This is a genomic window from Pseudonocardia sp. ICBG601 (genome assembly GCF_020496245.1).
Genome location: NZ_JAHLJA010000150.1, coordinates 1 through 115,343 on the forward strand (window position 1 = coordinate 1; position 115,343 = coordinate 115,343).

Annotated in this window: 81 protein-coding genes (1 of these 81 running past the window's edge); 53 read left to right on the forward strand and 28 right to left on the reverse strand. The window is 73.9% G+C overall.

The features are described 5' to 3' along the window. The first annotated feature begins 76 nt into the window (after positions 1–76). The 6 genes from KPL57_RS45875 to KPL57_RS45900 all read left to right on the forward strand — a co-directional run bounded on the left by KPL57_RS45875 (position 77) and on the right by KPL57_RS45900 (position 7,971). Positions 77–763 carry an aldehyde dehydrogenase family protein gene (locus tag KPL57_RS45875; protein ID WP_226356746.1) on the forward strand — a complete coding sequence of 229 codons (687 nt, stop codon included), beginning with the start codon at positions 77–79 and terminating at the stop codon, positions 761–763. 34 nt (positions 764–797) lie between these two features. Then, positions 798–2,321, forward strand: coding sequence for a class I adenylate-forming enzyme family protein (locus KPL57_RS45880; RefSeq protein WP_226349868.1), 1,524 nt, complete (start codon positions 798–800; stop codon positions 2,319–2,321). 113 nt (positions 2,322–2,434) lie between these two features. Further along, positions 2,435–3,985 (forward strand): aldehyde dehydrogenase family protein, encoded by a 1,551-nt coding sequence (locus KPL57_RS45885; protein WP_226349867.1) that lies wholly within the window; start codon positions 2,435–2,437, stop codon positions 3,983–3,985. A gap of 94 nt (positions 3,986–4,079) precedes the next feature. Further along, positions 4,080–5,948, forward strand: a complete 1,869-nt coding sequence (locus tag KPL57_RS45890; protein ID WP_226356747.1) for a molybdopterin-dependent oxidoreductase — start codon at positions 4,080–4,082, stop codon at positions 5,946–5,948. 23 nt (positions 5,949–5,971) lie between these two features. After that, on the forward strand, positions 5,972–6,346 hold the full coding sequence (locus KPL57_RS45895; RefSeq protein WP_264199405.1) for a molybdopterin dinucleotide binding domain-containing protein: 375 nt from the start codon (positions 5,972–5,974) through the stop codon (positions 6,344–6,346). Beyond that, positions 6,343–7,971, forward strand: a complete 1,629-nt coding sequence (locus KPL57_RS45900) for a 4Fe-4S binding protein (RefSeq protein WP_226356736.1) — start codon at positions 6,343–6,345, stop codon at positions 7,969–7,971. The genes KPL57_RS45895 and KPL57_RS45900 overlap by 4 nt, the downstream gene beginning before the upstream one ends. 73 nt (positions 7,972–8,044) lie before the next feature. On the opposite strand, the gene KPL57_RS45905 is transcribed toward KPL57_RS45900, so the two are convergent. Beyond that, the gene (locus KPL57_RS45905; RefSeq protein WP_226356737.1) at positions 8,045–8,965 is read right to left on the reverse strand and encodes an alpha/beta fold hydrolase; all 921 of its coding nucleotides are present in this window, start codon (positions 8,963–8,965) and stop codon (positions 8,045–8,047) included. Further along, entirely contained in the window at positions 8,962–9,858 is an 897-nt protein-coding gene (locus KPL57_RS45910; protein ID WP_226356738.1) for an enoyl-CoA hydratase-related protein, read from the reverse strand. Before KPL57_RS45910 ends, KPL57_RS45905 begins: the two co-directional genes overlap by 4 nt. A 239-nt stretch (positions 9,859–10,097) precedes the next feature. On the opposite strand from KPL57_RS45910, the gene KPL57_RS45915 reads away from it, so the two are divergent. Genes KPL57_RS45915 through KPL57_RS45935 form a run of 5 tightly spaced genes read left to right on the forward strand, consistent with a single transcriptional unit; the run spans position 10,098 to position 14,630 of the window. Further along, a complete protein-coding gene (locus tag KPL57_RS45915) occupies positions 10,098–11,561 on the forward strand; it encodes an aldehyde dehydrogenase (RefSeq protein WP_226356739.1) in 1,464 nt (487 codons plus the stop codon). After that, on the forward strand, positions 11,558–12,361 hold the full coding sequence (locus KPL57_RS45920; RefSeq protein ID WP_226356740.1) for a crotonase/enoyl-CoA hydratase family protein: 804 nt from the start codon (positions 11,558–11,560) through the stop codon (positions 12,359–12,361). Before KPL57_RS45915 ends, KPL57_RS45920 begins: the two co-directional genes overlap by 4 nt. Continuing rightward, a complete protein-coding gene (locus KPL57_RS45925; RefSeq protein WP_226356741.1) occupies positions 12,361–13,578 on the forward strand; it encodes a thiolase family protein in 1,218 nt (405 codons plus the stop codon). The genes KPL57_RS45920 and KPL57_RS45925 overlap by 1 nt, the downstream gene beginning before the upstream one ends. Continuing rightward, positions 13,575–13,994: a Zn-ribbon domain-containing OB-fold protein gene (locus KPL57_RS45930; RefSeq protein ID WP_226356742.1), complete on the forward strand. Its 420-nt coding sequence runs from the start codon at positions 13,575–13,577 to the stop codon at positions 13,992–13,994. Before KPL57_RS45925 ends, KPL57_RS45930 begins: the two co-directional genes overlap by 4 nt. 36 nt (positions 13,995–14,030) lie before the next feature. Beyond that, the gene (locus KPL57_RS45935) at positions 14,031–14,630 is read left to right on the forward strand and encodes a TetR/AcrR family transcriptional regulator (RefSeq protein ID WP_226356743.1); all 600 of its coding nucleotides are present in this window, start codon (positions 14,031–14,033) and stop codon (positions 14,628–14,630) included. 11 nt (positions 14,631–14,641) lie between these two features. On the opposite strand, the gene KPL57_RS45940 is transcribed toward KPL57_RS45935, so the two are convergent. Next, positions 14,642–15,289 (reverse strand): TetR/AcrR family transcriptional regulator, encoded by a 648-nt coding sequence (locus tag KPL57_RS45940; protein WP_226356744.1) that lies wholly within the window; start codon positions 15,287–15,289, stop codon positions 14,642–14,644. 271 nt (positions 15,290–15,560) lie between these two features. Between KPL57_RS45940 and KPL57_RS45945 the strand changes: the two genes are divergently transcribed. The 8 genes from KPL57_RS45945 (at position 15,561) to KPL57_RS45980 (ending at position 24,986) form a co-directional block, all read left to right on the forward strand. Further along, entirely contained in the window at positions 15,561–17,963 is a 2,403-nt protein-coding gene (locus KPL57_RS45945; RefSeq protein ID WP_226356748.1) for a CaiB/BaiF CoA-transferase family protein, read from the forward strand. 117 nt (positions 17,964–18,080) lie between these two features. After that, positions 18,081–19,337: a cytochrome P450 gene (locus KPL57_RS45950; RefSeq protein WP_226356749.1), complete on the forward strand. Its 1,257-nt coding sequence runs from the start codon at positions 18,081–18,083 to the stop codon at positions 19,335–19,337. 161 nt (positions 19,338–19,498) lie between these two features. Further along, positions 19,499–19,711, forward strand: coding sequence for a ferredoxin (locus KPL57_RS45955; RefSeq protein WP_226356750.1), 213 nt, complete (start codon positions 19,499–19,501; stop codon positions 19,709–19,711). An 84-nt stretch (positions 19,712–19,795) separates the two neighbouring features. Further along, positions 19,796–20,728: a PDR/VanB family oxidoreductase gene (locus tag KPL57_RS45960; protein ID WP_226357475.1), complete on the forward strand. Its 933-nt coding sequence runs from the start codon at positions 19,796–19,798 to the stop codon at positions 20,726–20,728. Between the two features lie 124 nt (positions 20,729–20,852). Then, a complete protein-coding gene (locus tag KPL57_RS45965; protein WP_226356751.1) occupies positions 20,853–22,052 on the forward strand; it encodes an aromatic ring-hydroxylating dioxygenase subunit alpha in 1,200 nt (399 codons plus the stop codon). Beyond that, positions 22,049–23,032, forward strand: coding sequence for a GNAT family N-acetyltransferase (locus KPL57_RS45970; protein ID WP_226356752.1), 984 nt, complete (start codon positions 22,049–22,051; stop codon positions 23,030–23,032). The genes KPL57_RS45965 and KPL57_RS45970 overlap by 4 nt, the downstream gene beginning before the upstream one ends. Positions 23,033–23,054: 22 nt before the next feature. Further along, positions 23,055–23,798 carry a Zn-ribbon domain-containing OB-fold protein gene (locus KPL57_RS45975; protein ID WP_226356753.1) on the forward strand — a complete coding sequence of 248 codons (744 nt, stop codon included), beginning with the start codon at positions 23,055–23,057 and terminating at the stop codon, positions 23,796–23,798. 12 nt (positions 23,799–23,810) lie between these two features. Further along, positions 23,811–24,986 (forward strand): transporter, encoded by a 1,176-nt coding sequence (locus tag KPL57_RS45980; protein ID WP_226356754.1) that lies wholly within the window; start codon positions 23,811–23,813, stop codon positions 24,984–24,986. 48 nt (positions 24,987–25,034) lie between these two features. On the opposite strand, the gene KPL57_RS45985 is transcribed toward KPL57_RS45980, so the two are convergent. The 3 genes from KPL57_RS45985 to KPL57_RS45995 all read right to left on the reverse strand — a co-directional run bounded on the left by KPL57_RS45985 (position 25,035) and on the right by KPL57_RS45995 (position 29,187). Further along, positions 25,035–25,724: a TetR family transcriptional regulator gene (locus tag KPL57_RS45985; protein WP_226356755.1), complete on the reverse strand. Its 690-nt coding sequence runs from the start codon at positions 25,722–25,724 to the stop codon at positions 25,035–25,037. A 65-nt stretch (positions 25,725–25,789) separates the two neighbouring features. After that, entirely contained in the window at positions 25,790–28,000 is a 2,211-nt protein-coding gene (locus tag KPL57_RS45990) for a molybdopterin-dependent oxidoreductase (protein ID WP_226357476.1), read from the reverse strand. Between the two features lie 143 nt (positions 28,001–28,143). After that, entirely contained in the window at positions 28,144–29,187 is a 1,044-nt protein-coding gene (locus KPL57_RS45995; RefSeq protein WP_226356756.1) for an ABC transporter ATP-binding protein, read from the reverse strand. A gap of 303 nt (positions 29,188–29,490) precedes the next feature. Here KPL57_RS45995 and KPL57_RS46000 point away from each other — a divergent pair, with 303 nt between their 5' ends. The 10 genes from KPL57_RS46000 (at position 29,491) to KPL57_RS46045 (ending at position 40,125) form a co-directional block, all read left to right on the forward strand. Beyond that, on the forward strand, positions 29,491–30,261 hold the full coding sequence (locus tag KPL57_RS46000; RefSeq protein WP_226356757.1) for an ABC transporter permease: 771 nt from the start codon (positions 29,491–29,493) through the stop codon (positions 30,259–30,261). 11 nt (positions 30,262–30,272) lie between these two features. Next, positions 30,273–31,103, forward strand: a complete 831-nt coding sequence (locus KPL57_RS46005) for an ABC transporter permease (protein ID WP_226356758.1) — start codon at positions 30,273–30,275, stop codon at positions 31,101–31,103. A gap of 4 nt (positions 31,104–31,107) precedes the next feature. Further along, positions 31,108–32,484 (forward strand): MCE family protein, encoded by a 1,377-nt coding sequence (locus KPL57_RS46010; protein ID WP_226356759.1) that lies wholly within the window; start codon positions 31,108–31,110, stop codon positions 32,482–32,484. Then, positions 32,481–33,659 (forward strand): MCE family protein, encoded by a 1,179-nt coding sequence (locus tag KPL57_RS46015; RefSeq protein WP_226356760.1) that lies wholly within the window; start codon positions 32,481–32,483, stop codon positions 33,657–33,659. Before KPL57_RS46010 ends, KPL57_RS46015 begins: the two co-directional genes overlap by 4 nt. Next, positions 33,656–34,717, forward strand: coding sequence for an MCE family protein (locus KPL57_RS46020; protein WP_226356761.1), 1,062 nt, complete (start codon positions 33,656–33,658; stop codon positions 34,715–34,717). Before KPL57_RS46015 ends, KPL57_RS46020 begins: the two co-directional genes overlap by 4 nt. Continuing rightward, positions 34,717–35,964, forward strand: a complete 1,248-nt coding sequence (locus KPL57_RS46025; protein ID WP_226356762.1) for an MCE family protein — start codon at positions 34,717–34,719, stop codon at positions 35,962–35,964. Before KPL57_RS46020 ends, KPL57_RS46025 begins: the two co-directional genes overlap by 1 nt. Continuing rightward, positions 35,964–37,274, forward strand: coding sequence for an MCE family protein (locus tag KPL57_RS46030; protein ID WP_226356763.1), 1,311 nt, complete (start codon positions 35,964–35,966; stop codon positions 37,272–37,274). The genes KPL57_RS46025 and KPL57_RS46030 overlap by 1 nt, the downstream gene beginning before the upstream one ends. A gap of 1 nt (position 37,275) precedes the next feature. Next, positions 37,276–38,631, forward strand: a complete 1,356-nt coding sequence (locus KPL57_RS46035) for an MCE family protein (protein WP_226356764.1) — start codon at positions 37,276–37,278, stop codon at positions 38,629–38,631. Between the two features lie 202 nt (positions 38,632–38,833). Then, positions 38,834–39,553 carry a hypothetical protein gene (locus tag KPL57_RS46040; protein WP_226356765.1) on the forward strand — a complete coding sequence of 240 codons (720 nt, stop codon included), beginning with the start codon at positions 38,834–38,836 and terminating at the stop codon, positions 39,551–39,553. Positions 39,554–39,561: 8 nt separating this feature from the next. After that, positions 39,562–40,125 (forward strand): hypothetical protein, encoded by a 564-nt coding sequence (locus tag KPL57_RS46045; RefSeq protein ID WP_226356766.1) that lies wholly within the window; start codon positions 39,562–39,564, stop codon positions 40,123–40,125. Between the two features lie 51 nt (positions 40,126–40,176). Here the strand turns inward: KPL57_RS46045 and KPL57_RS46050 are convergent, their stop codons facing one another. Continuing rightward, positions 40,177–40,983 carry an SDR family NAD(P)-dependent oxidoreductase gene (locus KPL57_RS46050; RefSeq protein ID WP_226356767.1) on the reverse strand — a complete coding sequence of 269 codons (807 nt, stop codon included), beginning with the start codon at positions 40,981–40,983 and terminating at the stop codon, positions 40,177–40,179. A gap of 232 nt (positions 40,984–41,215) precedes the next feature. Here KPL57_RS46050 and KPL57_RS46055 point away from each other — a divergent pair, with 232 nt between their 5' ends. The 5 genes from KPL57_RS46055 to KPL57_RS46075 all read left to right on the forward strand — a co-directional run bounded on the left by KPL57_RS46055 (position 41,216) and on the right by KPL57_RS46075 (position 47,515). Beyond that, positions 41,216–42,328 (forward strand): NDMA-dependent alcohol dehydrogenase, encoded by a 1,113-nt coding sequence (locus tag KPL57_RS46055; RefSeq protein WP_226356768.1) that lies wholly within the window; start codon positions 41,216–41,218, stop codon positions 42,326–42,328. Further along, positions 42,325–43,110 (forward strand): enoyl-CoA hydratase/isomerase family protein, encoded by a 786-nt coding sequence (locus tag KPL57_RS46060; protein ID WP_226356769.1) that lies wholly within the window; start codon positions 42,325–42,327, stop codon positions 43,108–43,110. Before KPL57_RS46055 ends, KPL57_RS46060 begins: the two co-directional genes overlap by 4 nt. Positions 43,111–43,141: 31 nt before the next feature. Further along, positions 43,142–44,122 carry a nitronate monooxygenase family protein gene (locus tag KPL57_RS46065; RefSeq protein ID WP_226356770.1) on the forward strand — a complete coding sequence of 327 codons (981 nt, stop codon included), beginning with the start codon at positions 43,142–43,144 and terminating at the stop codon, positions 44,120–44,122. Positions 44,123–44,223: 101 nt separating this feature from the next. Beyond that, on the forward strand, positions 44,224–45,738 hold the full coding sequence (locus KPL57_RS46070; protein WP_226356771.1) for a class I adenylate-forming enzyme family protein: 1,515 nt from the start codon (positions 44,224–44,226) through the stop codon (positions 45,736–45,738). A gap of 88 nt (positions 45,739–45,826) precedes the next feature. Then, on the forward strand, positions 45,827–47,515 hold the full coding sequence (locus tag KPL57_RS46075) for an FAD-dependent oxidoreductase (RefSeq protein WP_226356772.1): 1,689 nt from the start codon (positions 45,827–45,829) through the stop codon (positions 47,513–47,515). Between the two features lie 61 nt (positions 47,516–47,576). Here the strand turns inward: KPL57_RS46075 and KPL57_RS46080 are convergent, their stop codons facing one another. Beyond that, the gene (locus KPL57_RS46080) at positions 47,577–48,500 is read right to left on the reverse strand and encodes a TIGR03621 family F420-dependent LLM class oxidoreductase (RefSeq protein ID WP_226356773.1); all 924 of its coding nucleotides are present in this window, start codon (positions 48,498–48,500) and stop codon (positions 47,577–47,579) included. A gap of 92 nt (positions 48,501–48,592) precedes the next feature. On the opposite strand from KPL57_RS46080, the gene KPL57_RS46085 reads away from it, so the two are divergent. Together KPL57_RS46085 and KPL57_RS46090 are read left to right on the forward strand one after the other, a co-directional pair. Further along, a complete protein-coding gene (locus KPL57_RS46085) occupies positions 48,593–49,756 on the forward strand; it encodes a CaiB/BaiF CoA-transferase family protein (protein ID WP_226356774.1) in 1,164 nt (387 codons plus the stop codon). 107 nt (positions 49,757–49,863) lie between these two features. Beyond that, positions 49,864–51,006, forward strand: coding sequence for an aromatic ring-hydroxylating dioxygenase subunit alpha (locus KPL57_RS46090; protein ID WP_226356775.1), 1,143 nt, complete (start codon positions 49,864–49,866; stop codon positions 51,004–51,006). A 21-nt stretch (positions 51,007–51,027) separates the two neighbouring features. On the opposite strand, the gene KPL57_RS46095 is transcribed toward KPL57_RS46090, so the two are convergent. Next, positions 51,028–51,633: a TetR/AcrR family transcriptional regulator gene (locus KPL57_RS46095; protein WP_226356776.1), complete on the reverse strand. Its 606-nt coding sequence runs from the start codon at positions 51,631–51,633 to the stop codon at positions 51,028–51,030. Positions 51,634–51,672: 39 nt separating this feature from the next. Next, on the reverse strand, positions 51,673–52,701 hold the full coding sequence (locus KPL57_RS46100) for an LLM class F420-dependent oxidoreductase (RefSeq protein WP_226356777.1): 1,029 nt from the start codon (positions 52,699–52,701) through the stop codon (positions 51,673–51,675). 85 nt (positions 52,702–52,786) lie between these two features. On the opposite strand from KPL57_RS46100, the gene KPL57_RS46105 reads away from it, so the two are divergent. The 3 genes from KPL57_RS46105 to KPL57_RS46115 all read left to right on the forward strand — a co-directional run bounded on the left by KPL57_RS46105 (position 52,787) and on the right by KPL57_RS46115 (position 55,327). Further along, positions 52,787–53,548 carry an SDR family NAD(P)-dependent oxidoreductase gene (locus KPL57_RS46105; protein WP_226356778.1) on the forward strand — a complete coding sequence of 254 codons (762 nt, stop codon included), beginning with the start codon at positions 52,787–52,789 and terminating at the stop codon, positions 53,546–53,548. Between the two features lie 91 nt (positions 53,549–53,639). Next, positions 53,640–54,482, forward strand: a complete 843-nt coding sequence (locus tag KPL57_RS46110; protein WP_226356779.1) for an enoyl-CoA hydratase/isomerase family protein — start codon at positions 53,640–53,642, stop codon at positions 54,480–54,482. Further along, positions 54,479–55,327: a glucose 1-dehydrogenase gene (locus tag KPL57_RS46115; RefSeq protein ID WP_226356780.1), complete on the forward strand. Its 849-nt coding sequence runs from the start codon at positions 54,479–54,481 to the stop codon at positions 55,325–55,327. The genes KPL57_RS46110 and KPL57_RS46115 overlap by 4 nt, the downstream gene beginning before the upstream one ends. Positions 55,328–55,372: 45 nt before the next feature. Here KPL57_RS46115 and KPL57_RS46120 read toward each other — a convergent pair whose 3' ends face one another. Together KPL57_RS46120 and KPL57_RS46125 are read right to left on the reverse strand one after the other, a co-directional pair. Next, complete coding sequence (locus KPL57_RS46120) at positions 55,373–56,899, reverse strand: class I adenylate-forming enzyme family protein (RefSeq protein ID WP_226356781.1); 1,527 nt, start codon at positions 56,897–56,899, stop codon at positions 55,373–55,375. A gap of 34 nt (positions 56,900–56,933) precedes the next feature. Next, positions 56,934–58,310: an MFS transporter gene (locus KPL57_RS46125; protein WP_226356782.1), complete on the reverse strand. Its 1,377-nt coding sequence runs from the start codon at positions 58,308–58,310 to the stop codon at positions 56,934–56,936. 339 nt (positions 58,311–58,649) lie between these two features. Between KPL57_RS46125 and KPL57_RS46130 the strand changes: the two genes are divergently transcribed. Further along, entirely contained in the window at positions 58,650–59,987 is a 1,338-nt protein-coding gene (locus KPL57_RS46130) for an MFS transporter (protein WP_226356783.1), read from the forward strand. Positions 59,988–60,110: 123 nt separating this feature from the next. Beyond that, positions 60,111–61,259, forward strand: a complete 1,149-nt coding sequence (locus KPL57_RS46135) for an acetyl-CoA C-acyltransferase (protein WP_226356784.1) — start codon at positions 60,111–60,113, stop codon at positions 61,257–61,259. A gap of 678 nt (positions 61,260–61,937) precedes the next feature. On the opposite strand, the gene KPL57_RS46140 is transcribed toward KPL57_RS46135, so the two are convergent. Further along, positions 61,938–62,552, reverse strand: coding sequence for a TetR/AcrR family transcriptional regulator (locus KPL57_RS46140; protein WP_226356785.1), 615 nt, complete (start codon positions 62,550–62,552; stop codon positions 61,938–61,940). A gap of 94 nt (positions 62,553–62,646) precedes the next feature. Here KPL57_RS46140 and KPL57_RS46145 point away from each other — a divergent pair, with 94 nt between their 5' ends. After that, entirely contained in the window at positions 62,647–63,585 is a 939-nt protein-coding gene (locus tag KPL57_RS46145; protein WP_226356786.1) for an alpha/beta fold hydrolase, read from the forward strand. 222 nt (positions 63,586–63,807) lie between these two features. Next, complete coding sequence (locus KPL57_RS46150) at positions 63,808–64,218, forward strand: VOC family protein (protein ID WP_226356787.1); 411 nt, start codon at positions 63,808–63,810, stop codon at positions 64,216–64,218. Here the strand turns inward: KPL57_RS46150 and KPL57_RS46155 are convergent. From KPL57_RS46155 to KPL57_RS46200, 10 genes are all read right to left on the reverse strand, one after another. Further along, positions 64,194–64,994 (reverse strand): thioesterase II family protein, encoded by an 801-nt coding sequence (locus KPL57_RS46155; protein ID WP_226356788.1) that lies wholly within the window; start codon positions 64,992–64,994, stop codon positions 64,194–64,196. The genes KPL57_RS46150 and KPL57_RS46155 overlap by 25 nt on opposite strands. Further along, positions 64,991–66,016 (reverse strand): class II histone deacetylase, encoded by a 1,026-nt coding sequence (locus KPL57_RS46160; RefSeq protein ID WP_226356789.1) that lies wholly within the window; start codon positions 66,014–66,016, stop codon positions 64,991–64,993. Before KPL57_RS46160 ends, KPL57_RS46155 begins: the two co-directional genes overlap by 4 nt. 109 nt (positions 66,017–66,125) lie before the next feature. Further along, the gene (locus KPL57_RS46165) at positions 66,126–66,431 is read right to left on the reverse strand and encodes a hypothetical protein (protein WP_226356790.1); all 306 of its coding nucleotides are present in this window, start codon (positions 66,429–66,431) and stop codon (positions 66,126–66,128) included. Between the two features lie 30 nt (positions 66,432–66,461). Further along, positions 66,462–70,400: a bifunctional SDR family oxidoreductase/pyridoxal phosphate-dependent aminotransferase family protein gene (locus tag KPL57_RS46170; protein ID WP_226356791.1), complete on the reverse strand. Its 3,939-nt coding sequence runs from the start codon at positions 70,398–70,400 to the stop codon at positions 66,462–66,464. Then, complete coding sequence (locus KPL57_RS46175) at positions 70,397–71,515, reverse strand: DNA alkylation repair protein (protein ID WP_226356792.1); 1,119 nt, start codon at positions 71,513–71,515, stop codon at positions 70,397–70,399. Before KPL57_RS46175 ends, KPL57_RS46170 begins: the two co-directional genes overlap by 4 nt. A gap of 45 nt (positions 71,516–71,560) precedes the next feature. Further along, a complete protein-coding gene (locus KPL57_RS46180) occupies positions 71,561–77,638 on the reverse strand; it encodes a type I polyketide synthase (protein ID WP_226356793.1) in 6,078 nt (2,025 codons plus the stop codon). A gap of 1 nt (position 77,639) precedes the next feature. After that, the gene (locus tag KPL57_RS46185; RefSeq protein ID WP_226356794.1) at positions 77,640–86,276 is read right to left on the reverse strand and encodes an SDR family NAD(P)-dependent oxidoreductase; all 8,637 of its coding nucleotides are present in this window, start codon (positions 86,274–86,276) and stop codon (positions 77,640–77,642) included. Beyond that, on the reverse strand, positions 86,273–95,527 hold the full coding sequence (locus tag KPL57_RS46190; protein ID WP_226356795.1) for a polyketide synthase: 9,255 nt from the start codon (positions 95,525–95,527) through the stop codon (positions 86,273–86,275). The genes KPL57_RS46185 and KPL57_RS46190 overlap by 4 nt, the downstream gene beginning before the upstream one ends. Next, complete coding sequence (locus tag KPL57_RS46195) at positions 95,524–96,693, reverse strand: SRPBCC family protein (protein ID WP_226356796.1); 1,170 nt, start codon at positions 96,691–96,693, stop codon at positions 95,524–95,526. The genes KPL57_RS46190 and KPL57_RS46195 overlap by 4 nt, the downstream gene beginning before the upstream one ends. A 30-nt stretch (positions 96,694–96,723) precedes the next feature. Further along, a complete protein-coding gene (locus tag KPL57_RS46200; protein WP_226356797.1) occupies positions 96,724–97,965 on the reverse strand; it encodes an NAD(P)/FAD-dependent oxidoreductase in 1,242 nt (413 codons plus the stop codon). A 204-nt stretch (positions 97,966–98,169) separates the two neighbouring features. On the opposite strand from KPL57_RS46200, the gene KPL57_RS46205 reads away from it, so the two are divergent. Together KPL57_RS46205 and KPL57_RS46210 are read left to right on the forward strand one after the other, a co-directional pair. After that, positions 98,170–99,753, forward strand: a complete 1,584-nt coding sequence (locus KPL57_RS46205; protein WP_374203875.1) for an acyl-CoA carboxylase subunit beta — start codon at positions 98,170–98,172, stop codon at positions 99,751–99,753. A 74-nt stretch (positions 99,754–99,827) separates the two neighbouring features. Beyond that, positions 99,828–100,031, forward strand: a complete 204-nt coding sequence (locus KPL57_RS46210; protein ID WP_308253128.1) for a hypothetical protein — start codon at positions 99,828–99,830, stop codon at positions 100,029–100,031. On the opposite strand, the gene KPL57_RS46215 is transcribed toward KPL57_RS46210, so the two are convergent. After that, entirely contained in the window at positions 99,964–100,299 is a 336-nt protein-coding gene (locus KPL57_RS46215) for a hydroxyisourate hydrolase (protein ID WP_226356799.1), read from the reverse strand. The genes KPL57_RS46210 and KPL57_RS46215 overlap by 68 nt on opposite strands. Positions 100,300–100,574: 275 nt before the next feature. Here KPL57_RS46215 and KPL57_RS46220 point away from each other — a divergent pair, with 275 nt between their 5' ends. Further along, complete coding sequence (locus tag KPL57_RS46220) at positions 100,575–103,448, forward strand: BTAD domain-containing putative transcriptional regulator (protein WP_226356800.1); 2,874 nt, start codon at positions 100,575–100,577, stop codon at positions 103,446–103,448. A gap of 136 nt (positions 103,449–103,584) precedes the next feature. On the opposite strand, the gene KPL57_RS46225 is transcribed toward KPL57_RS46220, so the two are convergent. Beyond that, the gene (locus KPL57_RS46225; RefSeq protein ID WP_226356801.1) at positions 103,585–104,331 is read right to left on the reverse strand and encodes a Crp/Fnr family transcriptional regulator; all 747 of its coding nucleotides are present in this window, start codon (positions 104,329–104,331) and stop codon (positions 103,585–103,587) included. Positions 104,332–104,494: 163 nt separating this feature from the next. Further along, positions 104,495–105,988, reverse strand: coding sequence for an MFS transporter (locus KPL57_RS46230; RefSeq protein ID WP_226356802.1), 1,494 nt, complete (start codon positions 105,986–105,988; stop codon positions 104,495–104,497). A gap of 78 nt (positions 105,989–106,066) precedes the next feature. Here KPL57_RS46230 and KPL57_RS46235 point away from each other — a divergent pair, with 78 nt between their 5' ends. Then, the gene (locus tag KPL57_RS46235; RefSeq protein ID WP_226356803.1) at positions 106,067–106,678 is read left to right on the forward strand and encodes a TetR/AcrR family transcriptional regulator; all 612 of its coding nucleotides are present in this window, start codon (positions 106,067–106,069) and stop codon (positions 106,676–106,678) included. Between the two features lie 18 nt (positions 106,679–106,696). Here KPL57_RS46235 and KPL57_RS46240 read toward each other — a convergent pair whose 3' ends face one another. Next, positions 106,697–107,902, reverse strand: coding sequence for an NAD(P)/FAD-dependent oxidoreductase (locus KPL57_RS46240; protein ID WP_226356804.1), 1,206 nt, complete (start codon positions 107,900–107,902; stop codon positions 106,697–106,699). Between the two features lie 214 nt (positions 107,903–108,116). Continuing rightward, on the reverse strand, positions 108,117–108,578 hold the full coding sequence (locus KPL57_RS46245) for a MarR family winged helix-turn-helix transcriptional regulator (protein ID WP_226356805.1): 462 nt from the start codon (positions 108,576–108,578) through the stop codon (positions 108,117–108,119). Between the two features lie 87 nt (positions 108,579–108,665). On the opposite strand from KPL57_RS46245, the gene KPL57_RS46250 reads away from it, so the two are divergent. The 6 genes from KPL57_RS46250 to KPL57_RS46275 form a co-directional block, all read left to right on the forward strand. Then, positions 108,666–109,820, forward strand: coding sequence for an NAD(P)/FAD-dependent oxidoreductase (locus tag KPL57_RS46250; RefSeq protein ID WP_226356806.1), 1,155 nt, complete (start codon positions 108,666–108,668; stop codon positions 109,818–109,820). 250 nt (positions 109,821–110,070) lie between these two features. After that, complete coding sequence (locus KPL57_RS46255; RefSeq protein ID WP_226356807.1) at positions 110,071–111,063, forward strand: iron-siderophore ABC transporter substrate-binding protein; 993 nt, start codon at positions 110,071–110,073, stop codon at positions 111,061–111,063. Between the two features lie 327 nt (positions 111,064–111,390). Further along, positions 111,391–111,687, forward strand: a complete 297-nt coding sequence (locus KPL57_RS72960; RefSeq protein WP_226356808.1) for a SidA/IucD/PvdA family monooxygenase — start codon at positions 111,391–111,393, stop codon at positions 111,685–111,687. A 32-nt stretch (positions 111,688–111,719) separates the two neighbouring features. Further along, a complete protein-coding gene (locus KPL57_RS46265; RefSeq protein ID WP_226356809.1) occupies positions 111,720–111,929 on the forward strand; it encodes an MbtH family protein in 210 nt (69 codons plus the stop codon). Between the two features lie 68 nt (positions 111,930–111,997). Beyond that, positions 111,998–112,405, forward strand: a complete 408-nt coding sequence (gene panD / locus KPL57_RS46270) for an aspartate 1-decarboxylase (protein ID WP_178375031.1) — start codon at positions 111,998–112,000, stop codon at positions 112,403–112,405. Between the two features lie 36 nt (positions 112,406–112,441). After that, positions 112,442–115,343, forward strand: the 5' portion of a protein-coding gene (locus KPL57_RS46275) for a non-ribosomal peptide synthetase (RefSeq protein WP_226356810.1). 554 nt of this gene lie beyond the right edge of the window; only the first 2,902 of its 3,456 coding nucleotides appear in the window; the start codon lies at positions 112,442–112,444; the stop codon falls past the right edge of the window.

Sequence of the window (115,343 nt, forward strand, 5' to 3'; positions counted from 1 at the left end):
GGCGCCAGATCGGCAGGGAGTGCGGTGGCAGCTTCAAGCGGCTGCAGCTCGAGCTCGGCGGCAAGTCGCCGCGATCGTGCTCGACGACGCCGACCTCACCACCACGATGACCGGGCTCGCCACGGGGTCGTCGTTCTTCAACACCGGCCAGGTCTGTGCCGCCTACAGCCGGGTCCTGGTCCCGGGCAACCGCTACGACGAGGTCGTCGGCGCCCTGGTCGCGACCGCCGAGTCGTTCGTGGTCGGTGACCCGTTCGACCCCGCCACCACGATGGGCCCACTGGTGTCGAAGCGGCAGCAGGAACGGGTGCTGGGCTACATCGAGACCGGCCGGGCCGAGGGGGCCACCGTGGCCACCGGCGGTGGCGTGCCGGCCGGCATGGACACGGGGGCCTACATCCAGCCCACCGTCTTCACCGGGGTCGAGAACGGGATGCGGATCGCCCAGGAGGAGATCTTCGGGCCGGTCGCGTCGGTCATCCGGTACGACACGCTCGACGAGGCGATCGCGATCGCGAACGACTCGGAGTACGGCCTGCACGGCGCCGTCTTCACCGCGGACCCGGAGCGGGCCGCGCACGTCGCGCGCCGGGTCCGGACGGGCACGTTCAGCGTCAACTCCTTCACCTACAACACCGAGGCGCCGTTCGGCGGGATGAAGTGCTCGGGGGTCGGTCGCGACACCGGTCCGGAGGCCATCGACTCCTACTACGAGCTGAAGGCCGTGAACCTCACCGAGGAGACGGCGCCGCTCTTCTCCTGACCCACCCGTCCACCACGACTCCTGGAGAACGATCGTGAGCGGTACCGTCGTCGATGCCCTGACCTGGTGGGCCCGCACCGTCCCGCACCATCCCGTCATCGACTTCGACGGCGACGTCGTCACCTACGCCGAGCTGGACTCGTGGTCGGACGGGGTCGCGACCGGGCTGCGCGAGCGCGGGATCGGGCGCGGTGACCGCGTCGGGATCGTGGGGGCGAACAGCCTCGAGTGGTGCGTGGCCGCCGTCGCCGCCTGGAAGACCGGTGCGGTGGCCTGCGGCTTCAACCAGCGGTTCCGGGCCGGTGAGCTGGCTGCACTCGTCTCCCTGTGCGAGCCGGCCGCGGTGTTCGGTGCCACCGAGCAGCTCGACGTGCTGCACGAGGTGCGCGACTCGGGCGCGGAGTTCACCGTGCTCGACCTCGGGGAGGTCGTCGGTGCGGCGCGTGGCGTCGCCCATCCGCCGGTGGGGGCCTTCGACGCCGACCCGGACGACCCCACGGCCATCGTGTTCACCAGCGGGACGACCGGCACCCCCAAGGGGGTGGTGTTCACCCACCGCACGATCGCCGGGGTCGTGCACGAGTGGTCGCTCGGCGAGCCGGTGGCACCGAACGACCTGCGCGTGCTGCTCGTCCTGCCGATGTTCACCGCGGCGGGGGTGATCTGGGGGCTCGCGCGCAGCGTCGTGCAGGGCGGCACGATGCACCTGCAGCCGCGGTTCGACCCGCCCCGGGCGCTGGAGGTCCTGCGCGACGCCCGGATCACCACCTTCACCGGCCCGCCGATCCTGTTCGAACAGGTGGCCGGGGTCGCCGGTTTCGCCGACACCCGCCTGGACCACCTCACGACGGCCTGGGTCGGTGGTGCGCGGGTCCCGGTCCCGCTGCTGGAGCGGTGGCGTCCCCGGGGTGTGGCGCTGCGCCAGATCTACGGTCAGACCGAGATCGGCGGAACGGCCACGGCCATGTCCGCCGAGGGGGCCGCACGGCACCCGGACCGGTGCGGCTGGGGCGGCCCCCTCACCCGGGTACGGGTCGTGGACCTGGAGGGGCGGGACTGCGCACCCGGTGAGGTCGGCGAGATCCTCCTGCGCGGTCCCGGGATGTTCCCCGGCTACTGGCGCAACGAGGAGGCGACCGAGCAGGCCCTGCGGGGCGGCTGGCTGCACACCGGAGACCTCGGCACGCTCGACGAGCAGGGGCTGCTCGCCTACGTGGACCGGATCGGCGAGATGATCAACTCCGGCGGCCTGAAGATCTCCCCGGCGGAGCTCGAGACGGTCATCGCCCAGGTGCCGGGGGTCGGGGAGGTCGCGGTCGTGCCCGTGCCCGACGCGAAGTTCGGCGAGACGCCGGCGGCGGTCGTGTGCGCCGACGGCGAGCTCGACCCGGCCGGTCTGGTGGCGTTCTGCAACGAGCGGCTGGCCGACTACAAGGTGCCCCGGTACGTGATCGCGCACGACGGCCCGTTGCCGCGCATGGCCAGCGGCAAGATCGCCAAGCGGGACCTGCGGGCGGCCTACGCCGACGCGCCCGCGCGGTTTCCCCGGGTGCGCTGAACGACCCGTGTCGCGACAGGTGTCGAGTCGTTACAGATGACGTAATCTGTCTCATCGATACCGAGCTGGGTGCCGCGGGCAGCCGGCCGAGGACACGGACTCGAAGGAGAGCCATGAGCGCGACGACCGAGCGGGACCCCCGGTCCACCGCCCACGCGGGTGCCGAGCGCGAGGTGCGGTGCCCGGCCGACGGCCGGGTCGTCGGCACCGTCTCGTGGCAGGGCGCCGACGACGTCGTCGCCGTGGCCCGGGACCTGCGTGCGGCGCAGCCCGCGTGGGAGGCACTCGGGCCGCGGGAGCGCAGCCGGCACCTGCGGCGCTGGCTGGACTGGCTGCTCGACAACGAGCGGCGGGTGATCGGCCTCGTCCAGGCCGAGACCGGCAAGTCGTGGTCCGACAGCGCGGTCGAGATGCAGGTGGCCGTCGACGTCATCAACTACTTCACCGGCAACGCGGAGAGGTTCCTGGCCGACCGCAGGGTCGCCCCGGCGGGTCTCCCCAACAAGGTCCGCCGGCTGCGGGTCCGCCACCGCCCCTACCAGCTCGTCGGGCTCATCACGCCGTGGAACGGCCCGCTCGCCGGGCCCATGATGGACGTGGTGGGCGCCCTGGTCGCCGGCGCCGCGGTGCTGAGCAAGCCCTCCGAGGTCACCCCGCTCACCTGGGCCGCCGCGGTCGAGGGGTGGAACGAGATCGGCGGGCCCCCGGTCCTGGCGTGCGTCATCGGCGACGGCACCGTGGGAGCCGCGGTCGTCGAGCAGGTGGACATGGTCATGTTCACCGGGTCCGTGGCCACCGGGCGGCGGATCGCGGCCCGGGCGGGCGAGCGGCTCATCCCGTGCAGCCTGGAGCTGGGCGGGAAGGACCCGATGATCGTGCTCGCCGACGCCGACCTCGAACGTGCCGCGGGCGGTGCGGTGTGGGGCGCGATGATGAACGGTGGCCAGGCCTGCATCTCGGTCGAGCGGGTCTACGTCGAGGCTCCTGTCCACGACGAGTTCGTCGCGAAGGTCGTCGAGAAGGTCCGCGCGATCCGCCAGGGCATGGACGCCCCCGGGGCCTTCGCCACCGAGATCGGCTCGATGGTGACCCCCGCCCAGCTGGAGGTCGTCGAGCGGCACGTCGCCGACGCCGTCGCCAAGGGCGCGCGGGTGCTCGTCGGTGGGCGGCGCGGAGCGGGGGAGGGCAGCTACTTCGAACCGACCGTGCTGGTCGACGTGGACCACTCGATGGACTGCATGCGCGAGGAGACCTTCGGCCCGACCCTGCCGATCATGAAGGTCGCCGACGAGCACGAGGCGCTGCGGATGGCCAACGACTCCGACTTCGGGCTGTCGTCCAGCCTGTGGACCCGGGACCGGCGCCGGGCGGACCGGCTCTCCCGGCTCATCGAGGCCGGGTCGGTCTCGATCAACAACGCACTCGTCGCCGTGTTCCAGATGCCGGTCCCGATGGGCGGCTGGAAGCAGTCCGGGCTCGGCACCCGCTTCGGCGGCGCCGAGGGCGTCCTGAAGTACTGCCGGCGCCAGTCGGTCGTCTCGGAACGCATCGAGCTCACGGCCGAGCTCAACTGGTTCCCGGTCGTGCCGGCCCGTTCGGAGCTGATGGGCAGGATCGTGCGGTTCCTCGGGGCCCACGACTGGAAGCGCCGCCTGGGGCGGTGAACCCGTGCTGCCGGGTGGTCGCGCGGCGACCACCCGGCAGCACGGAGGCCGCGGACCGTGCACGGGACCGGCCCGACGACAGGGGGGACCCTTCATGTCTCATGCTGGAACGGCGGCGACGCCGGTCGACCCGACCGGCCACCGTCCTCGGATTTGTCCGCTCTGCGAGGCGACCTGTGGCCTGCTCGTCGAGTTCGACGGCCGGCTCGCGCGCTCGGTCCGGCCGAACCCGCACGACCGGTTCAGCCACGGGTACGCCTGTGCCAAGGGGCTGGGGCTCGCCCGCCTCGACGGTGATCCGGACCGGCTGACCGTCCCCCTGGTCCGGCGCGACGGCCGGCTGCGGGAGACGAGCTGGGAGGAGGCCTTCGCCGAGATCGGGCGGCGGCTGCCGCCACTGGTCGCGGAGGACCCGCAGTCGGTGGCCGTCTACACCGGCAACCCCGCGGCCCACCACCTGGACCACACCCTGTACCTGCCCGCGTTGCTCGGCGCCATCGGCTCCCGCAACCTGTTCTCGCCGGCCAGCATGGACACGTGGCCGAAGAACCTGGTGACGGCGCTGCTGTACGGCACCGGGATCGGGATGTCGCTCCCCGACATCGACCGCACCGACCATCTGCTGCTTCTGGGCAGCAACCCGGTTGTCTCCAACGGCAGCACCGTCTGCGCCCCCGGGTTCGCCCGGCGGCTGGACGACCTGCGCGGGCGCGGCGGCACCCTGACCGTGGTCGACCCCGCACGGACCCGTACCGCCGAGATGGCCGACCGGCACCTGGCGATCCGGCCGGGCACCGATGCGCACCTGCTCATGGCGTTGCTGTCGGTCATCGACGCGCGGGGACTGGCCGACCCCGGCCCGGCCGGGGCCCACGTCGACGGCCTCGACGAGGTCCTGGCCCTCGCCCGCCCGTTCACCCCCGAGCGGGTGGCGCCGGTGTGCGGCGTCGGGGCGCGGGAGATCGAGGACCTCGCGATCGGGTTCGCGACGGCACCCGCGGCGGTGGCGCACTCCCGGATCGGCACCTGCACACAGGAGTACGGGTCCCTGGCCAACTGGCTGGTGGAGGTCCTGAACATCGCCACCGGCCGGCTCGACGTGCCCGGCGGGGCCATGTTCGCGACACCGCCGGCCGGTGGCCCGACGACCTGGCCGGGTGGTCCCGCCCGGCCGCAGTCCGGCCGCTGGCGGTCACGGGTCCGCGGGCTCCCCGAGATGCTCGGCGAGCTGTCCGTCGCCTGCCTGGCCGAGGAGATCCTCACTCCCGGCCCCGGGCAGGTCCGGGCGCTCATCACGATCGCCGGGAACCCCGCACGCAGCGTCCCCCGGAGTGCGGAGGTGGAGCGGGCGCTGCGCGAGGTCGGGTTCCTGCTCTGCCTCGACACCTACCTGAACGAGACGACCCGGCACGCCGACGTCGTCCTGCCGGCGCCGCACATGTTCGCGCACGGTCACATGGACCTGACCCTCAACCACTTCCAGATCCGCACCGTGGCGCGCTACAGCCCGCCGGCGCTGGACCCGGCCCCCGGGGAGATGCCCGAGTGGCACCAGGTGCTGAGGATCGCCGCGATCGTGCGTGGCACGCCGGACCTCGCGATCGAGACCATGGACGACGAGATCGCGGCCCAGGCCGCCCGGCGGGCCGGACGGCTGTGCGGCATCGGGGCCGAGGACGTGCTCGCGGCGGTGGCCCCGCGCCGCGGACCGGAGCGGCTGGTCGACATGCGGGTGCGCAGCGGGCCCTTCGGGGACCGGTTCGGAGCCGAGGCCGACGGGCTCACCCTCGCGCGCCTGGAGACCACACCGGACGGCGTCGACCTCGGGCCGCTCGAGCCACGGTTGCCGGACGTGCTGCGGACCCCGGGCTCGCGGGTCGACGTCGCCCCGCGGTGCTCACCGGCGACGTGCCCCGGCTGTGGCAGAGCCTCCGCACCGTCCCCGCCACCGAGCTCCGCCTGATCAACCGACGGCAGCACCGCGGCATGAACTCGTGGCTGCACAACGCCCTGCCCCATCGCGACGACGGGCCCGGTGGCCTGATGATGCACCCGGCCGACGCGTCCCGCCTCGGCCTCGTGCACGGCGAACCGGTGCAGGTCGGGACCGGGTCCGGCACCGTCGTGGCCGAGCTGCGCGTGAGCGGGGACATCCGGCCGGGCGTGGTGAGCCTGCCGCACGGGTGGGGCCACACCGGCGAGGGGCTGCGGATGACCCGGGCGGCCGCGGCCCCCGGCGCGAACGTCAACCGGCTCGTCGACGACCGGCAGCTCGAACCGCTCACCGGGACGCCCGTCTTCAACGGCGTGCCCGTCACCGTGCGGTCCGCCGGGATCGCCGCCCCGGAGGGCGACCGATGACCCACGTGATCACCCGGACCTGCTGCAACGACGCGGCGTGCGTGGAGGTGTGCCCGGTCGACTGCATCCGGCCCCGTCCCGGCGACCCGGGGTTCAGCACGGCCGAGAACCTCTACATCGACCCGTCCTCGTGCATCGACTGCGGCGCGTGCGCGGAGGTCTGCCCGGTCGGCGCGATCGTCACCGACCGGGTGCTCGACGACGCGGGCCGGGCCGGCATGGCCCTGGCCGAGTCGTGGTTCGCTCAGGTGCACCCGCCCCGCCTGCCCGGTCGTGTGCCGGCCCGGACGACGCCCCGGCCGGCGGGCGGACTGCGCGTCGCCGTCGTCGGCACCGGCCCGTCCGGCTACTACGCGGCCCAGGAACTGCTGGAGCGCACGGCGGGCGAGGTGCAGGTGTCGATGTTCGACCGGCTGCCGGTCCCCGGCGGGCTCGTCCGCTACGGGGTCGCGCCGGACCACGGCGCCACCAGGACCTTCGGCGACGGGATGGAGCGCCTGCTGCGCCGTCCACAGGTCCGGCTCCACCTGAACGTCGAGGTGGGGCCGCACGTCTCCGCGGCGGAGCTGCTCGACCGGCACCACGCGGTGGTGCACGCGGTCGGTGCGGCGGGGGAGCGGCGCCTCGGCATCCCCGGCGAGGACCTGCCCGGGAGCCACTCGGCCCGCGACCTCGTCCACTGGTACAACGGCCATCCCGATCACGCCGGGTGGGCCCCGTCGCTGGACACGACGCGTGCGGTCGTGATCGGCAACGGCAACGTCGCGCTCGACCTCGCCCGCATGCTCGTGACCGACCCCGAGGAGCTCGCGACCACCGACATCGCGCCCCCCGCTCTGCACGCCCTGCGCCGCAGCCGGATCCGGGAGGTGCAGGTGGTGGGACGACGGGACCCGGCGCGGGGTGCGTTCAGCACCCCGGAGCTGCTGGGCCTGGACCGCATCGGTGGTGTGCAGGTCCTCGTCGCGGACTCCGAGGCGGTGTCCGGGCCCGCGCCGGAGTTCGCCGCACGGACGAAGGCCAAGGTCGTCGCCCGGTTCGCCGGGCGGGTCGCGGACCCCGCACGCCGCCGCATCGTGCTGCGGTTCGGGCGCACCCCGCGCGAGATCCTGGGCGGGGACGGGGTGCGCGCGGTCCGGTTCGGCACCGCGGACGGCGGGACGGAGGACGTGGAGTGCGGCCTGGTGCTGCGGGCCACCGGGTTCCGCGGCGTCCCGGTGGCGGGTCTGCCCTTCGACGACGAGCGGTCCGCCGTCCCCCACGAGGCGGGCCGGGTCCTGGCCGGCCCCGTGGGCCCGGTGGTGGCGGGCCACTACGTGACGGGCTGGATCAAGCGCGGCCCGTCCGGGGTGATCGGCACCAACCGGACGTGCGCCGCCGAGACCGTCGGCTCGCTGCTCGCCGACCACGCGGCGGGCGGGCTCGTCGATCCCGCGCCGACCGCGGCCGAGGACCTCGACCGGCTGCTCGCGGCCCGCAGGCCGGAGCGGATCGGCCTCGCCGGGTGGCGGGCGATCGACCGCGCCGAGCGGCTCGGCGGGCGCGGGGCCGGCGCCCCGCGCCGCAGGATCGTCACGGTGGAGGGCCTGCTCGCCGCGGCCCGTGCGGAGCCCGGTCACCGGTGACCCGGTCCGTCCGGTGTGGACGGTCCGGGTCGTGCCCCGGTGGTCCCGCGGCGGGTGGCGCCGGGGGCCGTCGCTAGGGCCGCTCCGGCCCGGCCGCGCGGCCGTCGGCGTCCTCCGCGACGTGGCGCAGGAACGCGAGCAGGTTCCCGGTGAAGACGTCGTTGTCGTCGCCCGCGACCATGTGCCCGGTGCCCTCGACCTCGAGGTACCAGGCCGACGGCACCAGCTCCAGGAACTCGCGGGCGCCGTCCCGGCTGACCACGTCGGACCCCGTCCCGCGCACCAGCATCGTCGGCACCCGCAGGCTGCGTGCGGCGTCCACGGCCCTGCGCTCGTTGAGGTCCAGGGTCTCCGGGGCAGTCTGCCGTTCGGCCACCATCCGGGGATCCCAGTGCCAGTACCAGCGGCCGTCCCGGCGGCGCAGGTTCTTCCGCAGACCGGCGGGGTCGCGCGGCCGGGGACGGTGCGGGTTGTAGGCGGCGACGGCGTCGGCCACGGCCTCGAGCGAGGCGAACCCGTCGTGTCCGGCCCGCATGAACCGGGCCACCGCGGAGGTGCCGGTCCGCTCGGTCCGCGGCGTCACGTCCACCAGGACGAGCCCGCGCGCCAGCCCGGGGTCCTCGCCGAGGGCGAGCAGGGACGTCATCCCGCCCAGTGAGGCACCGACCAGGACCGGTGGCTCGCCGAGCCGTTCGACGGCGGCACGCAGGTCGCGGACGTGGGCGTCGAGCAGATAGTCGCCGTCCGGTGCCCACCCGCTCTCGCCGTGTCCACGCAGGTCCAGCGACAGCACCGCCCAGCCCGTCCCGGTCAGCCGACGCGCCGTCCGCCGCCAGGAGTGCCGGGTCTGGCCGCCGCCGTGCAGGAGCAGCGCGGCGCCGCGCCGGTCCCGGCCGCTCGGTGCCCGGAGGTCGCCGACCAGCACGATGCCGTCGCTCTCGATACGGACCACGGTGTCGTCCGGCTCGTTGCGGACGTCGGTGGAGGCGCTCACCGGGTGCCTCCCGCGGTCGCCGAGGGCCATTCGGGTACCAGGTGCATCCGGTCGTCGACCCGGTCCGGGAAGCGGGCGGGCCGCTTCTCGAGGAACGACGAGACGCCCTCGGCGACGTCACCACCGCGGCCCAGCTCGTCGATCACCAGGGTCTCCAGCCGGTGCGCCTCCCACGGGTCCGCGGCCCCGAGCATGCCCCAGAGCAGCCTGCGGGACAGCCCGACCGAGGCGGCTGAGGTGTTGTCGGCGATCTCGGCCGCCAGCGCGAGCGCCACGTCGAGGAGCTCCGCCCCGGGCACGACGCAGGAGACCAGGCCACCCGCGAGTGCCTCGTCGGCGCCGAACACACGCCCGGTGCTCACCCACTCCATCGCACGGGAGATGCCGACGATGCGCGGCAGGAACCAGGTCGACGCGGCTTCCGGGACGAGGCCGCGACGGGCGAACACGAAGCCGAAGCGCGCGCTGTCGGACGCGATCCGCACGTCGGACGGGAGGGTCATGGTGGCCCCGACCCCGACGGCGGCCCCGTTGACGGCGCTGATGACCGGTTTGCGCGAGGCGGCGATCCGCAGCGCGACGACGCCCCCCAGATCCCGGGCCACACCGTCGATCGTGCCGTGTCCGGTGGCCGCGTCCGGCGGGCCGAAGGCGAAGGTGTCGGTGCCCCGTCCCAGGTCGGCCCCGGCGCAGAACCCGCGCCCGGCCCCGGTGAGCACCACGACGCGGACGGCGTCGTCGGCGTCGGCCCGGTCGAGGGCACCGACCAGCTCGGCGGCCATCGTGGAGGTGAACGCGTTCATCCGGTCCGGCCGGTCGAGCGTGATCACCGCCGTGGCGTCACTCCGGTCGTACCGGATCTGCGTGGTGTGCGCGGTGTCGGTCGTCGTCATGGCCTTCCTCCGGCTGTCGTGGCCCGTGCCGGGCGAGTCGAACGGTTACGACGGTGTCGGTGGCCCGAGCCAAACCATAAGGCTGTAGGTTTTCTACCGCGCGGCACGGCGGTCCGGTAGGGGCGGTGCCGCTCAACATGGTGAGACATATGACGTTGAGTGTCGCAGAGACCGGCAGATAGCGTCCGGCACTCCGGACGCGATGCGGCGCCCCCGGGGCGCGGAAGGAGACGCGGTTCGTGACGAACGATCTCGCCGGGACCGTCGAGCGGAGCTCGTTCTTCGTCGGCGGTCGGTGGCGCCCGCCGGCGGGGACCGAGCGCGTGGACGTGTTCGAGGCCGCCACCGGCTCCCCGTTCGGCGTCGCCGCCCTGGCCGGCACCGCCGACGTCGACGCCGCCGTGGCCGCCGCGTCCGACGCGCTGCACGGCCCCTGGGGCCGTGCGACCGGCGCCGAGCGGGCCGCGACGATGCGTCGGCTCGGAGTCGCGCTGACGGCCCGCGGCAAGGACACCGCCGCGCTCGTCAGCCGGGAGAACGGGATGCCCCGGTCGCTGTCGATCGGCGCGAACGGGTTCGCCCCGCCGATGATGCTCGACTACTACGCGGGCCTGGCCGAGCAGCTCGACGTCGACGACCTCCGCTCGGGGACGCTGGCCCGGGTCCGTGTGCGGCGCGGGCCGGTCGGTGTCGTCGCCGCGGTCACCCCCTGGAACTACCCGCAGGCGCTCGCGGCCATGAAGATCGCCCCGGCGCTGGCCGCGGGCTGCACCGTCGTGCTCAAGCCGGCACCCGAGACCGCGCTCGACGCCTACGTGTGGGCCGAGGCGGCCCTCGAGGCCGGCCTGCCCGACGGCGTGCTGAACATCGTGCCGGGTGGCCGCGAGGCGGGGGCGCACCTGGTCGCGCACCCCGGCGTCGACAAGGTCGCCTTCACCGGGTCCACGGCCGCGGGCCGGGCGATCGGCGAGGTCTGCGGACGGCTACTGCGGCCGGTCACGCTGGAGCTCGGCGGCAAGTCCGCGGCGCTGCTGGCCGAGGACGCCGACCTGGACGCGTTCCTGGCCGCGTTGCCCGAGGTGTCGCTGGCCAACAACGGCCAGACCTGTCACGCGTGCACCCGCATCCTCGCCCCCCGCCACCGCTACCGGGAGATCGTCGACGCGATCACCGACACCGTGCGCTCCCTGCCGGTGGGCGACCCGCTGGACCGCGACACCCGGATCGGGCCGCTGGTCAGCGGCGCGCAGCGCGACCGGGTGCTCGGGCTCGTGGCGGCCGGCCGCGCCGCCGGTGCCCGCGCCACCACCGGTGGTGGTGTCCCGGAGGGCCGCGAGCGGGGCTGGTTCGTCGAGCCGACGGTGTTCGCGGACCTCGACAACGACGCCGCGATCGCCCGGGAGGAGATCTTCGGCCCCGTGCTGTGCGTCCTGCCCTACGACGGCGAGGACGACGCGGTCCGGATCGCCAACGACTCCGAGTACGGCCTCGGCGGCACCGTCTGGACCACCGACCCGGGACGGGGACAGGCGCTCGCGGACCGGATCCGGTCCGGCACGGTCGGCGTCAACCACTACGCGCTCGACGTGCTCGGGCCCTTCGGCGGGATCAAGGCGAGCGGTCTCGGCCGGGAGCTGGGCCCCGAGGGACTGTCGCCCTACGTCGCCCTCAAGTCCGTCTACCTCACCCCGGAGAGCCGATGACCGCCACCGAGAACGTCGAGCAGGCCGCGGCACTCTACGAGCGTCGCGGGCACATCGGCCTGATCACCCTCAACCGTCCGCGTGCGATGAACGCGGTCAACGCCGACCTGTCGGCCGCCGCGGGCGACGCGCTCGCGGCCGCCGCCGTCGACGACGAGGTGCGGGCGATCGTGATCACCGGGGCCGGCCGCGGCTTCTGCGCCGGTGCCGACCTCAAGGAGGTCGCGCGCGGACGGAGGATCGACGACCGCGACCACCCGGAACGCGGTTTCGCCGGCCTCGTCCGGCAGTGGGTCGACAAGCCCACCATCGCCGCGGTGAACGGCTTCGCGCTGGGCGGGGGCACCGAGATCGTCCTGGCCTGCGACCTCGCGGTCATCGACGAGACCGCGTCGCTGGGGCTCCCGGAGGTCACCCGCGGTCTCGTCGCGGCCGCCGGCGGGGTCATCCGGCTCGCCCGGCAGATCCCGCAGAAAGTCGCGCTCGAGGCCGTGCTCACCGGGGAGCCGATCAGCGCCGCACGCGCCCACGAGCTCGGTCTGGTGAACCGGGTCGCGCCCGCGGGCACCGCGCTGGAGGTGGCGCTGGCGACGGCCGGGGTCGTCGCCGGCAACGCGCCGCTGTCGGTGCGGCACAGCAAGCGCGTCGTGCACCGGTCGCGCGACGCCGGCTCGGACTGGGACGACGCGGCCTGGGCGCTCAGCGACGAGGCGATGACGACGGTCTTCGGCAGCCGGGACGCCCGTGAGGGGCCGACCGCGTTCGCCGAGAAGCGCGCCCCCCGCTGGGAGGGGCGCTGATGACGGGCGCCGCGATCGCCGGTCTCGGTCTGACCGAGATGGGCAGGGTCTACGGCCGCTCCTCCACCTCGCTCGCCGCCGAGGCGGTGCGCACCGCGGTCGCGGACGCCGGCCTCGGACTCGCCGACCTCGACGGACTGCTGGTCAGCTCCGGGATCAAGCAGGACGTGGGTGTGGGGCTCGCCGCCGTGCTCGGCCTGCACGAGCTGTCGGTGCTGAACCAGGTGAACGCGTTCGGTGCCACGGCGGGCGTCATGGTGGCGCAGGCGGCCCAGGCGATCGCGGCCGGTGCGGCCACGACGGTGGCGTGCGTGTTCGCGGACAGCCCGCTCCGGCCGAAGGAGTCGGCCGGGTCGAGCTACGGCAACCCGGGCCGGCGGTCCGGCGGCGGCGCGGCCGTGCGCGGACTCGCGGGGTGGTCGGTGGCCTCGGGTGCGACCAACCCCACCATCCTCTACGCGATGTGCGCCCAGCGGCACATGTCGCGCTACGGCACCACCTCCGAGCAGCTCGGCGAGATCGCGGTCGCGCAGCGGGCGTGGGCACGGCACAACCCGCTGGCGCAGATGCGTGACCCGATCACTCTCGACGACCACCGGGACTCGCGGTGGATCGCCGAGCCGCTGCACCTGCTCGACTGCTGCCTGGTCAGCAACGGCGCCGTCGCGGTCGTGGTCACTTCGGCCGACCGTGCGGCCGACCTGGCCCGGCCCCCGGTGCACCTGTGGGGTCACGGCCAGGCGCACGCACCCCGCCGGATGCAGGCGGGATCGGAGTGGGGCCTGGTCACCCCGGCCGCCCGGTCGGGGCCGCAGGCGATGGCCATGGCGGGGATCGGCGTCGACGACGTCGACGTCGCCGAGATCTACGACTGCTACACCTTCACCGTGCTGGTGACCCTGGAGGACTACGGGTTCTGCGCCAAGGGCGAGGGCGGCGGTTTCGTCTCGGGCGGCCGGCTGGCACCGGGCGGGTCGCTGGCCTGCAACACCGGAGGCGGCCAGCTGTCGTCGTACTACATGTGGGGTTTCACCCCGTTGTCGGAGGCGGTCGTCCAGGCCCGCGGAGCCGGCGGCGCGCGACAGGCACCACGCAACGACGTCGTCCTCGTCAGCGGGAACGGCGGCATCCTCGAGCACCACTCCACGCTGGTGCTCAGCCCGCACCGCCGGGACAGCGGTCCGGCACGGACCCACGGTGGGAGGAGCCCGCGATGACGAGGTTCCCGAAGGTCGAGCGCGACCCGGCGACCGCAGCCTTCTACGACGCCGCCGCGCGGGGGGAGCTGCTCGTGCAGCGGGGGCCGTCCGGCACCGTCCTGCCCCCGGAGGCGCGCACCGACCCCTCGGACGGTTCGGCCGATCTCACCGGGACCGGGGTCTCCGGGGACGCCACGCTGGTGAGCTGGGCCGTCGTCCACCGGGCCCCGCTCCCCGTGCTCGCGGAAGCGGTCCCGTACGTGAGCGCGGTCGTCGAGCTCACGGAGGGCCCGTGGCTGGTCGTCCGGCTGGTCGGGGACACCGGCGCGCTGCGGGTCGGGGACGCGCTGCGGGCACGCTTCGTGGTGTCGGGCGGACCCGACGACCCGGGGGAGACGTTGCCGGTGTTCGAGAAGGTCGGTCCGGGCCGCTAGGCTCGTCGCGAGGTGGAACGATCCGGGAGGTCACGGGTGGCACGGGGACGAGGTCCGTTCGCGGGTGGGCCGGAGCAGGCCAGGACCCGCCTGGTGGCCGCGGCCGAGGAGTGCTTCCTCGACTACGGCGTCCGCCGGACCACGATGGACGACGTCGCCCGCCGGGCCGGGGTGTCGCGCCCGACGGTCTACCGCTACTTCTCCGACCGGGACGCGCTGATCGTCGAGGTGGTCACCCGCCGGGCCCGGAGCTTCGGTGTCCGCGCCCGCGAGTACATCTCCGGCCGTCCCGACTTCCCGGCGAAGATCGTCGACGGGCTGGGCTACCTGGTCCGCGGCGGCAGGCGGGACCCGATCCTGCGCGCCCTGCTCCAGCCGGACAACCTCAGCGCGACCAGCGGCATCCTGACCGCGGGGAAGGTCGCCGAGCAGCTGACCCTCGAGGTCTGGGAGCCCATCCTGGTGGCCGCCCAGGAGGCGGGCGAGATGCGGGCGGACATCGACCCGCGCGAGCTCTGCGGGGTCATGGCCGACCTGGAGTTCATGATGATCGGCCGCGAGGACCTCTTCGCGCCGGGCGGGCCGGGGGTACGGGAGCTCGTGGGCGACTTCCTGCTGCCCTCCCTCGTGGCCTGAGGCGCCCGCGGTCAGCCGGCTACGGGCACCTCGGCGCGGATCCCGGCCCGGTGGAGGGCGGGCGCGACGTAGGTGCGCAGCAGCGCACGCCGATCGTCGTCGGTGACCGACGGCCGGCTCAGCCGGCTGAGCAGCACGAGCTCGATGAAGGTGAGCCAGGTGCAGAAGTCGGCGACGTCGAGCTCGGCGCGGACCTCGCCGTCCTCCTGCGCCTGTCGCAGGATCGGGGCCCACAGCTCGGTGGTGAGGGTGACCGGGAGCCGGGCGGCGTCCGGGTGGTCCTGCATCCCGTCCATGAACTCCAGGCTCACCAGCTGCTGCACCAGGGGGTCGCGGCTACCCGCGTCGACCAGGAAGAGCATGCCGTCGACGAGCTTGTCGTCGATCCGGCCGCGGGTGTCGATGAACCGCCGGGCCCGGTCGAGCAGATCGCGCGCCCGTGAAAGCAGCACCCCGAGGACGAGGTCGTCGCGGTTGGCGTAGTGCCGGTAGACGGTCGGACGGGAGACCCCTGCCTCCCGGGCGATGTCGTCCATCGTCGCCTTGGTGATGCCGAGCCGCAGGTAGCACGCCTCCGCCGCGAGCAGGATCGCCGTCGCGGGGTCGGAGACCCGGTTGCGGGGCGCCTGACGTCGGCCACCGCTCGGGGTTCTCGACATGTCACCTCATTCTCCTGCGATCGGTCGTCAGGATACACCGGCGACCGGGACCGGCCGGGGAACGTCGGGCCGCGCGCGGCGTCCGGTGGTCCGTCCGGTCCCGTGCCGGGTCCGCCGTCCTCCGGATCGATCGTGACACGCGAGACGAAGAACGGGAATTGTCGCCCGTAGTGACAGCGACCACCGACAGCGCGCGACAGCTAACCTACGATGTGTAGGTAAGGAGTGATCGGGCCGCGACGAGGCGGCGACGACCGAAGGGATGCAGGGCGTGAGCGGTACGACCACCCAGCACGACATCCTCCCGCTGGCCGGGATGCGCGTCATCGACCTGGCGGAGGGGGCGGGGGAGGGCTGCGGCCGGTTCCTGGCCGACCTGGGCGCCGACGTCCTGCGGATCGAGCGGCCGGGCGGGTCGCCCGGCCGCGCCGACCCCATCGGCTTCGGTCTGGGCAACGCCAACAAGCGGAGTGCGGTGCTGGACCTCGACGGGGCCGACGGGGCCGGGCGGTTGCTCGCCGCGGTGGCGGGTGCCGACCTGCTGATCGAGTCGTTCCGGACGGCGGAGGCGCAGGCCCGCGGACTGACCCCGGAACGGCTCCTCGAGGCCAACCCGGAGCTCGTCGTCGTCTCGATCACCGACTTCGGGCGGACCGGGCCCTACCGTGACCGTCTCGCCGACGAGGACGTCCTCGCCGCGGCGGGCGGCGTGCTGTGCCGCTCGGGCAGGCCCGGCCACGTTCCGCTGCTCCCGCCCGAGGGGGTCGTGGGCCAGGTCGTCGGTGTGCACGCTGCGTGGGCGGCGCTCGTCGCCTACGTCAAGCGGCTCCGTACCGGCCGGGGCGAGCACGTCGACGTGTCCGCGCACGAGGCCGTGGTGCACGGCGTCGACCCGGCGTTCGGTGCCCAGGGGACCGCCGCGGCCGGCCGGGCCGAGAGCTTCCCGCGTGACCGTCCGGACGCCGCGGACTTCTACCCTGTCTTCCCCTGCGCCGACGGGCACGTCCGGATCTGCCTGCTCGCGACCCGGCAGTGGCGCGCGATGTTCGGCTGGCTCGGCGAGCCCGCCGAGTTCGCCGATCCCCGGTTCGACGCCATCCCGGCCCGCTTCGCCGCGGCCGGGCGGCTGCACCCGCTGATCGCCGCCCTGTTCGCCGGCCGCAGCCGTGACGAGCTGGTCGCGGAGGGCACCGCACGCGGCATCCCGATCGCCGGGATGCTCGACGCCGACGAGGTGCTCGCCGCCGATCACTTCCGCGAGAGCGGTTCCCTGGTCGACGCCGAGCTGGGCGACGGGCTGCGGGCCCGGGTGCCGTCCGGCTACGTCACCGTCGACGGCGTGCGTGCGGGTCTGCGCGCCCCCGTGCCCGCGCCCGGCACCGACACCCTCGGTTTCGCTCCGGCGCCCGTGCGTGATCTCGGCCTGCCCGGGCAGGCCGAGGGCGAGCGGCCGCTGGCCGGGCTGCGGGTGCTGGACCTGGGGATCATCGTGTTCGGCGCCGAGCTGGGACGGCTGTTCGCCGACCAGGGCGCCGACGTGATCAAGATCGAGAACAGCGCCTTCCCGGACGGGCTGCGGCAGACCCGCAAGGGGGGCGGGATGAACCCGTCGTTCGCCTGGGCGCAGCGCAACAAGCGCGGGCTCGGGCTCGACCTGCGCAGCGCCGAGGGCAGCGGGCTGTTCCGGGACCTGGTGGCCCGCGCCGACGTGGTGCTGGCGAACTTCAAGCCCGGCACTCTGGAGTCGCTGGGCTTCTCCCACGCGGAGCTCGCCGCGGTCAACCCGCGCATCGTCGTGTCCGACAGCAGTGCGTTCGGCTCGCGCGGCCCGTGGCGCGGACGGATGGGCTACGGCCCGCTCGTGCGGGCGGCCTGTGGCCTCTCCGAGCTGTGGCGTGACCCCGCTGCCGACCCGTCGGCGCCCGAGGCGTTCTGCGACGGCTCCACGGTCTACCCCGACCACGTCGCCGCCCACGTCACCGCGGTGGCGGTGCTGGCCGCCGTGATCGGGCGGTCCCGCACCGGCCGGGGTGCCGCGGTCGACACCGCCCAGGCCGACGCCGCGCTCATGGCGCTCGGCCCGACCCTGGCCCGGGCCTCGTTGCGTCCCGGCACGGAGACGGCCGAGGGCAACGCGCGTCGCGGCAGGGCGCCCGCCGGGGTCTTCCCCTGCGCCGGCGACGACGAGTGGTGCGTGGTGTCGGTCGCCGACGACGTCCGGTGGCGGCGCCTGGTCGCCGCCACGGGTCTGCCCGACGACCCGGACCTGCGGACGGCGGCGGGCCGGCTCGCGCGCCGGTCCGAGATCGAACAGGCGCTGGGCCGCTGGACGGCCGAGCGCAGCCCGGACGAGGTCACCCGCGTCCTGCAGGACGCGGGTGTCCCGGCCGCGGGGATGCTGCGCCTGCCCGACGAGCTGACCGATCCCCAGCTCGTGGCCCGCGAGGCGTTCGGGGTCCTGGAGCACGCGCAGCTGTCCGTCCCGGTGCCCACGGGCGCACGCATCGCGCGGTTCTCCTCGGTGCCCGACCCGGAGCTGCGGCCCGCGCCGATGCCGGGTGAGCACACCCGCGAGATCTGTGCCGAGGTGCTCGGATCGGGTGCGGACGAGATCGACGGGCTGGTCGCCGCGGGCGTGCTCCAGGCGCCCGTCGAGGCGCCGGCGGACCGGTAGGAGCCCGGTCACCCGCTTCGGGGGTCGACGACATCTCCCCGTGTCTCTACGTTACCTTGAGACAACTTCCGTCGTTTGTCATGTTGCGTGTCACCGTCGACCGAACAGGAGCGACCCATGACCACCACGAAGGCCGAGCTCGAGCCCAGCCTCGTCGTCGATTTCGACATCTACGACCCCTCCCTCACGATGCCCGTCGACCGGATGCAGGAGAAGGCGGCCGAGCTGGCCGCCATCGGACCCATCGTCTGGTCCACCACCCACGGCGGGCACTGGCTCGTCACCTCCTACGAGCACGTCCACGCGATCCTGCGCGACCCGCAGACGTTCTCCAGCCACCCGAACAACCTCGTCGACGCCGGGCAGGGCAAGTTCCTGCCGATCGAGCTGGACCCGCCGGAGCACACCTCGTACCGGCAGGCGCTGCAGCCGCTGTTCAGTCCGAACCGGATGCGGCAGCTGGAGCCGCGCATCCGCGAGATCGTCGTCGAGCTCCTCGCCTCGTTCCAGGCCGACGGGAAGGTCGAGTTCGTCGAGAAGTTCGCCCACGAGCTGCCGACGCAGGTGTTCCTGGCCCTGATGGGCTGGCCGCTCGAGGACGCGGGCCTGTTCACCGAGGCGACCGAGATCGCCCTGAACGGACGCCCGGGCGACACCCCCGAGCAGGCCAACGAGTCGCGGACCGCGGCGGCGTACGAGATGTTCGGCTACTTCATGAAGGTCATCGCGGGCCGGCGGGCGGCGATGGAGGCCGGTGAGGCCTCGGCCGACGACGTCACGAACGCCATCATCGCCACCTCCATCACCGACGTCGACGGCGTCGAGCGCCCCCTCACCGACGACGAGCTGGCCCGGATGTTCTTCCTGCTGCTCATCGCGGGTCTGCACACCACGCAGGGGTCGTTGGCGTGGATGATGCTGCACCTGTCGCAGAACACCGAGGAGCGCGACAAGATCATCGACGATCCGGCCGCCGTGCCGGCCGCGGTCGAGGAGATCCTGCGTTTCGAGGCGGCGGTCGCGATGGGCCGCAGGGCTCTGGAGGACACCACCGTCGGTGGGGTCACCGTCCGGGCGGGCGACCAGCTGCTGCTGCTCCTCTGTGCCGCGAACCGGGACGAGCAGGAGTTCGAGGAGCCCGCGACGCTGGACGTCGAGCGGACGCCGAACCGGCACCTGACGTTCGGGTCCGGCCCCCACCGGTGCATCGGCTCGCACCTGGCCCGGCTGATGCTGACGATCGCCGCCGAGGAGATCCACCAGCGGATCCCGGACTACCGCCTCGACCCGGAGGACCCCCCGGTGGTCCTGCCGAGCCAGGTCCGGGGATTCGCCCGGTTGTCACTGCGGTTCACGCCGGTCACCACGGGCTGAGCGCCCGCACGGCCGGGTGCCGCGGGCGGGACCGGGCCGTACGGGCCGCGCCCGCCCGCGACCGTGGCGGCGCGCCCGGTCCTCCCGTCGCGGGAGGCCGGGGCGCCGGTGCCCGGGACGCGGCGGCGGACGGCCGCACGGTGTACGAGGAGGAGGACGAGATGGACCAGCATCTGACGGTGGACCGCACGGCGTGCGCCGGACACGGTCTCTGCTACAGCACGGCGCCCGCGCTCGTCGACTGCGACGACCAGGGTGACCCGGTCGTGCCGGCCGGTCCGGTGCCCGAGGAGCAGCTGCGCGACGCGCGGCGTGTGATCGACATGTGCCCCGAGCGGGCACTGGCGCTGCAGGCGGTATCCCAGCCGGCGTGACCGGCGGGCCGTCCGCGGCTCCGTGACGAGGAAGGTGGCATCGAGGTGGGACGGTCGGACGCGGCATCCGCGGAGACCCTGGAGATGGAGGTCGCCGAGCGCGAGCCGGTCGCCGACGGCGTCGTACGGCTCACGCTGCGGCGCCCGGACTCCGCGCCGTTGCCGGTGTGGGAGCCGGGCGCGCACCTGGACCTGCACCTCGGTGCGGACCTGGTCCGGCAGTACTCGCTGTGCGGTGACCCGGCCGACCGCACCGCCTTCCAGGTCGCGGTCCTGCGCGAGCAGGACGGCCGCGGTGGCTCCGCGCACGTGCACGACGTGCTGGAGAAGGGGACGGTCCTGACCGTCCAGGGCCCGCGCAACAACTTCGCCCTGGCCGGGTCGGACGAGTACCTGTTCGTCGCCGGCGGGATCGGCATCACCCCGATCCTGCCGATGGTCGCCGCGGCGGAACGCGCCGGCGCGCGGTGGCGGCTGGTGTACGGCGGCCGGGCCCGCGGCTCCATGGCGTTCGTCGACGGACTGGTGGACCGCTACGGGGACCGCGTGGACGTGGTCCCGCAGGACGAACGCGGCCTGCTCGACCTGGACGGTCTGCTCGGTGTGCCGCGCGACGGCGTGCTGGTCTACTGCTGCGGGCCCGAGCCGTTGCTGGCGGCCGTGGAACAGCGGTGCTCCGCCTGGCCGCCGGGTGCGCTGCACCTGGAGCGGTTCTCGCCGAAGGAGGTCGCCGAGCCGGGCACCGGGGCGACGACGTTCGAGGTCGAGTTCGCCGGGTCCGGCGTGACGGTCGAGGTGCCGCCGGGGGTGAGCATCGTCGACGCCGCGGCGGAGGCCGGGGTCGAGATCGAGACCTCGTGCCGCGAGGGGGTCTGCGGCACGTGCGAGTCCGCCGTGCTGGAGGGGGTCCCGGACCACCGGGACTCGGTACTCACCCCGGACGAGCAGGCGGCCAACGACGTGATGTTCCCGTGCGTGTCGCGGTGCCTGTCCGGGCGTCTGGTGCTCGACCGCTGAGCGACTCCCGGCGGCGACGCCGGGCCGGAGCGTGGACTCCCGCCCAAAACCTTAAGGCTGTAGGATAATGACCGGACCAGTTCTCGATCCGCGACGTCTGCTGTCGCGGGAGCAGGAGGCGACAGTGGCGACCGACCAGAACGGGGCCAGTGCCCGGCAGGCGGATGAGCTCGTCGCCCGCAACGATCGGATCCGGCGGGCGCTCGACCACATCCGCAACGACAGCACCGACGAGTTCGACGGCGTCTCCTCGTTCACGGCGGAGGAGTTCACCGACCCGGAGATCGCCCGGCGGGAGCGCGACGCGGTCTTCGGCACCGTGCCCTCGATCGTGTGCCACGGCAGCGAGATCCCCGAGCCGAACGACTTCATCACCCTGCAGATGCCGCGCAACAACGTGATCGTGGTGCGGCAGAAGGACCGCTCGGTGAAGGCCTTCGTGAACCTCTGCCGGCACCGCGGAGCGTTGCTGGAGGAGCAGGAGAAGGGCCGCTGCCGGCTGTTCTCCTGCGGCTACCACCGGTGGTCCTACGACACCGACGGCTCGCTGCGCGCGATCACCCGCGACAACACCTTCGGCACGATCGACCGTTCCCGGTACGGCCTGATCGAGCTGCCGACCGAGGAGCGCCACGGGTTCGTCTGGATGATCGACGACGCGGACGCCCGGATCGACGTCGCCGCGTGGCTGGGTGCGGAGATGGACGGCATCCTCGCCGGCTACGGCATGGACAAGCTGGTCTCGGCACAGGCCGAGGGCTTCGACGAGCCGGTCAACTGGAAGATCATGCAGGACGCGTTCCTGGACGGGTACCACATCCAGTACGCACACCCGAACACCGCGGCCAAGCACATCCACACCAACGTCATGGCCGCCGAGGACTTCGGTCGGCACGCGCGCTTCATCGCGCCGCGCAAGACGATCGACAAGTACCTCGAGGAGCCCCCGGCGCCCGACGAGGATCTCTCGCCCTACATCACCGAGACCCACTTCCTCCTGCCGAACAGCACCCTGCTGCGCCAGCCCGACCACTTCGAGCTGCTCACCTTCCGGCCGCACCCCACCGACCCGGGCCGGTGCCGGATGGAGATGCGGCTCGTCGTGCCCACGATCGAGGACTCGGGCATGACCGAGGAGCGCTGGCACAAGATCTGGGACAAGAACTGGAAGATCCTGCTGGCCGTGCTGCACCAGGAGGACTTCCCGCTGCTGCGCAGCTCCCAGCGGGGCATGACCAGCGCCGACGCCGGCGGGATGCTGCTGGGGCGCAACGAGATCATCAACCAGATCTTCCACCGTGAGCTGCGGAAGCTGGTCTCGTGATCGATGTCGAGTGGTACCGGCCCGACGGCCCGGGCCTCGCCCCCGACGTCGAGGCGGAGCTGCGGGAGATGCTCGTCGAGGCGGCGGAGGCCGACGCGGAGGCGGGCTTCCCCCGCCTGTCGGTCGACGACCCGGTGGAACCGGGCACGTCGTACCTGCTGATCTGGCTGCTGCCCGACGAGCGGTCCGGGCGCACCGTGCCACTGGTGCCGAGCCTGGCGGGATTCCTGCGCGTCGAGCCCCTGCGCGACGAGGACGCCGGGACCGGCGAGGTCTCCTACGTCGTGCGGCCCGCGTACCGCTCGCGGGGCATCACCACCCTGCTGATCGAGAAGATCGGGCTGGAGCTCGGGACCCCCGACGGCTGGCAGGGCACCGGTGTGTCCCGCCTGCGGGTCTGGGCCCGGGCCAACCACCCGGCCGCGCTGCGGATGGCGCTGCGGTTCCGCCGCTACGGGATCCGCACCGCGCTGCGCGAGTGGCAGATGCTCGCACCGGTGCGGATCGGCAGGGAGGTCGATCCCGGTGCCGAGTCCCGCGGACCGGACGTGCACGAGGTCACCGCGGGCGCCGGGCGCGCGGCCGCCGCCGAGCTGTGGACGGCGTCCGGGCGCAGGCACGCCCCGCCGGACCGCTGGGTGCTGCTGGTCGGCGGCCCGGACGAGCGGCCCGACGGCGCGGTCTGGATCGACCCGGACTCCGCCGAGCCCACCGAGTACGGCACCGCGGGCCGCCTGGTGGCCGTGGTGACCCGGGACGGTCGTGCGGACCGTGAGTCGGACCCGTTGGTGCGTGCGCTGCTGGTGGCCGGGCTGGAACACCTGCGCGACGCCGGTCTGCGGGTCGGCGCCGCCACGATCGACTCGGAGGACCGCTCGCTCGTGCACGAGGCACGGACCCTCGGGTTCATGCACGACCAGACCGACGTCCAGTACACCGTCGAGAACCGGACTGCCGAGCCCCGGCCGGCGGCCCGATGAACCCGCCGGAGGCGGCACACCGATGACCGACACACGATTCCCCGACGTCCCCACGGACCTGGCCGAGGTGGTGGAACGCCACGGCCGGGCCGTCGCCGCCGGCGAGAACGACGTGGTCCTGGCCGACTTCCGGCGTGACCGGATCGGCCAGCTGCTCGCCTCGGCGCGACCGCCGGACCGCATGAACGCATCCGAGCTGCTGTCGATCGAGCCCGGCCCGGACGAGCTCTACACCGCACACATCCGCTACACCGGCGCCGGCGGTGACCAGGCGGTCTTCCGGTCCCGCTGGATCGAGATCGACGGCACGTGGCTGGTCACCCAGGTGCGGAACGTGCCGGACACACCGCCGGTCACGCCCTTCGCCGAGCCGTCCGAGGACGGTCTCGACACCCCGCACTGGGAAGGGCTCGCCGCCGGCGAGCTCCGGATCCAGCACTGTCCGGCCTGCGACGAGTGGATCTGGTCCCCGCGCCCGATCTGCCCCGCCTGCCACCACGGCGAGCTGGAGTGGCCGTCGGTCGAACCCGTGGGAACGATCTACGGCTGGACCCGGACGTGGCAGGCGTTCCACCCCTCCGTCACCGGGCACCTGCCCTATGTGGTCGTGGCCGTGGAGCTGCCCGCCGCGGGCAACCGCCGGGTCGTCGGAGTGCTGCTCGACGGTGACGGCGCCGACGTGCACGTCGGCCTGCACGTGAAGGCCGAGTTCGACAGCGCTCCGGATCCGGCGACACCGCCGTTGCTGCGCTGGCGCCTGTCCTAGGAACGGAGAAACATGACGACACCCGATCGGTTCCGCGGCGCCACCGCCGTGGTGGGAGCGGCGAACACGGCGTTCCACAAGCGGGGCACGGCGACGTCGACCTCACTCGAGCTGACACTGCGGGCGATCATCGACGCAGCGACGGACGCGGGTATCGACGCGCACGACATCGACGGCTTCGTCTCCTACGCGAACGACGACAACGAGGGACTCGCCGTCGGTGCGGCCCTGGGCGTCAAGGAGATCCGCTGGTCGAGCATGGTCTGGGGCGGCGGGGGCGGCGGGGTCGCCGCAGCGGTGAACGCCGCGGCCGCCGCCGTCGCGTCCGGCCAGGCCGAGACCGTCTGCGTCTACCGGGGCATCTCGGAGGCCGACGCCGGGCGGCAGAGCTACAGCAAGGGGCACATCGGTCCGCTCTACGGGGCGCACGGGGTGTTCGCGCCCGCGCAGATCTGTGCGCTGCGGACCCAGCGGATGATCGAGGTCGACGGCGTCCCGCGTGACGCGCTCAAGGCACTCGTCGCGGCGTCGTACCACCACGCCCAGAACAACCCCGCCGCCGTGGCCTACGGCAAGCCGCTCACCCCCGAGGTGTACGACGACTCCCGCATGATCTCCGAGCCCCTGCGGCTCTACGACTGCTCCCGGGAGAACGACGCCGCCGGAGCGGTGATCGTGACCAGCGCGGCCCGGGCCCGCGGTCTGCGGCAGAAGCCGGCGTTCGTCCTGTCCGGTGTGCAGGGCGCCGGACCGTCCTGGACCGAGTCGGTCGAGAACGAGAACCCCTACACCAGCGCCGGGTTCCATCCCGCACTGGTGTCGAGGCTCTGGGAGGGAGCGGGCCTGAAGCCGGGCGAGGTCGACGTGACCCAGGTCTACGAGAACTTCTCCGGGCCCGCCGTCGCCTCCCTGATCGACGTCGGTCTGGTCCCTCCCGGTGCGGAGGCGGGCCGGGTGATGCAGGTGGAGAACCTGGTCGCCCCGACGGGCCGGCTGCCGGTGAACACCGCAGGCGGCAACCTCGCCGAGGGATTCGTGCACGGGTTCGGCCTGATCGTCGAGGCGGTCCGCCAGATCCGGGGGACCTCACCGAACCCGGTCCCGGGAGCGGAGGTCTCCCTCCTGCTCGGTGGGCCGATGGCACCGTTGGTCAGCGCGACGGTGTTCGGGTCCGAGTCCACCCTCTGAGTGGACGGAGCCTCGCTCCTCGTCGCACATGGGCGAGGAGCGGGGCTCTCACGATGCCGCGGTCGACGGGAGGTCTGAGACCTTCCCTCCCGGGGCGCGCGCCGGTGCGGGGGCGTCGACCGGCAGCTCGGGCACCGCCCCGCGCAGGAAGCTGCGGATGGTCTCGGCGAAGGTCTCCTCGGCGGAGAGCCCGTTGTGCGCCACCGCGTCCGCGAGCGTCGGTTCGGTCCCGGGGTCGGCCGTCCCGAACAGCTCGCGTGCCTCACCGGGCTCCTTCGCGGCCTCGGTGATGGCGGCGCCGAGGGTCAGCTTGTCCAGGCCGTCGAGGACGAGCACACACCGGTCGACGGGCACGCCGAGCTCCACCAGCGTCCGTGCGCTCTGCTCGTAGGTGCGGATCAGCACGTCGCGGGGCATGAAGCTGAGCAGCAGCGGCGCGGCGTTGCGGTGCCGGAGCACGGCGTCGCGGAAGTTCATGCTGAGCGCGACGAACCACTCGATCCAGTTCGGCGTCTGCCGTGAGTCCGGCATCCGGGTCTCCACGACGATCGCCCGCGCGACGCCCCGCAGGATCTCCGCCTTGTCGGCGAAGTGGTGGTAGAGCGAGGGGGCGCGGACGTTCAGCTCTCGGGCGAGTCGCGGCAGGCTGAACGCGTCCAGGCCCTCCGCGTCGATGAGCCGCAGCGACGTCGTGATCACGACGTCGTACCTGATCAGCGGGCTGGCCGGACGGGGCATCGGGCCATTATCGCGCCCATGGTCCCGCCCGCACCGGTGGCACGGCCCACAACGACCACGACCGGTCAGACCGACCGTGCGACCGGTGCGATCCGCACCGGGATCGCGTTCATCTGGACGGTGCCGGACAGGGGGTCCAGCACCGTGCCGTCGGTCAGGGTGTTGCTGTTGACCCCGGGCCGGCGGGCGGCGACCCGCAGGCGGGCGTGGGCGTCGTCGTGACCCCAGCCGTGGGCCAGCGAGCAGACTCCCGGCGCCACCTCGTCGGTCACCCGGACCATGACCTCGATCCGCCCCACCGACGAGGACACCGCGACGGTCCCGCCGTCGTCGACGTCGTGGTCGCGGGCGTCGGCGGGGGAGAGGTAGAGCAGTCCCCGTTCGGGTCCCGCGGCGAGCCGGTCGACGTTGTGCAGCCAGGAGTTCTTGGAGCGCAGGTCGCGCCGGCCGATGAGCGAGAGCGTGCCCGGCTCGGCGACCGGCGGTTCCGCCTCGGCCAGCGCGTCCCGGATCCGTGGTGCGACGAGCTCGATCGTCCCCGACGGGGTGCGGATCACCTCGTCGAGGCGGGGGACGTGCCCGCCGAGGTCGATCCCGTGCGGGGAGTCGAGCACCCGGGCGAGGGTCAGACCGCCGGGGGACCGGCCGAAGTGGTCGCCGTAGGGGCCGGAGCGGATGCGCAGGTCGATCAGCCTGCGCGGCCCCCGGCCCGGGAATCCGGTGACGACCTCGTCCACGGGGATGTCGAGACCGCGGGCGACCGAGCTGCGCAGGCTCGCCGCGATCTCGTCGTCGATCTCGCCGGGATCGGCGTCCGGGCCGCGGCCCTCGTACACCGCACACAGCCGCAGCAGGATCTCCCACTCGGAGAGCATCCCGTCCGGCACGGGCCGGGCCGGCGGTGAGAAGCGGACGAAGTTGCGCTGGGCGAACTGGTAGAGGACCAGGTCGAAGTGGTCGCGGCTGAGCGAACCGGGCGGGGGGAGGACGACGTCGGCGTGGCGGGTGGTCTCGTTCAGGTAGGGGTCGACGCAGATCATCGCGTCGAGCTCGGTGAGCGCCTGCTGCACCGACGACGAGTCCGGCAGCGACCGGGCCAGGTTGCCGCCGTAGACGACGAGCCCGCGTACCCGCCCCGGACCGGGTGCGCGGATCTCCTCGGCCAGCGCCGCCACCGGGAACTCACCGAGCACCTCGGGATGGCCGCCGACCCGGGTGTGGTGGCGTCCGGTGGTGAACGGACGCGGCGGGCCGGAGGGCCGGCGGGTGGTCGGGGAGCCGGTGACCGGCCGGCTGAACAGCATGCCGCCCGGGCGGTCGAGGTTCCCGCACACCACGTTGAGGACCTGCAGCGCCCAGCAGGTGAGCGTGCCGTTCCGGTTCAGCGTGGTGCCGAGCCGGCCGTACAGCGCGGCGCGGTCGGTGCCGGCGATGTCGCGTGCCAGCTCGACGACGGTGTCCGGGGCGATCCCGGTGGCCCGCGCGGTCTCGTCCGGGGTCCAGCGGGCGACCAGTCCGGCGAGCTCGTCGAGACCCGACACCCTGCCCTGCGCGGCCCCCGGCCGGACGCGACCCTCCGTGAGGACCACGTGCAGCAGCCCGAGCAGCAGGAACAGGTCGGTGCCGGGACGGATCCGCAGGTGCAGGTCGGCCGCGGCCGCGGTCGCCGTCCGGGCCGGGTCGACCACGACGACCCGCCCACCCCGGGCCCGCAGCGCGCGGATGCGGCCGCGGTAGTCCGGAGCGGCCCCGACGCTCCCGTTGGACACCAGGGGGTTCCCGCCGACGATCACCAGCAGGTCCGTGGCGTCGAGGTCGGGCACGGGAGTGCTGGTCGGCTCGCCGAACAGGACCGCGGCGGTGACGGTCTGCGGGAGCTGGTCCATCGTCGCCGGGGAGTAGTTCTGCACCGTCCCGAGGGAACGGGCGAGGCGCCCGGCCAGCAGGGTGAAGGCGACGTTGTGCCCGGTGGGGTTCCCGGTGTAGACGGCGACGGTGTTCCGGTCCTCGGCCAGCAGGGGGCCCAGCAGCCGGTCGACCTCGGCGAACGCCTCGTCCCAGGTCGCCGGACGGAGCTCCCCGTCGCGCCGGACCAGGGGCCGCGTCAGGCGGTCCGGGTCGTCGTCGACGGCACCGAGTGAGGCGCCCTTGGGGCACAGGTAGCCCTTGCTGTAGACGTCCTCGGGGTCGCCCCTGACCGCGACGACCTGGTCCGCGGCGTCGAGGGTGACGGTGAGACCACACATGGCCTCGCAGAGGGGACAGCCCCGGAGCACGTCCCGCCCGGGCCCCGGGATCGGCAGCGGTCTCGTCCTCCGGTCGGCAGACATGCCCCGAGCCTATGGCCTTTAGATTTCCGAGTCCATCCTTGCGCGGTGGCGGCGGCGGGCGCCTCCCGGGCGGCCGCCGCCACCGGGTCTCACCGGACGCGCGGGATCTCGGCCGTGGCCGGGCCGTCGACCAGGCCGTGTCGGCCCGCTCCGGCTCCCGCCGGAACCCTGTCCCCGTCCATGTTCGCGCGGATCGCCTCCTGGGCGGCCGGCGGGAGGGTGTGCATCATCGTGCGGACCCGCTCCTGGCGTCGCGCCACCGCGCGCCGCTCGGGCATCCCGGGGGAGGCCTGCAGCTGGGGCTTGAGCGGGGGGAGCCCCGCGAGCCCGCCGGACTCGGCCATCTCGCGCTCGGCCTGGGCGGCGTCCTTCTCCTCGGACATCCCGATCGGTCCCTGGCGACGCCCGTTGAGGAACTGGGCCACCACCGGCTCCTCGGAGGTGAGCAGCTGCTCCCGGGGCCCGAACATCGCCAGGTGCTTGCGGTACAGCAGGCCGATGTTGTCCGGGATCGTCTGGGCGGTGTTGATGTCGTGGGTGACGATCAGGAAGGTCGAGTCGGTCTGGGCGTTGAGGTCGATGATCAGCTGGTTCAGGTAGGCGGTGCGCACCGGGTCGAGCCCCGAGTCCGGTTCGTCGAACAGGATGATCTCCGGATCGAGCACCAGCGCCCGGGCCAGGCCCGCGCGCTTGCGCATCCCGCCGGAGATCTCCCCGGGCAGCTTGCCCTCGTCACCGCGCAGCCCGACGAGATCCATCTTCTCGAAGACGATGTCGTTGATCTGCGACTCGGTCTTCGAGGTGTGCTCCCGCAGCGGGAAGGCGATGTTGTCGTAGAGGTTCATGGACCCGAACAGGGCGCCGTCCTGGAACAGCACGCCGAACAACTTGCGGATCTCGTAAAGCTTCGACTCGTTGCACCGGACGAGGTCGGTGTCGTGGATCACGATGGACCCCTGCTCGGGCTTCAGGAGCCCGATCAGGGTCTTGAGGAACACCGACTTGCCCGTTCCCGAGGGGCCGAGCAGAACGGAGACCTCACCGGGAGGGAGCGTCAGTGTCACGTCCGACCAGATGTTGGCCCTGCCGAAGGACTTCGACAGGTTCTCGACCTTGACCTCAACGCCCTTCACGGCGCACCTCCTCGTGTCGCTGCCCCGGCCGTCCCGGAGGGCTCGATACTGAGACAACGAGACATCTAGCGTTGAGTGTCTCTCCGAACGGGTCACGATCGGGTGATCGCGACGGGCTCCGGTAGTCCGTTCGGGTTAACCATGAGACGAAAGACGAAACTTGTCAACGCGTAGCTCGTTGGCCTGGCACCGGAGCCCGCCGTCGACCGGAGGGCCGGTGTTCCCCCGTCGTCTCAGAGCAGAGGCCCCGATGCAGCCCGATGTTGTGACCTGCACCGCCGCCGTGCCGGACCGGGAGGCGTGATGGGTACGCCTCCGGTCGTGGCGCGGACGGTCGCGCCGCTCGGCACGTTCTTCGCGTTCACCGCCGACACCTTCGTCGCCATGTTCAAGCGGCCGTTCCAGTGGCGGGAGTTCGTCCAGCAGACCTGGTTCGTCGCCAGCGTCTCCCTGGGGCCCGCGATCCTGCTGGGCATCCCGTTCGTCGCGCTGGTGACCTTCCAGTTCAACCTGGTCCTCGTCGAGATCGGCGCGATCGACCTCAGCGGGTCGGGCTCGGCGTTCGCCACGGTCACGCAGATCGGCCCGGTCGCGACGACGTTCATCATCGCGGGCGCGAGCTCCACCGCGATCTGCGCCGACATCGGCGCCCGCCGGATCCGGGAGGAGCTCGACGCGATGGAGGTGCTGGGCATCGACGTCGTCCAGCGGCTGGTCGTCCCGCGCGTCCTCGCGACCGCCGTCAACGCCTTCCTGCTGAACGGCGTGATGATCCTGATCGGTCTCGCCGGCGGCTACTTCTTCGCCGTGTACCTGCAGGACGCCAGCCCGGGGCAGTACATCGACTCCCTGACGCTGCTCGTCGGGTTCGACGACCTCGTCCACGGTGAGCTCCGGGCGGTCGTCTTCGGTGTCGTCGGCGCCCTCATCGGCTGCTACCGCGGCATGACCTGCAAGGCGGGTCCCCGCGGTGTCGGCAACGCGGTGAACGAGACGGTCGTCTACACGTTCCTCGCGCTGTTCCCGATCAACATCCTGCTGACGCAGATCCCCTACTCGCTCGGGCTGGTGTGACGACGTTGTCCGTGCTCTCCGCTGTCCGCAACGCCCTCGGAGCGCCGCTCCGGCTGCTCGACGACCTCGGCCGGCAGGCCGAGTTCTACGGCAAGGGCGTCATCTGGATCCCCAAGGCCGTCAAGAGCTACAAGACCGAGCAGGTCCGGCTCATCGCCGAGGTCGGCATGAGCACCGGCGCGCTCGCCGTCATCGGCGGCTCCTCGGTGATCACGTTCTTCATCACGCTGTTCGCCGGTGTGACCGGTGGCCTCCAGAGCTACGACGCCCTGTCCAACCTGCAGCTCGAGGCCCTCGGCGGCTTCGCCTCGGCGATCATCAACCCGCGCCTGCTCGTGCCGATCATCGCGGGGGCGGCGCTCGCGGCCACCGTGGGGAGCGGCTTCACCGCCCAGCTCGGGGCCATGCGGGTCTCGGAGGAGATCGACGCGCTCGAGGTGATGGGCGTCCGCTCCCTCCCGTACCTGGTCACCACCCGGCTCGTCGCGGGGATGATCACGATCATCCCGATCTTCGCGATGGCGATGGTGGGTGCGTGGGTCGGGTGGAAGACGACCCAGGTCGGCTTCTTCGGGCTCTCCGAGGGCACGTTCGACCACTACATGCAGACGTTCATGCAGTGGGAGGACGTCCTCTACTCCTTCGCCCAGGCGATCGGGATCGCGGTGGTCGTGATCTCGATCCACACCTACTACGGCTACACCGCGACGGGCGGGCCGGCCGGTGTCGGCCTCGCCGTCGGCAAGGCCGTCCGCACGTCGCTGATCGCCGTGCTGGCCGCCGAGCTGGCGATCTCGATGGCGCTCTACGCCGACTCCGACGCCTTCCGCATCACGGGATGACCAGGTGAACGACTCCTTCTTCACGCGGTTCAAGTACCGCGTCTACGCGCTGATCCTGATCGGGATCGTCCTCGGGTTCCTGGGCCTCTGCTCGGCGATGTACATGAACGCCTTCGCCTCCACCGTGCCCGTCACCCTGCGTGCCGACCGGTCCGGGCTGCAGATGTACCCCGGCAACCGCGTCCAGCTCAAGGGCGTCGACGTCGGCAAGGTCGGGTCGGTCTCGCTGGCCGACGGCGACCGCGGCGCCGTGGACATCGTCCTGGACATGGACTCCGACCGGATCGGTCAGGTGCCCGCCGACGTCCGTGTCTCCCTCGACCAGCTGACGGCGTTCGGTGCCAAGACCGTCCAGCTCGCGATGCCGGCCGCGCCGAACGGACGCATGCTGGCCGCGGGCGACCGGATCGACACCGGCTCGGTGACCGTCGAGGTCAACACCCTGTTCGACTCGCTGGACAGGATCCTCGACACGCTCGAGCCGCGCGAGGTCAGCGAGGTCATCGGCAATCTGGCGACCGCGCTCGACGGGCGCGGCGACGAGGTCGGTGCGACCGCCCAGCAGCTCGCCGCCTACCTGAAGCGGTTCAACGCGAACCTGCCGCAGCTGCAGACCGACTTCCGCAAGGGAGCCGACCTCACCAACCTCTACGGCGACGTCGCCGGTGACCTGGCGACGATCCTCGACAACGGCGCGGTGACGAGCCGGACGATCGTCGAGCAGCAGGCCGACCTCGAGAGCTTCCTGTTCCAGATCTCGAAGGTCTCCCGCACCGGCGAGACGTTCTTCCTGCAGAACCGCGACGGGATCCGGAACGTCACGCAGACCGCGCTGCCCACCACACAGCTGCTCCACGACTACTCCCCGATGTTCGCCTGCTGGCTGAAGGGGCTGGACAAGTCCCGCCGGCAGCTCGAGCAGCAGCAGGGCAACACGGTCCCGGGCTTCGTCGGCCTCGTGACCCTGCAGCCGGGAGACAGCCCCTACACGAGCCCACCCGTCGTCGGTGCCGACAACGGCCCGGACTGCCACGGCATGCCGGACCTCGACGGGTCGGTGTTCCCGGAGTCCCTCATGAAGAACGTGGACAAGGGCGGCGAGCCCAACCCCGACGGCGACAACACCCTGCGCATCGGGAACCCGCCGCTGGTCACCCAGCTGTTCGGTCCGTTCGCCGGTGCCGGTCAGGAGCTCGGGCTCCCGGGCGCCCAGGTCGCCCCGGTTCCCGGTCAGCCCGGTCAGCCGGGTGCCCCGGCCCCGGCCGACCCGACGGCACCCGCACCGCTCGCCCCCGGTGCCGAGACGGCTCCGCCGACCGCACCCGCGGACGACGGCGGCGGTCTGTTCGGTGGCCTGTTCGGTGGGGAGGGCGGCCGATGAGCGAGGTCTCGAAGGCCCAGAACATCACCGGGCCGCTGGTCAAGACGACGGTGTTCGTGGTCGTCACGATGTTCGTCCTGGTCATCGTCAGCATCCAGATGGGTGCCGGCGGGGCGGGGTTCGGCGACCAGCGCAGCTACTCCGGCGTCTTCACCGACACCTCGGGGATCAAGTCCGGTGACTCGGTCCGCATCGCGGGTGTCGAGGTCGGGACGGTCTCCGACGTCGAGGTCGTCGACAACACGCTCGGGCAGGTGAGCTTCACCGTCGATGCCGGCCGCGACCTGCCGACCGACACCCACCTCGCGGTCCGCTACCTCAACATCACCGGAGACCGGTACCTCGAGGTCGCCCCCGGCCCCGCGGCCACCGGGGTGCTGCCCGAGGGCGCGGTCATCCCCGTCGCACAGACCAGGCCCGCCCTCGACCTCGACGTGCTGCTCGCCGGGTTCTCGCCGCTGTTCGAGGGCCTGGCCCCCGACCAGATCAACCAGCTGAGCTCGGACGTGATCTCGGTGTTCCAGGGGCAGGGCGGGACGATCGAGTCCCTGCTGGCACGGATCGGCTCGCTGACCAACACCCTCGCCGACAAGGACGCGGTGATCGGCACGGTGATCACCAACCTGAACACCGTGCTGGGCACGCTCGACCGGCGCGCCCCCGAGCTGGAGTCGACGATCTCGGAGCTCCAGAGGCTCACCACCGGGCTCGCCGGTGACCGGGAGCGGATCGGCAACTCGCTGGAGGGGGTCAACCGGCTGACCACCAGCGTCGACCAGCTGCTGGGCAAGGTCCGCGGGCCGCTGAAGGGCACCGTCGACCAGCTCGACCGGGTGTCGAAGCAGGCGAAGGCCGGCGAGGCCGCCATCGACGAGAACCTGGCGCTGCTGCCGGGCGCGTACCTGCGGGTCAGCCGGCTGGGCTCCCGCGGCGCGACCTACAACCTGTTCATCTGCTCGCTGCGGGTGAAGACGACCGGCCCGACCGGTGACCCCGTCTACTCGCCGTGGCTCGGCCCGGCCGACAACGTCGACCGCTGCAAGTTCGGCAACTCCCCGCTGGAGACCCCCGAGCAGCGCGAGGCGAACCCGATCCCGCAGCAGGACGCCGCGGACCAGGGACAGGTCCCCGACCAGATCCTCCGCACCGACGACACCTCCGGGGGTGGCCGATGAAGCTGCGATTCCGGGAGAAGAACCCGGTCACCATCGCGATCGCGGGCCTGGCGATCCTCGTCGTGCTGCTGGTCGCCTCGTTCCAGCTCGCCGACCTCGAGGTGTTCTCGGGCAAGCACTACCAGGCCCGGTTCACCGAGGCAGGCGGGCTGAAGGCGGGCAACACCGTGCGGGTCGCCGGCACCGAGATCGGCACGGTCACCGGCGTCGACCTGGACGGTGCCGACGTCGTCGTCGACTTCACGGCCAAGAACGTCGTGCTGAACGACCTGACCTCCGCGACGATCGGCACCCAGACCCTGCTCGGGGAGCGCAACCTGGAGATCCGCCCGGACGGGCGGGCGCCGCTGCCCGACGACGTCATCCCGCTGGAGCGGACCGTCGCCCCCTACAGCATCACCCAGGGGATCGAGGACCTCACCCGCCGGACCGGCGAGATCGACATGCGGCAGGTCGGTCAGGCGCTCGACACCTTCAGCGAGGCGTTCGCGAACACCCCCGACGACATCGGGCCCGCGTTCGAGGGCATCACCCGGATCTCGCGCACCATCGCGAGCCGCGACGCCGCGATCGGGGACCTGCTGAAGCGCGCCGAGAGCGTCACCGGCGTGCTGAACCGCCAGACGGCCAAGCTCAGCACCCTGCTGATCGACGGCAACAAGCTGCTCGGGGAGCTGGAGGCGCGGCGGGAGGTGATCGGCGAGCTGCTGGTCACCACCCGCCGGGCCACCGACCAGATCGTCGGCCTCGTCGACGACCAGCGCGGCCGCCTCGCGCCGGCGCTGAACGAGCTCAACGGGGTCCTCACGATCCTCAAGCGCAACGAGGGCAACATCGTGTCCGCGATCCAGCGGGTGTCCAGCTTCATCACCGGCCTCGGTGAGGGGCTGGCCGGCGGGCCGTACTTCGCCGGACACGGCGACCTCGGCAACGCCGCGCCGACGCTGTTCCCGGCGGCCGACTTCGTGCCCAGCCTCGCCGTTCCCACGACGCCCCTCGAGGGCGCCGCCCCCACGCTGCCGTCCGTCGGCGGCCTCATCGGCGCCGGAGGCAACTGATGGCCCGACCGAAGACCGGATCGATCCTCTACCGGGCACTCGCCGCCGGCCTGGTGGCCGTGGTCGCGGTGGCCGCGGCGGTCGTCCTGTTCAACCAGTCCAAGACCGGCGTCGCCTACTTCACCTCGGTCAAGAACATCTACCCGAACGACCGCGTCAAGATCCAGGGCGTCGACGTCGGCAAGGTGACCTCCATCGAGCCGTCCGGTGACAAGGTGCGGATGGAGTTCTCCTACGACTCCAAGTACGAGCTGCCCGCCGAGGTGAAGGCGGCGATCGTCTCGCCGACCCTGGTCGCGACGCGGTTCCTGCAGCTCGCCCCCGCCTACACCGGTGGCCCCACGATGGCCGACGGCGGGGAGATCCCGCTGGAGCGCACCGCGTCGCCGCTGGAGTTCGACGACCTCAAGAAGGAGCTCGACGAGCTCAGCACCGCGCTCGGTCCCGACCGCATGAACCAGAACGGGGCACTGTCCCGGTTCCTCGACACCGCTGCGGCGAACGCCGCGGGGCACCAGGGCGCGAAGTTCAACGAGATGATCCGCCAGGCCTCGGCCGCGGTGGAGACCCTCTCGGAGGGCCGGGGCGACCTGTTCGGGACCGTGCGCAACCTGCAGGCCTTCGTCACCGCGCTCAAGCAGGTCGACGGTCAGATCGTCGAGTTCAACCAGCGTCTGGACACCGTGTCCGGGGTCCTCACCGACAACGAGGACGAGCTGTCGGCGGCGCTGGACGGCATCTCGCGCGCGGCGAAGTCCGTCGACGAGTTCGTGGCCGACAACGGCCCCGTGCTGAACGACTCCGTCACGCAGATCGGGGACCTGACCCGGACCCTGGCCAACTCCCGTGACGACCTCGCGACGATCCTGCACGTCGGCCCGAGCACGCTGATGAACCTGTTCAACATCGTGTCCCCGCGGACCCACGCGCTGTCCGGGAAGCTCGTCGTGGACAACCTCAACACCCCGGCGGACTTCGTCTGCTCGGCCTTCACCGCGGCGAGCCAGGACCCGATCCAGGGCATCGACTACTGCAAGAGCAACCTCGGTCCGCTGTTCAACCTGCTGCGGATCCAGCAGCCGCCGATCGGCATCAGCCCGATCGCGGTCCCCGGTGCCGGCGGGCCGACCGACAACCGGCCGTCCCGTGACGCGCCGTACCGCCAGCCGACCCCGGGGCCCGAGGCCCCGCCGGACGTCGACGCCCCCGGCCTCGGTGGCCTGCTCGTGCCCCAGGGAGGCAACTGATGCGACGGACCAGACGCGTTGCGGCGATCGCCGCGCTGCTGTCCTGCACGCTGTCGCTGACCGCGTGCGACTACCGCGGGCTCAACGACTTCACCCTGCCCGGCGTCCCGGGCGTCGGCGACGGCGCCTACACCGTGCAGATCGAGATGACGAACGTCGCCGACCTCGTGCCGAACAACCCGGTACGGGTGGGGGACCAGCCCGTCGGCAACATCTCCGACGTACGGCTCGACGGCTGGAACGCCGTGGTCACCGTGACCCTCGACCCCGACGTGGAGCTCCCCGCCAACGTCCGGGCGAAGATCGGTCAGACCTCGCTGCTCGGCGCGAAGTTCGTCGAGCTGACCCGGCCGACCGACGAACCGCCGGCCGGTCGGCTCTCCGACGGCGCCCGGATCGGTCTGGACCGGGCCGGCAAGTACCCGGAGACCGAGGAGATCCTCGCCTCGGTCGCCACCCTGCTCAACGGCGGCAACCTGCAGAACATCAAGACGATCACCCGGGAGCTCAACAAGGCCCTCGGAGGCCGGACCGACGACTTCCGCAGCCTGCTGACCGAGCTCGAGACCTTCAGCCGCGGCCTCGACGACCAGAAGCAGGACATCACCCGCGCCATCGACGGCATCGACCGGCTCGCGGCCCGGTTCGCCGAGCAGGACTCGAAGATCGACGGAGCACTGCAGTCGATCCCGCCCGCGCTGACCGTCCTGAACCGGGAGCGGGAGAACCTCACCGACAGCCTCGTGTCACTGGGCGAGTTCGGGAAGGCGACCGACGCCGTCGTCGCCGAGAGCTCGGACAACCTCGCGAAGAACCTCGACAACCTGACCCCGGCCCTGAAGGGCCTCGCCGACGCGGACAGGTCGCTGACCGACTCGCTGGGCCTGCTGGGCACGATCATCTTCCCGCTGCGCAACTTCGGGGAGACCTTCCAGGGCGACTACATCAACTTCTGGCTCACCCTGGACCTGACGCTGGGGACGCTCGACCAGAACTTCCTGACCGGCACACCGGCGCAGGGCCAGCTGATCCGGCTCCAGGAGATCATGAAGGCGGGCGGGAACGCGCTGGAGGCGGCGAACCCGCTGACCGCCCCGGTGCTCCCGCAGGAACCGGGTGCGCCGGTCGGCGAGCCCGGCCTGGACCTGCTCGACGGAGCCGTCCCGAACCAGCCCCCGCCCGGTCCGCCGTCCGGAACGCTCGAACGCCCGGCGCCGCCGGAGCAGACCGAGCGCGAGCGGCAGGAACAGGAACGACCCACGGAGGCGCCGCGCGGTGGCCTGCTCGACGGCCTGACGGGAGGCAACTGACGTGATCACCCGGTACGTCAAGGTGCAGATCGCGATCTTCGCGGTGCTGACGCTCATCGCCACACTGCTGATCGTCTTCTACTACGTGCGGGTACCGCAGGTGCTCGGCATCGGCCGGATCGCGGTCACCGCGACCCTGCCGGCCGCCGGCGGCCTGTACCCGAACGCGAACGTGACCTATCGCGGCGTGACCGTCGGGACGGTGACCGACGTCGACCTCGACCCCGAGGGCGTGCGGATCCGGATGACCCTCGACAAGGACCACCTGCCGCCGACCGGCAGCCGGGCCGAGGTCCACAGCGTCTCCGCGATCGGCGAGCAGTTCGTCGACTTCGTGCCCCAGGACCCGGCGGCCGCCCCGATGGCCGACGGCGACCACGTCCCCCTGGCGCTCACCTCGATCCCGACCCCCACCGCACAGGTCCTGCAGGGCACCGACAACCTGCTGACCTCGGTCGACCAGCAGAACTTCACCACGGTGCTGACCGAGTTCGCCGACGCGTTCCGGGACCTGGGCCCGGATCTCGGCCGGCTCATCGACAACACCGGCAGCCTGGTCGGCGAGGCGGGCGAGGAGCGGAACTTCGCCGCCACCGAAGGTCTGATCAACGACTTCGAGGGGTTCGCCGACCCGCAGCTGGCCACCAGCGACTCGATCCGGAACTGGGGCCGCAACCTGGCGTCGTTCACCGGACAGCTGCGGGAGAGCGACCCCGCGCTGCGGTCGGTCCTGACCGACGGCAACCGTGCGGCCCAGCAGGCCGACTCGCTCCTGACCGACCTCGGTCGCAGCACGCCGCCGTTGCTCAGCACCACCGAGGTGCTGACCCGCCTCGCCGAGGCCTACCACGCGCCCATCGAGCAGATCCTGGTCGTCTACCCGATGTTCACGGCGGCCTCGCTGGTCGTCGCTCCGGAGAGCGAGCCGGGGATCTTCCGGTTCAACCTGGAGACCAACGTCAACCAGCCCAACTGCGTCGAGGGGTGGATCCCCGCCGGGCAGCCGGGCGGACCGCGCAACGCGATGGAGACCGGGGACGTGCCGTTGCCGGCGAACAGCTACTGCAAGCTGCCCCAGGACGACCCGACCCTCGCCCGCAGCGCGCGCAACCTGCCCTGCTTCGAGCCGGGATCACCTCCCGGCCGGCGTGCCGCGACCATCTTCGAGTGCCGTGGGTCCGGCTTCAGCCCGACCGCGGCAGGCCGCCTGACCCTCCGGCCCGAGACCCCGCTGAACAACCAGCCGGCGTTCGAGCCGCTGGGCGGGATCGGAGCCGTGAGCTCGCCTGCCACCCCGTCGGAGCGCATGACGCTGGAAGGGCTCATGACTCCGTCACCCGCAGGGACACCGTCCTGAACTGCGGAGACAGCGGGAGAGTACCCCGCGAGCGATACAAATTCAGTGATGTGTCACGATCGACCAGCTGTGACGGCCGTTACCCGACCGTCCCGCTGCCGGTGCCCGCCCGGGCGGGCACCTCCGACCGGCGCCGGCGACCCCCGCGTTCCGCCCACCCCCGGGGCGGGACGATCCGACGCCGCCGATGCGAGGAGCTGACGTGGTGAGAACCTTTTCCCTCGGCCGAGGGGCGACGACGCCTCCGGACGAGAACGACACGACCCCGGACGCCCCGGCGCCCGGCACGGGGTCGACGACGCGCGCCGCGGAGCCTGCAGGCGCCGCGGACGAGGCCTCCGGCCCGGCGTCCGGGGCGGGAGAGGCCGGGCTCCCTGCGGCCGCACCCGTCGACGCCGGGACCGAGGGCGACCACCCGGCCGACGTCCGGCCGGGGGAGGACGGGCCGCGTCCCGCCGTCCGGCGGGCGGTGCTCGTGGGGTTCGCCCTGGCCCTCGTCGCGGCCGTGGTCTGCGGGGTCTGGTGGAACGGCGGACGGGCGGCGGAGGCCGACCGCGCGGCCGCGCTGGAGAAGGCACAGGCGGCTGCCGTCGAGCTGACCTCGATCAACTACGAGACCGCGGAGCAGGACGTCCGCCGGGTCCTCGACGGAGCGACCGGGGACTTCGGGGGCCTGTTCGCCCAGAACCTGGACTCCTACATCAGCCTGGTGAAGGAGTCGAAGGTCGCCACGCAGGGCGAGGTGACGGGAGCCGGTCTGGAGAACATCGACGGTGACACCGCCCGCGCGATCGTCGCGGTGAAGGCGACCGTGCACAACCAGAGCGTCCCCGCGGGGGAGTCGCGCTTCTACCGGATGGTGACCGAGTTGCAGAAGAAGAACGGTGAATGGCTGGTCGCGCGGGTGGAGTTCGTCCCGTGAGGCGCGCGGTGCGATCCGTCGGCCGCGGGGCGAGGGCTCTGGCCGCGCTGCCGGTCCGCGGTACGCGGGCGGTCACGACCTGGTATCGGACCCGCCCCCGCACGGCGACGAGGGTCCTGGCCGTCGCGGCCGTCGCGCTGGTGGCGGTGGCCGTCACCTTCTCGGTGCTGCAGGTGCGGGCGACCCAGGCCGCGGCGGCACGGGACGAGGCGCTCGCCGTCGCGAAGGAGGCCGTCCCGAACCTCCTGTCCTACGACCACCGCAGCATCAAGAACGACCTGGACGCACGGCTCGGTCAGGTCGGCGGCCGGTTCAAGGACGACTACCAGGGTCTCGTCCGTGACATCGTCATCCCGGCGTCGGACCGGGACCAGCTCGTCACCCAGACGTCGGTCGCCGCGGCCGGGGTCGGTGAGCCGGCGTCGTCGGACCGGGTCCGGCTGACGATGTTCCTGAACCAGACCTCGACCCGTGCGGGGCAGCAGCAGCCCACCCTGTCCGGATCCCGGGTCCTGGTGACCATGGAGCGCGACGGCGACCGCTGGCTGGTGACGGCGCTCGACCCGGTCTGATGCCGGGGTGGGGACGCCGGGCGCGACCGGGCGTCCCCACCCGGCACGTGGTCAGTGGCCGCTCATCCCGCCGTCGACCGCGATCGTGGCGCCGGTGACGTAGCCCGAGGCGGGCGTAGCGAGGAACAGCAGCGCCGCGTCCAGCTCGCGCTGGGTGCCGAGCCTGCCGAGCGAGGTGGTGGCCAGGAACCCGGCCAGCGTCTCGTCCGGCATCTCCTGGGTCATCTCCGTCCGCACGAAGCCCGGAGCCAGGGCGTTGACGCGGATCCCGCGACGACCGGACCACTGCCGGGAGAGGTCCCTCGTGAGTCCGATCAGCCCGGCCTTGCTCGCCGAGTACGCCGCCTGCGGCAGGGCCGAGGCGATCAGTCCCAGCACGCTGGACACGTTGACCACCGACGAGCCGGGCTCCATCCGCCGCGCGCACGACTGGGCCATCCAGTACGCCCCGGAGAGGTTGACGTCGAGAACGCGCCGGAAGTCCGCGGGGGCCTCGCGCAGTGCGGGGACGACGGTGCTGATCCCGGCGTTGTTCACGAGGACGTCGATGCGGCCGTACCGGTCCATCGCCGCGGCCGCGACGCGGTCGCAGTCCTCCGGGACGGCGACGTCGGCCTCCACCGCGTGCCAGCTCCGCCCCCGTTCCGCCACGGCCCGTCCGGTCCCGGCGAGCCGGTCGGCGCGGCGGGCGGCCAGGACCACGTCCGCGCCGGCCTCGGCGAGTGCGGCGGCGAAGCCGGCGCCGAGGCCCGAGCTGGCGCCGGTCACGACGGCGACCTTGCCCCGCAGCCGGAACAGGTCGAGGAGCGGGGTGCCGGGAGCGGGGGCGTCCGGGCCCGGAGGTCGTGGATCGTTCATGAGACAAACCTTTACATATGTTGCGGAGAAACGGTCGAGGTGGCCCCTGAGCTGCAGCTCAGCAGCACAGGTGGTCGCTCGTGAGACATCTGTGCCGGAACGTATTGACGCGTATATCTACGAACATTAGGCTGACGAGCGCTTCGGGTCGACCGTCGTTCCCCGTCGACGGGCACGACCCGACGGTCGTACGACCGAGCCATCACTCCCCTTCCCCGAGAGGAACAAGACGATGAAGTCGAGGGCAGCTGTCCTGTGGGAGGCCCCGGGCGAGTGGGACGTCGTCGAGATCGACGTCGACGAGCCCAAGGACCACGAGATCCTGGTCCGGTACGTGTCGTCCGGTCTCTGCCACTCCGACGATCACCTGACCAAGGGCGACGTACCGTCCGCGCACTACCCGTACTGCGGTGGGCACGAGGGCGCCGGTGTCGTGGAGAAGGTCGGGCCCGGGGTCCGCGGTCTCGAGGTCGGCGACCACATCGTGGCCAGCTTCATCCCGGGATGCGGCCGGTGCCGCTGGTGCGCCGAGGGCAAGCAGAACCTCTGCGACAACGGCGCCTTCATGATGACCGGCACCCAGCTCGACGGGACGTTCCGGCTCCACCACGGCGACACCGATGTCGCCCAGTGCTCGTTGGTCTCGACCTTCTCCGAGTACAGCGTCCTGCCCGAGTGGGGCGCCATCAAGATCGACAAGAGCATCCCCCTCGAGTCCGCGGCGCTCGTCGGCTGCGGTGTCCCCACCGGGTGGGGGTCGGCGGTCAACGCCGGTCAGGTGCGGCCGGGTCACGTCGTGATCGTCATGGGCGTCGGCGGTATCGGGATCAACGCCGTGCAGGGTGCGAAGCACGCCGGTGCGCTCCGCGTCATCGCGGTGGACCCGGTGGCCTTCAAGCAGCAGAGCGCACTGAAGCTCGGCGCCACCGACGCCGTGGCCACCATGGCGGAGGCGACCGAGCTCGCTCGCGAGCTGACCAACGGCCAGGGGGCCGACTCGGCGATCGTCTGCGTCGGTGTCGCCACCGGTGACCACGTGGCCGAGGCGTTCGCCTCGATCCGGAAGGACGGCATCGTCGTCCTGACGGCGGTGGCGAACTTCGCCGCGACCGGTATCCCGGTGAACCTCATGGAGCTCGCCATGTACCAGAAGCGGATCCAGGGCGCGCTGTTCGGGATGTCCTCGCCGACCCGGGACGTGCCCTACTTCCTGGAGATGTACCGGCAGGGCTACCTGCGGCTCGACGAGCTGGTGACCCGCAGGTACAAGCTGGAGGAGATCAACCAGGGGTATGCGGACATGCACGCCGGCGTGAACCTCCGCGGAGTGGTCGACTTCGCGTGACCGCCGTGGCGGAGCCGGAGGTGACCGTCCGGCGCGACGGCCCGGTCGCGACGGTGGAGCTGTCGAACCCCGGCCGGCGCAACGCACTGACCGGCGCAATGCTGGCCGAGCTGTCCCGCGTGTTCCCCGAGCTCGACGACGACCCGGAGGTCCGGGTCGTCGTCGTGACCGGGCGCGGGGAGGACTTCTGCTCCGGGGCCGACCTGTCGGCCGTGGACGGGGACAGGCACCCGCTGGGCTCGATGAACCGGACCAACCGGGCCGCGCTCGCCCTGCACCGGATGGCGACGCCCACCGTCGCCCGCGTCGACGGCGTCGCCGTCGGGGCGGGGCTGAACCTCGCGCTGGGCTGCGACCTGGTCGTCGCCTCCGACCGTGCCCGCTTCTCCGAGGTGTTCGTCCGGCGCGGCCTGGCCGTGGACTTTGGTGGGTCGTGGGTGCTTCCCCGGCTGATCGGCATGCACCGGGCCAAGGAGCTCTGCCTGCTCGGTGAGGTCCTGCCCGCGAGCCGGGCCGTCGAGATCGGGCTGGTCAACCGGTCGGTCCCGGTGGACGAGCTCGACGCGACCGTCGACGAGCTCACCGCGAGGCTCGCCGCCGGCCCGGCGGTGGCGATGGCACTGACGAAACGCCTGCTCGCCGACGGAGCCGGGCGCAGCCTCCCCGAGGCACTCGACGCGGAGGCCGCCGCCCAGGCGATCACGCTGCGCGGCGAGGACGTCGAGGAGGCGTTCGGAGCGTTCCGCGAGAAGCGCGACGCCCGGTTCACCGAGCGGCTCTGACCCGTTCGGCCACAGACACGAGAGGAGAGACATGCCGCTGCGCACCAGGTTCACCGAGGTGTTCGGGGTCGAGCACCCGGTGGTGCAGGGCGGGATGCAGTGGGTGGGGCGGGCCGAGCTCGTCGCGGCAGTGGCCGAGGCGGGCGGGCTGGGCTTCCTCACCGCGCTCACCCAGCCGACGCCGGAGGATCTGGCCCGGGAGATCGCCCGGTGCCGTGAGCTGACCGACAAGCCGTTCGGTGTGAACCTGACGATCCTCCCCTCGATCGAGCCGCCGCCCTACGACGAGTACCGGCGGGTCATCGTCGAGGCGGGCATCCCGGTCGTGGAGACGGCGGGCTCGAATCCGGAGCCGCACCTGCCGCTGTTCCACGAGCACGGCGTGAAGGTGCTGCACAAGTGCACCAGCGTCCGGCACGCGCTGAAGGCGGAGCGGGTCGGGGTGGACGGTGTCAGCATCGACGGCTTCGAGTGCGCCGGTCATCCCGGCGAGGACGACGTCGCCGGGCTCGTGCTCATCCCGGCGGCGACGGCCCGCCTGTCGATCCCGGTGGTGGCCTCCGGCGGCTTCGCCGACGGCCGCGGCCTCGCCGCCGCCCTGGCCCTGGGCGCCGACGGCATCAACATGGGCACCCGGTTCATGTGCACGGTCGAGGCGCCGATCCACGACCGCGTCAAGCAGGCCATCGTCGACGCCGACGAGCGCGCCACCGAGCTGATCTTCCGGCCGCTGCGCAACACCGCGCGGGTCGCGAGCAACACGGTCAGCGCCGACGTCGTGCGGATCCTCGACGACGGTGGCGGGTTCGCCGACGTCCGGGAGCTGGTGGCCGGTGTCCGCGGCCGGTCGGTGTTCGAGACCGGGGACCTGGACGCCGGCATCTGGACCGTCGGCCAGTGCCAGGGACTGATCGACGACATCCCGACGGTGGCGGAGCTGTTGCACCGCATCGTGGCCGAGGCGGAGGACGTGCTCGGCCGTCTCGCCGGGCGCGTCGTCGCGTCCGCCTGACACAGGAGGACCCGGCCGCGGTGGCGGCCGGGTGGAGCAGTGGGAACGGACAGCCGGCCCGGTGGGAACCGGCCGCGCATCGTGGCGCGAGAAGGAGAGTCATGGCGACGTCGATCGCATCTGCCCTGCACTGGTGGGCCCGTCGCAAGCCGGACCAGCACGCCGTCGTCGTGGCGGACGACGCCGCGACCTACCGCGAGCTGCAGGACTGGTCCGGCCGGATCGCCCGCACGCTCGTCGACCGGGGCGTGGAACCGGGCGACAGGGTCGGCCTGATGGGTGTCAACAGCGTCGAGTGGGTCGCCGCGGCGTGGGGCGTCATCAAGGCGGGCGCCGTGCTCGTGCCCCTGAACTCGCGCCTGGTCGCGGGCGAGCTGCAGAAGGTGCTGGGCGACTCCGGGGCCGAGGTGGTCCTGGCGGCCGAGCCGCACGAGGAGACCCTCCGGCAGGTCGGCGAGCTCGGGCACCGGCACACCCGGATCGGCTTCGAGGAGATCAGGGGCCTGCGCGCGGGGGAGCGGGAGGACTTCCGCATCGACCGCGGGCCCTCGGACACCGTGGCGATCCTGTTCACCAGCGGATCGACCGGGCTGTCCAAGGGCGTCATCTGCACGAACCGGACGCTGCTCGACATCGTCTTCGAGAACACGCTGACCGATCCCGGGATGCGGCCCGGAGCCCGCACGCTGCTCCTGCTGCCGCTGGCCTTCACCCCGGGCCTGGTCTACGGCCTGGTGATGACGGGTGTGCTCGGCGGGACGCTCGTCGCCGAGCGCGAGATGAACCCGTCGCGGGCGGTGCAGCTGATCGAGAAGCACCGCATCACCGTGATGTTCGGTGTGCCGCTGATCTTCCAGGCGCTCGCGTCGGCACCGGAGTTCGCCGGGGCCGACCTGAGCAGCCTCGACTGCGCCATCGTGGGTGGTGCGGCCGTCCCCGTCCCGCTCCTGGAGGCCTACTCGGCCAAGGACGTGGTGCTGCGCCAGATCTACGGCATGACCGAGGTCGGTGGCGTGGCGACCGCCACCTGGCCGGAGGAGGCGGGTGACCACCCCGACAAGTGCGGCAGCGGCAGCATCTTCACCGACATCAAGGTCGTGCGGCCGGACGGCACCGAGTGCGAGCCGGGTGAGAACGGCGAGATCCTGATGCGGGGGCCGGGCGTCACCCCCGGGTACTGGAACGACCCGGACAACACCGCCCGGGCGCTCCGGGACGGGTGGCTGCACGGCGGCGACCTGGGACAGCGCGACGAGCAGGGCCGGCTGACCTTCGTCGACCGGCTCAAGGACCTGATCATCACCGGCGGCATCAACGTCTCGCCGTTCGAGCTGGAGGCGGTGATCGCCGCGATCCCCGGGGTGAAGGAGGTCTCGGTGATCGCGGCGAAGGACGAGCGGTTCGGCGAGACACCGGCTGCGATCGTCTGGGGCGAGGGACTCGACGAGGCCACGATCATCGCGGAGTGCAACCGGAAGATGGCCGACTACAAGGTGCCGCGCTACGTCGTGGTCCGGGACGAGCCCCTGCCGCGGCTGCCGAGCGGCAAGATCGCCAAGCCGACCGTCCGCACCGAGTACGCGGACATCCATTCCACCCACGAGAAGGTGCGCTGACCCCAGCGCGACGCACCGGGCCGCCGGTGGCGGGCCGTCACCGGCCGCCACCGGGGCTCCGTGCCCGGCCCGGCCACGAGGACCCCCGATGACCCATGTGATCACCCGGTCGTGCTGCAACGACGCGTCGTGCGTCGAGGTCTGCCCGGTCGACTGCATCCATCCGACCCCCGACGAGCCGGGCTACACGACCGCGGAGATGCTCTACATCGACCCGGACACGTGTATCGACTGCGCGGCCTGCATCGACGTGTGCCCGGTGTCGGCGATCGTCCCCGACGACGACCTGGAACCGGTCGACCTGCGCTACCTGCGGATCAACGCGGCGTGGTTCGACGGCCACGAGCCGGGGGAGCGGTTCGAGCGGGTCGACCCCGAGATCACCCCGCCGGAGGGGGCCGGACCACTGCGCGTGGCCGTGGTCGGGACCGGCCCCGCGGCCTCCTACGCCGCCGAGAGCCTGGTGCGCCGTCGTGGTCTCGACGTCGAGGTCACGATGATCGACAGACTGCCGGTCCCCGGCGGGCTGATCCGGCACGGTGTGGCGCCCGACCACCAGGACACGAAGGGGGCGGGCACGGCACTGGCACGCACCTGGGGGCGGCGCACGGTGACCCTGCACCTCAACGTGGAGGTGGGCACCCACGTCGCGCACGCGGACCTGCTCGACCACCACCACGCGGTGCTCTACGCGGTGGGGGCCCCGGGGGGCCGCTCGCTCGGCATCCCCGGCGAGGACCTCGGCGGCTGCGCGTCGGCGACGGACTTCGTGGCCTGGTACAACGGCCACCCCGACGCCGCGCGGCACGCGTTCGACCTGTCCGGGCACCGCGCGGTGGTGGTCGGCAACGGCAACGTCGCCCTCGACGTGGCCCGCATCCTGGTCGCAGGGACGGACCACCTGGCGGCCACCGACATCTCCTCGGCCGCGCTCGACGGGCTCTCCCGGAGTGCGGTGCGCGAGGTCGTGGTGCTCGGCCGCAGGGGGCCCGCGCAGGCGTCGTTCACCACGCCGGAGCTGATGGCGCTCGGTGATGTCGAGGGCGTCGACGTGATCGTCGACCCGGACGAGGTCCGGCTGGACGAGGCGTCCGCGGCGCAGCTCGCACGCGAACCGGACCCCGTGGTCATGCTCAAGCTCGAGGCTCTGCGGGAGCTGGCCGAGCGCGAGCCCGCGGGCCATGACCGGCGCATCGTCCTGCGGTTCCTCGCGTCGCCGGAGGAGGTGGTCGGCCGGGACCGGGTCGAGGGCCTGCGCGTCGCGCGCACCGCGACCGAGGTCGACGGGGACCGGATCGTGGCCCGGCCGACCGGGGAGACCTCCGACATCGGGTGCGGCCTGGTCCTGACCTCGGTCGGGTACCGCGGCGCCCCGGTGCCCGGTCTGCCCTTCGACGAGCGACGCGGCGTGCTGCCGAACGACGGTGGCCGGGTGGTCGATCCCGGGACCGGCGAGCCGGTGCCGGGCACCTACACCGCGGGGTGGATCAAGCGGGGACCGAGCGGGGTGATCGGCACCAACCGCTGGTGCTCCGAGGACACCGTGCGCGCTCTGCTGGAGGACTACTCCGCCGGGCGTCTCGACCCGCCCGCCGCCGGTGGGCCCGAGTTCGCCGAGCTCGTCGCGCGGCGGCGCCCCGAGGCACTCGGTCTCGCGGCCTGGAAGGCGATCGACGCGCACGAACGACGGGCCGGCCGCAGCGCGGGCAGGCCACGGGTGAAGCTCGTCGACCTGCGGGACATGCTCGACGTGGTCGAGGCCGCGGCGAGCCGCTGAGCCCGGCGCACGTCGCACCGGCCCCGGCCGCGCTCCGGCGGGGCCGGGCCGGTGCGTGCGGTCAGGTCCCGGTCAGCTCCGCGACGACCGGTGCCATCCGGTCGAGCAGCACCTCGTTGACCGTCAGGTAGCCCACCCCGGTCTCCGCGCGGCGTCGGCGCAGCTCGTCGCAGATCGCGGCGGTGTCGCCCACGAGCACACCGGGGAGCCGGGGCACCTCGGCGGGCGGCACGTCGAAGGTGTCGGCCAGCTTGTCGATGCGGGCCGTGTCCGCCCGGTCGACGACAGCGGTGATCGACATGTGCAGCTCGACCGTGGCCCCGCGGCGGGCTGCGGCCTCGCGGATCCGGGCCGCCTTCGCCGCCACCGGACCGCGACCCGTCGTCCGTGCCGCGGCCCGGCCGATCCGCCCGGAGCGCATGTCCGGCGCGATGCCCACGATGTCGGCGTGCCGGGCCGCGAGATCCAGCACCCGTCGCCCGCCGCCGCCCACGAGCAGCGCCGGTGGGTGCGCGGTGGCGCAGCCCTCGGGCATCGCGTCCAGTGAGTAGTGCGTCCCGGCGAACGACGTCCGGCCCGCCCAGCACCCGCGGATCAGCTCCAGGGCCTCGCCGAGGCGGTCCACCCGCGCGGCCGGCTCCCAGAACGGGTGGCCGAGCATCGTGTGGTCGGCGGCCATCCAGCCCGCGCCGATGCCCAGCTCGAAGCGGCCGCCGGTCTCGGCGGCGAGCCACGCCGCGTCCCGCGCGACGACGGCCGGGTGACCGGTCTCGTTGTCCAGCACCAGGGTGCCCACGGTGAGGTGCGTCGTGGCGGCCGCCGCCATCGCGAGGGAGGGCAGCGGCGGGACGGAGGGGACGCTGAAGTGCTGCGGCACCTGCAGCACGGAGAAGCCCGCGTCCTCGACCCGTCGGGCCAGCGTCGTCCAGCCCCCGGGGCTGCTGGTGGCACCGGTGCTGAGGACGCCGAAGCGGAAGATCGACACGCTCTCATCCTACGGGCATAAGGTTTCCCGCGGCCTGAGATGTTTGACGAATCTTGTCTCATGTGTCACCGTCGAACGGTGAGGGGAGAACGATGAGCGGGTACTCGTTGCTGGAGGGCGTGCGGATCGTCGAGGTCGCGCAGCTGGCCCCGTCCTCGGTCGGCGGCCACCTCGCCGACCTCGGTGCGGACGTCATCAAGATCGAGACGCCGGGCCGCGGTGAGGGGGTCCGCCACGCCGGGGCGCGTGCCGTCGGCGGCCCGGACGGCCCCGGATTCATGCATCTGCGGTGGAACCGGGGGAAGCGCAGCGTCGAGCTCGACCTGCGCACCGAGGAGGGTGCCGCCGCCTTCCTGCAGCTCGCCGCCACCGCCGACGCGGTGGTCGAGGGCACCCGGCACGGATACCTCGACCGTCTCGGGCTCGGCTGGGAGCGACTGCGTGCGCAGCGTCCGTCGACGGTGCTGTGCGAGGTCTCGGGCACCGGGGCCGACGGTCCGTACCGTGACCTCGCGACCGGAGGGATGTGGTTCGACGCCTACGCCGGGCTGCGCACGGTCGACACCCGGCAGCCCTCGCCGCCCGGGGTGATGGGCGGGTCGGGCGAGACCCCGCAGGCGATGTACGCCGTCGGTGCCTACGGCGCGATGGCGGTGCTGGCCGCGGTCCTGCGCGCCCGGTCGACCGGGGACGGCACCCGCGTGCAGGTCAGCAGCGCCGACGTCGCGATCGCCTGGATGCCCGACAGGATCGACGCCGCGCTGAACGCCGACCGCACCCATGCACGGCCCGGCTGGACCCCCGACGGGCGGCTGCCGGACTGGCCGCTGCTCGACGCGTACGCCACCGCGGACGGCGGCGCGATCGTCTTCGGCTCGCACACGCCGAAGTTCTGGCAGGCGTTCTGCGGCGCGGTCGGGCGGCCCGACCTGCTGGAGGTCGACCTCACGTCGGTGGACGAGGGCTCGGAGGACCGTGCCCGGCACGTGTGGCGTGAGCTCGATGCGCTGTTCCGGACCCGTACCCGGGCCGAGTGGACCGAGCTGTTCCTCGCGCACGACATCGCGGGGGGCCCGGTCAACACCGTGGCCGAGCTCCTCGAGGACCCGCACTTCACCGCCCGCGCCACCACCTACGAGCAGGACGGGCACCGCTTCGCCGCCAGCCCCGTCCGGGTCGTCGGCCAGGAGTTCGCGCCGGGACGGGCACCGGACCTGGGTGCCCACACCGAGGAGGTGCTGTCGGAGCTGCGGTGAGCGACCGCTCCGCTCCGCACGATCCTGCGCGCATGCCCCGCGCGCCCCGTACCAGGCGCCGCCCGACCCGGGTGACGCCGGCCACCACCACTCCGGGGGACCGAACCATGACCCTGTTGAACAACGACGTCGCCCACACCCTGGCCGAGCACCTCCGTGCCGGGACCACGGAGATGTCCCCGACCGACCTGCGGGTCCCGATCTCGCACTTCGTCAGCGAGGACCGGGCGGCTCGGGAGCGGGCGCTGCTCCAGCGGCTCCCGGTGATCATCGGACACGGCTCGGAGATCGCGGCCCCGGGCAGCTTCATGACCCGTGAGGTGCTCGGCATCCCGCTCATCACCGTCCGCCGGTCCGACGGCTCGGTCGCGTCCTACCTGAACATCTGCCGGCACCGCGGCGGCCGGGTGGAGGACCAGCCGTGCGGGTCGAAGCGCATCTTCACCTGCCACTACCACGGCTGGAGCTACTCCCGCGAGGACGGCGGGTTGCGCGGCGTCCCCTACGACGACTTCTACACCCACGTCGACAAGGACCGGCACTCCCTGCACCGGGTCCGCACCGAGGAGCGGCACGGGTTCCTGTTCGCCGTGCTGTCCGGCGACCAGGACTGGAACCTCGACGAGTGGGTGGGACCCGAGGTCGACGCCCAGCTCGAGCCGTTCGGCCTGGGCGGCGCGGAGATCTTCCTCGACAGGTCGTTCGCCCTGGACATCAACTGGAAGCTCGTGCTCGACGGCGCGATCGACGTGCTCCACCCCAAGTTCCTGCACCCGAACGGCGTGGGCAAGCTGATCGAGACCAACACCAGCGTCTGGCGCCAGTACGGCCGGCACGGGCAGTCCTTCAGCCCCCGGACCCGGATGGGCGACCTCGCGCGTGCCGGCGAGGACGTCGACGCCGACTTCCGGCTGATGGGCTCCAACCTGTTCCTCTACCCGAACTCGATGGTGATCTCCACGCCCGACCACGTCGAGTTCTGGACGGTCTGGCCGGACGCCGACCCGAACCGGTCGACGACGCAGATCCGGTTCCTGGTGCGCCCGGAGAAGCGGACCGAGAAGATCGAGAAGCGGGTGCTGCGCAGCTGGGAGATCCTGGAGCAGGCAGCGGTCGAGGAGGACTGGCCCATGGAGCTGTCGATCCAGCGCAACGCCGCGGCGTGGCCGCACGGCACCTACCTCTACGGCCGCAACGAGCAGTCCTGCCAGCACCTGCACCGTCAGCTCGCCGCCGACCTGGGGGAGTGACCGCACCGGTGCCGGCCGGGATCACCCGGCCGGCACCAGCGCCGGCACGACGAAATCGGCCACCAGCCTGCGGATCCGGTCGAAGTCGTCCGGTGTGTCCCTCAGCTGGATGATGAACATGATCTCGAGCCGGGAGATCCACTCGCAGAGCCCGACGAGGTCGACGTCCTCGCGGATCTCCCCGGCCTCCCGGGCGGCGGTCAGGATCGGCTCCCAGAACATGCGGGTCAGCTCGGTCGCCAGTCCGGTCGAGCTGAGCAGCGTGTTCGCCAGGGCCATCTGCTCGGGTGAGACCAGCGCGTGCATGAGCGGGTCCCGATGGCCCACCCGGACGTTGAGGGTGATCCCCTCGACCACGCGCTCGGTGAGCGTGTCCATCGCCATGATCCGCGACCGGCTGCGCGCGATGTTCATCTCCGCGCGGCGCCGGACGAGCGCGGTCAGCAGGCTCTCCCGGTCGGAGAACGTCCGGTAGAGGGTCGCGCGCGAGATCTCCGCCGCCGACGCGACGTCCTCCATCGTCGTCTTGCCGATGCCGTAGTGGGCGAAGCAGGCATCGGCGGCGTCGAGGATCCGTTCGACCGCCGCGGAGGGCCGGGCGGTCACCGGAGGTGGGCGGTCGGGCACCGGATCAGCATACGGAGCACCGGCCCGCGGTCCCGACGCTCACCCGCCGACCACCTCGGCGATCCGGGCCAGTCCGCGGGGGCCGGCCCGGACGATCAGGGTGTCGACGACGGTCTCCTCCCACCGGCACAGCTCCTCGCGCACCTTGGCCGGCGGCCCGATCAGAGCGGTGTCCTCGACCATCGCGGTCGGGACGGCGGCGGCCGCCTCCTCACGCCGCCCCTCGAGGAAGAGGTCCTGGATCCGTTCGCAGGCGGCCTCGTGGCCCAGCCGGGCGAACACGTCGCGGTGGAAGTTCGTGTCGCGCGCGCCCATGCCGCCCACGTACAGCGCGAGCATGGGCCGGATCCGGTCGGCGGCCCGCTCCACGTCGTCGTCGACGACCACCGGCACGGTCGCCGCCACGCGGAAGTCCGCGGACGTCCGCCGGGCCCCCGGCCGGGCGAACCCCTCGGCGAGCGCCTCGCGGTAGAAGCCGTCGAGCCGCGGGGAGAAGAACAGCGGGAGCCAGCCGTCGGCGATCTCGGCGGCCAGCGCGACGTTGCGCGGCCCCTCGGCCGCGAGGTGGATGGGCAGGTCGGGGCGCAGCGGGTGCACGGTGGAGCGCAGCGGCGTCCCGAGCCCGGTCCCGCCCGGGTGGGGCAGGGGGTAGTGCTCCCCGTGGTTCGTCACGCGCTCCTCGCGGGCGAGCACGCGGCGGACGATCCCGACGTACTCCCGCGTCCGCGCGAGGGGACGTGGGTACGGCTGCCCGTACCAGCCCTCGACGACCTGCGGGCCGGACACGCCCAGGCCGAGGACGAACCTGCCGCCGGAGAGATGGTCGAGGGTCATCGCCGCCATCGCGGTGGCGGTCGGCGTGCGTGCCGACATCTGCAGCACGTTGGTCCCCAGGGTGATCCGCCCGGTCGACGCGCCCCACCACGCCAGCGGCGTCAGGCAGTCGGATCCGTAGGTCTCCGCGGTCCAGGCCGAGTCGAAGCCGAGGTCCTCGGCCCGGCGCAGGGACTCCTGCGCGCCGCGGGGCGGACCGGCTCCCCAGTAGCCGAGGTGCAGACCGAGACGCAACGGGACCTCCGGATGCTGTTGAAACAATAGACGATATTCGTATCACGTGTCACGATGCGGAGGAAACCGACGAGAGGATCTCCACGTGCCGTCGCCCCCTGACACGCCCACGCGGGTCGCGTTGCTGACCGGAGGAGCCCGCGGGATCGGCGCCGCCATCGCGCGTCGGCTCGCCGCGGACGGCCACGCCGTCGCCGTCAACTACGCCACGAGCGCCGCGGCCGCGGAGGAGCTGGTGGCGGAGATCGGGAGATCCGGGGGGACGGCCCGCTGCTGGCGCGCCGACATCTCCGACCCCGATGCCGTGACCGGGCTGGTCGAGGCGGTGACCGCGGCATGGGGCGCACCGTCGGTGCTGGTCAACAACGCCGGGCTCAACATCACCGCGTCCGCCCGCAGACTCGACCCCGCGGACTGGGACCGGGTGATCGGAGCGAACCTCAGCGGGGCGTTCTACTGCACGCACGCCGTGCTCCCCGCGATGTACGCCGCGGGGCGGGGGCGGGTGGTGTTCGTGGGCAGTGCGGCCGCGGGCCGCACGGTGCTGCCCGGCACCGGCGCCTACGCCGCCGCCAAGGCCGGGGTCGGCGCGCTGGTCGAGGTGCTGGCGAAGGAGACCGCCCGCCGGGGGATCACCGTGAACTCCGTGATCCCCGGTTTCGTCGACACCGACATGACCCGCGGCGAGGGCGACGAGGCGATGGCGGTCATGCGCGCGCAGTGGCCCGAGGTCCCGGCCGACGCGATCGCCGATGCGGTGTCCTACCTCGTGTCCGACCGCGCGGCACACGTCTCGGGGGAGCAGCTCGGCGTCTGGCTGGGCGGACCCTCCGGGCAGCTCCGGTGAGCCGCCCCGTCCCACCGCCCGCGCGCCCGGCGAGCACCTGCCGGCGCGCCCTCCACCCATGCCGGAGCACGACACCCGAGGAGCCGACACGATGACCACCGACCGGACCGCACCGGGGGAGGCCGCCCCCGCCGTCCTCACCGACCGCCCCGAACCGGGCATCCTGCGGATCACCCTGAACCGCCCCGGGGCCCTCAACGCAATGAACACCGACCTGATCGAGGCCCTGCACGAACAGCTGCGTGCGGTCCAGGAGGACTCCGAGGTGCGTGCGGTCGTGCTCACCGGGGCCGGACGGGCGTTCTGTGCGGGCATCGACCTGGGCGGGTACGGCGTCCCGCCGCAGAGCCCGGCCGAGGAGGAGGGGCGCTCGCAGGCCGGGATGCGCGTCCAGCAGCACATCTCCAGCCTCGGCGAGGCGTTCCGCCGTGTCCGGGCACCGATCATCGGGGCGGTCAACGGTGCGGCGGTCGGCGGGGGCATGGCCCTCGCGGTGTTCTGCGACATACGGCTGATGGCCCGTTCGGCGATCCTGGAGGCTTCGTTCATCCGGCGCGGGCTCGGCGGGACCGACATCGGCCTGAGCTGGCTGCTGCCCCGCATGATCGGGTTCGCGCGGGCGACCGACATCATCCTCACCGGTCGCAGGGTCGATGCCGAGGAGGCGGAACGGATCGGCCTGGTCTCCGCGGTCGTCGACGACGAGGTCCTGCAGGAGGCCGCGCTGGAGCGGGCCCGTCTCATCGCCGGGCACAGCCCGTTCGGTGTGTGGATGAGCAAGGAGGTGCTGTGGGCGAACCAGGAGATCGCGAGCTTCCAGGCCGCGGTCGAGCTCGAGAACCGCTCGCAGATCCTGACCGCGCTCACCAGGGACCACCGCGAAGCGGTGACGGCCTTCCTGGAGAAGCGCCCGGCCGTGTTCCGGAACCGATGACCGGCCCCGCCCTGGCCGGCCGGAGCGCCCTGGTGACCGGCGCGGCCAGCGGCATCGGCGCCGCCGTCGCCACGCGTTTCGTCGCCGAGGGGGCCTCGGTACTGCTCTGCGACGTCGACGAGGAGCGGGGCACGGCGCTGGCCGCGGAGCTGGGGACCGCCGCGCGGTTCCGGAGGGTCGACGTGACCGACGAGGACGACGTGGCGGGCGCCGTCGCCGAGGCCGTGGAGCGCCACGGCTGGCTCGACTGCATGGTGAACAACGCCGGCGCGGTCGGGCGGTGGCGCTTCGTCGACGACGTGCCGGCCGCGGAGTGGGACGCCGCGTTCGCGCTGCTCTGCCGCTCGGTCCTGTTCGGGATCAAGCACGCGGTCGCGCCGATGCGGGCGGCCGGAGGTGGCAGCATCATCGCCACCGGAAGCGTCGCGGGACTGCGCACCGGCTACGGGCCGCACGCCTACGGTGCGGCGAAGGCGGCCGTGGTCCAGCTGGTCCGCAGTGCGGCGGTGGAGCTCGCCGCGGACCGGATCCGGGTGAACACGCTCGTGCCGGGCGGCGTGGCCACCCGGATCGTGGGGCACGGCGCCGGCCTGACGGGTGACGCGCTGGACCGTTCGGTGGACCTGGTCCGGGCCGACCTGCGCTCGTTGCAGCCGATGCCCCGGGCCGGTGAGCCGGACGACCTCGCCGCCGCCGCGGTGTTCCTGGCCTCGGACGCCTCGGGCTTCGTCACGGGGCAGGAGCTGGTCGTGGACGGGGGCGCCTCGGTCGGCCGGCAGTGGCCCGCGGACGCGGTGCGGATGGCGGAGCGGGCGCGGCAACGCGACCGCGAGCGCGGCCGGTGACGGTGCGGTCCCGGACCGGGGTCCGGTCCGGGACCGCACCTGCCGTCAGGCTCTGGCCTCGTCCTTCAGCGCCACCGCCTCGGGCGGCACCTCGGTGAACCGCTCCCGCAGCGCGGCCTTGGTCAGCTTGCCGGAGAAGGTCCGCGGCAGCGGCTCGGGCGAGGCGAGAGCATGCCGGGGCTGCTTGAACCGGGCGAGTCGCGTGCGGGCCGTGGCGGCGAGCTCGGCGACCACGGCGTCCGGGTCGCGCTCGGAGTGGAACACGACCATCGCCACCTCGCCCCAGGTCTCGTCCGGCACGCCGATCACGGCGAGGTCGCTCACTCCCGGTACCGCCGCCAGCACCTTCTCGATCTCGGCCGGGTAGACGTTGATCCCGCCCGAGATCACCAGGTCCTTGCTGCGGTCGACGATGTACAGGAAGCCCTCGTCGTCCATCCGGCCCAGGTCGCCGGTGCGCAGCCATCCGTCGACGACGGTCTGTGCCGTGGCCTCCGGCCTGCGCCAGTACTCGCGCATCACGTGCGGACCGCGCACGAGCACCTCGCCGACGTCGCCGACGGCGGCGTCGACCCGGATCGAGGTGCCGACCAGGGCCCGTCCGCAGGACTCCGGGCGCTGCAGGGCGTCGTGCCAGGCCAGGCTGGTGACGAGCCCGGAGGCCTCGGTCAGGCCGTACACCTGGTTGAGCGGCACACCCCGCTCCCGGTAGACGCGCAGGGTCTCGGTCGCGACCGGGGCGCCACCCGCGGCGGCGTAGGTGAACGCGGCGAGGTCGGCGTCGGCGAAGCCGGGGTGTGCGGCCATCCGCTGCCAGATCACCGGGACGAACGTCGCCGCGGTGACCCGTTCGCGCACCATGATGTCGATGCTGCGCTCCGGATCGAAGTCGGCGAGCAGGACCATGGTCGCGCCCGGGTAGATCACGAGCTGGACGAACACCGAGACGACCGACCCGGTGTAGACCAGGGGAGCGGGGACCAGGACGCGGTCCCGCCACGACAACGAGTGCGCGATCATCTGCGACTGCGCCGGTGCGAGCACACTGCGGTGGGTCAGCAGCGCACCCTTCTGCACGCCCGTGGTGCCGGAGGTGTAGCAGATGAAGGCGCCGTCGTCGTCGGCGATGTCGGCGGTGGGGGCCGGGCCGGGCGTGCCCTGGAGGGTGTCGAAGCCCGGGACGTCGGTCGAGCCGAGCGACACGACCTGGTGGCGCCCGGCCTCCGCGCTCCCGGCGACCAGGTGCAACAGCCTGTCCTCGGTCACGACCAGCACGCAGTCGGCGTCGGCCAGCAGCTCGTCGATCTCCCCGGCCAGCAGCCGGAAGTTCAGCGGCACGCAGACCGCGCCGAGCTTGAGGACCGCGATCATGGTGCGGGCCAGCTCCGGGCGGTTGTGCATCAGCACGGCGACGCGGTCGCCGTGCCCGACCCCGCGGGCCGCGAGACCGCGGGCGAGGTCGTCGGTCGCGGCGTCGAACGCGCTCCAGGACTCGGCGGTGCCCTCGAAGGCGATCGCGTCGTGGTCGGGACGGGTGCGCGCCCAGAATCGGACGAGTTCGGGAACGTTCATCGGCTGCTCCGGTGGTGGGTCGGTCGGGAACGGGTCAGGAGGACGTCGCGGCGGTGGACCCGGCCGCGGCGGGGGCCGTCGCCCGGCGGGCGCGGTGCACGCGGACGACGAGCAGGGCGAGCGAGACGGCCCCGATCGCCGCCGGGACGGCGATCAGCTGGAAGATCACGCCGCCGGCGACGCCCGCGGCCATCAGCGCCCCGCCGGCGAGCGGGGCGATCAGCGACCCGATCCGCCCGGCGCCGAAGGACCAGCCGACACCGGTCGCCCGGATGTCGAGCGGGTAGATCTCGGCGGTGATGGTCGACAGGGCCTGGTTGACGCCCACGGCGAAGAAGCCGATGAGGCAGATCAGGACGGTCAGCAGCACCGGCTGGTCGAACACCGCCGGTACGGCGAGGATGACCACGACCGCGACCGGCAGGCCGACGGTGAGCGAGGCGTAGTCGCGGCGGCGGTCGATGATCACGCCCTGGGTCAGGCCGCCGACGGTGTTGGCCAGCAGGCACAGCGACATGGCCAGGATGGCCACGCCGGGGTCGACGCCCACCTGGCCGAGCAGGGTGGGCAGCCAGCTGTAGAGGAAGTAGACGATCACGTAGGTCGCGAACCAGGTGATCCACAGCAGCGTCGTCGCCGGCGCGAGACCCCCGGTGAACAGGGCGCGGACCGGGATCCGGGTGGTGCGGGCGGGGGCCGGACCGGCCGCGGGGTCGTCGAGCCGCACCGTGGCGGCCTCGGGGGAGATGCGGCCGAGCAGTGCACGGGCGCGGTCGTGCCTGCCCCGCCGCACGAGCATGCCCAGGGAGTCGGGCAGCAGTCGCCAGCACACCAGCACGAGTACGACGGGGAGGACGGCACCGATCAGGAAGACCGACCGCCAGCCCAGTGTCGGGACCGCCGCACCGGCCACGATGCCGCAGAGGAAGCCGCCGATCGTGATGCCGCACAGGACGACGAGCACCGCCTTCCCGCGTGCCCTGGCCGGCATGTACTCGGCCGACAGCGCCACGAGGTTCGGCACCACCGCGCCGAGCCCGATGCCCGCGACGATCCGTACCGCGGCCAGCTCGCCGACCGTGGAGACCAGGGGGATGACGGCGGTCGCGGAGCCGTAGAGAAGGGTCGAGCCCAGGAGCACGGTGCGCCGGCCGATCCGGTCGGCGAGCGGTGCGATCACGGTGGTGCCCACGACCATGCCGATGAGGCCGATCGTGATCGCCGGTCCGAACGTCGACGCCGGCACCGCCCACTCCGCTGCCATGGCCGGCAGCAGGTAGCCGATCGCGAGTGCGTCGAACCCGTCGGCCAGGCCGAGCAGGAAACACAACAGGACGGTCCGTTTCTGGAACCAGGAAACGGGACTCCGGTCGATGACCTCACGCATCGACTGTCCGGGCTGCTGCGGCATTGCATCCTCCGCTCCGGCGAGCGCTCCGGCGGCCGCAACGGTGCGACCCGGCCGGCGCTCGCCTGTCCAGAGTGACACGTGAGACAAATGACGTCTACAGTCTCATGACGCTGCCCGGCCGACGGTTCGTCGGGCGTGCGAGGTTGGTCCGGATCGCCCTTGACGGCGTTTTATCTACGACCATAAGGTGAGTCGGGCGGTCCGGTACACGGCGAGTTCGTGCCTCCGGCGGCTGCTCCCGGCCGGGCGCCGCGACGGCTCAGCGCGTGTGCCCGGCGGTCCCTCGGCGATTCCGCGCCCCTTCCCGGTCGGTCGTACCGACGTACACGGAGGACAACGATGTCCAGATCCACCACACGGAGCGCCGGTTTCCGGACGGTCGTGTTCACCTGTCTCGCGGTGACGGTCCTCGACGGCGTCGACCTGCTCATGTTCGGCGCCGTCCTGCCGGTCCTGCTCGGCGAGCAGGTGTGGGGCATGACGACGGTCGAGGCCGGCTTCGTGGGCAGCCTGTCCCTGTTCGGGATGATGATCGGCGCGATGCTGGCCGGCTACCTGACCGACATCGTCGGGCGGCGGCCGATCGTGCTCGCCTGCGTCGCTAGCTTCAGTGTCTTCACCGGTCTGTGCGCCATCGCCCCCAGCCTGGAGATCTTCGGCCTGTTGCGCTTCCTGGCCGGTCTCGGCTTCGGTGGTGCGCTCCCGACGGTCATCGCCCTCACCATGGAGTACGTGCGGATCGACCGCCGCCAGTTCTACAACGGCGTGGTCCAGACCGGATTCCCGATCGGCGGCGCGCTGGTGTCGGTGGTGGCGATCGTGGTCATCCCGTTGTTCGGCTGGCAGTCCCTCTTCGGCGCCGCGGGCCTGATCGGGCTCGTGCTGTTCGCGGTCGCCTACCGCAACCTGCCGGAGTCGCTCGCCTTCCTCGTCGCCCGCGGCCGGCACGACGAGGCGGCCGAGCTGGCCCGCCGGTTCGACATCGGCACCGGCGCGGAGTCCGGCCTGGCCGTGGCCGGTGGCGACGCCCCGGCCGCTCGTCGTTCGGCGCTGCAGCTGCTCGCCGCGCCCGGGTTCCGCGTCGCCTCGCTGCTGTTCCCGCTGATCAGCTTCTTCGGTCTGCTGGTCGCCTACGGGATGAACACCTGGATCCCCCAGATCCTGCGCAGCACCGGCTACGACCTCGGATCCGCGTTGTCGTTCATGCTCGCGTTCAACCTCGGCAGCGCGGCGGGGATGGTCGTGCTGACCGGTCTCGCGGACCGTTTCGGGTCCCGCCGGGTCATCGCCTCCGGTTTCCTGGCCGGGGCGGCCGCCGTCGCGTCGCTCACCCTCGCACCGGTCCAGGCGGTCGTGTTCGCCATCGTGCTGGTCATCGGGTTCTGCTCGTCGTCGCAGTCGGCGGTGTACGGCTTCGCCGGCGTCTACTACCCCCCGGCCGCCCGGGGCACCGCGCTCGGCCTGTGCGCCGGCCTCGGCCGGCTGGGTGGTGTGGTGGGCCCGATCATGGTCGGGATCGTGATCGCCACCCCGGCGGGGGCGGGCGGGGTGTTCTGGGCCTTCACGGTCGTCGGCCTCGCCGCCGCGTTGCTCGTGGCGGTGGTGCCGCGCAGCGGTCTCACCGACCGCCGGCGTCCCCCGGCGTCGACGGGGACTGCGGAGCAGGTCGCGGCGTGACGAGCCCGGGCCGGGCTGCACCACGCAACACATGACGGACGACGTCATTGATCATCCGGTGGTTCCGGCGGCATCGCTCGTGGTGCGCCCGGAACCGCCTGACATCGAGCTCTGGAGGTAGTCGTGCGGGATGCGGTCATCGTCGAGGCGGTGCGGTCGCCGGTCGGGAGGCGCAAGGGGGGACTGGCCGGGGTGCACCCGACCGACCTGTCGGCGCACGTGCTGCGCAGCCTGGTGGAGCGGTCCGGTGTGGACCCGGCCCACATCGAGGACGTCATCTGGGGCTGCGTGTCCCAGGTCGGCGAGCAGACCTTCGACATCGGCCGCAACGCGGCGCTGGCCGCCGGGTTCCCCGAGACCGTCACCGGTGTGACCGTGGACCGGCAGTGCGGGTCGAGCCAGCAGTCGGTGCACTTCGCCGCGGCCGGGTTGATCGCGGGCCAGTACGACGTCGCCGTCGCCGGTGGTGTCGAGTCCATGACCCGTGTCCCGATGTTCTCCTCCAGCCAGGGGCAGGACCCGCTGGGCTCGGACTTCGCCGCCCGCTACGGCGTGGCCCCCAACCAGGGCGTCGGCGCGGAGATGATCGCCGAGAAGTGGGGCTTCTCCCGTACCCGGCTCGACGAGTTCGCGCTGCTGTCGCACGAGCGTGCCGCGCAGGCGCAGGACGACGGCCGCTTCGAGGGCCAGATCGCACCCATCGCGGGCGTTTCGGCGGATGAGGGCGTCCGCCGGGGCGGCACCCTGGAGGGGTTGGCCCAGCTCAAGACGGTGTTCAAGGACGCCGACCAGGGTGGGGTGATCCACGCGGGGAGCTCCTCGCAGATCTCCGACGGCTCGGCCGCGTTGCTGATGACCACCAGTGAGAAGGCCACGGAGCTGGGTTTGACCCCGATCGCGCGGGTGCACACCGCGGTGCTGGCCGGTGCCGACCCGGTCATCATGCTGACCGCCCCGATCCCCGCGACGCAGAAGGCACTCACGCGGTCGGGTCTGTCGCTGGACGAGATCGGTGCGTTCGAGGTCAACGAGGCCTTCGCCCCGGTGCCCCTGGCCTGGCTGGCCGACATCGCCGGTGAGGACGCCTCGGTCGCCGAGCGGCTCAACCCCAACGGCGGCGCGATCGCTCTGGGTCACCCGCTGGGTGGTTCCGGTGCGCGGATCATGACCACCCTGATCCACCACATGCGCGACAACGGCATCCGTTACGGCCTGCAGACCATGTGCGAGGGCGGCGGCCAGGCCAACGCCACCATCCTCGAGCTCCTCTGACACCCGCTCCCCACCCGGAAGGAAACAGACAGAACATGGACATCAACGGTTCCGTCGCCGTCGTCACCGGCGGTGCGTCGGGCCCCGGCGTCGGCGGGGTCGGGGAGCGGTCGGACGGTATGCACTCGTCCCGTGAGGCCCCCGGCGGGCCGGGGGAGTGCGCCGTCGACACGGGTCGATCGACGAGGCCGGGCTCCACGGTCGCGGGCGCTGCTCGGCCCACGGTCCACGCAGGTGCCGGCGACCACGCCCCGCCGCCCCACCACGGCCGTCGGTGCCGCCGGGGCGGCGCCGGCGTCGTGACCGTGGGCGTCGCATGATCGCCCACGGTCGACGCGGCAGGTGGTACGGGTTCACTGCGGACGAGGCGGCGGACGCCCTGTCGACCGACCGGATCCGTGTGGACGCGCCCGTGGTGGCGACGTACGACGACCGTCACGTGGACGGCCGTGGGACGCCCTTCGACTGCTTCAACAGTGGCGCGGGGTGTGGACGAGGCGCCGCGGTCGGCCGATCCTCGACCGAGGCAGGTCTCGGCCGGTTGATCCTGTCGCGTCCTCCGTCAGAAGCGTGAGCTGACGGTCGCCGACCTGGCGGATGCGTCGGGCTCACTCGGCAGGTTGCTGGACCTCGGTCTCCGGTCGACACGATGCCTCCTCGGGTGGGGTCGGCATGCGGCTACTGCTCGGTTCCGCCACACCGGCCAGGAACCGCTGCCAGCGCCTGCTGCACGGGAACGAGGGCGACGGCGACGACGGCACGCAGGTCGGTGGCGGCCGCACCGCCCCGGCTCAGGACGGCGAGCGACTGGTTGACCGCCGCGAGGTGCAGGGCGAGGTCGTCGCGCCGGGCGGACGCGACCGGGGCGCTGTCGAGGGCCCTCCGGAGCCGCCCGCGCTGGTGGCCGACGAGCGCGGACGCGCGCGCGGCGACCGCGACGGGCAGCGACGGTGCGGTCATCACGGTCTGTGCCACCAGGCAGCCGTCGGGACGTGACGGATCGGCGATGCGGTCCAGGGTGACGTCGAAGAAGGCGGCCACCGCCTCGGACGGATCCTCCGCAGCGTTCGCGAGTGCCGCGTCGTAGAGCTCGCCGTAGCGTCGCGCGTACCGCTCGAGGCACGCCAGGAACAGCGCCTCCTTGTCCCCGAACGTGGCGTAGAGCGAGCTGCGGCCCAGTCCCGTCGCCGCCGTCAGGTCATCGACGGTGGTGGCGGTGTACCCGCGCTCCCAGAAGACCGTCATCGCCTGATCGAGTGCCGCGTCGACGTCGAACTGCTTGCGTCCTGCCATCCGCCGTGCACCTCCTGTCGCGTCGTCCCGGGCACAATCTTGGACTGATCAGTTCAAGATGCCATAGGCTCGTCCTCCCAGGGAGGAGAGCACGATGACCGCACCCGCTCACAGTGACGTCGACGTCCCGTTCGACGTTCTCCAGGGCTTCACCCACCGCATGGTCGACGTCGACGGGGTGTCGCTGCACGCCGTCGACGGTGGCGTCCCGGGGGCTCGCACCGTGGTCCTCCTCGCCGGCGCGCCGCAGACCTGGTGGGCCTGGCGCCTGGTGATGCCCGTCCTCGCCGGGGCCCACCGGGTCGTGGCCCTCGACCTGCCCGGGCAGGGACACTCCGACCGGCCCGCCGACGGCTACGACACCCGCAGCGTGGCGCGGGTCGTGCGGCGGGCCGTCGAGATCCTCGGGGTCGGCGAGCACTGGCTCGTCGCCCACGACATCGGGGCGTGGGTCGCCGTGACCTACGCCCTCGACGCGCCAGCGGCCGGCGACGGGCCCGATCTGCTCGGCCTCGCCCTGCTCGACGCCGGGATCCCCGGCGTCAGCCTCCCCACCAGCGTGTCCCTCGATCCCGCGAGCGCGCAGAAGCTCGCCCACTTCGCCTTCAACCTCGTGCCGGACCTTCCCGAGACGCTCATCAGCGGGCACGAGCGGGACTACGTGGCCTGGTTCCTGACCCACAAGGCCGCCTCGGCCGACGTGTTCTCCGATGCCGACATCGACCGGTACGCGCGTCTGTTCGCCGCGGCCGGCGGGGTCCGGGCGATCCTCGCCTACTACCGGGCCGCGCCGGAGTCGGCGAGGCAGAACCGCGAGCTCGCGGCCCGCCGGAGGATCGACGTGCCCGTCGCGGCGGTCTCCGCCGAGCACGGCTCGATCCCCGACATGGCGGCAGCCGTGCGGCCGCTCGTCGGCGACGCGGCCGACGTCCTCGACGTCCGGGCGGCCGGTGCCGGTCACTTCGTGCCCGAGGAGGCCCCCGGCCAGGTGGTCGGCGCCATCGAGGAACTCGTCGCCCGCAGCCGCCCCTGAACCGGGGCCTCCGGCGCGGGCCGGGCCGGCGGAGGGCGGCGCCGACCACCGCAGGTCCCGTCTCCGTCGGGCCGGACGGACAGGGTGCGGCGTAGCCGCGCGACCGCCACGGCCGCGGTGCGCCCGGTCGAGATCGCCCATCCGGGACGGAGCGGACGCCGCGTCCCTCGCTATGATCGTCGGGTCTTCTGGACGACGGGGAGTGTCATGCGGCCTGCCAGTGTGTATCCGGTCCTGTGTACGGAGAAGATCGAACAGTCGAAGGACTTCTACGTGGGTCGCCTCGGCTTCGAGACGACGTTCGAGGCCGACTGGTACGTCAGCCTCCGGTCACCCGGCTCGCGTCCGTTCGAGCTCGCGTTGATCGCCCACGACCACCCCACGCTGCCAAGCGCCTACCGGCGGCCGGTACAGGGCCTGCTGGTGAACATCGAGGTCGACGACGTCGACGCCGAGTGGAAGCGGGTCGTCCTCGACGGCGGTGTGCCCGCCGAGCTCGAGCTGCGGGACGAACCGTTCGGGCAGCGACACTTCATCGTCGCGGACCCGAACGGTGTCCTGGTCGACGTCATCACCCCCATCGAACCCACGGCGGAGTTCGCGGCCCTCTACGCCGAGGACGCCACCGCCTGAGTGACGGTCGGCTCCACGCCCGGGTCTCCGCGCAGCGCGTCGACCAGGACCGGGACGACCACCTCCGCCACGGGGCGCCGGTACAGGTAGAAGTGTCCTCCGTCGAACGACAGGCGACGGAAGCCGGACGTCGTCTCCACCGACCAGAGGAACATGCGCTCGGCGATCACGATCGGGTCGTCGGTCGCGCAGAGCGCGACGATCGGGACCGAGGTACCGGTCGGTGGGCGGCGGTAGGTCTCCAGCGCCTCCAGGTCCGCCCGGATGGCGGGCAGCGAGGGGCGGAGCAGCCCTCCCACGTCGGCGACGCCGTCCGGTGCCCCGCCGATGCGGTGCACGTGCCGGACCAGCTCGTCGTCGGGTAGGCGGTGGGAGTAGGGCGGCCTGCTCGGGAAGCACGGCGGCTGCCGTGCCGACACCGCGACGAGCCGCGGCCCGGCTCCGCGTCGTTCGAGCGAGCGGGTGAGCTCGTAGGCCAGCACACTGCCAAAGCTGTGCCCCACGACGACGGTCGGCAGCGGGTCGCGCGCTGCGAGCGCGTCGGCCAGGGCCGCCACGATCGGCCCGGTCCGGCGGAGCGGCTCCTCCGCCGACCGTGTCCCGCGGCCCGGCAGCTGGGCGGCGAGCAGCTCCACGTCGTCCGGGACGAGCTCCATCCAGGACCGGAAGGCCGACGGCCATCCACCGGCGTGGGGCAGGACCACGATCCGGCCGACGGGCTCCGGCCGGTGCGTACGGCCGGACCGTCGTCCGAGCGCGGTGAGCCACCCGGTCACGACGCCACCGCCGCGGCCGAGAGCAGCGGGTGGTGCGTCCGGAGGTGGTCGAGGACGCGCCGCTGGTGCGCGGCGAGCCGCTGTCCCGGCAGGTTCTCCAGGGAGTGCAGGAACGGGTCGTCCGGAGCGGGCAGACCGGCGACCGCGGCGGCGACCGCGAGCAGCAGGGTGGGCTGGTACCAGGCCGAGTAGCCACCCTCGTGGGCCAGGACGATGCGCCCGGCGCAGAGCTCGTCCGCCAGCTCGCAGAGCGAGGTGACGACGCTGTGGAAGGTGCGGCTGGTGGCCATCATCCGGCCCATCGGGTCGTGGGCGCCGGCGTCGAGCCCCGCCGCGACCAGAACGAGGTCCGGGGCGAACGCGCGGGCGACCGGGGCGACGACCGTCTCCATCGCCGCCAGGTACCCGCCGTGCCCGGTGCCCGCCGGGAGCGGCACGTTCACCGTGGTGCCCGCCCCCGCACCGGACCCGGTCTCGGCGGCCGTCCCCGAGGCGGGCGGGAACAGTCCGTCCTGGTGCAGCGACACGTAGCAGACGTCCGGGTCCTCCCAGAACACGTGCTGCAGGCCGTTGCCGTGGTGGACGTCGAGGTCGACCACGAGCACGCGGCGCGCCCCGTTCCGCTGGGCGACCCGGGTGGCGACGGCGAGGTTGTTGAACAGGCACAACCCCATCGCCCGGTCGGGCTCGGCGTGGTGGCCGGGTGGACGGACGAGGCAGTAGGCGCGCCGGTGCCCACCGGCCAGGACCTCCCGGACGGCCGCGGTGCAGGCACCGACGGCCAGACGGGCGGCGGCCGCGCTGTGGTGCCCCGCGGGGGCGTACACCCCGGCGTCGCCGCCCCGGGCGGAGGTGGCCTCCACCCGGTCGACGTGGGCGCGGGTGTGGACGAGGAGGAGGTCCGCGTCGGGGGCGGGTGCGGGGGTGTGGCGGGTGAACCGGTCGAGGACACCGGACAGCCGGACGAGCCCCTCCGCACGCCGGAGGTCCGGGTCGACCGCGAACTGTCGCAGCGGCTCCACCCCCGGGCCGACCGGGAGGTGGCCACTGCCCGCGCCCGGGTCGTGCCAGAAGCACAACTCGTGCGAGAACCATGCCGGTGGCGGCCCGGCCGGCCCACCCGCGGTCATCTCAGACCGCCGCGCCGGCGCGGACGACCGAGACGCCGGAGACCCGGGAGATGTGCCCGGTGTGGAACTCCCGGTCCGCAGCGGGGGTCCGCTTGGTGGTCAGGACCGTGTCGAGCAGCGCCAGCACCTGCTCGGCCTCGGACGTCGTCGGTGCCCGGTCGCCGATCTCGGCCTCGATCTCGCGGATCCGTCCGGCCGGGGCGATGACCCCCGCCTCGTACTCGGCCGTGTCGTCGTTGTGGTTGCGCGTGCAGGCCACCGCCCGCAGCACGGCACCGAAGAACGCCTTGCCGTTGATCTCACTCATGATGATTCCCTTCGGGACGGAGTGGACGGTTCAGACGAGCCCGAGCCGGCGGCCGGCGCGGGCGAGGACCTCGACGGCGAGATCGATGTCGTTGTCGGTGTGGGACAGGTTCACGATGGTCCGCAGCCGGGGGAGGCTGCGCGGCACCGCCGGGTAGACGATGGGCTGGACGAACACGCCGTCGGCCTGGCACAGCCGGGCGAGGTCCTGGGCCTGGGCGTCGTCGCGGCAGAGCACCGGCACCACCGGCGACTCGCTGTTCAACGTGTCGAAGCCGAGCCGGTGCAGCGCGTCGCGGTAGCGCCCGGTGCGGCGGCGCAGCTGCTCGGCCATCCCCGGCGCGGCCGTCATGACCTCGACGGCGGCCAGCGCGGCGGCCGCGTTCGCCGGGGTGACGGCGGCGGAGAACATCCAGCCGCGCGCGTTGTTCTTCAGCGCGAACACCAGGTCCGCGGATCCGGCGACGTAGCCGCCCGCGCTGGGAACGGTCTTCGACAGCGTGCCCATCTTGATCGCCACCCGCTCCGGGACGATGCCGAAGTGCTCGGTGATGCCGCGGCCGGTCCGCCCGAGCACCCCCATGCTGTGGGCCTCGTCGACCATCAGCGGGGCGTCGTGACGCTCGCAGAGCTCGACGATGCCCGGCAGCGGGGCGAGGTCGCCGTCCATGCTGAACACGGCGTCGGTGACGACGAGCCTCCCGCCGTCGCCGGCCTGGCGCAACGCGCGCTCGAGGTCGTCGAGGTCGTTGTGGGCGTAGGTCAGGACCCGGGCCCCCGACAGCCGGTAGCCGTCGAGGATGCTGGCGTGGTTGTAGACGTCGCCGATCACCGTGTCACCGGGCCCCACCAGCGCGCCGACCGTGGCGACGTTCGCCATGTAGCCGCTGGAGTAGACGATCGCGTCCTCGGTGCCCAGGAACCGGGCGATCGCCAGCTCCAGCTCGCGGTGCAGGTCGAGGGTCCCCGCCAGCAGCCGGACGCCGTGTGCTCCGGTGCCGTGCCGGCGCACCGCCTCCTGTACCCGGGCCCCGATGTAGTCGTGCCCGATCAGGCCCAGATAGCTGTAGGAGGCGAAGTTCAGGTACCACCGACCGTCGAAGCGGATCCAGGAGCCCGTCTCCTCCTCGACGACCGGCTCGTAGAAGTAGCGGCCCTCGGCGACGACGGCCCTGTCCTCCCGGGACAGGTCGTCGATGCGGCGGTCGAGGAACCCGCCGGACGGCCGGTCGGTCAGCCTGCCCGGGAGGGTGCGTCCCGGGACGCCCGCGGGCGCGGCCGGGAGCGTGGGGGGCTCCGGGCGGCGCGCCGGCGCCGCGGGCCCGGGGAGTGTGTCCCTCCCGGCGGTCCGCGGGCCCGGCGCGGAGCCCGTGGGCGGCCCGCCCGCGGGAGACGCGGGAACGGCGGCCGGCGGGGGTACGGGGGCCTGCGCGGGACCGGAGGCTCCGGAGACCGCGACGGCGGGCGACGGGGCGGCGGACCCGTCCGGCCCGGTCCGGAACCGGTCCCAGTCCGGCCGGAAGGCCGCGGGGTCCGGCGTCGTCGACCGCTCGTCCCGCGGGGCGGTCCCGCCGGTCTGCGGCGCGGGGTCCGGCCCGCCGGTGGCGGAGACGGGCGAGGGCCCGCCGCCGGCCGCGGGCGTGGCGACCGGCGTGGGCGTGGCGACCGGTGCGGGTGGGGCGAGGGGCGTGGTGGTCGCGGCGGGGGGCGGTCCGAGGTGGTCGAGGAGGTCCTGCACCCGGGTGAGCTCGAACAGGAGTGCGGGGTCCACCTCGTAGCCCGCCTTCGCCAGGCCCGCGGTGATCTCGACGGCCATCATCGAGTCCAGCCCGAGCTCGAGCAGGTCGTCGCCCGGCGCGACCGCGGGCAGGTGCATCGTGGAGGTCAGGATGGAGCTCACGGACGTCCACGCCTCCGTGGTGCCCAGCGTGCTGGTCATCGGTTCGTCCTTCGGTCGGGCGGGTGCGGACAGGACGTACTGGCCGGGCGGGCGGCCCAGCACCTCGGACAGCAGGGCCAGACCCGCGTCCGGTTCGAGCGCCGGGATGCCGCGGGCCGCGGCCGCGGCGACCACGTCCTCGCCCATCCCGGCGTTCCACAGGCCCCAGTCGAGGCTCCACCAGCGCTCCCCGTCGGAACGGCGGCGGGCGGCGTAGCCGTCGAGGAAGGCGTTCGCGGCGGCGTACGCGCTCTGCCCCAGGTTCCCCCGGACCGCGCTGATCGAGCCGAACAGGACCACCGCACCTGGGCGGTGGTCGCTGTCGAACAGCGCGTCGAGTGCCTGCACACCGGAGATCTTGGGGGCCAGGACCTGCGCGATCCGCTCAGGAGTGAGCGTCCGGGCCAGACCGTCCCGCAGCACCCCGGCCGCGTGGACCACCAGGTCGAAGCGGTCGCGGCCCAGAGCGGGGTCCGGGTCGGTGACGTCGGTGGTGAGCACCCGTACCTCGCACCGCCCACGCAGCCGGTCGACCCGGGCCGCCCGCCCGCCCGCGGGCGGGGTGCGCCCCACGAGTGTGAGGTGTGCGCACCCGAGTGCGGCGAGCCGCTCCGCGGTGAGCAGCCCCAGCCCGGTCAGACCCCCGGTGACCAGGACCCGCTGTCCCCGCGGCTCGAACGGCGGCCCCTCCGCGGGGCCGGCCGGGCTCGCGTGCGGGACCAGGTGCGCCCCGTCGCGGAAGCGGTGCTCGCCGCCGTCGTACGGGACGGTGGGCGGTGCCGTCGGCGCGGACGTGTCGAGGTCGACCAGCGTGACCGGTGTCCGGGGGTGCTCGGTGCGCACCGAGCGGAACAGTCCCCACAGCGCGGTGTGGGACGGGTCGGGACGCACGCCGTGGGCGTCCCGGGTGAGCACGGTCAGTGCCGGGAACGGCCGCGCGGTGGCCAGCACCCGTACCAGTGCGGCCGCCTGCTGCACCACGGCCGAGGGGTCCTCGCCACCGGCCGGGGCGTACACGACGAGCCCCGGCGGGTCGTCGGCCAGCCGGGCCCGCAACGTCCCGTCGGCGACGGCGTCGAGACCGAGACGTCCGACCGGCCCCGCGGGCCCGGGGACCTGACCCAGGACCAGCGTCCGCGGGGGCGTCGACGGCGCCGGGGGAGCCGTCGCGGCACGCCAGCCGGGGACCGTCGTCGCACCGGGCGGGCGACCGGGCGCGGTCCCGGTGGCCGGCCGGGGCCGGGGGACGGCGGGCCGGTCCGGACCGCCGGGGACGGCCCGCAGCACGATCCGGTCCAGCTCAAGGACGACCTCACCCTGTTCGGTGCAGACCGTCGCCCTGCCCCGGCACCCTGCCGCGTCCGGGCCGCCCGGGGTCCGTTCGACGAGGGCGAGCAGCGTGCCGCGGACCGGGCGCCGGACCGTGACCCGCCCGATGTACCACGGCAGGCACGGACCGGCCGCCCCGTCGTCGAGCAGCCCGAGCCCCTGGAGGACGGCGTCGAGCACGGCCGGGTCGACGACGGCGCCCGGCTCGGCGGCCGCGGGGCGCAGCACCCCGAACAGCCGGTCGCCGTCGCGGCGCAGGGAGCGGATCACCCGGTACCGCTCCCCGTAGGCGATCCCGCTCCCCGCGCGCCACCCGTCCAGGACCGCCAGCGGGGTCTCCGGTCCGGCGGAGGCCTCCATGGCGGCGGTGTCGAGATAGGTCGGAGGGGGCAGCGGGGCGCCGGCGGCGACGGCGCGGGCGTGCAGCCGGGCCGGTGCGACCGGGTCGGCCGCGGGGCGCGAGCGCAGGGCGAGCGCACCGTCGTCGGCGACGTCGACGCCGAGCTCGACCCCGCCGTCGCCGACGGTGAGCGGCTCGGCCAGCACCACGTGCTCGAGCCACCACCGCCGCGACGACCGCCCGGCGCCGACGGCCTGCAGCATCAGGTCGATCTGGGCCGCCGCCGGCAGCACCCCCACCCCGCCGATGCGGTGGTCGGCGACGACCGGGTCCTCGGCGGTGACCGTGCGGCGGCCGGTCATGTGACGAGCTCGAATCCGTCGCCGGCGACGACCCGCCCGTTGACCTGGAGATCGACGACGTGGGTGCCGGGGTAGTACCGGCGGGTCGTGACCTCGCGGACGGGGTGACGCTTCTCCAGTACCCGGCTCTCGCCGGGCCCGAGCTCGACCGCGGCGAGCTTGAACACCTTGGGCAGGGTCCGCCCGTTGCCCCGCACGTGGTGCACCACGTAGTCGACGGCGACGGTGTGCGCCCGCCGGTCGGTGTTGCGGATCTCGGCGCGCAGGGTGACCGACTCGCCGAGCCGGATGGTGGCCGGGCTGAGCACCAGCCGGTCGGCCCGGACGTGCTCCCCGCCGGTCACGCCGGACAGGGCGAGCGCCCGCTGGTCCCCGTTCTTCACCAGCACCCGCAGCGCGTGCCTGCTGATCCACCCGGTCTCCGGGGTCGGGCTCTCCACCGCCCAGCGCTCCAGCACGTCCAGCACGGAGTCCGGGTGGTCGCGGGCGATGTCGTTGAGGTTGTTCGCGACCGACTTGCGGACGTAGGGCGACGGGTCCGAGCGCAGCACCTCCAGGACCTCCAGCACCGGAGCGGGGTCCTCGACGAACCGGTGCAGGGTCCGGGCCCACGGCAGCCGCGGCCGGATGCCCTCGCTCGCCAGACGTCGCACGTTGAGGCTGGGTGACCCGGCCCAGGACCGCACCCGGTCCATCGTGGCGTCGTGGTGGCGGTCCAGGTAGGGACGGATCGCGTACTCGCCGGTGTGCCTGCGGGTGATCTGCTCGATCGCGTCGAGCGACTCCTCCGGATGACCGAGGCCGTGGTCCTCCACGAACCGGGCCACCGGCATCAGGTACCAGCTGGTGTTGAACATGCCCTCGCCCTCGCCGAGCTCGTCGCCGAGGACCGACAGCAGGATCGCGAGTGCCTGCGGGTAGTCCCCGGGCAGCCTGGTGCGCAGGCCGTCGGACAGGACCCGGACGCGGTCCTTCAGCTCGAGCGGGGGCACCAGCGCCCCGACCTCGGCCACGTAGCCGTCGAGGTCGAACGGCGGGTGCACCTGTGCCACCAGGTCGCCGAGCAGGCGGGCCGCCCCGCTGTCGAAGTGTCGCTTCAGGCCGTACTCCGTCATGGACGTACTCACTCTCCGGGGTCGCTGGGGAACCGTGCGTCGACGCTAGAGGCTCGTCCTATCGGTCGGCTTTCGCTCCTGTCGTCCGGTGTCCCCGTCGCCGACCCAGTAGCGGCTACGGGCGAACGGGAACCGGGGGAGGTCCGCGATCCCGGGGCCGGGCCGCCGCGGCGCCCCCGCCGGGTCGATGTCGGGATCGGCGGTGTTGTGGTGGTCGCACAGGTGGCGGTGCAGGGTGTCGTCGCGTCCCCGCGCGAGGGTCGAGCGGACGAACCCGGCCTCCGGGGCCAGGTCCGCGGCCAGCCGGGCGAGCACGGGCTGGGGCCCGATCTCCCAGTAGCCGGCCGGGGCCGTGCGGTGCACCTCCGACAGCGCCTCGTGGAACAGCACCGGTGTCACGAGGCCGTCGGCCCAGGTCTGCGGGTCGGTCGCGGTCGCCGCGGTGTGCCGGGTCCCGGTCACCGTCGAGGTGAAAGCGATCTCCGGCGGCCGCAGCCCCGACGTCGCGAGCTCGGCCCGCAGCGCCGGGACCGCCCCCGCCATGTCCCGCGAGTGGAAGGCGTGGCTGACGCTCAGCGGCGTCACCGCCACCGGTCGTGCGGCGGCGGCGAGGCTCGTCCGCAGGGCCGCGACACGCTCGCGCGGTCCGGCGACGGCGGTGTTGGACGGGCCGTTGTGCGCGGCGATCTCCAGCTCCGGGTGGTCCCGCAGCAGCCCGGCGACGGTCGCCCGGTCGGCGTGCACCACGGCCATCGAGCCGGTCGCCGGCCGGTCGAGCATGGCCCGTCCCCGGCAGGCGGTGACCCGCATGAGCTCGGGCAGGGCCAGGCAGCCCGCGGCCCAGGCAGCGGTGAGCTCACCGACGCTGTGCCCGATCACGTGCCCGGGGCGGACCCCCCAGGAGTCCAGCAGCCGGACCAGGCCCACCTGGACCGCGACGATCGCGACCTGCGCATGGTCGGTGCGGGTCAGCACCCGGGCCTCGGAGTGGAACAGCAGGTCGTGCAGCCCGACCGTGAGCCAGGGCGCCAGCAGGGACGCGCAGTCGTCGACGGCCGCGCGGAACACCGGCTCGTCGCGGTAGAGCACGGACCCCATGCCCGGGTACTGCGAACCCTGCCCGGTGAACAGGAACACCGGCGGTCCGCCCGCTCCCGTACCGGCCCGGGCGACCGGTGCCGCGTCCGGAGCGGTCGCGGCGACGGCGTCGAGACGCGCGGCGAGCTCGGCGCGTGTCGTGCCGTGCACGGCCACCCGGTGCCGCTGGCGGGCCCGGCCCGCGCAGGCCGTCCACGCGACGGCCGCGAGGTCGTCGTCGCCGGGCAGGGCGGCGACCGTGCGGGCGTAGCGGCCGGCGAGGTCGCGCACCGCGTCCTCGGTCGGCGCGGACACGGTCACCACGTGGTTCCGTCCGGCAGGGGCGGCAGCACGGTCGGCGACGGCGGGCTCCTCCAGCACGACGTGGGCGTTCACCCCGCCCATGCCGAAGGCGGACAGCGCCGCCCGGCGGGGCCGGCCGTCGACCCGGTGCCAGGGCAGCGGGTCGACGGCGGGGAAGAAGGGCGTGTCCTCGAACCGGATGTGGTCGTTCGGCCTGGTCAGGTGCAGGGTGGGTGGGATCGTCGCGTGCTCGAGGGCGAGCAGGACCTTGACCAGCCCGGCCAGCCCGGCGGCGGGTTCGAGGTGGCCGATGTTCGACTTCACCGAGCCGATCGCGCAGAACTGACGACGGTCGGTGTGCGGACGCCAGGCCCGGGTCAGCCCGTCGATCTCGATCGGGTCGCCCAGGCTGGTGCCCGTGCCGTGCGCCTCGACCAGCGAGATGGAGTCGGGGGACACGGCGGCGTCGCGCAGGGCCGCGGTGATGACGTCGCGCTGGGCGGTCGGGCTCGGGGCGGAGTAGCGGCTCGTGCGGCCGCCGTGGTTGACGGCGGCGCCGATGACGAGTCCGCGGACCCGGTCGCCCTCGGCGGCGGCGTCACCCGCGCGGCGCAGCACGACCGCGGACGCGCCCTCGCCGGGGACGAACCCGTCGGCCTCGGCGTCGAAGGCGGCGCACCGGGCCCTCGGGGAGAGGGCCCGCATCGCCCCCATCGAGGTGAAGTACTCGGGGCTGATCGCGGCGTGCACCCCCGCGACCACGGCGGTGTCGATGTCGCCGGACCGCAGGTGCGCCAGGGCGGTGTGCAGCGCGACCAGGGCCGACGAGCACAGGGTGTTGACGACCATGCTCGGCCCGGTCCAGTCCATCAGGTGCGAGAACCGGTTCGGGATCATCGCCTCGAGGCCCAGCCCCCGGCCGTCGCCGACGCCCAGCCGGGCGCGTTCCTCGTGGTAGTGGTCGTGGCTGTAGGCGATCCAGAGTCCGGTCCTGCTGCCCTCGGCGCGCGGACCGATCCGGCCACCGTCCTCCAGCGCCTCCCAGATCGTCTCGTAGACGATCCGCGCCTGTGGGTCGATCATCGGGGCCTCGCGCGGCGAGATGCGGAACGGTGCCGGGTCGAACCGGTCGATCGACGGCAGGAAGGACGCGCGGGGCCCGTCCCCCTCGTGGCCGGTCCACCGTCCGGGTGGGAGCCCGTCGACGGTGTCGACCCCGTCGCGCAGCAGCTGCCACATCTGCTCGGGTGTCGAGGCGCCGGGCACCCGGATCGCCATCCCGACCACAGCGACGTCACGCGACGGGTCCCGGTCCGTCCGCCCGGCCGGATCCGGCTCGGCCGGGGCCACCGCCGCCGGTGCCGCCACCGGTGCCGCCGCGGGTGCTGTCGCCGCCGGCGGGGTGGCCGCCGGAGACGGTGTCCGGGTGGGGGCCGCGGGTGGGGGTGTCCCGGCGACGGGAGGCCGCCCGGTCCCGCCGCTCCCGGCACCGGGGGTGACGGGCCGCTCGCTGCGCAGCGCGCGCACCAGCGCCGGTGCATCCTCGGCCAGGAATGCGGCGAACCGCTGCGGGGTCGGGAACTCGAAGAACACCGTCGGGTAGAGCGACAGGTCCCGTTCGCGGGACAGACGCTCGCTCAGCTCCACCAGCCCCACCGAGTCGAAGCCCGCGGAGAGGAACTCCTCGTCCGCGGCGTCGCGGCCGAGTCCGGTCTCGGCCAGGAACCAGTCCAGCACCACGGCGGGCGCCGGCCGCCCGTCCGGGCCGGACGGGTCGCCGGCCTCCGCGGCCTTCGCGGTGACCGGAGCCGGGGCCGGCGCGGCCGCCGGAGCCCGGGCGGGCCCGTCGGCCGTCCGCACGGACGCCTCCGTGTCGGCCTGCGGGGCGAAGGCCGTGGGCGGAACCCGCTTGGAGGAGATGTCGCGCAGGACGAGCAGGACCTCGCCCTCGTCGTCGGTGACGGTCTGGGTGACCCGGCACGCCTCCTCGTTCCAGAAGCCGACCCGGGTGTGGACGAACGCGGCCCGCTCCAGCGACCCGTGCACCTGCACCGCGCCGATCGACAGCGGGATGAACACCGGTGCGTCGGCCCGGCCGGCGATCGGGTGGTCGAGGTCGAGCGCGGCGATCGTGACGCTGTCGAGGAGCCCCGGGAACAGCTCGACGTCGGCGTCGTTCCAGCGGCGCTGCCGTGCGCCCTCGATGCGGGCGAGCGTGCCGTCGGGGACGGCCGCGACCCAGGAGATGTTGCGGTAGTAGCGGCCGTGCCGGTAGCCGAGCGCCCGCAGCCTGCGGTATAGCGTCGTGCCGGACCGCAACGGCCCGCAGGTCCCCAGCAGGGGAGCGAGGTCCAGCCGGTCCGGTGGCCCCCCGGCGCCGGGGAGGTAGCGCCCGTGCGCGTACGGCCCGTCCGGGCCGCGAAGCTCGAACGCGCCGTCGCCGGTCGCCCGGCACGTCACGAGCTCCGGGTGGGGCGCGCGCAGCGGGCGGTGGAAGACCAGGTCGGCCAGCCCGCCGAAGCCGCCGGTCGCGGCGACCGCCCCGGCCCGCAGCAGGTCGAGCCAGGCCATCCCGGGCAGCATCGCCGTCCCGAAGACGGAGTGCTGGGCGATCGGGGTCTCACCGGGGCCGTGGAGACGCTCGAACGCGAATCCGTCCGGACCCTGCGGCTCCAGCACCCGCAGCGGCCCGCCGGGCGTGGCCGAGCGCTGCGGTTCCCGCAGGTCCAGCACCCGTCCGTCGGCCTGGGCGACGGGCACGTCGGCCCGCCGGAACCAGCGGCCACCGCGATGGCCGTCCCAGTCGAGGTCGTGTCCGTCGGCGTACAGCGCGGCCAGGACCGCGTCGAGCCGTCGGACGAGGTCGTCGGGGCCGGTCGTGCCGTCGAGGGGGCCGGGACCGCCGATCGGGCTCCCGGTGGCCAGCAGCGCCGCGACCGTCGCGGTGGGGTCCGGGTCGTCGCCCAGCGCGAAGGCGGCGGCCGCGGCGCCCGGGCCCTCGGCGGGCAGCGCCGCGCCGGGTGCCCCCAGTGCGGCCAGCGCGACCGGCCAGGCGATCGCCCCGCAGAGAGCGGCCCGGCGGCCCCCCCAGCCGTCGACCGGGTCCCCGGTCGCCGCGACGAACCGGTCCACCAGACGTGCCACGGCCGGCACGTGCGCCGACAGCCAGGGCAACCACCGCGCGGCGTCGCCGCCCGGCACCGACGGCGCGGTGGCCCGCCGCGGTGCGGGCCCCGGCCCGGTACGCAGCAGGGTGCGTCGCAGGGCCGCGCCGAGTGCGTCGGCGTCGTCGCCGCACACGGCGACACGCACGGCGCGGTGCGGCCGGGACAGCCTGCTGGTGGCGCAGGCGTCGTCGAGCCCGTCGCCGAGCCGGGGGAGTGCCTCGAGCCACTGGGCCGCCAGCTCGCGCAGTCCGTCGTCGGTCCGTGCGGACAGCGTCAGCACGAACGGTCCGGTGCCGACCGACGGCGGCGCGGGGGCCGCCGCGGTGACCACGGCGTGCACGTTCGTGCCGCCGAACCCGAACGCGCTCAGCCCGGCGCCGCGGACCGGGACGGCCGGCCACGTCTCGGCGGCACCGGTCAGCCGCAGCGGGCCGCCGTCGATCTGCAGACGCGGGTTCGGCTGCTCGACGCCCACGCCGGGGAGGACCCCGTCGCCGAGCGCGCAGAGCAGCCCCGCCAGGCCGGCGAGACCGGCGGCGGAGTGCAGGTGCCCGATGCGGCGCTTGAGCGAACCCAGCGCGACCGAGCCCGGCGCGACCCCGTGCCGGGTGAACACCTCGGTGAGGGCGCGGACCTCGATCGGGTCGCCGATCGCGGTGCCGGTGCCGTGCGTCTCGACCATCTGCACGGTGGCGGGGTCGACCCGGCGGTAGACCTCGTCGAGGAGCTCGACCTGGGCCTCCAGGTTCGGGGTGGTGACCCCCATCGTCGCGCCGTCGTTGTTGGCGGCGACGTGCGCGACGGTCCCCAGCACGCGGTCACCGTCCCGCCGCGCCGCGGCCAGCGGTTTCAGCACCAGCGCCACCGCGCCCTCCCCGGGCACGTAGCCGTCGGCGCGGCGGTCGAAGGTGCGGCACAGCCCGTCGGCGGACAGCGCCCCGGCTCCGTCGAGCAGCCGGTAGGTGAGGGGGTCGACGAGCAGGTCCACCCCGCCGACCACGGCCAGGTCGCAGTCACCGCTGCGCAGGCTCAGCCCTGCCAGCCACAGGGCGGTCAGCGACGACGAGCACGCCGTGTCGACCACCAGCGCCGGACCCGCGAGGTCGAGCCGGTCGGCCAGCCAGGCCGCGGCGAAGTTCTGGGACCGGCCCCACAGCGTCGCGGCGGGGGGTCCGGCGGGGACCTGCGGGCCGGGCGTGCCCGCGTCGTAGCCGTAGGCGTTCATCCGGCCGCCGACGAAGACCCCCGCCCGCAGGCGTCGGCGACCCCGGTACCCGGACTCCTCGAGCGCACGGGCACCGACCTCCAGCATCACCCGGTGCTGCGGGTCGATGCGGACCGCGTCCTCGGCGGACAGACCGAACGCCTCGTGGTCGAACGCGTGCGGGTCCTGCAGGAACGCGCCCCGCAGATCCGGGCGCGGGAGCAGCTCCGGGGCCCAGCGCGCGGCCGGGACCGGCGACACCGTGACGGTGTCCCCGGCCAGGAAGGCGCGCAGGTCGGTGACGTCCTCCGCCCCGGGGAGCCGGACGGCCAGTCCGATGACGGCCAGGTCGTGGGTCGGGTGGTCGGTCATGTCAGGCCTTCCCGTCCGTGCGAGGGTCGTCGAGATCGCTCAGCAGGCTGCGCAGGTCGCCCGGCGCATCCGGCGCCGGATGTGGCGCCGGCATCGGCGGCGCCGGGGCCGGTCCGGGTGCCGTACCGCTGACGGCGGTGACGAGGTCGGCGACCGTGTGGGCCCGCAGCAGGACCGAGGGGTCCAGTGACCGGCCGCTGCGGGCCTCGATCGCCGCGGTCAGCTCGGCGACGGTGATGGAGTCGAGGCCGAGTGAGCCGATCGTGACGTCCCCGGGGTCCTCGCCCAGGACGGCGTCGAACGCACCGGACACGGCCGCGGCCGCCGCCGCGCGGCCCGGTGCGGCCGGGCCGGCCGGGTCCGGGGCCGCGCCGGGGTCGCGGGGTGCCGCGGACGCCGGAGCCGGGGCGGGTGTGTCCCCGGTGGGCTGCGCGGCGGTGCCGAGGACCACGACCGCGCCGCCGTGGTCGAACGAGGCGGCGAACGTGGCCCGGCCCTGCTGCGGGGTGAGCGAGTGGCGGACGGCGAAGGCGGGGTCGGCGGTCATGCCGGTGCCGGTCCAGTCGGGCCAGGCGTGCGCGGTCACCCGCAGCGTGGGGGTGTCCTCCCGCTCGGCCAGCGCGAGCTGGTAGGCGTTGGCGGCGGCGTAGTCGACGACACCGCGGCCCGCCTCCGGCAGCCACCCGGCCACCGAGGAGGCCAGGGCGACCCAGCGTGCCCCGTGCCGGCGGGCCAGCGCGACGACGGCGTCGGATCCGGTGGTCTTGGGGGCGAGCACGCGTTCGGCGTCGGCGGAGCTCCGGCGGATGAGTGCACCCACCGGGTTCACGACCCCGGAGCAGTGCACGACCCCGCGCAGCGGTCCCCACCGTTCGGCGGACCGAGTGACGACGGCGTCGAGTCCGGAGGGGTCGGTCACGTCCGCGCGGGCGCAGGCCACCTCCGCCCCGGCGACGGCGGGCGGCTCGACGACCGACCGGCCGACCACGACGATCGCCCGGGCCCCGCGTGCGGCCAGCGCGGCGACGAGCTCGCGGCCCACCGCGCCGTGACCACCGACGACCAGGTGGAAACCGGAGGCGTCGGCGTCGCGGGGCGTCTGCTGCGCCAGCCGCTCGTGGTCACGGTGGAGCCGGCTCCCGGCCCGCAGCGCCCGCTCGGCCGGCTGACCCGGCTCGGCCGCCGCGAGCGCGTACAGTTCGGCGGGCAGCTGCTCCACGGCGGCCGTGTCGTCGCGCCGGATGTCCACGGTTGCCGCCGACCAGCGGCGTTCCGCCGCGGCCGCGCGCACCGCCGCGCCACGGGCGACCGCCCACGGTCGCAGGTCGGCCCCCTCGCGCGGATCGACGGCCGCGGCGTCGTGCAGCACCCAGAGACAGACCGCGCCGGTCCGCAGCCCGGCGGCGACGCCGCGCAGCCGCTCCCAGAACCCGGCCGTGGTGGAGCCGGGGTCGTCGAGCACGACCACGGCGTCCGCGGCGGACAGCCCGTCGGCCGGGAGGCACCCGTCGGCGACGAGCCGGTCGAGCAGCGCGGCCCGCCGGTCGGGCCCGCCGCCGTCGACGAGCACGGCCAGGCCCACCGGGGGCCGCCCCGCCGGGGTGGACCCCGTGCGCCACACCGGTCGCGCCACCGTGGGCGGAGGCGCCGGGTCCCGCGGCCGGTCACCGGTGGTGTTCCAGTGGGCCTCGTCGGCGAAGGGATAGCCGGGCACGGTGGTCCGCCGCGCGGTCGGCGCGGAGAACGCCGCCCAGTCGAGCCCGTCGGCGCCGGCCAGGGCCGCGGCCACGAGGTCGTCCGGGCCCGCGGGTGCCGACGCCGGCGCCGCCGCGCCGCCGCGCACCACCGGGGCGGCGCCGGAGGCCACCGCGAGCAGCCCGGTCCGCAGCTCGGCCGCGGACCGGCCGGCGACGGCGGCGCGCCGGGTGAGCTGGGCGCGGCCGGTGTTCGCGGTGTGCACGACGTCGGCGAGCTCGGTGTCGTCCCCGGCGGCGCCGATCCGGTCCGCATAGGCGCGGGCCAGCCGCCGCACCCCCTCCTCGGTCGCCGCGGAGATCCGCAGCGCGTGCTCCCGGGCCGGGATCGGTGTGCGGGGCCCGCCCGCGGGCGGTTCCTCGACGATCACGTGGGCGTTGACGCCGCCCATGCCGAAGGCGGAGAGCGCGGCGCGGCGGGGGGCACCGTTGCGGTGCCACGGGGTGGGGGTGAGGACGGGGTGGAACGGGGTGTGCTCGAAGCGGATGCGGTCGTTGGGCCGATGGAGGTTGCGGGTCGGGGGAAGGGTGTCGTGGCGGAGAGCCAGGATGATCTTGGCGAGCCCGGCGAGGCCCCCGGCGGGCTCGAGGTGGCCGATGTTGGTCTTCACCGAGCCGATGGCGCAGTACTGGCGCCGGGTGGTGTGCGGGGTCCACGCGCGGGTCAGCGCGTCGATCTCGACGGGGTCGCCCAGCGCGGTCCCGGTGCCGTGGGCCTCGAGGTAGCCGATGGTGTCGGGGGAGACCCCGGCGTCGTGCAGCGCCGCGGACACCACCTCCTGCTGGCCCGCCACCGACGGCACGGTGAGCCCGGAGGTCCGGCCGCCGTGGTTGACCGCGGTGCCGGTGACGACGGCGTGGACGGGGTCGCCGTCGGCGAGCGCGTCGCGCAGCGGCTTCAGGACGACGGTGACGACGCCCTCGCCGGGGACGAAGCCGTCGGCGTCGTCGTCGAAGGCGCGCGCGGAACCGCTGGGGGACAGCGCCCCCAGGTTGCCCATCGCCGTGTAGTGCAGCGGTGAGAGCGCGAGCCGGACCCCGGCGACGACGGCGTGGTCGCACTCCCCGTCACGCAGGCTGCGGACGGCGGTGTGCAGGGCCACCAGGGACGACGAGCAGAGCGTGTCGACGGTGAGGCTGGGGCCGTGCAGGTCGAAGAACCAGCTGACCCGGTTCGCCAGGAACGCGTTGTGGTTACCGAGGCCCGCGGCGGCGTCCAGCTCGCGGTCCACGTTGTACTCGCGGTAGTGCTGGTAGCTGGCGCCGACGAACACCCCGGTGCGACGGGGAGCGGCGGTCGGGTCGACGCCGGCGGACTCCCACGCCTGCCACACCGTGCGCAGCAGCCACCGTGCCTGCGGGTCGAGCAGGCGGGCCTGACGCGGGTGGAGCTCGAACAGGCCTGCGTCGAAGCCTGCGATCCCGTCGACGAATCCGCCGAGCGGCCGGTCCTGCCCGTCCCACCGCTCCGGCGGCGCCGGGCGCAGGGCGTCGCGCCCGTCGCGCAGCAACGGCCACAGCCCGTCGATGTCGTCGGCGCCGGGCAGGACCCCGGCCAGGCCGATGACGGCGACGTCGTGCCGGTCGCCGGTGGGCCGGTCGGGGAACGTGCGGCGGGCCGCGACCGCGGGAGCCACCGCCTCCTCCACGGCCTCGACGAGTGCGGCGTCCGCGACCGGCGGCGCCTCGTGCCCGGCTCCGGCCGTGTCCCCGGAGGCCGTGTCCCCGGAGGCCGTGTCCGCGGAGGCCGGTGGCCCGTCCGGGAGCCCGAGGGCGACGGCGAGGGCGCGGCCGTCGCGGGCGGCCAGGACCTCGACCGGCGACACCGGGGCCCCTCCGGCGGCGCCGAGCTCCGCGGCGACCTCACCGGCGAGCATCGAGTCCATGCCCACGGCGGACAGCGGTGTCGTCGCCGCGACCGAGGGGTCGGCCAGGACCCCGCGCAGGATCTCCAGCAGCCCGGCCGCGGTGAGCGACGACCCGGGAGCCGTGTCGTGGGCGTCCGCCGTCCGGGAGGGTCCGCCGGTCCCCGCCACGGGCCGGAACCGGATCCCCTCCAGGACGAGGACCGGCCCGTCGGCGCCGATCAGCCAGGCGTCCGCGACGTGGGTCCCGTCGTGCCAGCCCCGTGACCGCAGCCGGACCGCGACCGCGTCGGCGGGGTCGCCGGTCGCGACGACCCGGGCGATGCCCACCGGGAGCAGGGCGGTGTCGGACAGCGCCGGGTCCCCGAGGGTCAGCACCGCCATCGCCTGCAGTGCCGCGTCGACACCGGTGACCCGGTCGGCCGCCGACCCGTCTCCCGGCAGCAGTTCCGCGGTCACCGCACCCGTCCCGTGCCGGATGCCGTCGATGCGGCGCAGCGCCGGCGCGTAGCGGGTGCCGTGGGTGTCGAACCAGGCGTAGAGCCCCGCGGGGTCGAGCTCGCGCGGGCACGGGGTGTCGTCGGGTGCGGGCGGCCGCACCGGTCCGGGCTCCGGGCGCAGCCGGGCGATCACGCGGCCGTCCTGGTGCAGGGTCGCCACCGCGCCGTCGGGGAGGTCGTCGAGATCGTGCTCGGGACGGGTGGTGCCCGTGCCGCGGGTGGGGAAGGTGACCTCCCGCAGTACCGGCGCCCGGTCGAGCCCCAGGCACAGCAGCAGCGCCGCGGGCACCGTCGGCCGTCCGAAGACCTCGTGCCCGGCGATCAGGGCGGCCGACGCGGCCGCGTCCGGCGCGGTGGGCGACGGCTGCGGGCGCGGGGTCCGGAAGGGGTAGGGCGGCAACGGCGCACGCCGGTCGGCGGCGCCCGGCCCGAGGGGCCCGCGAGGTCCGCCGGCGGCCCAGGCCCGGGCCGCCCCGGCGAGGCCGGCGACGGTGTCGTCGGTGTCGTCGGGGTGGACGACGGCCCCGGCGCCGCGACCGGCGGCACGGTGCAGCCCGTCGGCCAGCTCGCCGGCGCCGCGGGCGACGACCGCGACCCGCAGGGCCAGGTGCCTGCGGCCCTGCCCGGCCGCGGTGTACAGCACGCCGGGGTCGGCCCCGGCGCGTACCACCGCGAGCAGGTCGGCGATCCGCCGGGTCAGGGCCTCCGGCGTGTGCGCCGACAGGTGCAGGACACCGGCGGCGCCGGGGTCGTGTCCGGCCCCGGTGGCCTCCGGCCAGTCCTCGACGACGACGTGGGCGTTGGTGCCGCCCATGCCGAAGGCACTGATCCCGGCCCGTCGCGGCCGGTCGCCCGGGGCCCAGCCGGTCGGTGCGGCGGGGATCGCCAGGACCCCCTCGGGCATCCGCAGCCGGTCACCGGTCCCACGGTGCCCGGCGACCGGCGGGATCTCGCCGTGGCGCAGGCACAGTAGGACCTTGACCAGGGAGGCGAGGCCGCTGGCCGGTTCGAGGTGGCCGATGTTGCCCTTCAGCGCCCCGAGGAGCACCGGGGCGGCCCGCTCCGGGCCGAACACCTCGGCGAGCGCCGCGATCTCGATCGGGTCGCCGAGCGGGGTCGCCGTGCCGTGGGTCTCCACCAGGTCCACCGACGACGCGTCGACGCCCGCGTCGGCGAGCGCGGCCCGCAGGACGTCGGCCTGCGCGACGCTGCGCGGCACCGACAGTGCGCCCGCACGGCCGCCGTGGTTCGTCGCGACCCCACGGATCACGCCGTGCACGTGGTCGCCGTCGCGGAGCGCGTCGGCCAGGGGGCGGAGCAGGACGGCCACCGCGCCCTCGCCGGGGACGAAGCCGTCCGCCGCCGCGTCGAACGGGCGGGGCAGGTCGGCCGACAGCGCGCCGAGCCGGCTGAGGCTGCGGTAGTACCAGGAGGTCAGGCCGACGTGGCAGGCGGCGACGACCGCCGTCCCGCACCGGCCGGCCCGCAGCGCCGACACCGCCTGCTCCAGGGCGACCAGCGACGACGAGCACAGTGTGTCGACGGTCAGCGAGGGCCCGGTCAGGTCCAGCGCGTAGGAGATGCGGTTGGCGAGCAGTGCGTTCATCGAGCCGAGCGCGGTGTGCGGACCGACCCGGTCGAGGCCGGCCGCGTCGCGGTGGTGGGTGTAGGTGGCCCCGACGAACACCCCGACGTCGCGCCGGTCCGCGGCACCGCCCTCCTGCACGACCGACCAGGCGTGCTCCAGCAGCAGCTTCTGCTGGGGATCCATCTCGGCGACCTCGCGGACGGCGAGCTCGAAGAACCGGGGGTCGAGCCGGTCGATGTCGTGGAGGAAGGCGCCGGTGCCGCAGTAGGTGCCGGTGGTGGCGGTGTCCCTGTCCTGGAGCACCTCGCCGACGTCGAAACGCTCGGGCGGCACCGGACCGAAGGCGGTGTCGCCGCGGCGCAGCATCGCCCAGAGACCGTCGAGGTCGTCGGCGCCGGGCAGGTCGCCCGACACCGCCACGACCGCGATCGCCCCGTCGGGCACCTCGCGCGGCCCGGGCCCGCCGGCGGCGGGCGCGGCGGGTGCGGTGGCGGGGACCGGCGCCGGAGCGGGGACCGGCCCGGGCTCCCCGCCGGCCGGGGCGACGCCGTGCCGGTCGCGGAGCGCGGCGACGACCGCACGGACGTCGGGATGCTCGAGGAACAGGGTGGGGGGCAGCGTGACGTCCCAGCGCCTGCCGAGGGACTCGCTCAGCTCCACGCTCGTGATCGAGTCCATGCCGAACTCGGCGAATGCGGTGTCCGCGGCCAGGTCCTCGGCGCCGAGCCGGGCGACCAGCGCGGCGGTGACCTCGGCGGCGAGCGGATCGGCCGGGCCGGAGCCCGACGGCGGTGCGGTGCGGGCGGACGTGGTCCGGGCCGGCGGGGGTGCGGCGGCGGGAACGGGCTCCGGGGACCCGGGTTCGCGGTCCGGGTGGGCCACCACCACCTGTCGTTCGCCGGACAGGACCGCGGCGGTGAGCGCGTCCAGGCCCTCGGTGGTGCCGAGCGGGTGCACGCCCCGGCGGCGCAGCCGGTCGGCCACCTCCACCCCCATCCCGATCTCGCCCCACAGACCCCAGTCGATGCTGGTCCAGGGCGCGCCGAGCCGGTGTGCCGCGGCGTCGAGGTGGGCGTTGGCGGCGGCGTACCCGGCCTGGCCGAGGTTGCCGAAGGCGCCCGACACGGAGCCGAACAGCACGGCGAGCTCCAGCTCGGTCCCGGCGACGGCGGCGACGAGCTCGCGCAGGCCGTCGGCCTTCGGTGCGACCACCGCCCGCAGGTCCTCGGCGGAGACGCTCCGCAGGAGGCCGTCGCGCAGCACCCCGGCCGCGTGGACGACGCCGCGCAGGGGCCGTCCGCCCAGGTCCGCGACGAGCGCGGCGAGCGCGCCGGGGACCGCGACGTCGATCGCGTGGGACCGCACGAGCGCACCGTGCGCGGTGATCGGGGCCGTCGCCGACGGGTCCAGCCGGGACCCGCCCGAGCGGCTCACCAGGTGGATCTCGCCCGCACCGTCGCGGGCGAACCGCTCCGCGACCGCGAGCCCCAGCCCGCCGTGCCCGCCGAGCACGAGGTAGGCGCCGTCGGGCCGCACCGGCAGGCGCGTGCCGGGTCCGGCGGGCAGCGGCTCCCAGACCGGGCTCAGCCGCGCGTCACCGCGGATCGCGCTCTCCGGCGGGCCCGCGCCCAGGTCCGGGCCGGTGACGGCCCCGCCGGGCGCGGTGTCGACCATCCGCAGCGACAGGCCCGGGTACTCGATCGCCGCGGTCCGCAGCAGCCCCCAGACCGACGCGCGGCCGGGGTCGGGCCGGTCCCCGGGCGCGGCCGCGGCGGCCCCCTCGGTCAGCACGACGAGGCGCAGCCCCGGCCTGCGCCGGGCGGTCAGCGACCGGACGACCCGCAGTGTGTCGAGCAGGTCCCGGTCCCCGGAGGGATCCCCGGTCGCGGTGGCCAGCACGACCCCGTCCGGGCGGTCGTCCGCGGCCGGATCGCCCCAGAGCCGGGCGAGGCCGTCGTCGTCGGGGACCCCCGTCGTGACCTCCTCGACCCGCGACCCGGCCGATCGCAACGCGTCGGCGGCCGACGCGCCGGCGCATCCGGGGGCGCCGGGGTGCAGCACCACCCAGCGGCCGCCGGGGGCGGGTGCCGGGGCGGGCCCGGACGGCACCCAGCGCAGCGCCCGCATCGGCGCGGGCGCCGGTTCCGGTACCGCTGCCGGCCCCGAGAGCGCGGTCGCCACGACCGCCGCGCGCATCCGCAGCCCGAGCAGCTCGGCCACGACCCGGCCGGTCCCGTCGACGACCACCGCGTCGCACCGCCCCGTCCCGTTCCCGGCCGGCTCCGGACACCGAGCGCGCACGGTCACCTCCGGACCCCGCAGCGGCGCGTGCACCACGACCCGGTCGACGCCGACCGGGTACAGCGGGCGCACGTCCTCGGGTGCCGTCGCCCCCTGGAGGACCAGGGCGGACAGCTGCAGGACACCGTCGAGAAGCAGGGGGTGCCCGATCCACGGGCGCGTGTCCTCGCTGCGCAGCACGGCCTCGGCCGCCCCGTCGCCGACGACCAGCGAGGACAGCGTCCGGAAGGACGGCCCGTACTCCAGCCCGGCTCCCGACCAGGCCGCGTAGACCCGCTCCGGGTCCCAGGACGTGCCGTCGACCGCGGGTGGCGGCGCCGCCGCGGCCGGCGCCGCCACGGTGCCGGCGGGGGTCGCCGTGCCGACCGGCCCGCCGATCCCGTCGGCGTGCAGCCGCACGGTGCCCGGAGCGGCCCCGGAGCCGACCAGCCGCACCGTCGCGGAACCGCCGTGGGGGAGGACGACCGGCCTGCGGAACGACACGTCCCGCAGCGCTGTGCCCCCCGTCGCGACGAGCGCCAGCTCGATCTGGACGGCGGCCGGCAGCAGCGCCCGGCCGTCCTTGCGGTGGTCGCCGACGAGCGGGTCGGCGTCGGTGAAGGTGAGCTGGAGCAGCTCCGAGTCGGTCATGACGCCAGGCCTCCGGAACGTCCGTCGAGGAAGGGGTGACGGGCCGCTGCCGCGGCGCCGTCGGTCGGGGCGGCCACCGGGGGCACGCCGGGCAGGGCGGAGTGCCGGACGCGGGCGAACGGGTAGGTCGGGATGCGGACGGTGACGTGCGGCTTGCCCCGGTGGTGGGCGGCCGGGTCCAGGCCCGCGTCGGTCTCGTCGTGGTGGTCGGCCAGCGCGCGGTGCAGCGGCGCCGTGCCCTCGTCGCGCCGCAGCGTGGCGCGGAACCGGGTCCGGCCCTCGCGCGGGGCGACGATCCGGCGCAGCAACGGCAGCAGCGCGGGCTGCGGACCGATCTCCCACCAGATGTGGGCCTGCTCCTCCGGCACCCGGGCGTCGAGCTCCGCGGCCGCCGGCCCGAACAGCACCGGGGCACGGACCGCCCGGGCGTAGGACGCCGGGTCGGTGGCGGTCTGCGACGTGTGCAGCCCGCCTGTCAGGGTCGAGGCGAACGGGATCGACGGCGCCCGCAGCCCGAGACCGGCGAGGTGCTCGGCGAACGGGTCGACGACACCGGCCATCGCCGCGGAGTGGAAGGCGTGCGCCACCGGGAGCGCGGTGGCCCGCACGGCACCGGAGGAGAGGAGGGCGGCCACCGCGTCGGCGGGACCGGTGACCGTCGTCGCGCCCGGGCCGTTGTCGGCGGCGATCTCCAGGCCCGGGTGGGCCGCGATCGCGGCCCGGGTGAGGTCGAGGTCGCCGCGGACGACGGCCATCGCCCCCGGTCCGGGCGCGGACGCCATCAGCCGCCCCCGCAGGGCGGTGGCGCGCAGCAGCTCCGGCAGGTCGAGCACCCCGGCGGCCCAGGCGGCGGTGAGCTCGCCGACGCTGTGCCCGACGACGGCGTCGGGGCGCACCCCCCAGCTTGCGAGCAGGGTGACCAGGGCGATCTGGGTCGCCACGATCGCCGGCTGGGCGTGGTCGGTGCCCAGGAGCGGGTCGCGTTCCAGCAGCGTCTCCAACGGCACGTCGAGGTGGCCGCGCAGTGCGGCGGCGCACTCGTCGAACACGGCCGCGCAGACGGGTTCGGACCGCCACAGCGCGCGGGCCATGCCTGCCCACTGGGCGCCCTGGCCGGTGAAGGCGAAGGTCACCGGGGTGGGTGCGCGCCGGGCCGGGGCGGGCGCCGGCCCGGTCCCGTCGGCGACGGCGTCCAGCGCCGCGACCATGCCGTCCCGGTCGCGGGCGTGCAGCAGCCGCCGCCACCGCTGCCCGGCCCGCCCGGTGTTCGCGGTGCGGGCGACGTCGTCGAGCCGGTCGCCGGGGCGGGTGCGCAGGTGGTGGGCGTAGCCGGCCGCGACGGCACGCAGCCCCTCCTCGGTCGGCGCGGTCACCCGCAGCACGTGCGACCCGGCCGGCTCCTCGGCCGGACGTGCGGGTCCGCTGCGCAGCGGTGGTTCCTCGACGATGACGTGGGCGTTCACCCCGCCCATGCCGAAGGCGGACAGCGCCGCCCGGCGGGGGGCGCCGTCGCTCCGGTGCCACGGCATCGGCTCGACGACGGGGAAGAAGGGCGTGTTCTCGAACCGGATGTGGTCGTTGGGCCGATGGAGGTTCCGGGTCGGGGGGAGGGTGTCGTGGCGGAGAGCCAGGATGATCTTGGCGAGTCCGGCGAGGCCCGCGGCGGGTTCGAGGTGACCGATGTTGGACTTGACCGAGCCGATGGCGCAGTACTGGTGACGGCCGGTGTGGGGGCGCCAGGCCCGGGTGAGCCCGTCGATCTCGATGGGGTCGCCCAGGCTCGTACCGGTGCCGTGGGCCTCGACGAGGGTGATGGTGTCGGGCGAGACGCCGGCGTCGCGCAGGGCGGCGGTGACGACGTCGCGCTGGGCGTTGGTGGTCGGCACCGTCACCCCGGCGGCCCGGCCGCCGTGGTTGACCGCGGTGCCGGTGATCACCCCGTGGACGGGGTCGCCGTCGGCGAGCGCGTCGCGCAGCGGTTTGAGGACGACGGTGACGACGCCCTCGCCGGGGACGAAGCCGTCGGCGTCGTCGTCGAACGCCCGCGAACCACCGGTCGGGGAGAACGACCGCAGACGGGATCCGAGCTGGAAGTACTGCGGCGACAGGGCCATGTGCACGCCGGCGACGAGCGCCACCCGGCACTCGCCCTCGCGCAGGCTGCGGACGGCGGTGTGCAGCGCGACCAGCGACGACGAGCAGAGCGTGTCGATCGTCATGCTCGGGCCGCGCAGGTCCATGAACCAGCTCACGCGGTTGGCGAGCATCGCGTTGTGGTTGCCCAGCCCGGCAGCGGTCTGGACGACGTCACCGACGACCTGGTCGCGGTAGTGCTGGTAGCTGGCCCCGACGTAGACGCCGACGGTCGTGTCCGCGGTCCGTCCGGACAGGCCGGCGTCCTCCAGCGCCCGCCACGCCGACTGGATCAGGTGGCGCTGCTGCGGGTCCATCCAGCCGGCGTCGTTCGGCGCGATCCGGAAGAAGGCCGCGTCGAAGCCCTCCAGGTCGTCGACGAACCCCGCACGGCGCAGGTAGACGGTGCCGGGGGTGGAGTCGGTCGCGTAGTACTCGTCGAGGTTCCAGCGGTCGGTGGGGACCTCGGTCAGGCAGTCCCGGCCCTCGACGAGCACGTCCCAGAGCCCGTCGACGTCGCCGGCGCCGGGGAACACCCCGTCGACGCCGATGATCGCGATGTCGTGCAGGCCGCGGTCGTCGGTGGGCCGGTCGTCCCGGCCACGGTCCGCCGGGGCCGGCTCCGGTGCCGCCGGCTCGGTCGTCGACGGCGCGGGCGGCACGTCCGGTACCGGGACCGTACCCGGCCGGACGATGTCGGAGCCGCCGGGGCCGGTCGCGGAACCGTCGTCGGTCCCCTCGGCGGGCGTCGAGGTCACGCCGTAGACCTCGCGCAGCTCCCGCACCAGGCCGTCGAGCGTGCCGACCTCGAGCACCAGCGTCATCGGCAGGTCCACACCGAGACGGTCACGCAGGTCCTGGGCGACCGAGACGGCCAGCATCGAGTCCAGGCCGAGCTCCTGTAGCGGCCGGTCGGGCTCGACCTCGGCCGTGTCGATCTCCAGCACCCGGGCGATCCACTCCGCCACGACGGCCCCGAGGTCCCGCCCACCGGCGTCGGGGCGGTGCGCCCCACCGCCGGCCGGCGCCGGGTGCCCGTTCGTCGCCGGTGACGCGGTCACCGCGGGGACCCCGTTCCGCACGGGCCCGTCCCCGGTGGACCCGGCCGCGTCGTCGTCGGACGGGACCGGCCCCGTCGCGGCGAGCCGGGTCCAGGTGACCCGTTCGGCCCGCAGCAGGACCTCGTCGCCGGCGTGGACGGTGATGTCGGCGACGACGGTCCGGTCGTCCCCGGACCCGCGGTCGGTCCGCTGCGCAAGCACGGTGAGGCGCGGCGGCAGCGGGCCGTGGACGGTCAGCCGGTGCACCGAGAACGGCACGTAGAGGCCCCGCGCCCCGCAGGCGGCGAGCGCGACCTGGAACGCGCCGTCGAGCAGCGCCGGCTCGAGCACACCGGTGACGTCGCCGTCGAGCGCGAGCTCGCCGGTGGCGACCCCGTCGCCCACGACGAGCGTGCGCAGGCAGCGGAAGCGCCCGCCGTAGGCCAGGCCGTGCCGTTCCAGGTCGCGGTAGAACGCGGCGATGTCGGCCGCGTCGCCGGTGGCCGGTTCCACGGCGGCGGGGCGTGCCGGGACGGTGTCGAGAAGCCGGGCGTCGCACACCAGCACCCCGTCGCCGTCGCGGAACCGGACGGTCCCGTCCGCGAGCCGTGCGGACAGGAGCGTGGGCGGACGGACCACCGCCCGGAACGTCATGTCCTGCAGGGCGAACGGCAGTCCGCCCCGCAGCTCCGCGACCTTCTGCGGGTAGGCGGCGCCGGGCAGTACCGGTGCGCCCAGCACGACGTGCCCCTCGGCCTCGGGCAGCTCGCCCCACTCCCGGTCCCGTGTCCCGCCGAAGACCGACGCGGCGGCTCCGAGGGCGGCGCCGGGATGGACCTGGCCCCCGCGCCGTGCCGCCCGTGCGGCGGGGCGTTCCAGCCAGAGCCTGCGCTCCTCCAGCGGGACGGTCGGGATCCGCACCGCCCGGGCGGTGCCGGTGACCACGGGTGCGCCGCCGGCGACGAACCGTCGTGCGGCCTCGTCCAGGGTCGCCCGGTCGTCGCCGTGCACCCCGAACCGCTCCGGCGGCGACGACGGGTCGGCCGGTGCCACCCCGGTGTGGCTGGAGCGGCTGTCCCGGTTCCCGGCGAGGAACAGCATGAGCTTGTCCTCCAGCTGCTCCGCCGAGTCGACGACGCAGGCGAACCGGTGGGCGCGGTGGTGCCGGCGCAGGGCGGTGGCGCACAACGCCGCCAGGCCCGGTCGGTGCTCGGACCGCAGGAACAGCAGGAACCTCTCCGCGAGGCGGTGCAGCGCGCGCTCCGAGCCCGCGGACAGCACGAGCAGGCCCGGGCCGCGGTCGTCGTGGGTGGGGGCCGGGACGGCGGCGAGCACCGCGTGGGCGTTCACCCCGCCGAACCCGAAGCTGCTCACCCCCGCCACCCGGGGTCCGGTCCAGGGCACCGGCCGGTCCGGCACGAACAGCGGGGAGGCCTCGAACCGGAACCGGGCGTTGGGGGTCTCGATCCCGGGGGTCCCCGGAACGGTGCCGGCCTGCAGCGCCAGGACGGTCTTGATCAGACCGGCGAGCCCGGCCGCGGGCTCCAGATGGCCGACGTTGCTCTTGACCGAACCGATCGGGACCGACCCCGCGGCGGCGGGGCCGAGGGCCTCGCCGAGCGCCTCGAGCTCGACCAGGTCGCCGAGCCGGGTTCCGGTGCCGTGGGCCTCGACGTAGCCGATGCCGTGCGGGCCGACCCCTGCGGCCGACAGGGCCTCGCGGACGACCTCGGTCTGCGCGGGGCCGCTGGGCGCGGTGAGGAACCCGGCCCCGGCGCCGGTGTGGTTCACCGCGACGCCGCGGACGACCGCGAGGACGGCGTCGCCGTCACGGACGGCGTCGGAGTACCGCTTCAGGACGATCGCGGCCGCACCCTCGCCGCGCACGTAGCCGTCGGCGTCCTCGTCGAAGGCCCGGCAGCGGCCGCGCGGCGAGAGCATGCCGTTGCGCGCGAACGACCGCGACTTGGACGGCGTGAGGATCAGGTTGGCCGCCGCGACCACCGCGGCGTCGCTCTGCCGGGCACGCAGCTGCAGCACGGCCTGGTGCAGGGCGACGAGCGACGAGGAGCAGGCGGTGTCCAGGCAGAAGCTGGGCCCGGTCCAGTCGAACACGTGCGACACCCGGTTCGCCAGCAGCGCCATCGCCGAGCCGGTGGCCGCGTGCGGGTCGGCGTGGCCGTCGGCGGCGGCCACGAGCTCGCCGAAGTCGCCGGCGATGGTCCCGACGAACACCCCGGTGCGGCGCCCGAGGGACGCCGGGTCGTGCCCGGCGGACTCCACGGCCTCCGCGGTGACGGTGAGCAGCAGCCGCTGCAACGGGTCGGTGCGGCGGGCCTCGCGGTCGGACATGCCGAAGCGGTCGGGGTCGAACAGCTCCACGTCGGCCAGCCAGCCGGCCCGCGTCTCGTCGTCGTCGGACCACAGGGAGTCCCAGCCCCGGTGCCCGGCCGGGGCCGGGCCGATCGCGACGTGGCCCCCGGTGAGGGCCGCCCAGAACTCGTCCGGGGTGGCCGCGCCGGGGAACCGGCAGGCCATGCCGATCACGGCGACCGGCTCGTCGGCGGCCGGCCCCTGCGCCGGGGGCACCTCGTGCGGGGCACGCTCCGTCACGGCCGCCGCCGGGCCGGTGGACGCGGGGACGGGCACCGCCGCCGGGCCGGTGGGAGCGGGGACGGGTGCCGGGGTGGGTGCGGCGGCGACCTGCTGCTCCCGGGGTGCGACCGCCCGACCCAGGAGCGCGGCCAGCCGCGCCGGGGTGCCGGTCGCGAGGATGCCGGTCGGTCCCACCTCGGACCCCAGCCTGCGGGTGAGCGCGGTGGCCGCGGTGACCACCGTGATCGAGTTGCCGCCGAGGTCGAAGAAGTTGTCGGTGGGCCCCAGGGCGGCGATGCCCAGCACCTCGCCGAGGACCTCCCCGATCGCGGCGACCGGGTCGTCCGTCGTGGCCCCGGCGGGCGGCTGCCCGGAGCCCGCCCGCAGGATGGTGTCCCGGGTGGGGACCGGCAGCCGTGCCCGGTCGACCTTGCCGTTGCCGGTGAGCGGGAGGTCCGCGACCGGGACGAACGCGGCGGGGACCATGTAGCCGGGCAGCTCGCGGCGCAGCGCCGCGGTCAGCTCCTCGCGGTCGCAGGGCCCGGTCGTCGTGAGGTAGGCGGTCAGCTGCGGTTCGCCACGACCCTCGAACGCCGCCGCCACGACCACGGCCGCGCCTACCGTCGGGCGGCGCTCCAGCACCGCCTCGATCTCGCCCGGCTCGATGCGGAAGCCGCGGATCTTGACCTGCGCGTCGGCCCGGCCGAGCCACTCCAGACGGCCGTCGATGTGCAGCGCGACCAGGTCACCGGTCCGGTAGTACCGGGTTCCGGAGCGCGGGTCGTGGACGAACACCTCGGCGGTGCGCTCCGGGCGGTTGACGTACCCGCGGGCCAGGCCGGTGCCCGACAGGTGGAGCTGACCGGTGCCGCCGGGGGCGACGGGTTCGAGGTCGTCGTCGAGCACGTGCAGCCCGATCCCCGGCAGCGGCGCCCCGAGACCGATCACGGCGGGGTCGTCGATCAGGGCACAGGTCACCCAGATCGTGGCCTCCGTCGGGCCGTAGAGGTTCCACAGCGCCCGGCCGCCCAGCAGGCGTTCGGCGACCGACCGGGGGAGGGCCTCCCCACCGGACAGCACCGTCAGACCGGGGTGCGGGGTCCACCCGTCGTCCAGCACGATCCGCCACAGGCTGGGGGTCGCCTGGGCGACGTCGACACCGGCCAGCAGCCCGGCCAGTGCGCCCGGGTCCGCCGCCTCGGAGCGCGACGCGAGCACCACGCAGCCACCGGTGGTCAGCGGCAGGAACAGCTCGAGCAACGAGATGTCGAACGCCGTCGTCGTGTGGGCGAGGACCCGGTCACCCGGTGCGCTGCCCAGCACCCCGGCGATGCCGGTCAGGAAGTTGCCCAGCGCGGCGTGCCCGATCTCGACGCCCTTCGGCTCACCGGTCGAGCCGCTGGTGAACAGCACGTAGGCGAGGTCGGTGGGGTCCACCGCGGGCGGCACGGCCAGCACCCGGCCGTCGTCGGCGCCGATGCGTCGGACGGTGCCGAGCTCGTGGCCGAGCTGCTCGCAGGCCGCGTCGGCCAGCACCGGACCGGCGCCGGCCACCTCGAGGTAGCGCCGTAGCCGCTCCCGGGGGAACCCCGGGTCGAGCGGGAGGAACGCCGCCCCGCAGCGCAGCACGCCGAGGACGGCGGGCAGCAGGTCGGGACCCCGTCCGGACAGGACCGCGACGATGTCGCCGGGGCCGACGCCCTCCTCGTACAGCGAGGCCGCCACCGCGTCGGCCCACCGGTCCAGCTCGGTGTAGCTGAGGGTGCGTCCCCCGCAGCGCACCGCGTCCGCGTCGGGGTGGGCCGCCACGGCGGCGTCGAACAGCTCCAGGACGGTCGCCGGAGCCGGAGCCGGAGCCGGAGCCGGAGCCGGAGCCGGAGCCGGAACCGCGTCCGGGGCGGGGCCGGCGGGCGACGGCGCGGTCCCCGCGAGGGCCCGACGGGCCTGTTCCTCGACCTCCTCGGCCAGGTCCAGGGCCGCGGCCCCGTCGAGCCAGGTCGCCCGTACGCACAGCAGCGGTGCCGTCCCCGGCACCGACACCAGCGCGACCTCGGTGTCCGGGTCGATGGACGCGTCCTGGTCGTGCTCGCGCCGCAGCAGCGCGGCGCGGGTGAAGGAGGGTGTGTCCGAGCCGAGCGGGCGCGGCGCGAGCCCGGCCCGGATCTCCAGGTCCGCGGCGTAGCCCACCCGCTCGTCCGCCTCGGCACAGGCCCGTTCGAACGACGACGGTGTCGTGGCGTCCCAGCGGACCGGGACGCGTTCGGCGACCAGCTGCGCGGTGACCTCGCCGGTCGTCCGCGCGGCGGTGGTGGACCACGCCACGTCGAAGACCGGTGCGCCGGTGCGCCGGGACAGCACCTGCAGCAGTGACTGCTCGACGAGCGCGGTCTCCTCGGGAGCGGCGGGGACGACGGCCAGGGGGAGCCGCGCGTAGTGGGCCGTCGCGGCGGAGAAGTCGTCGGCCGCGAGCGGGACCGGGCGGATGTCGTCGAGCCGGTCCCGCCACCAGGTCTCGTGGGGGCGCACCGCGCGGAGCGCCGCGGTGACGGCGGCGAGCCGCGCGGGGTCCACGGGGGGCAGCGGCGAGCCCACGACGGCTCCCAGCCGCTGCGCGGCCGCGGTCCCGGACAGTCTGCTGCCGTCGGCCGCGGTGAGGTCCGAGAGCACGAGGTCGGCGTCGGTGCAGGCCACGGTGATGGAGGAGGGGAGCACCGAGGTGACGGTCGGTCCGGCCCGGTGCACCTCCCGCGGGACGGCGCGCAGCTGCCGGCACAGCACGGCACCGGCGCCGGTGAGCACGGCCGGGATGCCCAGTGGGTTCGGGAACGACCCGAAGTCCATCGCCCGGCCCAGCCGCTCCGCCCGGTCGGCCGGGGTACCGGGGTGGACGAGCCCGTCGTCCATCCGCGCCGCCCGTCGGTGGAACCGCCGCTCGCGGCCGCCGACGTCGACCGGCGTCGGCAGTGTCCGCCGGACGAGGTCCCCGACGATCCCGTCGAACAGCGCGATCCCCGCCTCGGTGGCCTCCCAGGTGAGCGAGAGCCCGGTCGAGTGCGGGCGCACCGGGAACCACCGCTCGGCCAGCACCGGCCCGGCGTCGACCCGGTCGGCCATCACGTGCCAGGTCACCGCGTGCCGGGGCGCGCCGTCGAACACCGCCCAGGCCGCGACGTTGCTGCCGGCGTAGCGGGGCAGCGGGCCGTCGTGGAAGTTGACCGCCGCGATCGACGGCAGCGCGAGGACCTCGGCCGGGAGGACCCGCTGGTTCACGATGCTGAACAGGAAGTCGGCCGGCTCGGCGGTCAGCGCCGCGACGAGGTCGTCCGACGCGGGACGGCAGGGGACGCCGTGCTCCGCGGCCCAGGCACGGACCAGCGGGTCGTCGCTGAACACCCCGCGGACGGTCGCACCGGCGGCGAGCAGCGCGTCGCCGCAGCGGGTCAGCACCCGGGTGCCGCCCAGGAGGTGGCAGGTGGCGCTCACGTCGCGGTCCCCGTTCCCCCGGCGGCGGGGTCGGTGGCCCGTGCGACCCAGGCGTCGATCTGGGAGACGACCTCCTCGTCGAGCGAGAGCTGACCCGGGCTCCACAACGGGTTCGACAGCCCCCGGTGGGTGCGCTCGCACAGTTCCCAGTCCTCGTGGTTGGCCTTGTCCCACAGGGCGAAGACCGCCTCGTGGGAGAAGTCCGGGCGCGCGGTCTCGGAGGGGTGGAACAGCCAGAAGTGGCGGACGGTGCAGGTTCCGGGGCTCTCCGGCCACACCCACTGCGCCATCACGTAGTCCGCGGTGAACCCGAAGAGCAGGTTCGGCAGGATCGTGATCCAGTTGATCTTCTGCAGGTCGCCCTCGGGGACCGACGGGATGGGACGACGGTCGCTGCGGCCGGTCGAGGACACCGAGTTGTAGCCGTCGCGGATGACCTGCCAGGCGCCGACGAGGTCGCCACCGAGCATGTAGGTGCCCGCGTCGTCGAAGTCGGTGACGCGGTGCAGGTCCTTGTGCGCGGTCGGGAAGTGCAGGCTCTCGTTGACGTTGTGCGCCACCAGCTTCCAGTTCGAGGCGACCGGGTAGTCCTTGGCCTGTACGACCTGCAGGTCGGCCAGCTCGTAGGCGCGGGCGAACTCGCCGAACTCGGCGAGCGCGTCGTCCAGGTCCGGCGCGTCGTCGGAGAAGCTGACGAACACCATGCCGAAGCGGACCTCGGTCCGGATCGGGATCAGGCCGTTCTCGCCCTTGTCGAAGAAGTGGTCCAGGTAGGTGCCGTTGAGGCTCTTCAGCGCGCCGTTCCGGTCGTAGACCCAGCAGTGGTAGAGGCAGACGATGCTCTGACGCCGCCCGCTCGGCTCCTCGACGAGCTTGTAGCCCCGGTGCCGGCAGTAGTTGTGGTAGGCGCGGACGCCCTCGTCGCCGTGGAGGAGCAGGATCGACCCGGTGCCGATGTCGAGCGTGGTGTAGCTGCCCTTGTCGCCCAGCCGGGAGACGTGGTCGACGGGCAGCCAGCGGCGCCCGTAGATCTCCTTCATCTCCCGGCGGAACTGCTCCTCGCCGGTGTAGAAGTCGTGGGAGCGACCGGTACCGCCGGTGGCGAAGTAGTCGCGGTCGGGGTCCTGCTCGCCGATCCGGTCGAACATGCTGGGGACGCTGGTCATCGTGGGCTCCTCGCGGCGGGCTGGTGGAGGTCAGGCCGTGGGGTCGTAGACGCGCCGCTCCTCGGGGAGCCCGGCGTCGTCGTAGAGGGACTGGAGGCCCTCGGGGGAGAAGATCTCGTGGTCGGGGACCCCGCCCGCGATCCAGCCGAGCATCGCCCGGGTCCACTTGTCACTGGACCCGGCGGCCTCCAGGACCGCCTGGAAGAAGGGCGGTAGCTCCGCGAGCTCGGCCACGGTGGTCGTGTAGTCGTAGAGCACCGCGGTGTCCTCGTCGCGGCGCTTGCCGTACTCCGCGAGCGCCGCGGAGGGGTCGGTCTCCCCGGACGCCGACCGGGTCACCGCGTCCGCGAGCATCTCCGCCTGCAGGAACGCGTCGGTGATGCCCCAGCCGGTCAGCGGGTCCTTGTGGTAGCCCGCGTCGCCGACCAGCGCCCAGCCCGGGCCCGAGGCCTGCCGGTAGAAGTTGTCCGGGTACCGCATCGGGACGAGGGGCTCGAGCGCCCGCCCGCGGTCGCGCATCTGCTCGCCGAGCTCGGGTGCGACATCGTCCAGCACGGCCTGGAAGTGGCGCGGCACGTCCTGGCGGAACTCGCGCAGCAGTTCCTTGCGGCCGATCACGGCGACGAGCTGGCCACCGTTGGTGGGCCAGGTGCCGGCCCAGGTGCCGTGGTGCCCGGTCCGGTGGTGCAGGCCCCAGTCGTCGAGGCCCTCGAAGTAGGAGTAGTAGGTGAAGCCCGCGGCCGGACGGACGTTGTAGGTCTCCGCGTCGACGCGCTTCGCGACCGTCGAGTGGGCACCGTCGGCGCCGACGACCAGGGCGCCCCGGAACTCGCTGTCGACACCGGAGGCCGAGCGCCCCCGCACCCCGACCACGCGCCCCTCGTCCCAGATCACGTCGGTCACGGTGAAGCCGTCGACGACCTCCGCTCCCGCCCGGCGCGCGGCGTTGACCAGGATCTCGTCCAGGACGACCCGGCGCGGGCAGTAGACCGCGTCGATCCCGTCGACGGGGTCGGCGAAGCCGATCATCGTGACGTCGCGGTGGGCGTAGTGCATCGACCGGGACGCGGGCGTGCCCGCGGCGACGACCCCGTCCAGCAGGCCCCACGCCTGCAGCCGCGCCAGACCCGCCTGGTGGAGGTAATGGGTCGACACGGTGTCCGAGGGCAGCGCGGCGCGGTCGAGGACCAGCACGCGGTGGCCGCGCCGGGCCAGCAACATGGCCAGCGGGGACCCCCCGCACCGGGCTCCCACGATGATCGCGTCGTACATGCTGGTGCTCCTTGTCGGTCGAACGCCGGGCGAGCTGCCCGAACGGGTTCCGGTGCAGTTGGTACGCATGCCCGGCACGGGCGGCCGCTCAGAACTGCGCGTCGACGCGGACCGCCGCGAGGCTGCTCAGAACTGGGCAGGGCACCGGACCGCCGCGTCCTAGCGTCGGTCTGCGCGAACCGTGCAACCGAGAGGAGCGGCCCCGTGACCGTCCTGGAGAACCGTCCGCCCGACCGTGCGGCGCCACCCACCCTGCGCGGACTGGTCGAGGAGCTGCACCGGCGGCGGGAGGCCGTCGTCGCGGGCGACGCCGAGGCCACCGCCCGGCAGCACGCACGCCGCAAGCTGACTGTGCGCGAGCGGCTGAACCTGCTGTTCGACGAGGGGTCGTTCGTCGAGGTGGAGGCGATGCGCCGGCACCGGGCGAGCGCGTTCGGGATGGACCGCAGGCGCCCCGAGACCGACGGCGTCGTCGCCGGGTGGGGCACGGTGCACGGGCGCACGGTCTTCGCCTACGCCCACGACTTCCGGATCTTCGGGGGCTCGCTGGGCGAGGCGCACGCCGAGAAGATCCACAAGGTGATGGACCTGGCGCTGTCCGCCGGCGCCCCGCTCGTGTCACTCAACGACGGGGCCGGCGCGCGCATCCAGGAGGGGGTGACGGCCCTGGCGGGCTACGGCGGCATCTTCCGGCGCAACGTGGCCGCCTCCGGGGTGATCCCGCAGATCAGCGTCATGCTGGGTCCGTGCGCGGGCGGGGCCGCGTACTCGCCGGCCCTCACCGACTTCGTGTTCATGGTCCGTGACGTGGCCCAGATGTTCGTCACCGGGCCCGACGTGGTCGCCGCGGTGACCGGCGAACAGATCGGGCACGACGCCCTGGGCGGCGCCGACGTGCACGCGACGACCGGCGTGGCCACCTTCGTGCACGACGACGAGCGGTCCTGCCTGCTCGACGTCCGCCACCTGGTGGCGCTGCTGCCCGCCCACGGGGACGAGGCCCCGCCCGCGACACGGGTCGAGGACCCGCCCGGGCGGCTCTGCGAACGGCTCCTGGACCTGGTGCCGGCCGACCCGTCGAAGCTCTACGACATGCGGGAGGTCGTCGAGGAGATCGTCGACGACGGCGAGCACATGGAGCTCCACGAGTTCTGGGCACCCAACGTCCTGTGCACCCTCGCGCGGATCGGCGGGCGGGTCGTGGGGATCGTCGCGAACCAGCCGCTCGTGCAGGCGGGCGCCCTCGACATCCCGGCCTCGGAGAAGGCGGCCCGCTTCGTCCGCACCTGCGACGTCTTCAACATCCCGCTGGTCACGCTCGTCGACGTGCCCGGGTTCATGCCCGGTACCCGCCAGGAGCACGGCGGGATCATCCGGCACGGCGCCAAGCTGCTCTACGCCTACTGCGCCGCCACGGTGCCCCGGATCCAGGTCATCCTGCGCAAGGCCTACGGCGGGGCCTACATCGTGATGGACTCCCGCTCCATCGGGTGCGACGTGTCCTTCGCCTGGCCGGGCAACGAGGTGGCGGTCATGGGGCCCGACGGGGCCGCCAACGTCATCTTCCGTCGGGAGATCGACGCCGCGGACGATCCGGAGGGCGTCCGCGGCCGGCGGACGGCCGAGTACCGGGAGGAGCTGGTCCACCCGTATTACGCGGCCGAACGCGGCCTGGTGGACGACGTGATCGACCCGCGGGACACCCGTCGGCTGCTCCACCGGACGCTGGAGATGCTGCACGACAAGCACGTCGGCGAGGCCGCCCGGCACGGGAACCCGCCGCAGTGAGCAGCCGGCCGGTGGTCGATCTGCGAGTCCTACGCGGTACCCCCACCGACGACGAGCTGGCCGCACTCGTCGCCGTGCTGGCGGCGCTCACCCCGGTGGCACCGTGCGTGCCGCGCCGGTTCGCGCCGCGATCGGCCGCGCGCTCGCGCCGTCGCGGACCCGGACGGCCCGCGCGCGCGGGCCGGGCGCCGTCCGGCAGGCGACCGCCGCTCACCCGGTCTGGCCGGCCCAGACCGCGTACCCGTGCGGGGCGATCTGGAGGACGACGGTCCGGGTGACGCCGGGACCGACGGTCCCGGCGTTCACCGTCACGTCGTCGGTCGTGCAGCGGACCCCCTGCGCGGCGAAGTAGCGGCGGGTGTCGAGGACGACGCGTACCGCTCGGCGGTGCCGGTGGGGCGCCGCGCCGGTCAGCACGCCCGAGCCGTCGGTCAGGGTGGTGTGGACGACCTCCCACCGGCCGCCCACCTCGTGCTCCACCCGGGCGTGCAGCTCCACGGCCGGACGGCCGTGGAGCAGGTCGTACACCTGGACCGTCACCGACACCGGATCACCTCTCCACATGGGTGAGTCGGTGCGACCGTTCGGCCCAGGGGGGACGAGGCGGGGCGGGCGGACCTGGGGAACAGGGCGACGTTTCGTCCGATGTGCACCACTCGTTCGTGGACTTCTGTAGACGATCTCTCTACTGTCGGTGACGGTTTCACGACGGATCGCGGCAGTGGCCATGGGGGGCGTCGGTGCGGCTGAGGGTTCTCGGTGCTCTCGACGTCCAGCGCGTGACGGGTGACGTCGTCGATCCGGGAGGTCCACGACTCCAGGTGGTCCTCGCATGCCTGCTCCTCGAGTGTCCGGCGGCGGTCTCCACCGAACGTCTCGTCGACGCGGTGTGGCCGGACGCCCCGCCGGCGACGGCCCGCAGCCAGATCCAGATCTGCGTCTCGCACCTGCGGCAGCGCCTGGGGACGAGCAGCGCCCGGATCGTCACCCGGCGGTCCGGGTACGCGCTCGAACCGGGCGGGGCCGAGCTGGACCGGCTGGAGTTCGAGCGCGCCGTCGACCGCGCCCGCGAGCTCGTGCGGTCCGGCCGGATCGCGGAGGCGGTCACCGTCCTGCGCGGGTCGCTCGACCTGTGGCGGGGACCCGTCGTCCTCCCGGAGATCAGCAGCCCCGTGGTGCGTGACCGGGCGGTGGTGCTCGAGGAGAGCCGCGCGATCGTCGTCGAGGAGCTGGCCGCGCTGATGCTGTCGGGGGGCAGGCACTCGGAGCTGGTGCCGCTCCTCAGCCGCGAGATCCTGGACTACCCGCTGCGCGAGCAGATGCGCAGCCAGCTCATGCTGGCCCTGTTCGGGGCGGGCAGGCAGGCCGACGCGCTGCGGGAGTACCGGCGCGCCCGTGACGTGTCGATCGCCGAGCTCGGCATCGAGCCCGCGGAACCACTGCGCTCGCTGGAGGCCGCGATCCTGCGCGGCGACACCTCGCTGCTGCAGGGGCAGTCCCCGGCGACGGCCCCCGCCCCGGCTCCCGCGATGCTCCCGGCGGGCGTCGGTGACTTCACGGGACGGGACGACGCGGTCCGGGACATGCTCGCCGCGGTCCACGGGGGAGCCCGCAACGGGACCGGCGCCGCGGTGCTCGTCCTGTCCGGCCACGGCGGGGTCGGCAAGTCCGCGCTGGCGCTGCATCTCGCCCACCGCATCGCCGACCGGTTCCCCGACGGCCGGTTCTACGCCTCGATCGGCAGCGACCCGGCGGGCACGGACCGGGCGCTCGAGCGCTTCCTGCGCGCGCTGGGGACGCCGCCCAACTCCATCCCGGAGTCGTCCGAGGAGCGGCAGGCGGCCTTCCACGAACGCATCGCCGGCCGTTCGGTCCTGATCGTCGTCGACGACGCCACCATTGAGTCCCAGCTGCTCCCGCTGATCCCCCCGGACTCGTGCAGTGCCCTGATCGTCACGAGCAGACGCCGCCTGACCGCGCTGCCGGGGGCGACCCGGTTCGAGATCGGGGCCTTCGACCCGGCCGAGTCGCTGGCGTTGCTGGAGCGCATCCTCGGGAGCGAACGCATCCGGGCCGACACCGACGCCGCGAGCACCCTGGCGCGGTACTGCGGGCACCTCCCGCTCGCGGTGCGGATCGCGGCGGCCCGCCTCGCGGCTCGGCCGCACTGGACCCTGCGTGCCATGTGCGCGCGGTTGGCCGACGACTCGGCGCAGCTCGACGAGCTCCAGCACGGGGACATGGCCGTGCGGGGGAGCCTGCTGCTGACCTACGAGTCGCTGGCCCCGGAGACCCGCCGGCTGCTGCGGCTGCTGTCGCTGCTGGACAGCCCCCGGATCGGCGGGTGGACGTGCGCGGTGCTGCTGGGCTGCGACGCCCGCACGGCGGAGGGCCGTCTCGACGAGCTCGTCGAGCTGCACCTGCTCGAGATCGTCGCGGTCGACGCGGACGAGCCGCTGTCCGGGCAGTTCCGGCTGCACGAGCTGGTCCGGCTCTTCGCCCGGGAACGGGCGATGGCCGAGGAGACGGCATCCGGGCGTGTCGAGGCCGTCACCCGTGTCGTGCAGGCCTTCCTCCGGCTGGTCGAGCAGACCCACCTGCACGAGTACGGCGGGGACCTGCTGCTGCGTGGCGACGGGCCGCGGACGGTGCTGGACAGCCGGATCACCGACCGGCTGCTCGCCGAACCGCTCGTGTGGCTGCGCCGGGAACGGGCCGCACTGGTCGCCACCGTCTCCCAGGCGTCGGCCCTGGGGCTGCACACGGAGTGCTGGTCCCTCGCGGTCACCGCGGTCGTGCTGTTCGAGGCCTACGGGTTCTACGACGAGTGGCGGTCCACCCACCTCACCGCGCTGAGCGCGGTGGTCCGGGCGGGGGACCGTCGCGGCGAGGCGGCGGTCCGCTACTCGCTCGGGTCGCTCGAGCTGTTCGAGCAGCACTACGGCAGTGCGCGGGCCGACCTCGACCGCTCCTCGGCGCTGTTCGCCCAGCTCGCCGACGACTACGGCGGGGCGCTCGTGGGTCGCAATCTCGCCATCCTCGACCGGCTCACCGGGGACTACGACCGTTCGGGTGCGCGGTCCCGGGCCGCGCTCGCGGTCCTGCGTTCGCACGGCGACCACTCCGGTGAGGCCCACGTCCTGGCCAACCTGGCCCAGCTCGCCATGGACACCGGCCGGGTCGACGAGGCCCTGGCCGTCATCGAGGGCGCCGCACGCGCGGCGGAGGACCTGCCGAACCGCAGGCTCGCCGCGCAGATCACCCACCGGCGCGGGCTCGTCCACCTCCGGCGTGGCGAGGGCGAGACCGCGGAGGCGCTGTTCGGCGAGGTGCTCACCTTCGCCCGCGCCGTCGACGACCGGTCGGCGGCGCTGCACGGGATGGTCGGGCTGGGCGAGGCACTGGAGCTGCGAGGTGACCCGGTCGCGGCGCGGCGCTCGTTCGAGCAGGCCGCCGCGCTCGCGGCGACCCTGGGCGAGAAGCGGATGCGGGCCCACGCGCTGCTCGCGATCGGTCGGCTGGACCTGCGCCTGGGCGACCGTGTCGCGGCCGCCGCGGCGGCGGTCGAGGCGCTGCGGGTGGTCGAGGGGAGCGGCCTGCCGCTGCTGGAGCAGCGGTGCCGCTCCGCGTTGGCGGCGGCGCGTGCGGACACCACCCCCGGAGGGGCGGCCGGCGGTGCGCGGCCGCCGACCTGACCCCGGGGGCGGCACCGTCAGTCCCAGACCGTGTTGCGCGGTCGTCGCGGGGCGGTGACGGTTCCGGTGGGAGTGTGCGTCATGACCGGCTGGCTCCTTCGTGGTGGTGGCGACCGCGTCCGGCGGTCCGGAGCGGTCAGCCGGCGTCGGCTCGGGCGTCGAGGTAGAAGCGGAGGGCCGCCGGTCGCACCCGCAGGACGCGCCCGGTACGGAACTCGACCGCTCCCGCCTCCTCGAAGCGGCGCAGGAAGTACCCGATCCGTGACCGGGTGGTGCCGACGATGTGCGCCAGCTCCTCCTGCGTGATGCGGTCGTGGATGGTGACCCCGGCGGGCCCCGGGCGTCCCAGCCGGTCGGCGAGGTCGAGCAGGGTCACCCCCAGCCGCTGCTCGCTGTCATCGGTCACGAGGTGACTGATCGAGGTCTGCTGTTCGGCCAGCCGGCCCGCGAGGTGCTGGATGAGGTGCCGGTGGAGCACCCGTCCGTCCAGGGCGCGGAAGAGCGACTCGGCGGAGAAGCGCAGCATGTCCACCGGGTCCATCGCCACGGCCGTCTCGGTGCGTGCCCCGTCGAGGAGGGCGAGCTCGCCGACGACCTCCCCGGCTCCGTAGATGCGGAGCAGGCACATCTTGCCCGACCGGGAGTGCACGATGGTCTTCACCCGTCCCGCGAGGACGAGGTAGATCGACTCGTCGGGATGCTGTCCGCGGTAGACGGTGCTCCCCCCGGCGAACGACGTCCGTGTGTAGGAGAGCTGTCCTCTCCGGACGAGGTCGCCGAGCAGTTCCGGGAACTCCGTCCGGGCCGTCGTCCCGGTGTTCCCGGGACGACGGCTCGGCAACGGTTCCAGCTGCCCCACCATCACCTGCGCGAGGTCCCCCACAGCGCCTCCATGGCGTCTCGGACTCCTGCCCGGTCTGGGCGGTGAGTTCGGTACGTCCGACGGTAGGTGTGTGGGCTATCGGGGCCCTATCGAGTTGTATGTCCAGTACGGGCCTGATGGTGACGATCGGGTGTGTCCGGTCGTCGCACCCGCGCCGGGCCGGTCAGCTCCTGCTGCGCAGCCCGAGCACGATGGCCACGGCCATCACCGCGGAGAGCACGGCGCTGACGAGCCCGATCGTCGAGAGCGCCGAGGTGAACGCCTGGGTTCCGGCCGCGACCAGCTCCGCGCCCTCGGCACCGGGCAGCCCCCCGGCGGCCTCGACGGTGCCGGCGAAGGTGTCGGTGCCACCCGCGACCGGTGCGTCCGCGAGCTGGGTCCGGTAGATGAACGTGCCGAGCGCGCCCAGCACCGCGACACCGAGCGCCATGCCGAGCTCGGTGCTGGTCTCGGAGACGGCGGCCGCGGAGCCCGCCTTCTCCGGCGGGGAGGACCCGACGATCAGGTCGGTGCCCAGGGCGATCAGCGGACCGCCACCGGCGTAGGTCAGGCTGAAGCCGACCACGGCCACCCACAGGGCGCTCTCGGGGCCGACCGTGGCGAGCATCAGGTGCCCGACGATGGAGATCAGCAGACCGCCGGCGACGATGTGCGCCGGGGCGAAGCGGCCGGCCAGGGCCGGTGCGGCCATCGAGGTCACGATCAGGCCGAGCGCCGCGGGGAGCAGCCAGAGGCCGGCCGTCATGGGGGACTGGCCCTGGGCCAGCTGCAGGTACTGGGTGACGTAGAGGTAGGTGCCACCGGCGACGAACATCGCCATCAGCATCGCCACCGCCGCGGTGCTGAACGCCGGGCTGCGGAACAGGGTGAGGTCGATCAGCGGCGTGGTCAGGCGACGCTGCCGGCGGGCGAAGACGTAGCCGAGTGCCGCGCCGACGACGATCGCGACCGTGGCGACGACGGTGTTGCCGCCGACGGCCAGCTCCTTGAGGCCGTAGACGACGGGCATGATCGCCCCGAGGGAGAGGGCGACGCTCACCAGGTCGATCGGGTCCGCCTCCGGGGCGCGGTACTCGGGCAGCAGCAGCGGCCCGGCGACGAGCAGCAGCGCCATGACCGGGACCGCGATGAGGAAGACCGATCCCCACCAGAAGACCTGCAGCAGTGCGCCACCGATCACCGGGCCGAGTGCGATGCCGACCGAGAACATGGTGACCCACAGCCCGATGGCCATGCCCCGCTGGCGCGGGTCGACGAACATCGCGCTGATCAGCGACAGCGTGGAGGGCATCAGGGTCGCGCCGGCGATGCCCAGGGCGGCCCGGCTGATCAGCAGTGCCTCCGGCGTGGTGGCCAGGGCGGCGACGATCGACGCGACGCCGAAGGCGGCCGCACCGATGAGCAGCAGCTTCCGGCGCCCGATGCGGTCGCCCAGGCTGCCCATCGTGACGAGCAGGCCGGCGATCATGAAGCCGTAGATGTCGATGATCCACAGCATCTGCTGTGCCGTGGCGCCGAGGTCCAGGGTGATGGCCGGACCGGCCAGGTGCAGGACGCTGACGTCCATCGAGACGAGGAGGGTGGGCAGTGCCAGTACCGCGAGGCCGAGCCATTCGCGGGTACCGGCGCGCTGCTCGCGAGGCGCGACGGTGGTCATGACGGGACTCCTTGGGGAGATTTGGCGTACCATCGGTACGTACGAGGAGACCGTAGCAGATTCACGTACCATCGGTACATGAGTTCGGGAGGGTTGATGACCGGAGTGCGGATCCGGCAACGGGAGCAGACGCGGAAGGCTTTGATCCACGAGGCGCGGACGTTGTTCGCCCAGCGTGGCTACGGCGCGGTCGGGCTGGCCGAGATCGTGGCCGCCGCGGGCGTCACCAAGGGTGCCCTCTACCACAGCTTCGACGGCAAGATCGGCCTGTTCCGCGAGGTCCTGGCCCAGGTCCAGGCGGAGGTGGCCGAGCGGGTGTCCACATCGGTCTCCTCCGATGCGGACCCCTGGACCTCGTTCGTCGCCGGCTGCCGGGCGTTCCTCTCGGTGTCGAACGACCCGGAGCTGTCGCGGATCATGCTCATCGACGGGCCTGCCGTCCTCGGCTGGTCGGAGTGGCGCCGGCTGGACGAACAGACCTCCGCGCGTCACCTGGCGGAGTCGCTGCAGCAGCTCGTCGACGACGGGGTGATCGTGTCCCAGCCCGTCGAGCCGCTGACCCGGCTGCTGTCCGGCGCGATGAACGAGTCCGCTCTGTGGCTGGCCGAGTCCGGGCGCGCGGGGGACGGGGACGCGGTCTGGGACGCCTTCCACGGTCTGCTGTGCTCGCTCCGCGAGCGCCGGCTGTAGCCGGACGCAGACGCCCTGTCAGGTTCCTCCGCCGGACCGTGCGCGTCGTAGGGAGGCCGATGGGCTCCGTCCCGGCTCAGGCCCGCGTGGTCCGGTGGGCTCCCGGCCGGTGATCAGTGCGAGGAAGCCGTGCGGGCTGTCCTCGCCGAAGAGGAGTCCCTGGTTGCGGTCGGACTCGGCGGCGAACTCCGCGCTGCGGGGAAACAGCGCACGCTCGTAGTCGTCGAGCGCCGCGTCGGTGTCGCGGGGACGGGCGGCGATGGCCCTGCCGAGCTCTGCGCCGTCGAACATGGCTAGGTTCGCGCCCTCCCCGGCGAAGGGGGACATCAGGTGTGCGGCGTCGCCCAGCAGTGTGACCCCGGGGACCCGGTCCCACCGGTGGCCGATGGGCAGGGTGTTGATCGCACGCAGCACCGGGACGGCGTCGGTCTCGGAGATCAGCGCGGTCAGCTCGGGGGCCCAGCCGTCGAACTCGGCGACGGTACGCGCGACGACGGCTGCCCGGTCGGTGGCGTCGACACCGTCGATCCAGTTCAGCGGTTTGGCGAGACCGACGTAGGTGTGGATGACGTCGCCGGCCTCGCGATGGACCATCAGGCCCCGGCCGGGCTCGAGAGCCGTCATGGAGCCGGTGCCGACCACGGCGGCGCTGGTGGCGTGACGACGGTCCACGTCGTGCAGGAAGGTCTCCACGAAGGAGATCCCGGTGTAGCGCGGTCGGGCGTCGCTCACCAGGGAACGGACCGTGGACCAGGCGCCGTCGGCCCCGACGAGCAGGTCGGTGGTGACCGTGTCGCCACCGGCGAAGCGGACCTCGTGGCGGCCGTCCCCGAGTGGGGTGACGGCCGTGACCTTGTGGCCCCACCGGATCGTGTCCGCGGGCAGGGAGTCGAGCAGGATCCGCCGCAGGTCGCCACGGAGCACCTCGGGCCGGGTCCCGGTCCCGTCGTCGGGCTCGTCGAGCAGCGCGGAGGCGTGACGGTCGACGACGCGGGACGCCTCACCGCCGACGTGGATGATGCTGCGGAACTCCTCGGTCAGGCCGGCCGCCTCGATCGCGAGCTGTCCGTTGTACTCGTGCAGGTCGAGCCGGCCGCCCTGGGTGCGGGCGTCGGGAGAGGCCTCGGCCTCGTGGATCGTCGACGCGATGCCGTGCACGTGCAGGACGCGGGCCAGCGTCAGGCCGCCGAGGCCCGCGCCGATGATCGTGACCGGATGTCCCATGACGTTGCCTCTCGTGGGCGGCGTGCTGCCGGAGTCGGCTCTGCCGGTACGTCGTACCACCACCATCGGTACGACGTGTCGACCCTGCCGCCCTGCGTCACCGGGGCCGGCGTGCGGGTCCGGCTCCGCGACCGCCGGGGGAGTGTCCGACGGTGCGGGCCCTGCGTCGCGGGTGGCGGGAGCCGACACGGATCGCCGGGCGGTCGGCGCTGCCTCAGTCGCCGAACTCCAGAACGAGCTGTCGGCTCCAGGCCCCGATGGCCGCGGCGGCGTCCGGCGACAGCCGGTCGAGGGCGAGCCGGCGGATCGTGGCGCCGTGGCCGGTGATCGCCCGCACCGCCACGTCGCGACCCGTGTCGGTGAGTGCGACGCCGGTCCGGCGCCCCGCGGCGCCCGCCTCGCGGCGCTCCAGCAGGCCACGGCGCTCCATGCGGGTCAGCTGATGCGCGACCCGGCCCTTCTCCCAGTCGAGCGACGCAGCGAGATCGGTGACGCGCACGGCTGTGTCCCGGGCCCTGTACAGGGTCACCAGGATGCTGAACTCGGTCTTCGAGATCCCGAAGTCGCGCTGCAGGGAACGGTCGACCTCACGCAGGAGAAGGCGCTGCGCCGTCATCCATGTGTCCCAGTAGGCCCACTGCTCCGGGGACAGCTCCGATGACGACGACTCGAGCACGGGGCGAGACTACCCGGGTATGAGTTGACGCATCAACTGTTTCGTCTAGAGTTGATGCATCAACTCTTCGAAGGGTGTGGACACGACATGAGTTCCACTGTGGTGATCGTCGGCGGCGGCTACGCCGGCACGATGGTCGCGAAGGCGCTCGACGACAGGGCCGACGTCATCCTCGTCGACCCCCGCGACGCCTTCGTCAACGTCTCCGGTTCGCTGCGCGCGACGGCCCGGCTCGACTGGGCCGACCAGCCGTTCTTCGACTACGGGCCGCTGCTCACGCGCGGGCGGGTGATCCGCGACTCGGTCGTCGCCGTGCAGCCCGGTGGCGTCACGCTCGCCGACGGGTGCCGGGTCGACGCCGACCACATCGTGCTCGCGACCGGATCCAGCCATTCCTACCCCGCGCGCCCGCGGACGACGGCGACCAGCGCGGCCGCGGCCGCCGACGACCTGCGTGCCACGAACGAGCAGCTGTCGCGGGCCGACCGCGTGCTCGTCCTCGGTGCCGGGCCCGTCGGTCTCGAGCTGGCCGGCGAGATCCGCGACGCGTGGCCCGGCAAGCGCATCACGATTCTCGACCCGTCGCCCGAGATCCTCCCCGCCTGTCTTCCCGAGGTGCGCGACGAGCTCCGCCGCCAGCTGGAGGAGCTGGACATCGACCTCCGGCTCGCCACGTCGCTCGCCGACCTCCCACACGCCGCGGCCGCGACGGCGTCGACGTTCACGGTCACGACGACCGACGGCGAGGAGATCACCGCCGACATCTGGTTCCGGACCTTCGGGTCGCGCCCGCACACGGCCTATCTCGCCGACGGCGCGCTCGTGCGACTCACCGAGCGGCAGACGGTCCCGGTCGACGAGCACCTCAACGTCATCGGACACCCGACCGTCTACGCGCTGGGCGACATCGCCGATCTGGCCGACCCGAAGATGGCCACCCAGGCCATGACCCAGGCGCCGACGGTGATCGAGAACATCGCGGCCCGGCTGCGGGGCGAGCAGCCCGTCGCCGTCCACGAGCCGGCGACGACGCATCGGATCCTGGTGCCGCTGGGCACCCGGTACGGCGTCGGCCAGCTCACCTCCCCCGACGGCGGAGCGATCGCCGCGCCGGTCGACGTCGTGGTCGCGCGCAAGGGGACGGACCTGTTCACCGCCCGCTTCGCCGAGCGGTTCGGGAGGACGGCGACCGCCGGCATCGACTCCACCGGCACCGCCGGTGACGGAGAGGGCAGCGGGTGAGCAGCGGCGTCCGTCCCGGCCCTCCTGCTCCCGCGGCTCGGGCCGGTTGCTCGGCCCTGTGTGCTGGTCGGCGACCCCGACCTCGGCCGGTCCTCGGTGAGGGCGGCCGCGTGGCGGGGCGGGCGTCGGTGCAGACGGCCCCGAGGGCGGGGCCGTCGAGTCCTCTTCGGACCTGTGTGACGGGCGCGGCACCGTACCGATGCCGCCGCGGATCTTCCCCGGGGAATCCTTCCTGCGTAGTTTAGGAGGTATGCCTAACTTAAGTCGCCGGGTCTTCCTCGGTGCCGCCGTGTGCGGCGCACTGCTGTTCGGGACCGTCGCCTGCGGCAGCGAGCCCTCCGGTGCCCCCGACACCGCCCAGGGCTCGGTCGCGGTCACCCACGCACTCGGCACCACGACGGTGCCGCCGGGCGTCGCGCGGATCGTGGCCCTCGGACCCACCGGGTTCGACGTCGCGCTGGCCCTCGACGCACCCGTCGTCGGAGCGTCCTCCAGCGGTAGCGAGTCCGGTCTCTCCCCGTGGACGTCGCAGGCCCAGGGGGTCTCGGACGTCGAGGTGCTCCCCGTGACCGGCGAGGCCACCGAGGTGGACATCGAGCAGGTCGCGGCCCTGAAGCCGGACCTGATCTTCGCTCCGGGCTACTTCGCCCTGGAGAAGTCCTACCCGCAGCTCAGTGCCATCGCGCCGACGATCGGCTACCAGAAGGGCCCGGCCCAGGACACCTGGCAGGAGATGACGACGCAGCTCGCGACGGCGCTCGGCCGACCGGCCGACGCCGAGCAGGTCATCGGCCGGGTGCAGACCACGCTCGACGAGACGCGGGCGGCGCACCCGGCCCTGCAGGGCGCCACCTACACCTTCGGCTTCGTGCAGCCCGGCGCGGTGACCGCGCTGCGTGACCCGGACGACGCGATGAACTCGGTGCCCACGGCGCTGGGGCTGTCGCTGTCGCCGCAGATCCTCGCGCTGCCGAAGGGGGAGTCGTTCGGCGTGCAGATCTCCTCCGAGCAGATCGCCTCGCTCGACGCGGGCGCCCTCGTCCTGTTCGACGGCGGCGACGCGGAGGCACGCAGGACGCTCGAGCAGAACCCGCTGTTCGAGCGGCTGCCGGTGGTGCAGCGCGGGGCCGTCGTGAACTACGACTACGACGAGTTCATCGGGCTGCGCAACCCCTCGCCGCTGTCGATCCCGTGGATCGTCGACCGGATCGCCCCCCGCCTGTCGGAGGCCGTGTCGAAGTAGTCCGGAGTGGTCCTCGTCCGTCCCCAGCGGCCGGCGCCGGTGTCCCGGTGCCGGCCGCCGTCGTGTGCAGAGGGTGCGTCCGCGGGCCCGGGGTCCCGCCGAACGGGGTGGGAGGGCCCGGGGTCCGGCGCACCGCAATGACCTAACGCTAACGCTGGGTAGTGTCACTCGAAAGAGTGACAGCGTCTCCGGAACGGGGCTCCGACCTGGGGTTTCGGGCGGTGTGGGGTTTTTGGGTGATGTCACTCTCTAGGCGGGACGGTGATCCTCGTGCTGAAGTTAGCCTCGCCTTAGAGAAGTGCAGCCGACCTTGTGCGAAGGACCGTGATGGCCGACCCCGTGGGCGTGCGAACCCGTACCGACCAGGAGATCCTCCACGTCCTGGGCGTCGGGTCCGGATCGGCCGACCCGGGCGTCGCCATCGCACCGCCCGTGCACGACCGGTCGGTGACCGGTGCCGGTCGGGTGACCGGCGGCGTCGTCGAGCGCCGGGACCCGGTCGGGTGGCACCGCGGCACGCCCCTCGGGGACGCCACGGGGCAGGTCTCACGCCCCACGGATCTGATCACTCTGCGTGATACCGGGAGTGGCCGCCCGCGTCCCGCCGGCCGCGCCGCGCGCTGACCCGACCCGACCGGACGACCGAGGAGACAGCCATGTCCGAGAACCCGTTCGACGACGAGACCGGGACGTTCCACGCCCTGGTCAACGACGAGGGCCAGTACTCCCTGTGGCCCGCGTTCGCCGCCGTCCCCGCGGGCTGGCAGATCGCGCACGGTCCGGCCGACCGCGCGTCCTGCCTCGCGCACGTCGAGCAGCACTGGACCGACCTGCGTCCGCGCAGCCTGGTCGACCGCACCGGCTGACCGGCCCACCCCGAACCCCCGAAACGGAAGGAACCCCCATGTCCGGCGTCGCCGATGTCGTCCCGCAGGTGTACCGCACGCTGCTCAGCGGCAAGATCCACCGCGCCACGGTCACCCAGGCCGACCTGCACTACGTCGGTTCGCTGACCGTCGACGAGGACCTCATGGACGCAGCCGGGCTGGTCGAGGGCGAGAAGGTCCAGGTCCTCGACATCGACAACGGCAACCGTCTCGAGACCTACGTCATCACCGGTGAGCGCGGCACCGGCGTGATCGGGGTCAACGGGGCCGCGGCACACCTCGTGCACCCCGGCGACCTCACGATCATCGTCGCCTACCAGCAGGTCCCGCAGTCCGCCGTGGCCGACCACGTGCCGCGCGTCGTCCACGTCGACGCCCACAACCGGATCGTCGAGCTCGACACCGACCCCGCCGCGCCGGTGCCCGGGGCCCTCGACCAGCTCGCCGGTCGCTGAGCGTCCGCCCCGAACCGCGCAGGAGGAGCACCCCTGATGAGCCCCGTGTCCACCGACGAGCTCCGTGAGCTGATCGCCGGCCTCGTCGACGAGGAGCCCGAGGACGTCGGCGACGACGACGACCTGTTCGAGCTCGGCCTGCAGTCCATCGCGCTCATGCGCCTGGTCTCGCGCTGGCGCGACGACGGGTTCGACGTGGGGTTCGGCGACCTCGCCGCCCGCCCGACCGTCGCGGCGTGGGCCGCGCTGCTGGCCCGCCGTCCCGACGCCGCCCCGGCGACGGACGGCCCCGACGAGGGGGCCACCGGGGCCGGGCAGCCCGCCGCGACCGACGGGGCCGCCGAGTTCGGGCTGGCCCTGCTCCAGCACGCGTACTGGGCGGGCCGCGACCCGGCCCAGCCCCTGGGCGGGGTGGCTCCGCACCTGTACCTGGAGTTCGACGGCCCCGGTCTCGACCCCGACCGGCTGGCCGCCGCCCTGCGCCGGCTCGTCGACCGGCACCCGATGCTGCGCGCCCGCATCACCGACAACGGCCGCCAGGAGATCCTCCCCGCCACCGGCCAGGGCGCGCCCACCGTGCACGACCTGCGCACGGTGGGCGACGCCGAGCGCGCCGAGCGCCTGGCCGCGACCCGGGACGCGATGTCGCACGAGATGCTCGCGATCGAGCGCGGCGAGGTGTTCCGGGTCGCGGTGAGCCTCCTGCCCGACGGTGCCCGGCTGCACGTCGACGTCGACATGGTCGCCGCCGACGCCGTCAGCTTCCGGGTGCTGCTCGCCGACCTGGCCCGCTGCTACGAGAAGGGCCTCGACGCGCCCGAGACCGAGCCGATCGGCGTCACCTACCGGGAGTACCTGCAGGCCAGGCCGGGTGCCCGGCGGGCCGCCTCCGACGCCGCCCGTGCTTACTGGGAGGGGCGCGCCGCGGAGCTGCCCGGCGCGCCTGAGCTGCCGGCGCTCGAGTACGGCACCGGCCGCCCGCGCGCGCAGCGGCTCGCGTTCACCCTGGCCGGCGACGAGCGGGACGCGGTGTTCGCGGCGTGCCGCCGCCACGGTCTGACCGCCGCCGCCGTCATCGCCACCGCCTACGCCGAGGTCGTCGGCGCGTGGAGCGCGCAGCCGCGGTTCGTGGTGAACGTCCCGCTGTTCGACCGCGATCCGGTGCACCCCGAGATCGACCGGGTCGTCGGCGACTTCACGGGGTCGGTGCTGCTCGAGGTCGACCTCACGACGCCCGCGACCTTCCTGGAGCGGGCGCGCGCCGTCCAGCACCGGCTGCACTCCGACGCCGAGCACGCCGCGTTCTCCGGCGTGGAGGTGCTGCGCGACCTCGGCCGCCGCGCGGGCGAGCAGGTCCTGGCGCCGGTGGTGTTCACCAGCGGGCTGAACCTCGGCGAGCTGTTCGACGAGCGGGCGCGGGCGCTGTTCGGCGACCCGGTGTGGATGATCTCGCAGGGGCCGCAGGTCCTGCTGGACGCGCAGATCACCGAGGTCGGCGGGCAGATCCTGGTCAACTGGGACGTCCGCGCGGACCTGCTGCCCGACGGCGTCGGCGAGGCCATGTTCGCCGCGTTCAGCCGGCTCGTGCGCGGCCTGGGGCAGGACCGGACCTGGTCCGTGCCCGTCCCGGCGCTGCTGCCCGCCGACCAGCTCGCCGTGCGCGAGCGCGTCAACACCACCGCCGGCCTGCCGCCGGCGCGGCCGCTGCACCACGACTTCTTCACCGGCGCCGCCGCCCGCGGGGACGCCCCCGCCGTCGTCGCCGGCTCCGGGGTGCTGGGCCACGCCGAGCTGGCCGACCGGGCGCTGCGGGTGGCGGCCGGGCTCCGCGAGCGCGGCGTCGCACCGGGCGAGCCGGTCGCGGTGACGCTGCCCCGCGGACCGGAGCAGGTCGTCGCGGTGCTCGGGGTGCTCGCCGCCGGCGGCACCTACGTGCCGCTGGGCGTCGAGCAGCCGCCCGCCCGGGTCGAGCGGATCCGGGCGGTCTCCGGGCACCGGTGGGCGATCACCGCCGAGCCGGGGGAGGACCGCGTCACCCTCGCCGAGCTCCTGGCGCACGCGCCGCTGCCCGAGGCGGCCGCCCCCGACCCGGAACAGGTCGCCTACCTGCTGTTCACCTCCGGCTCCACCGGCGAGCCGAAGGGCGTCGAGGTCCCGCACCGGGCCGCCGTCGCCACCCTCGACGACCTGGTCCGCCGCTACCGGATCGGCAGCGGCGACCGCACCCTCGCCGTCTCCGCGCTCGACTTCGACCTGTCGGTGTTCGACCTGTTCGCGGTGCTCGGGACCGGCGGCGCCGTCGTCGTCCTGCCCGAGGGCGCCCAGCGCGACCCCGACCACTGGGCGGGCGCGGTCCGCGAGCACGGCGTCACGATCCTCAACTGTGTGCCCGCGCTGCTCGACGCGCTGCTGTCCACCGGGCACGACCTCGGCCCCACCCTGCGCCAGGTCCTGCTCGGCGGTGACCGGGTGGGCACCGACCTCCCCGGGCGGCTGCGTGAGCGGGTGCCCGGCTGCGGCTTCGCCGGGCTCGGCGGGACGACCGAGACCGCGATCCACTCCACCGTCACCGAGGTCGGCGACGGCCCCGGCGCCGTCGACCCGGACTGGCGGTGCGTCCCCTACGGCACCCCGCTCGACGGGGTCGCGCTGCGCGTCGTCGACCACCTCGGCCGCGACGCCCCCGACCACGTGCCCGGCGAGCTGTGGATCGGCGGCGCCGGGGTGGCGCACGGCTACCGCGGTGACCCGGACCGCTCCGCGGACCGCTTCCTGACCCTCGACGGGCGGCGCTGGTACCGCACCGGGGACCTCGCCCGCTACCGGGCCGACGGCACCGTGGAGTTCCTCGGCCGCCGCGACGACCAGGTCAAGCTCAACGGCTTCCGGGTCGAGCTGGGGGAGGTGGAGGCCGCCACCGCCGCGGTCGACGGGGTCG

Excerpts from the sequence above, each read along its gene's own strand:
- KPL57_RS45885 (WP_226349867.1), top strand. The coding sequence starts at position 2,435 with ATGAGCGCGACGACCGAGCGGGACCCCCGGTCCACCGCCCACGCGGGT.
- KPL57_RS45890 (WP_226356747.1), top strand. The coding sequence starts at position 4,080 with ATGTCTCATGCTGGAACGGCGGCGACGCCGGTCGACCCGACCGGCCAC.
- KPL57_RS45895 (WP_264199405.1), top strand. The coding sequence starts at position 5,972 with ATGAACTCGTGGCTGCACAACGCCCTGCCCCATCGCGACGACGGGCCC.
- KPL57_RS45900 (WP_226356736.1), top strand. The coding sequence starts at position 6,343 with ATGACCCACGTGATCACCCGGACCTGCTGCAACGACGCGGCGTGCGTG.
- KPL57_RS45910 (WP_226356738.1), bottom strand. The coding sequence starts at position 9,858 with ATGACGACGACCGACACCGCGCACACCACGCAGATCCGGTACGACCGG.
- KPL57_RS45920 (WP_226356740.1), top strand. The coding sequence starts at position 11,558 with ATGACCGCCACCGAGAACGTCGAGCAGGCCGCGGCACTCTACGAGCGT.
- KPL57_RS45925 (WP_226356741.1), top strand. The coding sequence starts at position 12,361 with ATGACGGGCGCCGCGATCGCCGGTCTCGGTCTGACCGAGATGGGCAGG.
- KPL57_RS45930 (WP_226356742.1), top strand. The coding sequence starts at position 13,575 with ATGACGAGGTTCCCGAAGGTCGAGCGCGACCCGGCGACCGCAGCCTTC.
- KPL57_RS45940 (WP_226356744.1), bottom strand. The coding sequence starts at position 15,289 with ATGTCGAGAACCCCGAGCGGTGGCCGACGTCAGGCGCCCCGCAACCGG.
- KPL57_RS45950 (WP_226356749.1), top strand. The coding sequence starts at position 18,081 with ATGACCACCACGAAGGCCGAGCTCGAGCCCAGCCTCGTCGTCGATTTC.
- KPL57_RS45955 (WP_226356750.1), top strand. The coding sequence starts at position 19,499 with ATGGACCAGCATCTGACGGTGGACCGCACGGCGTGCGCCGGACACGGT.
- KPL57_RS45960 (WP_226357475.1), top strand. The coding sequence starts at position 19,796 with ATGGAGGTCGCCGAGCGCGAGCCGGTCGCCGACGGCGTCGTACGGCTC.
- KPL57_RS45975 (WP_226356753.1), top strand. The coding sequence starts at position 23,055 with ATGACCGACACACGATTCCCCGACGTCCCCACGGACCTGGCCGAGGTG.
- KPL57_RS45980 (WP_226356754.1), top strand. The coding sequence starts at position 23,811 with ATGACGACACCCGATCGGTTCCGCGGCGCCACCGCCGTGGTGGGAGCG.
- KPL57_RS45985 (WP_226356755.1), bottom strand. The coding sequence starts at position 25,724 with ATGCCCCGTCCGGCCAGCCCGCTGATCAGGTACGACGTCGTGATCACG.
- KPL57_RS46000 (WP_226356757.1), top strand. The coding sequence starts at position 29,491 with ATGGGTACGCCTCCGGTCGTGGCGCGGACGGTCGCGCCGCTCGGCACG.
- KPL57_RS46015 (WP_226356760.1), top strand. The coding sequence starts at position 32,481 with ATGAGCGAGGTCTCGAAGGCCCAGAACATCACCGGGCCGCTGGTCAAG.
- KPL57_RS46020 (WP_226356761.1), top strand. The coding sequence starts at position 33,656 with ATGAAGCTGCGATTCCGGGAGAAGAACCCGGTCACCATCGCGATCGCG.
- KPL57_RS46025 (WP_226356762.1), top strand. The coding sequence starts at position 34,717 with ATGGCCCGACCGAAGACCGGATCGATCCTCTACCGGGCACTCGCCGCC.
- KPL57_RS46030 (WP_226356763.1), top strand. The coding sequence starts at position 35,964 with ATGCGACGGACCAGACGCGTTGCGGCGATCGCCGCGCTGCTGTCCTGC.
- KPL57_RS46050 (WP_226356767.1), bottom strand. The coding sequence starts at position 40,983 with ATGAACGATCCACGACCTCCGGGCCCGGACGCCCCCGCTCCCGGCACC.
- KPL57_RS46055 (WP_226356768.1), top strand. The coding sequence starts at position 41,216 with ATGAAGTCGAGGGCAGCTGTCCTGTGGGAGGCCCCGGGCGAGTGGGAC.
- KPL57_RS46065 (WP_226356770.1), top strand. The coding sequence starts at position 43,142 with ATGCCGCTGCGCACCAGGTTCACCGAGGTGTTCGGGGTCGAGCACCCG.
- KPL57_RS46070 (WP_226356771.1), top strand. The coding sequence starts at position 44,224 with ATGGCGACGTCGATCGCATCTGCCCTGCACTGGTGGGCCCGTCGCAAG.
- KPL57_RS46075 (WP_226356772.1), top strand. The coding sequence starts at position 45,827 with ATGACCCATGTGATCACCCGGTCGTGCTGCAACGACGCGTCGTGCGTC.
- KPL57_RS46085 (WP_226356774.1), top strand. The coding sequence starts at position 48,593 with ATGAGCGGGTACTCGTTGCTGGAGGGCGTGCGGATCGTCGAGGTCGCG.
- KPL57_RS46090 (WP_226356775.1), top strand. The coding sequence starts at position 49,864 with ATGACCCTGTTGAACAACGACGTCGCCCACACCCTGGCCGAGCACCTC.
- KPL57_RS46110 (WP_226356779.1), top strand. The coding sequence starts at position 53,640 with ATGACCACCGACCGGACCGCACCGGGGGAGGCCGCCCCCGCCGTCCTC.
- KPL57_RS46115 (WP_226356780.1), top strand. The coding sequence starts at position 54,479 with ATGACCGGCCCCGCCCTGGCCGGCCGGAGCGCCCTGGTGACCGGCGCG.
- KPL57_RS46120 (WP_226356781.1), bottom strand. The coding sequence starts at position 56,899 with ATGAACGTTCCCGAACTCGTCCGATTCTGGGCGCGCACCCGTCCCGAC.
- KPL57_RS46125 (WP_226356782.1), bottom strand. The coding sequence starts at position 58,310 with ATGCCGCAGCAGCCCGGACAGTCGATGCGTGAGGTCATCGACCGGAGT.
- KPL57_RS46130 (WP_226356783.1), top strand. The coding sequence starts at position 58,650 with ATGTCCAGATCCACCACACGGAGCGCCGGTTTCCGGACGGTCGTGTTC.
- KPL57_RS46140 (WP_226356785.1), bottom strand. The coding sequence starts at position 62,552 with ATGGCAGGACGCAAGCAGTTCGACGTCGACGCGGCACTCGATCAGGCG.
- KPL57_RS46145 (WP_226356786.1), top strand. The coding sequence starts at position 62,647 with ATGACCGCACCCGCTCACAGTGACGTCGACGTCCCGTTCGACGTTCTC.
- KPL57_RS46165 (WP_226356790.1), bottom strand. The coding sequence starts at position 66,431 with ATGAGTGAGATCAACGGCAAGGCGTTCTTCGGTGCCGTGCTGCGGGCG.
- KPL57_RS46170 (WP_226356791.1), bottom strand. The coding sequence starts at position 70,400 with ATGACCGGCCGCCGCACGGTCACCGCCGAGGACCCGGTCGTCGCCGAC.
- KPL57_RS46175 (WP_226356792.1), bottom strand. The coding sequence starts at position 71,515 with ATGACGGAGTACGGCCTGAAGCGACACTTCGACAGCGGGGCGGCCCGC.
- KPL57_RS46180 (WP_226356793.1), bottom strand. The coding sequence starts at position 77,638 with ATGACCGACCACCCGACCCACGACCTGGCCGTCATCGGACTGGCCGTC.
- KPL57_RS46185 (WP_226356794.1), bottom strand. The coding sequence starts at position 86,276 with ATGACCGACTCGGAGCTGCTCCAGCTCACCTTCACCGACGCCGACCCG.
- KPL57_RS46195 (WP_226356796.1), bottom strand. The coding sequence starts at position 96,693 with ATGACCAGCGTCCCCAGCATGTTCGACCGGATCGGCGAGCAGGACCCC.
- KPL57_RS46200 (WP_226356797.1), bottom strand. The coding sequence starts at position 97,965 with ATGTACGACGCGATCATCGTGGGAGCCCGGTGCGGGGGGTCCCCGCTG.
- KPL57_RS46230 (WP_226356802.1), bottom strand. The coding sequence starts at position 105,988 with ATGACCACCGTCGCGCCTCGCGAGCAGCGCGCCGGTACCCGCGAATGG.
- KPL57_RS46235 (WP_226356803.1), top strand. The coding sequence starts at position 106,067 with ATGAGTTCGGGAGGGTTGATGACCGGAGTGCGGATCCGGCAACGGGAG.
- KPL57_RS46240 (WP_226356804.1), bottom strand. The coding sequence starts at position 107,902 with ATGGGACATCCGGTCACGATCATCGGCGCGGGCCTCGGCGGCCTGACG.
- KPL57_RS46250 (WP_226356806.1), top strand. The coding sequence starts at position 108,666 with ATGAGTTCCACTGTGGTGATCGTCGGCGGCGGCTACGCCGGCACGATG.
- KPL57_RS46255 (WP_226356807.1), top strand. The coding sequence starts at position 110,071 with ATGCCTAACTTAAGTCGCCGGGTCTTCCTCGGTGCCGCCGTGTGCGGC.
- KPL57_RS72960 (WP_226356808.1), top strand. The coding sequence starts at position 111,391 with ATGGCCGACCCCGTGGGCGTGCGAACCCGTACCGACCAGGAGATCCTC.
- KPL57_RS46265 (WP_226356809.1), top strand. The coding sequence starts at position 111,720 with ATGTCCGAGAACCCGTTCGACGACGAGACCGGGACGTTCCACGCCCTG.